Consider the following 115,343-nt stretch of genomic DNA (forward strand, 5'->3'; position numbering starts at 1 on the left):
TCCGGCTTCCGGCTTCCGGCTTCCGGCTTCCGGCTTCCGGCTTCCGGCTTCCGGCTTCCGGCTTCCGGCTTCCGGCTTCCGGCTTCCGGCTTCCGGCTTCCGGCTCAGTTTCTTATTATAGCCAGCCCCGTGCGGCGCGCCAATAAGCGGGAAGGGTATTTTGTGCAGATTCCCGCCCCGGTTTGTGGCAACAGCCAGATCGAAAGGAAGGGATACCGCTTTCTCCCACGAAATGGCCAGCATCCCCCGCGAGGCGAGAAATTCCACAGTCCCCTCATCGAGAACCGAGGACCCGGTGCACGAGAAAAGAACCTGCACCCGTTGATCGCCGTCGAACACGGAGAGAATGTCCAGCAGCCGGGTGGCGGACGTGATGTTGTGGACGACGCCCAGCACACTGCGCTCCGCCCGCACGGTGCTCCAGCGCTCGCTGTCCCCGTGCACCGGCACCGGCAGCCGCCCCGCCTCTCGCACGCGCGTGCACCCCCATGACCGTAAGATCCGCCGACCACACGATAACCACCGAGGGCTCCCGCGCTCCGCCTCAGCCGATGCTCACCTCGGGCGAGTAGAGATCAAGCCACACGGCGAGGTCGAGCGTCCGCTCCAGCCCCCGCCGGGCGGCCTGCGTACCGGCCAGGGACTCGTGCTCCGCGATCCTCCGGACCTTCCCGCGGTCGAGGAGGTCGAAGACGCGGTGGGACGGCTGGGACAGGAGATCCTTGACCTGGGTCTGGAGGGCGCGGCCGTAGCCGGGGTCCTGGGTGGAGGGGTACGGGCTCTTGACGCGGTCGTACACCGAGCGGGGCAGGACGTCCGCCGTGGCCTCCCGGAGGAGGCTCTTCTCGCGGCCGTCGAACGACTTCAGCGCCCAGGGCGTGTTGTAGACGTACTCCACGAGCCGGTGGTCGCAGAACGGCACCCGCACCTCCAGCCCGACCGCCATGCTCATCCGGTCCTTCCGGTCGAGCAGGATGCGCACGAAGCGCGTGAGGTGCAGGTTGGACATCCGACGCATGCGGAACTCCAAGTCGCTCTCGCCGTCGAGTCGTTCGATCCCGGCGGCCGCCGTACGGAACCCGTCCGCGACGTACCCCTTCAGGTCCAGCGCGCCGACCAGCTCGGGCCGCAGCACGCCGGTGTCGTCGCCGAAGTGGCGGCCGAAGCTCACCAGCCAGGGGAAGGTGTCCGCGTGCCGGGCCTCCTCGTCGAAGAACTGGAGGTAGCCGCCGAAGACCTCGTCCGCCGACTCGCCCGACAGCGCCACCGTGGACTGGTCCCGGATGGCGCGGAAGAGCAGCAGGAGGGAGGCGTCCATGTCGCCGAACCCGGCGGGCAGATCACGGGCACGGATCACCTTCTCGCGTGCGGCGGGGTCGGCGAGGGACTGCACGTCGAGGACGATGTCCTGGTGCTCGGTCCCGGCGAGCCGGGCCACGTCGTGGACGAAGGGGGTGTCCGGGGTCCCGCGCAGCTCGTCCGCGACGAAGTTGTCGGCCTGCCCGGCGAAGTCGACCGCGAAGCTGCGCGCCTTCTCGCCCCGCTCCGCCAGCTGCTCGGCGGCCAGCGCGGTCATGGCGGAGGAGTCGAGACCGCCGGAGAGCAGGGTGCAGCGCGGCACGTCGGCGACGAGCTGGCGGCGCACGATGTCGTCGAGGAGCGTGCGGACGGTGGCGATCGTCGTGTCCCGGTCGTCGGTGTGCGGACGGGTCTCCAGCCGCCAGTACACGCGGGTGCGCGGGCCGGAGCGGTCGACGGTGACGACGGTGCCCGGCTCGACCTCGCGCATGCCGTCCCACACGGCGTGCCCAGGCGTCTTGACCATGGTGAACAGCTCCCGCAGGCCGTCCAGCGAGACACGGGGGCGGACCAGCGGATGGGCGAGGATCGCCTTGGGCTCGGAGCCGAACAGGACGCCGTCGGCGGTGGGGTGGTAGTAGAACGGCTTGATGCCCATGCGGTCGCGGATCATCACCAGCTTGTCGTGGCGGCCGTCCCAGACGGCGAACGCGTACATGCCGTTCAGCCGCTCGGCCACCGCGTCGCCCCACTCCAGGTAGCCGCGCAGGACGACCTCGGTGTCGGACTCGGTGGTGAACCGGTGTCCGCGGTAGGTGAGTTCGCGGCGCAGCTCGGTGAAGTTGTACGCCTCTCCCGAGTAGACGAGGGCGATGTTCCCCTGGGGCGTGTGGACGGACATCGGCTGGCGTCCGCCGGGCAGGTCGATGATGGCGAGCCGGCGGTGCCCCAGCGCGGCGGGCCCCTCCGCCCAGGTGCCCCGGTCGTCCGGACCCCGGCAGGCCATCGTCTCGGTCATCGCATCCAATACGGCGTCCTCGGCGCCGAGATCACGGTCGAAGGACACCCAGCCGGTGATGCCGCACATGCGCTGCCTCCTGCCTACGGCGCACCGCTGACCTGCAATTTCCCACCAGCGCAGGGCCCGGCCGCCGAACCAGTTGTATCGAGCATCTATGTGACGAGCCTCCGCCTGGCACGCGCGCCGGTCAACGCCCCCGTAACCTCCACGACACGACTCGCCGCCGGTTTCGGCCGCACTTTGCCCAAGCGAAAACCGGCGAACGCCCGGTGAGCAGCGCGGCGGCACCGCGAACAAGCCACAGGCAAAAACTTCGCCAATCCCCAGGTGAGCCCCTTCTCGGCGGCTCGGCGGCTCGGCGGCTCGGCGGTGATCGACAAGGCCCCTGGGCCGGCCAGGAGGCGGGTTGCAGCGCCCGGCTCAGGGGCGTTACCTGGAAGCAACGGCGGTGGAGCGAGGGCAGCGGACCCCGGCACGGCCACGCCTTCTCGCGCGTTCCGGCAGCGGCCCGCCCCCGTCACCGTCATCCAGCACGAGACGCGGAGGTGACACAGGTGAAAGCCGTTGTCTACGAAAGGCCCTTCAGCGTCACGGTGACAGAAGTCGACGATCCGGAGATCCAGCACCCCAACGACGTGATCGTCCGCATCACTTCGTCCGCGATCTGCGGCTCCGACCTGCACATGTACGAAGGGCGCACCGCGGCCGAGCCGGGCATCGTCTTCGGCCACGAGAACCTCGGTGTGATCGAGGAGGTCGGCGACGGCGTGACCTCGCTGTCCGTGGGGGACCGCGTCGTGATGCCGTTCAACGTCGCGTGCGGGTTCTGCAAGAACTGCCTCGCCGGCGAGACCGGGTTCTGTCTGACCGTGAACCCCGGCTTCGCGGGCGGCGCGTACGGCTATGTGGCCATGGGGCCCTACACGGGCGGCCAGGCGGAGCGGCTGCGGGTGCCCTTCGCCGACTTCAACTGCCTGAAGCTGCCCGAGGGCGACGAGAACGAGACCGACTACATCCTGCTGGCCGACATCTTCCCCACCGGCTACCACGGCTGCGAACTCGCCCAGGTCTCACCCGGCGAGACGGTCGCGGTGTACGGGGCCGGGCCGGTGGGCCTGATGGCCGCCTACTCGGCGCTGCTGCGCGGCGCGTCCAAGGTGTTCGTGGTCGACCGCGTGCCCGAACGGCTCGCCAAGGCCGAGGAGATCGGGGCCATCCCGATCGACTTCACCCAGGGCGACCCGGCCGAGCAGATCAAGGCGCAGACGAACGGCGAGGGCACCGACAAGGGCATCGACGCCGTCGGCTACCAGGCCCAGACCGGTGACGACAGCGGCCACGAGGAACCCGCGATCGTCCTCAACCAGCTGGTCGAGACGGTCCGGCCGACCGGCAGGCTCGGTATACCCGGCCTGTACGTGCCGTCCGACCCCGGCGGGCCCGACGAGAACGCCAGGCACGGCCAACTCCTGGTCTCGATCGGCAAGATGTTCGAGAAGGGCCAGAAGATGGGCACCGGCCAGTGCAACGTCAAGAAGTACAACCGCCAGTTGCGCGACCTGATCGCCTCCGGCCGCGCCCGGCCCAGCTTCGTGGTCTCCCACGAACTGCCGCTGGAGGACGCCCCGCAGGCGTACGAGAAGTTCGACAAGCGGATCGAGGGCTACACCAAGGTGGTACTGCACCCCGGCCACGACCTCGCGGCGTGAACCGGGGCTCCGGCCCGCCGGATCAGGCGTGCCGGGCGGTGATCTTCCGTCCCGGCGCGGCATGGTGGGCCGGAACGTCCGTGCTCTTGGCGCGCAGCCGCTGGAGCCACAGCGTCGCCGTGGCCAGCAGCCCGGCGAAGAGCGTGAGAAGGAGAACGGAGACCCACATCTGGCGACTGCCGGGACTCATCCATCCCGTCCAGATCGCGGCGGTCAGCCACAGGGCCACGCCGGTCGCGTAGAAGACACGCACCCGGCGCAACTGCCGTACGGCTCGCAGGATTCGGGAGTGATCGGTCATCGCTGCCATGCGGCCCCGTGTACCCCCGATCCCGCGCCGCACGACCCTGTGATCGCACCCTCTCCTCGTCCGAGGACACTGCCCAGGTCAGCAGCGGCGCTGAACCGGGATCATTTCGCGGTCCAGTCGGTGGTCAGCACCTTCGTCAGGGCCACGAGATCCTCGTGGCCGAGAGGGCTGCGGTGGGAGAGGGTGTTGCGGGCGTTGCGCAGTGAGCGCAGGCGGTGATGCTGGGTGCTGGTCAGGTTCAGCATGTGGGCGGCGGCTACGAGCCCGCCGATCTCCAGTTCGTGGAGGTCGGGCAACGCCGTCGTCCCACCATTCGTGTTGTACTGCGAGCGGGCTTCGGCGCAGAAGTCCTGAAGGCTGTGTGTGCCCTTGCGCAGCAGCTCGGGCACCAGGTGGATCAGGGCTGTGCGAGCCTCCTCGATGAGGGGGAGCAGGACCCGGTTCTGAGCGTGACAGACGAGGATGCGCAGGTCGTGCGACCGGGAGTCCGGCAGGCGACGGCCGTGCACCAATCTGATGCGCCCCTCCCAGCTTTCGACAGAGCCGCCGGCCCACGCATCGTGGAGTTCGGCGTCCGGGGCCGACGCGTGGGCGGCCGACATACGGACGCTCGGCTCGTACTCCGCCGCGGTGGGTTGCTCGTCGGGCAGCAACCCGGCGAGCGCCGAGCGCAGACTGTCCAGGTCTCCGCCGCGCCAGACGTCCCGCAGGACGAGAGCGCGGTCGATGTCGGGGCCGCAGACCTCGGCGACCACGGCATCCGTGACGCGCTGGAGAAGGGCGCCGGCCGGGTTGCTGGTGCGGCCGCCGGATTGCCAGGCCATGAGGACCTCGGTGTCCAGACGGGTCCAGACCTTCCACCACCAGTGGACGGACGACCGGCTGCGGTCTCCGAGCACATGGCGTGGCAGGTCGCCCGCTCGGGCCGCGAAGAGGAACCGCGGCCGGGTATGGCCGGACAGACCGGCTTCGTGGAAGGTGGCCACGGCGACCCGGAGAACTCTCGCCGCCTCTTCGTGAGAGGTCTCGTTCCAGCAGCGGACGAAGACGGTGTGCGGTGCCAGACCGGCGGCGGCCTGTTCCGCCAGCGCCGCGACGGGATCACCGGTGACACCGAGCTCCTTGGCCAGGCGGTCCTGCAGCGTCGAGGCCGATATGGGTGCGGAGGGGGATGCCTTCGGCAGTTCCGCACCGCTCGCGACGACCAGACCACTCAGCAGATCGCCGTACGGGTCGTCCCGGAGACCCGCTTCCTCTGCCCGGTTCGCCCGGTTCGTGGCATCGGGAGATGCACGCGACTCCGTGAACGGCACCCGCACCACGGGCGACGGCCCCGTGGCACGGTCGGACAGGGACACGGCCCCGGGCACCGAGATCACCCCGTCGATACGGTGGGCCAGTTCATCGACGAAGAAGTCGGCACGTCCGGAGTCCACGAAGGGGTCGGGGAAGTACCAGACGCAACTGCGTCCGGACAGCAGGTCCGCCTCCAGCAGATCGAGGTGCCGACGCGGTCCGGGGAGCCGGGCGAGGCCCTCGTCGTCCATCTGCCAGGTGGCGCCCCCGCCTTCCGGAGCCGGGACGCGCGCCTTCGGGACCTGCGCGCCGGAACCACTACTGACCGAGGACTCGGCACCCCCGGGCACGGCGCTCTGCGCCCAGGGGTCGGCTGCGGTCACCGATCCGGTCCGATCGTCTTCAGGGACCGGAAAGTGACGGCGTCGAACCGGACGCCCGTCCCGACCTGGTCGAGGACTGCCAGCCGGTCGAGGCGCTCCAGCAGGCGTTCGGCCGAACGGAGGGCCTCGTCGCCGTCGCTCTCCTCGAAGAAAGCGGCAGCCAGGTCTCCGGGGGTGATGACCGCGTTGCCGCCGAGGTACTCCTCGACGCTGTAGAACTGCGCCCAGGCCGTGATGGGGGAGACGTCCGCCTCCACGAGCCCGGCCGCATCGAGGTGGGCCCTGGCCGCGTCCGAGGCGTCGAACCGCTCGCACAGGCTCTGGAGTACCTCCTTCTGCCGCATGCCGGAGCGCACGTTGTGCATCGCGAGCTCGACCAGAGCGGGCCAGCCACCGGTGGCGGCGATGAGACTGCGGCGTTCCTGCGGCAGCCCGAAGGGCGACTCGGGCCAGGCGCGGACGCTGTCGACGGTCCACCGCTGCGGCACGACGAGGCCGGCCTTCGTCGTCTCGGCCTGCGCGGCCGCGTCCGGGGAACAGAGAACGACCGCGTACCGCCGAGGCGCTCCGGGCGCGGCCTCGGCATCGATCGCCGTGGCTCCCGTGTGCTCGACCAGGCGCTCCGCGGCATCCTTCACCTCGGACCCCGCTCGGCCGCGCAGGTCGACGAAGAGGAGCCTGGACCCGCGCCGGCGTCGTGAGTTCGCCGTGATCGCGTCGACCAGGTCGTCGGCCGGGTCCACGGTGACGACGTCGAAACCGTACCCTTCGCCGTACAGCCGCAGGCCGCCTTCGACGAGGTGGTCGCCGAGTGCCCGTGTACAGGGCACGACGCTCGTGCGGGTGGAGTGGGCGAGCATCTCGTCGAACTGCCCCTCGGTCAGCGGACTCATCCGCTGGACCCCTCGCATGATGCCGACGGAACGGCGGGCGGAGCGTGGGTTGTAGTCGTAGGGCAGGTCGAACTCGGTGTCGTTCAGCTCGCTGTTCAGCTCGTTGCGGGTGCCCAGCATGTTGACCACGTTGGGGCTGCGCATCGCGTAGGCCCGCTCCTCGGCGGGGAGCTTGATGAGCAGGCCGAGCCCGACCATCTCGTCGAGGAAGATGGTCAGTTGACGCTCGCTGTTGAGCGGGAAACCCTCCTGCCAGATCTTGTGCGCCTCCTCCAGCAGTTCGCCGGGTCGGATGGCGTGCGCGTAGCCGTGTTCGAGGGCGCGCAGGGCGATCAGCAGGGTGAGGACGCGGTAGCGGTCCTCCAGGTTGATGGTGTAGCGCAGTCGTTCCGCGATGAGTTCGCGGACCCGCTCCAGGTTGGCGACGGCCTGGACGTCGTCCCAGGTGATCGGTGCGCGGCGACCGTCGGCGGGCATGGCCCGCTGCTGCATGTAGACGACGAGGTGATCGCAGAAGATCTGCACCAGGTTCGCCTGGTAGTTGGTGACACCCAGGATGTGCCAGACCAGGTCGGGCCTCTCGAAGACGAGACCGACGGCGGCCAGGGGCTCCTCGACGAGTGCGACGGCGGCCTGCGGCTTGAGCGGGCCGACCAGGACGCCGGGGCCGCCGTGCGCGGTGACGACGTTGGTCAGGTGGTTGAAGCGCTGAACCTGGTGCAGACCGGCGAAGACCACCTTGAAGGACCGGCCGGTGGCCTCCATCAGCCGCTGCAGCCGTTTGACGGTGCGGAACGTCGACTGGCCACCACCCGTGTAGACGGCCTGGGCGTCGGCCGTGAGGAAGGCGTCTGCCTCGTCGGCGAGCAGCAGGATGCGCCGACCGGGCTCCGTCTCGATCCACTGCCGGATCTTGTCGGCGATGGTGTCGACGGGACTGCTGTCGGAGGTGTTCGCAGGGATGACGTCACGGCGCTTCAACTCCGCGAGCAGTGCCCGCCAGATGCCGTCCGGGGGCTCGGCGTGTCCGATGTCCGCTTTGAGGAGGTCGATGTAGACGGCGATGTTGTGGTTCGGATCGGCCTTCTGGAACACCTCGACCGCCTGCCGCAGCAGGGACGACTTCCCGAGCTGACGTCCGCCGAAGAGGAAGATGGAGCCATCGGGCTTCAGGACCTCGCGCATCTCCTCGGCCCGGCCCTTGAAGACCTCCGGGGGTACGAGACCGGCGACGTGCGGCGTGTACGGGGTGTACCCGGTCCACGGCAGCGTGACCCGCTGCGCGGCCCGGAACGAGCGGGGGGCGCGGGCCGCGACCCAGCCGACGACGGCCGGGTCGACCACCAGGGCCTGCTGACCGCGGCTACGGGAGGCGAGCGCGAGCTTGCGGCGCCCCTCGATACCGAGAGGCTGGAGGTAAAGGATCACGTTGGCGCCGATGGCCGAATCCGGGAGGTGCCGCAGCGGCCCCTCGCCCCGGAGCTCGTCGGCGATGACGACGACCTTGTACATGCGGCGGGCCTGGGAGCCCAGGGCGGCGACGTATCCCGGCGTGCTCTCGGTGATGTCGGCCCGCACGCTCAGCCGGGTGACACCGTGCCGGGCCTCCTCGACGTTGGACTCGGTCACGCTCAGGCCGAGCAGGCGCAGCACGCTCCTGGCCTGACCGCGGATCTTGCGCGAGTCACGCTCGCGGATCAGGTTCTCCCAGGAGTCGAGCCCGGCGACCGCGTTCTGCACCAGCGAGTCGTCGCCCGCGTAGTGCTGCGCCCACCAGCGGGCGCTGACCCCGTGCCGAGTGGGTGGCGGGGCCTCGCGGTGAGAGACGCCCGCCAGGAAGCGCGACAGTTCCTGGCCGACGGGCTCGGTCGGGGCCGGCAGCGCGTCGCCACCACGGGCGAAGGACAGGAGTTCCTCCGCGGCGACCGTCTCACCGCGGTCCAGCAGCGCGCGGATGCGCTGCTCCTCCGCCTCGCTCAGGCGCGTGGCGTCGAGCTCGCGGTAGAGCTGAGCGGTCTGCTGCTCCTCCAGCGCACGCAGGCGACGGCCGATCTCGGCGGTGGCGCGGAACTTCTCTCCGTGCCGATCTCTGTGGTCCGCCTCCAGATCGAGGAGACGTACGGTGAAGTCGTGCTCGTCCTCGGGCTTCAGCAGGTTCTGCACCCGCATCTGCGCCAGGGCGAGTTGGGCGCGCCGGTGTTCCTCGGCGCACTTGCGCCGCCAGTCGGCGGCCGCGTCCGACAGTGCCTCCTGCCAGTCCGCGACCTGTGCCGGCTGCGGTGCGGTCCCGACGAGCAGCCCCTGCTCCAGCCTGTCCAGCAGGCGGGCCGCCAAGTGCAGGTCGCCCTCGCCCTGGTGGCGTCGCAGCGCCAGGGCGATGTCGGTGGGACCGAGCAGGCCGAGCATGGCCTCCAGGGCGTCCGGCCTCTCGAGATCGGGTTCGTCCCGGCCCTCGTGGACCCGCCAGGACAGGCCGGGCAGGTGGAGGAGGCCGTCGGCGGGAGGGCGGAACCGTGTGTCGCGCGGCTCGGGAGAGTAGGAGCCGTCGAGCCAGCGCAGCAGCAGCGCGAGGAGTGCCCCGCCCACCCCGGGCACCGGCTCGGCCTGCCGCGCGGCCGTGATCGCCTTCATCAGGTCCCGGCCGACGTCGCGGCTGCCGGAAGGGCGGGAGGACGCGGCGATGCGCAGGGCTGCCGTGAGCAGGTCCTGGACGCTCTTGACGTGCCCCCGGAGCTGCTCGCGCGCGGCCGAGTGGATCGGGTACTTCGCCTGCTTGGGCGTCCGCTTCGCTCGGTCTGTGGCGTCGATGATCCGGTCGGCGGCGTCGGAGCGCTTGTAACGCTCCTCCATCTCCTTGACGAGCGCGTCGGCCTCGACGCGTCCCTCGGCCCAGCCCTGGATCGTCTCCAGCGTGCCTCCCAGCACACCGTCGGGTGCCGCGAGGGCCTGCAGCACGATCGTGGCGCGTTGGTACTTGATGGTGCGCTGCGGCAGATCGAGCGCGAGCTGGCGGGCCCGCTCACCGATCTCCTCGCGGCTGTCGACGGCGGACGCGGCGGCGGGTGCGTCCAGGGCGCCGGGCTGGATCTCGACGGACTGCCGCACCGCGTGCACCAGTTCCTCCAGCAGCGTCGCCCACGGTCCGGACAGACCCGGCAGCGACGTGAAGTCGGTCAGGACGCTGCCGGCCCACCGCGCCGACAGGCCGCTGCGGATGGCCGCGGTCAGCAGCACCAGGTGGGCGTCGCGGTCGTCGTCCCAGGGACGCTCCTCGACCACCGCCTCGATCCGTTCCTCGGCCTCCACCTGCAGATCGGAGGCCCACCCCGGCGACGCGTGGAAGGCGGCGTCCGCGAACGCCAGCGCGACCAGGCGATGTGCGTCCGCGTCGGCGGCGCGGCTCAGCCAGTAGGACTCGGCGAGCCTTCCCTCCTCGACCAGATCCGCCACCGGGGCGGAGTCACCGGACCACACGTCGGCCGCCGGCTTCGGTGCCGGGGCCGAACGGCGCTGGGCGGGAACGCGGTCCAGGGCGACCGCAGAGACCTCGTGCTTCACCGCGACCGCCGGGGTGTCCCCACGCGCGGCTCCGTCCTGGACGGTGAGGGTGGGCGCCTCGCCCTCACTCCAGGACGTGCCGAGTCCGGTCTCCTCGGCCGCCCCCTCTCCCCCCGGCTCTTCCTCCGGGTTCGTGCTGGTGGCCACATCGTCGGGCGACGGTACGGCGACGTCTTCGACGGACTCGACCTCCGCCTCGGCACTGCCCGCCTCACCGAGAGGTGGCGGGGCGTGCACCTCTTCCGGCTCGCCTCCTCGCAGTTGATGGAGCCTCTGCTCGTACTCCGTGATCTGGTCGCGCAGGTGGCCCCGGAGCATCTCGCTCGTGGAAGACTCGTAGATGGTGCGGGCTTCGTCGAGCGCCTGCTCGGTCTCCGCGATCTCCAGGTCGGTCTCGTTCCGGCGACGCTCGTTCTCCCGGACCCGCTCGACGAGCGACTCGGCCGCGGCCCAGCCCTGGTCGTCGGCCCAGGTCTCACCGGCAGCGTCCGTGAAGACGCGGACCAGAGTCCGGCGTTCTTCGATCCACTCCGCGGTCGTGCGCAGCAACTCCCGGTCACCGGCCAGCCGTCCGGCACGGACGGCCGCGACGAAGGCGTCGAGCCGGTCGGCCAGTTGCTCCGCGGCCTCCTTCAACCGCGCCGTCTGCTGCCCGATCTCCTCGGCGTCCCGTCGCACCACGATCCGGCTCCCCCTCGCTTCCGGTCGAGTCGTCTGTTCTGTGTCCGTGCTTGATCGCGCCCCGCTGCCGGATTCCCGCAGCACCCAGCGCTCACAGGAGAGGCGCTCGTAGTCGGGCTGGGTCAGAGGGGCCGCGGTGCTCTCGGCGGCCTCCTGGAGTTGCTCCGCGTGCTCTCGCACCAGCTCACAGGTGGGCAGGTCCTCGAAGAGGGAGAGCCCTTGGAGCACGAGTCGCGCCAGGTCCGGCAGCAGCTCCGACAGCATCTGCGTGAGCTGCTCAAGACCGGCGTCCGGCAGCCGTGCCGCGTGTCCCGTCTCGCTGAGCCGGGAGTCGGCGAGCCTGACTCCGCACGCGCAGAGGCTGAGGATCAGCTGTTCGGGCGCCCGGGTCACCCACATCCGGGCCCCGGCGGTTTTGCGCAGCTTCGAAGCTGCAGGGCCACCGTCGTAATGCAGAGCGGTAGGGCCGTGTGTCTTTTCGACGTGCCGGAACAGCATGAGCACCAGGTCGGGTTTGTCCCGCAGCCATTGTCTGAACGACGAAACGGAAGTCACGATCCCCCTAGTTGTGCGCGCGGCGCGCCCTTCCCCCGCCTTCGCTCCCACCACTCATGAGGGCGATCCGTCTGGCTCAGCCCGAGTGCCGGAGTTCCGGTGATGGACAGTCATATCAAACGGGTCGGACAACGGCGAGAGATTCCCGACCGCAGCCACGCACTCCGGAGGTGGAACCGCTCCTCGGCAGCATGGCTCGCGACACCTTGCTCGGAAGTGCCTCGGATGGCCCTCCGCAGCCCGCCCTCCGGCGAGCGCGTTCGGCGGACCTCGGACAGCCTGGGGGAGGCGGCCGGCGGGTGCGGGTGTTCCGGACCTGCCCCACGGGTAGCCGGTTGGCCGTACCGTCCGGGAACGCCCGGCCGCCGCCACCCACCGCGGCTTTCCGGTCCGGAGGACGAGAGTCCGGAGAACGAGAGGACGTCATGGAGCACTACCGAATCGTCAACCCCGCCACCGGTGAGACCGTGCGGGAGTACCCCACCGCGACCGACGCGGAACTGCGCGAGGCGCTGGAACTCGCCGACACCGCGCAGCGCGAGTGGGCCGCCCGGCCGCCCGAGGAGCGCGCGGCCGTACTGCACCGGGTGGCCGACCTCTACGAGGAGCGCCGGGACCAGCTCGCCGGGATCATCACCCGGGAGATGGGCAAGCCGGTCAGGCAGGCGCTCGGCGAGATCGACATCGTCGTCTCGATCTACCGGTACTACGCCGACCACGGCGAGGAGTTCCTGAAGGAGGAGGAGCTGGACGTGGCCTCCGGGGGCCGTGCCGTCATCCGCAAGGAGGCCGTCGGCACCCTGCTCGGGATCATGCCGTGGAACTTCCCGTACTACCAGGTCGCCCGCTTCGCCGCGCCGAACCTGATGCTCGGCAACGCCGTGCTGCTCAAGCACGCCCCGCAGTGTCCGGAGTCCGCGCTGGAGATGGAGCGGCTCTTCCAGGACGCCGGCCTGCCGAAGGGCGCGTACGTCAACATCTTCGCCGGCAACGCGCAGATCGAGGACGTGATCGCGGACGACCGCATCCAGGGCGTCTCCCTCACCGGCTCCGAGCGGGCGGGCGCGGCCGTGGCCGAGATCGCGGGCCGGAACCTGAAGAAGGTCGTGCTGGAGCTGGGCGGCTCCGACCCCTATCTGATCCTCGGCGTCTCGGACATGTCCCGCGTCGTGAAGAACACCCTGCAGGGCCGCATGTTCAACGCGGGCCAGGCGTGCAACGCCTCCAAGCGGATCATCGCGCTGGACGAGCACTACGACGATTTCGCCGAGCAGTACACGGAGGCGGTCCGCCGCATCGTCCCCGGCGACCCCACCGACCCCGGCACCTTCATGGGCCCGCTCTCCTCGGAGAAGGCCGTCGAGACCCTGGACGAGCAGGTCCAGGACGCCATCTCCAAGGGCGCGACCGTACTGGCCGGCGGCCGCCGCATGGACCGGCCGGGCGCCTGGTACGAGCCGACGGTGCTCGCGGGCATCACGCCCGAGATGCGGGCGTACAAGGAGGAGCTGTTCGGCCCGGTCGCGCTGCTGTTCAAGGTCGGCTCCGAGGACGAGGCGGTCGAGTTCGCCAACGACTCGCCGTACGGGCTGAGCGCCTCGGTGCAGACCGACGACGACGAGCAGGCCGAGCGGGTGGCCCAGCGTCTCGCCACCGGCATGGTGTTCCTCGGCGGCCCGGCGGGCACGGCCGCCGAGCTGCCCTTCGGCGGGGTCAAGCGGTCCGGCTTCGGCCGGGAACTGGGCCGGTTCGGCATGGAGGAGTTCGCCAACCACAAGCTGGTCCGCATCACCCGCTGACGGGTGCGCGAACGCCCCGGCCTGCTGGGTCGGGTCCGCCGGCTGTCCGGGGCGCCGGGTGTCAGGTCCGCTGGAAGAATTCCACCTCCGCCAGCGCGATGTGCCGCCCGGCGGACAGGCCGACCGGGGCGCCGAGCGTCAGCCGGACCGTGGTGACACCGCTCATGCCGACGGTGATCGGCTGCGGTCCGGGCTTGTCGCTCAAGTCGATCTCCTTGCGCCGCACTTGGCCGTCCTCCGACGTGACGTCCATGTCCAGATGGAGGGCGCGGGCCTGGGCGCCGTAGTCCTCGGCGTTCTTGGACGCGCCGTTGGTGACGATCAGATCCACGAACCGGAACGGCTTGGCGAAGCTGTACGTCACCGACGCGCCCTTGCCGGGAATCGCCCAGTAGCGGTTGGTGAGCCCGTCCGTGGTCAGCCGGGCCGAGTGCCCCGGAAGCTGGGCCGTGGCGGTGACACGGGACGGGCTCACCGCCTTGGGCGTGCCCAGCTTGTCCCGCGTGTCCTCGATCAGCTGCCGCCCGGCCGGGAGCAGCAGGAAACCCGCCGCGCACAGCGCCAGCACCACCGCGAGGATGACCAGCAGCCGCACCAGCCGGCCGGAGCCGCCCCGAGTGCGGCGCCGGAACGGCCACACGGTGCGCCACCACGGCAACCGCTCCGGAGCCGCCACAGCCGCCAGCGGCGCGGCACACTTCCGGCAGAAACGGCGGTACGCCGGGTTGGGGGTACGGCAGACGGGACACGGCACCCCGGAGGCGTCCTCGTCCGCCGGGAGCGGTCGGACCACCGGCCGGGGGGCGACCGCCTTGGCCGGCTTGACGGGCTGCGGGGCGGCCGGGGGAGCCGGTGGCTCGGGGGGCGGGGCGACCGGGCCGGGCGTCTCCGGGGCGCGCTCGGGAGCCGGTGCCGGTGCCGGTGCCGAAGCCGGCGCGGGCGCCTCGGCGTCCTCGGTCCGGGGCGCGGGCGCGACGGCCGGTTCCGGCCGCTCCGGCTCCGCCGCGGCGCCGGCCGCCTCGCCCCGGCCCCGCGCCGAACCCTCCGACCAGCCGAGGTAACTCCCGCAGTTCCAGCAGAAGTCGTCCGTCGCCTCGTTCGACGCCCCGCAGGCGGGACACTCGCGCATGACGTCACTCCCCTTCGCCGGAGTCGGAGGGCGGAGCGGAAATGACCTCCACCCGGCATCGCGTGTGCACCGGGCACAGCGCCCGGACCAGTTCGTGGACGCGTGACTCGTCGACCGTCGCGTCCCGCTCGGGCCACACCCGTACGACGATCTCGGCGTCCGGCGCGGGCGGCAGCTCGGTGCCGGGGGTGCGGGACCAGACGGCGGCGCCGTCGCCGGCGATCTCGGCGCCCACCCCGAGGATCAGGCGCAGGGCCTCCAGCAGGCCACGCTTCGTACCGCGCCCCCGGTGCAGTTCCATCGCCCGGACCGTGGCCTCGCGGCGCAGCTCGGCGGGCCAGCGCGGATCGTCCACGCCGCCCACCCAGGAGGCTAGCCAGGCCACGAAGTCGGCGGGGGCCACCCTCGGGTCGAGGTAGGCGGGCAGGTTGTCCAGCGTGCTGAACACCGGGGCCAGGACCGTGTCGAGACCGGCGGTGAAGCGCTGGGCGAAGTCGTCCTCCGCGTACAGCGCGGGCAGTTGCCCGCCGATCGGATGACGGCTGGGCAGACCGGGGACCGCGGCGCGGCTCATACGCGGGCCTCCGGCTCCGCCGCCGTGACGACCACCTGGTGCTGGTACGGGAAGACCAGCGCGCCCGCGCCGATGTCGACCCGGTCGACAGGCGTACCGCGCCGCCCCGTCACCGGGTCGGCCGGGAACAGCCGGATGTCCTCCACCAGGACGTCCCCCACGGCACGCTGGAGCACGCCGAACACCTCGCCGTACTGCACCGGCCGCCCGAACGGCCAGCCCGTGCCGTCGGGGCCGCCGTGCAGCGGGTCCAGGTGGTCGTAGAGCGCGGCCAGCGCCGTGGCGCGCACCCGGTCCGCGACGGCGGCGGGCGCGGTGAGCCGGGCCACCACGGTGACGCCCTGGTAGACCGGCGGTTCCACGACGAGCCGGGTGCCGATCAGGCGCCGCTCGTCCAGCGCCCCGGTGATCGTGGCGAGCACCTGGTCGGACGGGATCAGCTGCTCGAAGCGGACCCGGCCGTCGTCGTCGGGGACCGCGTCCGGCACCACCAGGACCCGTACCGCGCCCGGCTCGTCGGCGGCCGGCAGACAGCGCACCCGGCGCACCGAGGGCGCCGCCTGCCGCGCGATGATCTCGTGGTCCTCGGCGGTCACCGCGCGCTCCTGCATACGCAGCGCCTGCGGGGCGCGCAGCCGGGCGTTGGCCACCGTCTCGCCGGCGACCCCGCCACGGGCCGCCTCCCGGTTGCCGACGCGCGCGACGTACGGCACCGAACTGCGCAGCACGTTGATCGCGCCGCGCGCCACATTGCCCGCCGGGCCGCCACCGGTGCGGTAGCGGGCCACACGCACCTGGGCGCCCTTGGGCGGTACCGCGCCGCACGCGCGCAGCGTGCCGTCGGGTTCGCGCAGCGCGGGCGCGAAGCCGAACTCGCCCGAGGTGGCGTCGACCCGTACGTGCCGGTCCTCGGGTCCGGAGCGCCCGAAGTGCTCGACGACCTGCCAGCGCTGCCAGCCGTCGGCGGAGGACACCTCCACCACGGGCGGCTCGCCGTCGAGCAGCACCGGCGGCCGGTCGAGGCGGAACGTCTGCCCCGCGACCCCCTCGGAGACACCGAGCGGCACGTCCGTCACCGTCTCCGCGTGCTCCACCGTCATGGTCCCGCCCACGGTGAACACGGCGGCCTCCCGCACGGTCGGGGACTCGGAGTAGAACGGCTGGCCGGGTTCGGCCGGCACGACCCGGCAGCGCAGCCAGCCCGCGCGCGTCCCGCCGATCACGGACGCCGTGTGCGACGCGGGGATGTACACGGTCACCTCGCCGGGCCGGTTCAGACCGCCCGTGGTGTCCTCGCCGGTCTCGCACCGCAGCCAGCGCGTCCCGTCCCACGCCTCCCAGGCCAGCGGCGGCTGGCGCGGGTCGACGCCGACGCCCTCGACCCGGCTGTCCAGGCGGACGGCGACCACACAGCGCGGTACGGCTGTCGGCAGCCCGAACAGCAGCGCGTCACCGGGCTCGGGCACCGTCTGGAAGCAGGGCACGTCGCGGCCCTCGGCGAGCGCGTTCGTCCGGTCGGTCTGCTCGCCACCGCGCGGCGCGGTCACCAGCCGAATCAACTCGCTCGGCACGATGCGCAGTTCGCCGGTCGTGGCGAAGACGACGGCTTCCTCGTCCTCACTCGCCGCCGTCGTCACCTCGGTGCCCGCGGTCAGCGTCACCGTCTCCGGCTGCGGCGCGGAGAGCCAGAAGTCGACCTCGGCGGCCGCCGCCGACGGCGGGAACAGCCGGATGCCCAACAGGTCCAAAAAGGCCAGGTAGTTCTTCTCCGGGACCCGGTTCAGCCGGTACAGCAACTGGTCCACCAGATAGGCGAACGTCTCGATCAGCGTGACACCGGGGTCCGACACATTGTGGTCGGTCCACTCGGGCGCACGCTGCTGCACATACCGTTTCGCCTCGTCCACGAGCTGCTGGAAGCGCCGGTCGTCCAGATTGGGGGAGGGCAGGACCATCAGTCGCCGACCACTTCCTCGACACCCTCCTCGGAGGGGATCGTGTAGAACGGAAACACCAGATTGCGCCGGTCGTTGGTGGATCGCACCGTGTAGTGCACGTCGATGTAGAGCGTCCCGGCGTCCACCGCGTCGAAGGCCACCACCACCTCGTCCACGGAGATCCGCGGCTCCCACCGCTCCAGCGCCTCCCGCACCTGCTGCGCGACCCGGCCCGCCGTGGCGCCGTCGCCCGGCGCGAACACGTAGTCGTGGATGCCGCAGCCGAACTCGGGCCGCATCGGCCGCTCACCTGGCGCAGTGCCGAGGACCAGCCGGATCGCCTCCTCGATCTCCCGCGCCCGCTCCACCATGGCGATGCCCCCGGTGGGGCCGACCCGCAGCGGGAACGCCCAGCCACGGCCGATGAACCGCTCGCTCACAGCACGCCACCTATCTCCACGCTCAACTCACCCATCACGATCTGCGCCTGGCACGCCGTCTTGTCCCCCATCCGCGCGGCGGGCAGCCCACCGATCAGGACACCCACACCGGCCAGTGCCATCGGATCGGGAATGATCACGTTCAGCGGTCCGGTGGCCGCGTGCGGGGGGACCACGCACACGTGCAGGCTGCCCACGACGGCGGCCGGGCGGCCGCCGATCAGCACGGTCGCCACCCGCGCGGCGGCCGCGGGAGGCGGGGTGGTGATCCGGCCGCCATGGCTCGTCGGATCACCGGTACGGGCTGCGGCCGGCATGATGGACTCCTCGGTATCGACAACAACAGGCGTGCGGGACAGCTCAGTTGATCCGGATGAGCTTGGCCTTCAGGACACCCAGCAGACCACCGTCCACCTCGACCGACGAGCGCCCGGACACCGCCACCGCGCGCCCGGACACGGACACCCGCGACTGCCCTTCGAGCACCACCCGCCGCCCCTGCAGGGTCACTTGACCCCTCGGCGCACTCAGCGTGATGTCCTGCTTGTCCATGACCACGGACGTCCCCACCTGCCCCGGCGACCGGTACACGGTCACCTCGATCCGGTCCTCGCGGTCGTCCATCCGGACCTCCAGCCGCTTGTCCGCCGTCACCAGGCGCAACCCCGACGGACCCGGCCGCGGCGCGTCCAGCAGCTCCAGCCGGTGCCCCGAACGCGACACGAAGGAACGCCGGTTGACCTTCCCGCTGGTCTTGTCGATCAGCGGCACGTCATGCTTCGACGGCTTGTCCACCCCGTTGTAGAGCCCGCCGAGGACGTACGGGCTGTCCAGCAGCCCCTGCTCGAACCCGACCAGCACCTCGTCGTTGACCTCGGGGCTGACCACACCGCCGCCGCCCTTGCCGCCCCACTGCACCGTACGCACCCAGTCCGAGACGTAAGTGTCGTCCAGCCAGGGGAACTTGAGCCGCACCGCGCCCTGCTCGGCGCCGTGCGGCTCGCGCACGTCGGTGACCACACCGATCGCCAGCCCTGGAATGCGCGGACCGCGCGAGCCCGCACCGGCACCGGTCAGCCCGGTCAGCGAGGGGTCCGGGCGGGTACTGACCCACAGGGTCGTCCGGTACCCGCCGTGCGGCTCCAGGACGTGCTGCACCGCCGTCGCCGTGTACCGCCCCGAGAACGCCGGACCCACATTGCCCAGCGCGACCGGCTTGCCCGCGCGCAGCGCCGGATTGCCGGTGGTCAGCGCCTCCAGGTCACCGTACGAAGCGCTCACCTGCTCCGCCGTCGCCCGTGCCACCGCCGCGGCCTCCGCCTGCGTGCGGTACGGGGTGTCGGCCACCGTCACCTGGGTCTTCTTCCCGAACCGGTTCACCGACGCCGGGTTCAGGCCGGGCACGACCGTGCCGCTGGTGATGGACGCCTGCTCGGCCACCACGGCCCGCTTGGTGGTCGCGTCCCAGCCGCGCACCTGCACCTTCTGCGCCGCGTCCGCCATCGACAGCGACGCCCGCAGCGCCAGCAGGTTCCGCCCGTACTCCAGCACCAGCGGGCTGCGCGTCGCGGGCGTCGACGGGGAGGGTGCGCCGGACGCCTTCACCGGGCGGGTGAACTGCAGGACCCCCTTGTCGTCCACCCGTACCTGCGCACCGCACTCGCCCGCCAGATACCGCAGGAAGTCCCAGTCGGAGACGTTCGCCTGCGAAAGCTGCTTGTGCGTGACCGCGGGAGCCTCCACCTTGCCGCAAGCGAGGCCCGCCGAGGTGGCGACCTTGCGGATGATCGCCGCCGTCGTCATGTTCCGGTACGCCACCACCTTCCGGCCGCGCTGCAACCGGTGCGCCCTGGAGTACGCCCGTACGACGGTGAACGTGCCGGTGCCGTCCCGGTCCAGCTCCAGCGCCGTGACCTCGCCGCTGAACAGCGGCTCCCGAGCCTGGCCCTTCACCGTCACCACCGACACGCGCAGCGGCGTGCCGATCGTGACACCGGTCGCGGCGAGGAACTCGTGCTGCGGATCGCGGTAGGTGAGCACCGCCGTGTCCGGCAGCCCCACGCTCTCCTCGACCACACAGCTGACCAGCTGCGTCGCCCAGGTCCCCGGCAGTTCTCCCGGTGCCTCGACCACCGGATCGGCCGCGAACGACCGGACGTCCCCCGACTCGGCAGCCGTCACAACTCCTCCTCGTACCCGGCGTCCCGCAGCCCGGGCACCACCAGTTCGGTCCCCGGCTCCAGCGCCATCGGGTCGTCTATGCCGTTCGCCTCGGCGATCGCCCGCCAGGCCGTCGCGTCCCCGTACTCCCGCCAGGCGAGCATCGCCAGGCTGTCGCCCGCCACCAGCGTGTGCGTGCTCCGCGCCGTCCGCGCGCCCGAGGTGGGGTTCTGCCCCGGCGGGTCGACGCTCGCCTCCTCGATGGACAGCGAGCAGGTGGCCCGGAGCGGTTTCCCGTCCACGTCGAACAGCGTGTACGACACCGACAGGCTGGACAGCACCCCGTCGAACGACGTCGTACGCGCCGTGCCCCACTCGAACCGCACCCAGGGACTCGCCGGCTTCTTCCGGCCGAGGCTCGCCTGCGTGGGCACGCATGCCTTCATCAGCTTCTCCACGGCCTGCTCCACGGAGTTGTCGTGGGTGGCCGTCGCGTCCAGGAACACCTCAAGGCTCAGCACCCGCGGGCCACTGCCGACGAACTCCGGCAGCGCCGACTCGCCCGCCATGCGCGCCGGAGTGCGCCGCCACTCGGTGGATTTGCTCAGCTCCAGCGTCGACGGGTTGAACTGGAGGTCGAGCCGCGCGAGCGTGCCGCCGGGCCGGGCGCCGACCGAGGCCGGCGGCTCCTTGAGCGTGAGCTGAGCCCTGGCCCGGCTGGCGCGGCCCGATGGGGACATGAGGTGGTTCCTTCCTGGGAGACGTCGTTTTCGCGGGGCGAGCGGGCGGTCAGGAAGGAACCAGCCCCTCGTGCGCGATCTCCAGCGTCTCCACCGCCGCCTGCGAACTGGCCGGGTCGAACGACGGGCCCTGCCAGCGCACCGGCACGATCCCGTACACCTGCCAGCCGATGATCCGGCTCAGGTCGGGACGCAGCGCCACGATCTCGCCGTCCTTGGGCTCCACCCGGCGCAGCGTCTCGTCCAGCCAGCGGCCGATCTTCGCCGTGTCCGCCGTGACCGGCCGGGTGAGGGTGATGTTCGACCAGGTGACCCGGCCCGGCAACTGCCAGGTGAACCCGTTGTTGCCGCCCTCCGCGTACGTCTCCATCTCGACCTGGGCGCCCATCCCGGAACAGGTGTGGAAGGCGCCGAGGTCGTTGCCGCCGATGGCGAGCCGGAAGAACACGCTCGTGGCGAAGATGTTGTCCGTCATGCTGCTCGTGGTCCGTCCGTGGTGCGTTCGGTGGTGGCGTGGGGTTCAGCGACGGCCGTCGAAGGGACGGCCCGTGCGGTCCCTGCCCCGGCGCAGTTCGGTGCGCAGGAGACGGGAGACGGGGTCCAGCAGGCGGCGGGCCAGGTCGTCGAGGTCGGGGGCGGATTCCGGGGCGGGGGGTTTGGCGCGGGTGGTGGTGGAGGAGGTGGGGGTCTGCTGCTGCGGGGGCGTGGTGGTGGGTTTGCCCTGAGCGGCGGGGGTGGGGGCTCCGCCGCCTGGGTCCCGCTGGATGTGCACGGGGCGGACCAGCGGGGATGTGGGGTTCGGTGGGGTGGGGGCCCCGCCGGTGTCTCGCTGGATCGGGGAGGGGCGGACCAGGGGCGTGGGGTTCGGCGAGGTGGCTCCGCGGGTGGGGGCGTTCGCCAGGAAGGGCTGCACGGCGGGGGGTTGGGGGGCGGTGACCGGGAGGGGGCGTGGGGCGGGGACGCTGGGGGTCGCGGCCAACGGGGTGGGGCGGGCGGTGCGGGTGGGGGAGGGGGTGACCGGGGACTGGGGGGCGCGCTGGACGGCGGTCGGGGTTTGGGCCCCGGTCGTCTCGCGTGCCCAGCGGGCAGCTACCACCGGGCGTTCGGCGGTCTTGCGCCGGGTGGGCGCGGCTATGGGGGGTGCCGCCTCGGTGCTGAGGGTGAGGGGGCGGCCGGGGAGGAGGCTCAGGGTGGGGGAGGGGGTGGCCGTGGCTGTGGGGGTGGGCCGGCCGGTGAGGGTCACCGACCGGGCTACGACCAGGGGCGTGCTGCCGGGGGCTTGGCGTGCGGGGGTCCGGAGTGCCGAGGTGGGGGTGGCGCCGGGTGTACGGGGTGCCGAGGTGGGGGTGGCGCCGGGTGTACGGGGTGCCGAGGTCTGCGCGGTACCGGGTGCGCCGGGCGCCCGGCGGGTCGGGGTACCGGGGCGTGCCGGAGCCGAGGCTGCCGGAGGCTGGGGGGTACCGGACGCGTGGTGAGTGGGAGTGCCTGGGTGTGCCGGGTTCCGACCGGTACGGGATGCCTGGACGGCAGGCGTGACCGGGCGTGCGGGGGTCAGGGGGACTGAGCCTTGGCCGGGGCCGGACGTGCTGGGACGTGCTGGAGCCGGCGCTGCCGAGTCCTGGTCGGTGCCGGACGCCTGACGGGCGGGGGTCCCTGGACGCGCCGGGGTCAGGGGCACTGCGCCCTGGCCTGCGCCGGGTGCAGGGTGGTCGGCCGCCGAGGGTGCGGGACTGTGGCGGTCCGGGGCGCCGAGGGTCGGGCGTTCCTGGGTGCGGGGAGTGGCCGGGGTCGCCGGGGCGCGTTGAGCCGTGCGACGCGTTTCCTCGGGTGTGGGGGTGCGGCGCGCGGGGGTGTCCTGGAGGGCGCTGTCGGGCCTCTCGTGCGCGGGGGCGGTCGTACGGGCCACCGTCAGGGGCGCCGAGTTGGCGGGGTCGACGGTCGGCACGGGGTCCGTGGTCGTGCGGCGCTGGACGAGGGCGTCGGGCGGTGATGTCGGGGTGGTGGCGGTGGCAGGCGTCGGCTCGCCGGCGCCGCTTGGTTGCTCGCCACCCAACAGAGGCTTCTGTGACGGCTGTTGAGGTGCCGTAGCGGCGGCCCGCTGCACCGGGTTCCGGCCGGACCGCCGCCGGCTGCCGGGCACGTCAGCCGTCGGAGGCAGCTCCGACAGCGGTGCTCCCAGGCCCGTCCGGGTACGCGGGTTCGGCACCTCGGCTCGCCGGGTGGGCTCGGTGGACGGCACTTGCCGATCCCCGGTCGTCGCCTCCGCCCGGCTCCGGACCACGGGAAGCGCAGGCACCGGAGTGCTTCCCTCGACGGTGCCCTGCTTCATCGGCACGGCTGTCGGCGGGAGTTGAGGCAAGGGCGCGCCCAGCGGCGGACGGCTCCCCTCATGCCGTTGGACCGCCGCCTTCTCCGGCTGCGCGGCCTGCGGCTGCGGCTCGGCCGGCGAATCGGGCTCGGCCACCTTCGGAGCGGCGGTAGGTACGGGAGCCACACGGCGTACCGGACCGACAGGCCGCCGAGCGACGATCAGCGACCGGCCCACCGGGAGCGGACGAACGGAAGTCTTGGAGGGGGCAACGGTTCGCCCGCTGTCGGTGCCGGATGGCGCCGGGACGGAAACAGTGCGTGTCTGCAAGGGACTTGGCGGAATGGCCGGTGCCGCCCCACCCGTACGGGGGTCCACCACCGCAACGCGCCGCACAACGGGAAGCGCCCGTGCCCCCGCATCCGGCGTCGTCGCCCGCTGCACCGCGGGCTCCGATGCGCTCGCGCCGAGCACAGCCGGAGACGACACAGGCGTGAGCCCCCGCTGCCCCTCGACAGGCTCCGCACCCTGAGACGCCGACGCATCCCCACGCCGCCGCACCGCAGGCACGTCGACACGCCCAGTCCCGGCGCCCCCCTTGGACACCGAGCCGGAACCCGCCGCCCGCTCCGCCCGCCTGGGACGCCCGGCCACCACCCTCTCCAGCCGCTCCCCACCCGCAGGCCCGGCCTCCTCCGCCTCCTCCCGCCGCACCGCACGCAACAGCAGTGGCCCGCCCCCACTGAACGTCTCCCCGGGGCCCGAAGCCGGCCGGGCAACTCCCCGCACCAGCCCCGCCGGAGCCGAAGGCAGCACCCCGTGCGCGAGCCCCGTGTCGAACGACGGGTCACGCCACGCGGCCAGCCCCGCACGGAAGCCGAGACCGTCACTGACCGCCAACGGGGCCCGAGCCAGCGTCAGTTCGGGCGCGGAAGCCGCACGCCAGCCACCGTCCCAGCCCTCGGGCACGCCGACGCCGGCCGGCGCCTGCTCCACTGGACCGGGGCCGGAGCTCTCGACGGCGGGCCGCCGGGACCGACGCGCCCTGTCTCGCCATCCCATGCGGTCAACCGCCTTCGTTCACGCGGGTGTTGATGCGGGCGATCTCGCCGACCCACTCCCGGCGCTCGCCATGGGTCAGGTCGAGGATCTCCTCGCGGCTCCAGTGGAAGTGGTAGGCGACGTACGCGATCTCCTCCCGCAGCCGGGGGAGCGCGTACGTCACGATTCCCCCAGGCGCCCACCCGAGAGGTCGACCTCGAAGCCGCCCTCGCAGTGCGGGCAGGTGACCGCCGCACGCGTGTGGCCCTCGCTGTTGACGCGCCGGTAGAAGTCCTGGAGGAACGCGACATCGGTCGCGTACATCCGCTCCACGACCCCCGCGTGCACATCGGTGATCGTGCCGATCCGGGTGATCACCTGGCTGAGCAGCACGACACTGAGATACGCGGGGTTCTCCTTGACCCGCAGGTCGATCTGCGGGCGCAGCTCGTCGCGGGCCGTGGCCAGGCGCATCGACCCGTGCCGGTGCACGGTTCCCGCCTCGTCGACGTACCCGCGCGGCAGCTCGAACTCGAACTCCGTGCGCAGCGCGGGCTCCTGGCGCGGAGGGGGAGTGGGCGCGAAGGGCTTGGACACCGCCTCGGCCTCGCCCTTCGCGGGAGCCGTCGCCTGGAGGATCTCGTCCAGGTTGCCCGCGGTCACCGTACGGCGCCTCATTCGACGATGATCTCCTCGAACACGATGGTCACGGACTCGGTCGCGGCCGACGACTCGCCCGCCTTGAGGGACGGGCCCTCCCACTTGGACGCCCAGCCCTGCATCAGCTGGATGCGCCGCACGGTCTCACCGGTGGAGTCCTTGATCTCGATGGTGAGGTTCTGTCGCGCCGTGTCCACCGCGCCGTTGTTCAGCGTCTCCTTGATCCACGAGGTGAACTCGCTGCTCTGGTCGAGCCCCCGGGTGATCGTGATCTCGCCGGCCTGGCGGGCGCCCGGCTGCTTGCGGATGATCTGCTTGCCCTCGGAGCTGACCTGCCGGACCTCGACCACCTCCTCCTCGACGCTCAGGCCGCTGATCTCCTGGATGGATTCGACCAGGTAGCCGCCGAGCTGGACGCCGAAGATATGGGTGGAAAGAGCATCGCCCTCAGCCATGACTTTCTGTCACCTTTCTGGGGTGGGTAGGTGGGGGAGCGAGTGGGGTCACTCGTCGACGAGGCTGGTGCTGTCGGAGAACTGCGCCAGCCGGAACACCACGAACTCGGCCGGCTTGACCGGCGAGACACCGATCTCGCAGACCACGCGTCCCTGGTCGATGGACTCCTGCGGATTGTTGTCCCGGTCGCACTTGACGTAGAACGCCTCCGCCGCCGTCCGGCCGAACAGGGCGCCCCGGCGCCACTCCTCGGTGAGGAAGGCGCTGACGTTGCGCCGGATGCTCGACCACAGCCGGTCGTCGTTCGGCTCGAACACCACCCACTGGGTGCCGAGCAGGATCGACTCCTCCAGGTAGTTGAACAGCCGGCGCACGTTCAGGTAGCGCCACGCCGGGTCGGAGGAGAGGGTGCGCGCGCCCCACACCCGCACACCGCGGCCGGGGAAGGTGCGGATGCAGTTCACGCCGATCGGGTTGAGCAGGTCCTGCTCGCCCTTGCTCAGCCGCAGCTCCAGGTCGACCGCGCCCCGGATCACCTCGTTGGCCGGCGCCTTGTGCACCCCGCGCTCGGCGTCACTGCGCGCCCACAGACCGGCGACGTGCCCGCTCGGCGGGATGGTGATGTTGCGCCCGGCGGCAGGGTCCAGCACCCGCACCCACGGGTAGTAGAGCGTGGCGTAGCGGGAGTCGTAACCCGCCTCGTCGTTGCGCCAGTTGCGGACCGCCTGTGCGGACAGGCCGGGCGGGGCGTCGAGGACCGCGACCCGGTCGCCCATCTGCTCGCAGTGCGAGATGACCGCGAGCTGCACCGTGCGCAGGCCCTCGGCGTCGATGTCACCGCGCTGGTAGGCGCTCATCAGGTCCGGGACGGCGACCATCGTGATCTCGTCCACGCTCTCCAGACCGGCGAAGCCGGTACGCGCGTCCACGTCGCCGACGTACTCGGCCGGGTCCAGGCGGGGCACCGCACCGGAGGCGGCGGGCGCCGGCGCCGCCGGGGCGTCCGGCACGGCCACCGTCTGCGCGGTCGGCCTGGTCTGGCTCGCGCCACGCTGCTCGGTCACCTCGATCAGCTTCGAGGCGCGGACCTGGGTGGGCAGATAGCCCTTGACGTTCCGGCGGGTCGAGGCGTCGTAGGTCTCGACCACCTGGTCACCCTGGCGGACCAGGACGCGGAAGCGGTCCTCCGGCGGGTTCTCGCCCTCCGGGTCGGCGACCTCGATGGACACGCCGCTCACGCCGGGCCTGGCCGCTATCTGGAAGCCGCCCACCTCGACGGCCAGTGCCGCCTGCTCGCGCCGCGCGCCGTCGCCGTTCCCGGCCGGGGCGGAGGAGTCGTCGGCGGAGCCGCCGATCCGTACGACGTAGGCGGAGCCGCCACCGTTGGCGAAGTAGCCGTACACGGAGTGCGGCAGGTACGCGCCCTGCGCGAAACCGCCGAACAGACGGGTGTACTGGTCCCAGCTGGTCACCAGGGTCGGCTCGTGGAACGGCCCGTCCTCGGCGAAGCCGACGAACGCGGCGACCGCGGTGCCCACGCCCTCGATGGGGCGAGCACCGGACTGCACCTCCTCCACGTAAACGCCTGGGGTGAGGTACGTCGGCATGCTCGCTCCTTCACGGTCCTGCGGTCCGGGTCCCCCTCACCCTTTCCTCCGCCCGCCGCCGTCGGCAGGGGACATCGGGCCCTGTCCGGGGGCAACCGCCCTGCCCGCGCGGGCGGGCGCGCCGCACCGCGCAGGCAGGCTCAGGCGCCCGTGACCTGCGCGAGCCAGGAACCGAACTCGGCCGCCAGGACCAGCCGGCCGAGCTTGCGGTACTCCTGCGCGACCGACTCGACCACCTGCCGCATCGTCAGCTCGTTCCCGGATTCCGCCGCGAGATACGCGGCCGTCACCGCACACGACCGGATCGAGCCGCCCGCCAGCTCGAACCGGTCCGCGCAGAACTTCAGGTCCACGTCGGCGGCGCGCGGCAGCCGCTCGCCCAGACACCGTTCCCACAGCGCCCGCCGCTGCGCCGCGTCGGGCATCGGGAAGTCGGCCACCACGTCGAGCCGCCGGGTGAACGCCTCGTCCAGGTTGGCCCGCAGATTGGTGGTCAGCACGGCGATACCGTCGAAGGACTCCATGCGCTGCAGCAGATACGCCGACTCGATGTTGGCGTGCCGGTCGCGGGCGTCCTTCACCTCGGACCGCTTGCCGAAGATCGCGTCGGCCTCGTCGAACAGCAGGACCGCGTTGACCGCCGACGCCTCGGTGAAGATCCGCTCCAGGTTCTTCTCCGTCTCCCCGATGTACTTGTCGACCACGGTCGACAGATCCACCACGTACAGATCCATGCCCAGGTCGGTGGCGACCACCTCGGCGGACATCGTCTTGCCGGTGCCGGACTCACCGGCGAACAGCGCGATCACGCCACGCCCCCGGCCGCCGCCCGGCCGCATCCCCCACCGGCCGAGCACCTGGTCGCGGTGGCGGGCGCGCACCGCGAGTTCGCGCAGGCCCCGCAGGGTCCGGGGCGGCAGCACCAGGTCGTCCCAGCCGACCGCGGGCTCCACCCGGCGGGCCAGCCGGGCCAGCCCCGCGCCGTTCTGCGCCCGCACCGCGGCCCGTACGTCCTCCGCGCCCACCGGACGCCCGGCCAGCACGGCCGTACGCACCGCCGCGTCGGCCGCCCGCCGGAGCTGCCCCGAGTCGAGACGGTGCGCGGCCACGGCACGGGCCGGCTCCTCGCCGCCCGATCCGTCCGCCGGGGCGCCGGCCGCCTCCAGCGCGAACCGCCACCGCGCGGCCTGCTGCTCCGGCGAGGACGTCGCCACCGCGAGGGACACCGGGGTACGGGAGGCCCACGCCGGGTCCCAGACCTGGGCGCCGTAGGTGAACAGCGGGATGCCGGACAGCGCCGCGCACACGGTGCGCAGCACGTGGGTCCGCTCGGACGGCTTGTCGGGGAGGTCGTCCAGCGGGCCGAGCACCACCCCGGCACCGGTCAGGCGCGCCTCGCGGGCGGCGGCCGCGGCCAGTCCGGGCAGGTCGCGGGCGTGCCGGGACAGGGCCGTCGCGTCCAGGACCAGCGGTGTGCGGCCCGTTTCGCGCAGGGCGGCGTCCGCCAGGCCCTCGGGGGCACCGCCGACTGCCCGCAGGTGCACATGGCCGGTGCCGCTCCGGGCCGCCCCGGCGGCCCGCCGGACCAGTTCGAGGTCGGCCGCCGGGTCGGCCGTGTGCTCACCGAGCACGGAACTCAGCCGGGCGTCCGGCGCGGTGTCGCCCAGCAGATGCGCGGTCACCCGGTCGGGTACCGCCAACACCCGTGAGAGCGGAGGCCGTTCCGGCTCCTGGACCTCCAGCAGGCCGCCCGCGAGCAGCGGCGCGCCGGGGGAGAGGCGGAAGCGGGCCGGGGACAGCCCGGTGTGCCCGCACAGTTCGAGGGCCAGCCCGACCGTGGGCCGGCGCCGGGTGAGGTCGTCGTTGAGATAGCCGTAGAGCTGCTCGAAGCGGGCGTCCAGGTCGGGGGCCAGAGCGACCAGCAGCAGGTCCAGATCGAGCGGGGTGAGGTCGAAGTCCCGTGCCAGCAGGCCGAGCGGAGAGTCCTCGGCCGGCTGCTCCGGCTCCGCGGACGACGGTTCGCGGCGGGTGTCGAGGACGCGCTGTGCCGCCTCGGGAGTGAGGTACTGGCCGCGGTAGGGGTCGTCCGGGTCGGGGTCGATGGCCCGCCGCGCGGCGACCGCCTTCCGCACCCGCTCCTCCACGGTGTGCAGCCGCCGCCACAGCTCCGGTTCCACGGTGTGCGTCATGGCTGACGGTCGCCTCTCCTGCGGCGCCGGGCGGGCGCGGGCCGCCGCTCCCGGGAGCCGCCGAAGCCCTCCCCGCCGGGGTCGTCGATCTCCGTGTAGCGCAGCCGGCGGGCCGACTCCGCCTCGTCCGGCTGGGATCGGGGCACCGACCGTACGACCACCCCCTCGGTGACCGGCGGCGCGGCGACCCGCTCGATACCGGCCAGCGGCGCCCGTACCCGTACCCCGAGCGAGGGCTTCAGCTCGCCGCCGAGCGCGGACCACACATCGGACGCGGCCGGGGCGTCCAGACCGGTGCCGCCCGCGTCCAGGCCCACGATCAGGCCCAGTTCGGCGAGCGTGCCGGTCAGCAGATGCGGGGCCAGGGTGTCCGTGGACGCCAGGGTGGACAGCACCTGGGACAGCAGCCGGTGCTCGTCCTGCGGGCGGCTCGCCCACGCGGTGACCAGGTACGTCAGCTCGAACCAGCGGGCGGGCGAGCGGCGGGCGACGACGAAGCCGTCCTCGTCGTAGATCTCGCCCGCGCTGCTGTTGCGCCGGGAGTTGTCCTCGCGGATGTCGTACAGGAACGCGTTCACCGTGGGCGCGCTGCGCCGGGCCGCCCAGTCGCTGGTCGGCGCGTCGAAGACCACCTCGACGCCCGAGGCCGCGAGCCCGGACTCCTCCAGCAGGCCCCGCAGGGCCTCGTCGACCTCGTGGATCACCGGCGGGTCACCTCGTCCGGGGGCTGCACGCTGCCGTTGACGACGAGGAAGTCCGTCTTCACCGGGGAGAAGCCGGGGCCGCTCGCGGTGATGGTGCGCGGGCCCGTCTGGTCCTTGGCGAGGATCAGGAGCTGTCCGATGAACGTGCCGTCCGGCAGCGGCACCGTCGGCGCGGCGGCGGCCGTGATGCCGGGCTTCCAGCGGAACCGGACCGGCACGCCCGGCGGGAAGTCCTTGCCGCGCACCGAGGTCACGAAGCCGGGCTTGCCGATCGGCGGCACGGCGACGATCCGGGGCTGGAGGACACGCAGCCGCTGCCGGGCGGAGTTGTCGCTCCGGTCGGCGTCCGTGCCGGTGGTGGTCAGGGTGCCGGTCACCTCGGCGGTCAGCGCTTTCTTCGGGCTGAGCACGACCTGGAGGGTGCTGCGGGCACCCGGCGCCAGATCGGGCAGCGCGCACAGCCAGTTGGCGTCACAGCCGGGCGGGCGCCCGTTGTCCGGCACGTTCGCGGGCAGCCCGATGCGCAGCCGGAGCCCGGTGGCCAGGGCGTTGCGGCCGTTGCGGACGGTGTACGTGACGACGACGCGGCCGCCGACATAGCCGGGGTTCGGGTTCGCGGTGACCGTTACGCCCGGGCCGGCCTTCGGCGCCGGGGGTTCCGGAACCGGGGGTGCCGGGGGAGCCGGGGGCGCGGGCGGCACCGGCGGCGTGGTGGGCGGCGTCGGAGCGGGCGGGGTCGGGCTCGGCGTCGGCGTCGGGTCGGGCGGCGCGGGCGCCTCACGTACCGGGACCACCGTGCGGTCGGTGTTGTCGCTCGGGTCGGGGTCGATCACGGCGCCGGTCACCGACCAGTCCACGGGCTGGTCGCCGGGCGTGACCCCGGTGACGGTGACGGTCACCGGGACGGTGGCGCCGGGCGGCACCACGCCCAGGTCGCAGGTGAGCCCGTCCACGTCGCAGTTCCGGCCGGGCGCGGTCAGCCCGGTGACGGTCGCCCCGAGAGGCGGTGCCACGGTGAACCGGGTGCCGGGCGACGCCGCGGGCCCCTGGTTCACGACATCGACGCGGACGGTGCCGGTACGGCCGACGGTCACCTCGCCCGAGGTGTCCGGAGCCCGCACCGCCAGGTCCACGGACTGCTGCACCGAGGGCTCCTTCTGACGGCCCGCCAGCCCGGCGGTGAGCGGAGTCAGGGCACCCGAGTCCACGTCCACCCGGCTCAGCTTCTCCGGGCTGTTGGCCGCCAGTTCGGCGCGTGAGCTGAACACCAGGCCCGTACCGTCGGCCGTCCAGGCGGCGTCACGGGGCTGGAACGGACCGGTGGCCGAGGCGTCCGGCAGGTCCCGGCCACAGGCGCCCGGCAGACCGCGGGCGGCGGCGGGCAGCAGCACCCGGCAGTCGTCGCCCGACACCGAGCTGAGCAGGAGACCGCCCTGCTGGTCGACACGGCCGCCGCCGGCCTTGCGGTTGAAGGCGATGGTCAGTCCGTCGGGGGAGAAGGCAGGGCTGTCGTCGATGACGTCGCAGGCGCCGGGGCAGTTGGTGGCGCTCAGGTCGCGCTGCTGGTCCAGACGGTTCACCGGCACGGTCCAGATGTGTTTGTTGCCGCCGTTGCCGTCGATGACCTGCGTCCGGGTGAACGCCAGCCGGGTGCCGTCCGACGACCAGGTCGGCTGGGCGTCGGTGCCCTGCGCCTGACCGGCCGGCGGGGTGATCGTGCCCCGGATCGCCCCGGTGGCCACGTCCGCGACGAGCACCCGGCTCGGCCCGGCCGCGTCCCCGGTCCCACCGGGCGAAGTCCGCCGGAAAGCAAGGGACTTGCCGTCGGGGGACAACGTGGGGTCGGTGTCCCAGTCCCTGGGCCCACGCCCCGCCAGCGGCAGGAACCGTGCGTTCGCCCCGTCCGCGTCGGCCAGCCAGATCCGCTCGATCCGGCCGTCGTCGGAGTCCTCGAACCGGGTCAGCACGATCCGCCGCCCGTCCGGCGTGTAGTTCTGCCGCTCCGTCCACGGGTCGAACCCGGCGGCAGGCTCGAAGAGCGGGTCCTTCGCCGGATCGGTGTTGGTGTCGGCCGCCGGGTCCTCGTTCAGGATCGTCCGGTCCAGATCGCGCGGATCGGAGCCGTCCGCGCGAATGTCCTGGAGGGTCACCACATGCGGTCCGGCGGCCGTGGTGCGGTCCACCACGGCCCCGCCGCCGTCCGGCGGCCCGAGCCAGGTGACCGTGCCGACCTCGCGGTTCTCGCTCAGCACCAGGGACGGGGTGTCCTCGGAGTGCGCGGGCACCCGGAACACATGGTCCCAGTCGCCCTCGCAGTCGCAGGTGCGGTCCGGGCTGAGGAACAGCAGACCGTCCCCGTCGGGCAACCACGCTGCCCCATGGGTACGCCAGCCCGCCTGCGTACCGGCCAGCAGCGGACCGCCGCCGCCCGTACTGCCGCTGGTCCAGCGCAGCTCGGGGCCGTCGGCGCCGGTCGCGGTGTAGGCGATGATGTCCCGGTTCTCGGCGTCGTCCACGGGGTTCCACGCCGGTTCGCCCGCCGTGCCGTTCGCCGGATCGGTGACCCGGTTCGCGGTGCCGCCCTGGAGCGGGCGCACATAGATCTGCTGCCCGACGAGCGGATCGGCGTCACTGGAGTACGCCAGCCGCTGCCCGTCCGGCGAGAGCGTCGGGCACTCCTCGTCGGCCGGGGTGTCGGTCAGCCGGGTCAGGCCCGTGCCGTCGGTGCGTACCAGCCACAGGTCGCGCTGGGTCGTACCGCCGGGGCCGCCGGGCTCGGCCGAGTCGAAGACGACCGCCCGGCCGTCCGGCGTCAGCCGCGGATGCGCCGCGTCCCGGCCGCTGGTCAGCCTGCGTACGGAGCCGTCGGCGGCCCGGAGATAGACCTGCGGGTCGCGCTCGTCCCGGCGGCTTGCGAACACCAACTGGTCGCCCAGTGCCGAGGGTTGCACGTCGTAGTGGGTCGCCCCCGTACCGAACAGCGGGGTGCTGGACGTCGTGGTCGCCACCCGGCCCAGGCTGCGGTGCCGGGTGCCCGCGAAGGCGATCCGCGTCACCGTCCCGTCACCGGCTCGCGGGCGCGCCTTCGCCGTGCCGGGACCGGCGGCCGCGGTCACCGCCAGCAGGGGGACCAGCAGCAGCAACGCCAAGCCGATCCGCTCCAGCGGGTACCGCCACCCGCCGGCCTTGTCCGTGCCCGTCACGGGCCCACCTCACCGTCCGCACTCCGTCTCGCACAACCGCCCGCCATCCTGGGCGCCGCCGTCCCTGGTGCGGCAGGGCCGACGGGACGCTCTCGGGGGAAGGGGCGGAGGGGCTTTCGGGCAGTGTGCCGACAGCCGGTGGTCAATACACCTGTCAGATCAGGCCGTTGCGCAGGGCATAGCCCACCGCGTGGGCACGGTTGCGCAGCTGTAACCGGGTGATCACCTCGTGCAGCACGTTCTTCACCGTGCGCTCGGAGTACGCGGTCTTGCGGGCGATCTCCCCGGTGTCCAGGCCCTCCGCCACCAGCCGCAGCATCTCCGCCTCACGCGGCGCCAGCGTGGACAGCGACGCCGCCCGCGGATCGAGCGGCGAGCGCTGCATGCTGCCCACATGGCTGAGCAGCTTGGCCAGCAGATCGCCGGGCAGCACGCCCTCGCCGTTGGCTATGGCGAGGACCAGGCGCAGCAGCCGGTCCTGGTCGGCCTCGGCGCGCCGGAGCACCGCGGCGACACCGTTGTCTATGGCGCGCTGGAGAGCGTCCCCCGACTCGAACGTGCCGACCACCAGGCCGGTGCGGGTCGCGGGGTTGTGCCGCAGCCGGTTCAGCAGCGCCGACGTCTCGTCGTCCACCGCGTCGACGGCGACCAGGGAGACCTGGGCGCTGTCGGCCTCCCCGGCCTCGACAAGCTCGATCTCGGGGCGCTGGCGCAGCTGCTGCACGATGCCGACGTAGAGGACGGGGTCGGGGGCGTAGACCGCGACGGAGACCCGTTCGGATCTCTGGGCGGGGATGGTCCAGGGGGCGGTGTGCGCCGAGGGGGGCACGGGGGCGGGGCCGGTGGCCTGGGGCCAGCTCATGGTGGTGAGTTCCTGTTTCCGTTGAACGTGTGGGGCGGCGCGGCGCGCCGTGGAGCACGTGCGGGACCGGGAGGCGGGTGTGGGCCCCGCGCGTTGTCCTGGGGGCCAACTGCTTTCATCCGAAGGGGAGTCGGGGAGCGCTGACGGGGGCACCGAGGCTGCCCGGTGACTTGCCCTCGCGTCTCTCGGAGGGGAGGGAGTCGAGTCATACGGTCACCGTGTGACGTCTCCAGCACCCACTCCAAGCCCCGGCGCGCCCGGTTCCGACATCCCCGCGGTGTCGGTGACGCCCGGCGGCCTCGCCACCACCACCCTGACCGTCCGCAACGACAGCGACATCGTCGAGGCATACGGCCTCGAGGTGGTCGGCGACTGCGCGGCCTGGGCCACGGTGGAGCCCGCGCGCGTGTCCCTGTATCCGGGGACCTCCGAGACGGTGACCATCCGACTCGAACCTCCGAGGTCCCCCGAGGTCCGGGCCGGTGAGCTGCCGCTCGCCGTACGCGTGCTGCCGACGGAGCACCCCGAGGCGGTACGGGTGCCCGAATCCACCGTCCGGGTCGAGGAGTTCCGGCAACTGCGCGCGGAGATCGCCCCGCGCCGGCGCCGGGGCTGGCTGCGCGGCCGCTACCGGCTGGCCCTGCGCAACGAGGGCAACGCCCCCGTGACACTGGGTTTCACCCCCGCCCAGCCCGGCGAGGAACTGCGCTTCACCGTCAAGCCCGCCGAACAGAAGCTGGAACCGGGCGAGTCGGCGGAAGTCGGCCTGCGGGCGCGCATCGGCAAGCCGGTGTGGTTCGGCGCCCCGGTGATCTGGCCGTTCACGGTCACCGTCGCCGAGACGGCGGAACCGGAGGCGGCGCAGCCGGAGCCGGCCGACACCATCCGCACGCCGTTGGACGCGGAGTTCGTCCAGATCCCGGTCTTCCCCAAGTGGCTGCTCGCCGTACTCGCCGCCCTGATCGCCCTGCTCCTCGCCTGGTTCACCCTGGTGCGGCCCGCCGTGCGCAGCGCCGCCAAGGAGGCGGCCGACGAGGTCGTCCAGCAGCGGCCCACTCCCGGCGGCAGCGAGCAGTCGGGACAGGGCACCGGAAGCGACGGCCGGCAGCCCGGCGCCGGCAGCGGCGGCGCGGGCACCCAGCCGGGCACCGGTGGCGGCGACGGTACGGGCACCGGAACCGGTCCCGGCGGTGGCGGCGGTGTCGCGGACGGCCAGCAGGGCTCGGCCACCATCGACGTGCAGACGGCCGGCGGGGCGGAGAAGACCGGCACCTACACCGTGCCCGCGGGTAAGGAGTTCGGGATCACGGACATCGTCGTCGCCAACTTCCAGGGCGACGAAGGGGTGCTGACCATCAACTTCGGCGAGCGGAAGATCACGACGATCGCGCTGGAGACCTTCCGCAACCAGGACTATCACTGGGTCACCCCCATCAGGATCGCCGCGAACGACACGGTCACCGCCCAGGTCACCTGTGCCAAGCCGGGCACCCCTGCCACCGGCAGGCGGGCTCAGGAGTGTCATGAGGTGCTCAACGTCAGCGGGGTGCTCACCAGCACCAGGTGACTTGGGCGTCACGGACATGCTCATCGACACGCGCCGTGATGCAAAGGGCCGACAGGGCCGGGCGTCCTGAAAACGGACCCCCGGACCAGTCGATCTTGTGACCGGTTTGCTCGGCTATGTTCGGGTGTATTGGCTGAATATCTCTCGGTAACCGCGTGTAGACGCCATTCATGACGAATCAAAGTTGGCTTGATCCCCTCTCAGCGCCGGAGCGGGATCGCCACGATGATCCGGTTCCGCTCGAGTCGGGTGAGGGAGCGCGTTGCGAACACACAGGCACGGGACGGACCGGGACCGAACGCACGGCCCCGGCACCGACGGGACGCGCCCCGCCACCACCGGCACACCGGCCGCGCCGCTCCTGGCGCTCCAGCGATCGGCGGGCAACTCCGCGGTGTCCCGGCTGGTCGAGCACGCCCGGTCCGACGCGGTCCTGCAGCGTTCGCCCGAGTCCTCGAGACCGCCCTCGCGGGCCTCGCAGAAGTCCCAGGAGTCGCAACGGACCGAGGGCTCCCAGGACTCGGGCCATTCACAGGCGTCCGCCCATTCGATGACACCGGCCGACCGGCGGCAGATCAAGTTCACCCAGGACAGGGCCGAACTCCTCCAGCGCATCGGCAGGATCGAGGCGCTGAAGACGATGGACGGCTTCACCTCCGGCATCGAGGGCTTCCTCGACAACATCGAGGCCGACATGCGGGCCGGACGGCCCACCGGGGTGGACGGGGGCGCCATCGGCCGGATCATCGCCGGATTCCAGGACCCCCGGGTGCAGGGCCACCGCGTCCAGTACTCCTGGTACGCCCGGCACCAGGGCAAGGAGGGCTTCCAGGAGTCGCTCGACCGGGTCGCCGGCGCCTCGGCGGAACACGGACAGCTCTGGGCCAAGATGAACTCGGCCATTCCCACGGAGGACGCGAGCGTGGGGCGGGGCGTGGTCCTGGAGGCGTCCGTCCAGGGCCGCATCTTCGACGGCCTCCTCTTCGGCCTGCCCAACTGGAGCGCCTCCGACGCCCTGGCCGCGCTCTGGAAGCGCCTGTCGACGACATACGTCCAGTCCCTCACCGGCACCGTCACCGCCCACGCCCTGGACGGCACCGTCGGCTCCAGCGTGCTCAGCACCCTGGAGTGGCCCGAGCTGAAGAAGCGGATCGCCGACGGCGCCGTGGACGGGCTGGTCTTCGTCGTCTACCACCCCCACGACGACCCGGAGGGCGGCCCGGCCGTCCTCGAACCGGTCGAGAGCTTCCACGTCCGTACGCAGAAGGAGTTCGACGAACTGCCCCAGGCGCCCACCGACCAGGCGTGGTTCGACCGGCAGAAGACCATCGACCAGGAGCAGCGCTCGGCCCTCGTCGACATCTACTCGCGCGAGGAGGAGATCGACGCCCTCGACGCCTTCGTCAGTGACCTGTTCCGCCGTGAGGGGCGCGACCTGCGCTTCGGTGAGTCCACCACCCCGCACAACACACGGGCCAACTCCGCCCGTGAATCGCCCCGTTCGGGCTCGCCCGGCGCCTGAGCGCGGTGCCGGGCGGCGCCCTGCTCAGGGAGAGGTCGACATCCGGTCGTCGGACTCCTGGTACTCGTCCCCGCTGCTCTGCGAGTCGAAGGTCATGGTCAGGAACGGCTGCCCCGGCGACTGGGACCCCTCGGACATCTCCACGTCCGAACTGCTCGAAGAGCTGGAGTCACTGTCCGGCGACGGCCCCGGAGCGTCGCGCAGCGTATAGGTGGCCGTGTCCCCCGTACCGTGCTGGGTCACCAGGTCCGCGGCCACGTACCGCTCGATCTGCTTCTTGCGGCGGTCCGCGGGGATGGTGGACTTGGACATGCCCGCCGCGTGCTGGTCGGCGGCACCAGTGGCCGGCGTGCCGCCCTGGGCGACCGCGTCGTGGTAGTCGTTGTGCGAGAGCATGTCGGCCCGGTCCGCGCCGAGCGCCCGCAGGGCGAACGTGTCCATCTCCGCGCTCGTCAGGGTGTCACCGGAGCTGTGACCGAGGTCGTCCATGGTCTTCTCGTAGAAGAAGAAGAGGTCGCTCGGGTCGGCACCGGACCTGATCAGGTCGTTGGTGTCCGGCTCGTTCTCCCACTGCTTGTAGGCCGCGCCGTCGTGGTAGACGTCGATCCGCGTCGGCACCATCACCGCACGGTGGTTGCCGTTCGCCGACGCGTAGTGCACCACGAAGCGCACGGTGCCCGCGTCGAGATCGGCGAGCGCCTGCTCCATGCGCCGCCACATGCCGGTGCCCTGGTTGAGCGACCACTGCGGGACGATGTTCTTGGGGTCGTCCACGCCGCCGACCTCCAGACCCATGACGTGCCCGCGGTCGTACCCGGCCCCGCCGAACAGGTCCCGCCACACGTCCGCCTCGCTGGGCACCTTCCACTTGTTGGCGCCCGCCCGCGCCTTGTACGCCTGCTGGAGCTTGCGCACCGCGATCGGGTTGGGAGCGGCGGGCCTGCCCTTCGTACCGGTCTTGTGGACCGGGCCGCTCACCTCGTGCGGACGCTCGATCGGCAGGTCCCGCGCGATTCCCGCACCCTTCTTCGACGGCCCGTAGTGCGAGACGCGCGCGTTCTCCAGCGTCATGCTCAGCGCCCGCTGCACCAGGGCGGGGTCCGCGGCGGGAGCCCGCCGCACCGAGCCGGCGGCGTCGTCCCGGTCCGGCACCGGGCCGGACATGACCCGGTGCGCGTTGGACTCCGCGGCCCGCTCGAAACGGTCCCCGGGATCGGACAGGGCGAACCCGTGCCCCGAGTCGGTACCGGAGACCGGCCCCTGCCGCTGCTGCACGACATGCGTCAACTCGTGCGCGAGAGTGTGCTTGTCACCGCCGCCGCGCCCCAGGACGACATGGCTGCCCGCGGTGTAGGCGCGGGCGCCGATCTCGGTGGCGGACCGCTCCGCGTCCGGCCCGCTGTGCACCCGCACGTCCCCGAACCCGGTACCGAACCGGGCCTCCATCTCCCCGCGCACCGAGGCATCCAGCGGACGCCCGGCCCCACGCAACACCCGATGGACCGAGGACCGCTGCACGGCAGCCGCCGCGGCGGCGTTCCCGGCCGACCGCTGGAGCGCCGCGACACTGCCCGGACTCACCGCCCGCTCGGGCCCGGCCGCGACGACGGCATCCGTCCGGGTCACCGAAGCCGCACTCCGGCCCCCGGCCGTCTCGTCACTCCGCCCACCCTGCCGGCCCCGCCGCTGGTGTGTCGCCATCTCGCACCTTCCCTCGCGTGGCTCCATGGTGGCCGCCCCGGCACCGCGCCCACCAGGACGCCCGAGGCAGTGGCGGGGCAGCGGGGTTGCCCGGAAGGTGCCTGCGCGAGAACCGTGTCGGCGAAAGCAGCTCACGGCTATGGGAAACCGTGCTCGCTGTCGAGAGCGGCCAAGTGGGTCGCGGCCGCGGCGAACTCGGCCGCGCCGATGCTCCGAAAGATCTCCACTGCTTGAGTGAGTACTGCGTGCGCGTCCTGCCAGTCTCCCGCGCCTTCCGCGCAACGGGCGATTCCTGCCAACGCCCGCCCCTTCTCCAACGGGCTCTGAACCTGGCCCGCGAGGTGCAGCGCCCGGCGGTGCAGAGGAAGGGCCTCAGCCGGCCCGATGGTCATGCCCAGGAGGTTGCCCAGGCTGTTGAGTACTTCGGCCTCCCCGAGACGGTCGCCGAGTTCCTGATAAGGGAGTTGTGCCTGGCGTGCGAGGTCGGCTGCCGTCTCGTGCTGTCCGGTGAGGTATCGCACCCGGCTGAGGCTCTGCAGCGCGTGTGCCTGGCCGAGGCGGTCATCGAGTTCCTGGTGCAGCACCAGCGCCTGTTGTGCCAGGTCGGCGGCTGCTTCGTAGTCTCCCGTGAGGCGACGAATGGCTCCCAGGCTTCACAGTGCTTGGGCCTCGCCGAGGCGGTCGCCCAGTTCCTGGCAGAGGGTCTGTGCCTGATGTGCGAGGTCGGCTGCCGTCTCGTCCTGCCCGGTGAGGTATCGCACCCCGCTGAGGCTCTGCAGGAACGGCACGAGGTCGGGACAGCCGCGTTCGGCCGAGTCGTGGGCGCAGGCGAGGAGGTTGGAGCGTTCCGTGCGCATCCAGTCCAGTGCCCGCGCCGGAGTGGAGACGTCCGGACGGGCGGACTCCGGCGGTGTGGGAGCGGGAGTCGAGGGGGGCCTGCTCGCGAGCCTGTGACCGCCGGTCAACCCCGGCGCCTTCGTCCGTCGGGACGCTCCAGGCAGCTGAATCGGCGTCACCAATCCGCTCGACCGGCATCGGCTGCTGGTCCTCGTCCCGGGCGACGTGGTGGAAGCCGATGTTCACCCAGGTGATCGGGTGGGTCAGCGTCTCCCCGTTCACGAACCTGTCCACGCTGGCGGGACTGCCGTTCGGGCACCCCCCGGTCTGCGTGCCACGCTCGGCATCCTCGCTCGCACGGTCGCAGGCACCCGGACGCCGCCCGGTTCTCGGCCAGACCGAGCGTGAGCGGGTGCCCCGGAGTCGGCGGGCGCGGGCGGGCACCGGCTCGTACGCCGCCTCCGACACACCCTGGTCGCCCTGCTGCTGGCGGTTTCCGCGCTGGTCCCGCTCACCGCCGTCTACGCGCAGGCCGCCCCCGCGAGGTGGACCAGAAGTGGCTCGCCGCCCTCGTCGACTACCTGCGCCCCACCAAAACTGCGGGCGCCGACAGCTTCCAGTGGACGTTCTGGTCCTGGAACCCGAACTCCGGTGACACCGGCGGTATTTTGAAGGACGACTGGCAGAACGTGGACACCGTCAAGGACGGCTACCTCGCGAGCATCAAGGCTCCCGGTTTCGCCGCGGGCGGCTCGGGCGGCGGGGACGACACCACGGCACCCTCCGCGCCGACCGGGCTGACCGTGACCGGCACGACGGCGTCCTCGGTCTCGCTGAGCTGGTCGGCGTCCACCGACGACACCGGCGTGACCGGGTACGAGGTGTACCAGGGCACCACCAAGGCCGGTTCGGTCACCGGCACCTCGTTCACCGACACCGGGCTCACCGCGGGCACGAGCTACGGCTACACCGTGCGGGCGCGGGTTGCGGCGGGCAACACCGATGCCGGTCACAACGGAGCGCTCGCTCCCGGTGCGACCGCGTCGTTCGGCTTCGGCGCGGCACCGGGCGGCGCCGCCGCACCGGCCCTGACCTGCCGGACGAGCTGAGCCCCGGGCACGTGTGAGCCGACCGAATCCTCAGGGGCCGGTCGGCTCACGCGGCATGAGCTGATCACTGTCGGGTCGGCAGAGTATTGACAAATCATTCAGCGAGTCAGAGTGTGCATGCCAATATGCAGAGCGGGTGGACCAGCGCGCGGAGGGCAGACGATGACCAGGGCAGGTCGTACCGACCACATGGACGCGCGCACCACGGCCGGCCCCGGCGGGGCGGACGGCATGATCGAGCGGCACTCCATCGACGTGGTGCCGGACAGTGAGCGACACGGCCGGGCGTTCAGCCAGTTCACGCTCTGGCTGGGTGCGAACCTGCAGATCACCGCCATCGTCACCGGCGCCCTGGCCGTCGTCTTCGGCGGCGACGTCGTCTGGTCGCTCGTGGGGCTCGTCGCGGGCAACCTGCTGGGCGGCGCCGTCATGGCACTGCACTCCGCGCAAGGTCCGAGGCTCGGGCTCCCGCAGATGATCCAGTCGCGAGCACAGTTCGGCGTCCGGGGCGCCGCGGTGCCGCTGCTCCTCGTCATCCTGATGTACATCGGGTTCTTCGCCAGCGGCAGCGTGCTCGCCGGACAGGCCACCGCCCGCCTCACCCACACCGACGACACCACGGGCATCGTCGCCTTCGCCGTGCTGACCGCCGTCGTGGCCGCGATCGGCTACCGCGTCATCCACGTACTGGGCCGAGTCGCGAGCGCTGTCTGCGCCGTCGCCTTCGTCTTCCTGGGCGTCCGGCTGCTCGACCGCGTCGACATGGGCGCGCTGCTCGGCGACGCCCACTTCTCCCTGCCGATGTTCCTGCTGGCCATGTCGCTCTCCGCGTCCTGGCAGCTCGCCTTCGGCCCGTACGTCGCCGACTACTCGCGCTACCTGCCGCGCACGACCAGTGCCCGGGCGACGTTCTGGTGGACGCTGTCCGGTTCGGCACTCGGCTCCCAGTGGTCCATGACGTTCGGCGTGCTGGTGGCGACAAGCGCGGGGGAGCGGTTCCTCGACGACCAGGTCGGCTATGTCGTCTCGCTCGGCGGCGCCGGGGCGGCCGCGTCGCTCCTGTACTTCGTCATCGCCCTGGGCAAGCTCACCATCAACGTCCTCAACACCTACGGCGGTTTCATCTCCATGGTCACGGGGATCAGCGGCTTCCGTGGCCAGCGGACGCTGTCGCCGCGCGGCCGGGCCGCGTACATCGCCGTGATCATGGTGACCGGCACCGCGTTGGCCCTGTTGGGCAAGGACAGCTTCCTGGTCTCGTTCAAGGACTTCCTGCTGTTCCTGCTGACCTTCTTCACGCCCTGGTCGGCCATCAACCTCGTCGACTACTACCTGATCTCCCGCGAGCGCTACGACATCCCCGCCCTCTTCGACCCACACGGCCGCTATGGCGCCTGGCGGGCCGACGCCCTGATCGTCTACGCGGTCGGCGTCCTGACCCAACTCCCCTTCCTGGCGACGTCGTTCTGCACCGGCCCACTCGTCGCACCCCTCGGAGGCGCGGACATCTCCTGGATCGTTGGCCTCGCCGTACCGGCCACGCTGTACTGGCTGGTGGCGAGGTCCGGCGACTCCGCCGAGGACCTCGCCCCGGGGGCGGCGGTGGCGACTCCGAGCGGCGGGGGCGCAGCGGCATCGCAACCGGGCGACCGCTGATAGGCCGCGAGGCACATCACGCCCCGGGCGGTGCTACCGCTCGCCGCTCTGAGCCAGTTCGCTGCTCTGGGGCTTCTGTCGCTTCGTCGTCAGGCTGGAGGAGGCTGAGGAGATCCTGCACGGCCCAGTCCGGAAGCGTCACTGCCGTGGGGCACGGCAAGCGGTCGCTCCGCAGCAAAGAGCCTTCCTTGAAAATGGCTTCGGTGAGCCAGGAGAAGGTGTCGTCGTCGAGGAGGTCGGGGTGTCCGGCCGCCACTCCGGCGAACTGGTCCACATCGGGGAAAACGCTGGGCACGACCGTGGGCAGGTTCCCATCGCTCGCCGCACGGACAACCGCACGGCGGACCATCGTCTCGTACCAGCCGGATCCCCACCATTCGCCGATCGATTCGGTGCGGGATCCGTGTATGGAGAGCAGGCGCAGTGCGGCTTCTGGTCCGAGCTTTTCGTCGACCTGCTGCCAGAGGTCGATCTCCCGGTGGATCGATGCGAGGATCGGCGTCCATCCCTCCTCGAAGATGTCCTGCAGGGCTTGACCGTTCGCGAGCCGACGGGAAGGCACGGTGAGGGAGAGGCGAACGGCCGGCCAGTCGACGCCGTCGGGGTGGACGTGGGGCAGGACGGCCCGGGTGGCCGCGATGTTGGCGCGCGCCATGGCGATGTCGTCGATCTTGAAGTGCCATTTCTCGACGTCACTTTCGCGCCGCCAGCACCATTCGGCGATGCCACGGGCCGCCGCGGCTGGCACCGCGTCGGGGACGATCACCGGATAAGCGCGCAGTCCGCTGCTCATCCGCCAGGAGAACTCCTCACCGAGCGCCTCGATCGCGGCTTGGCCGTCGTCGCGTCGACGGTGCCGACGAATCGTGTCGTGGATGTGGTCGGCCCAGAGCAGCAGGACCAGGTCGAGGCGCAGCGCCGATGCGTCCTCGGGCAGGTGGATCCGGGTCGCGTCAAGGAGCCCAGCCGCAGCGAAGGCGCGACGGGCGGCCTCGGCCTTCGCTGCCTGAGCGGGATGGGCGCTCAGGTCGATACTGAGCGGCTCGTCGAGGGGGAACAGCGGGGGCAGGCTCTCGGTCCAGTCCCAGCCGTCGGTTGGGTCATCGACGACGAGGCGGGAGTCGGCGGGGTACCAGCTGACGTGGAGGTGGAAATTCGAGCGGGACAGCTCCACCGACAGGGCGACATCAGCCGGGAGCTCCTCTTCCCCGTACCACTGCTCCTCCTCGCTCCAGCCGGCCAGCCGCAGCGGTGTGGTGAGCCGCCTCAGCAGCCGAGCATCGAGTGCGTGCGGCGGCAGAGTGCTTTCCGATGCGCTGTCCATGGGATCCTCGTCTTTTCTGCAGGCAGGAGGTTCAGTTGCTGTCGGGGCGGCCGGAATGGCCCCGGGACAGCAGTTCGCGCACGATACGGCGCCACTGGCGGGCGTCCTCGCTATAGGGACGGCCTTCACCCTCGGGGTCCCACTTCTCGAGCCCCCGGAGCTGCCCGGCGAGCTGCTCGAAACGGCCGGGGTCGTATCCACCACGGTCGGGGTCCAGCTGCTGCGCGATGTCGTGGAGCCTGTGGGCGGCACGGTAGTGGGCGAGTTGCGCGTCAGTCAGGCGGCGGATCGCGTAGCCCGAGCATTTGCTGCACCAGTCGAAGTCCTTGCCGCTGAGCAGGTCTGCGACGGTGAGCAGGTCGTCGTCGGCGACGACGCCCCGTTCGCGGGTGTGGGAGCAGAAGGGGGAGTGCCCCTTGCCCTGGAACCGGGGGTCGGCGTTGGCCGCGTACACCTGGACGTCCGCGAGGACGCCGAGGGGGATACCGCTGCCACCGGGCTTCCACCCGCTGCGCCCAGGTGCCTCGAACGGCTCCAGTTCCAAGTCCCCGCCGTGGGCGAGAAGCCCGTGCCACACCGCGCTGGGGAGCCCGCGGGAGCGTCCGACCTGGTCGTATCCGGCATCGAGACTGCGGAGGTCTCGGACGCCACGGGCCACCGCGAGCAGACGGAGATTGCGCTCCCGCTGCCTCGCGTCGTCACCGAACACCATCCACGCGGCCTGCTGAGCGCCCGAGTTCAGGCCGAGCCTCTCACCGAACAATGGGTCGTCGGCATTGCGCATCCGCTCCGGCCACCACCTGTCCCGGTCTTCGGGCCGCTGACCTAGCTCGCCCGACCATGGTTCGATCAGAGCGGCAGGCAGGTCCGCCGAGCTGGCGATGAGAACACCCCTCCAGCCACGGGTGGCCCGCCGCTCGAGCTCAGGGAACAGCAGGACCTCTGTCCCGCCGTCCGTGGAGAACACGATGTACAACTCGTCCTCGGCGGTCCCTATCGAGCGCAGCAACCGCAGGTGGTCTGCGGTGAGTGGTCGACGTTGGTGCACGGCCGTGTCGTCGAAGACGCCGGGGCTCAGCGGGCTCGCCTCGGCCACGGCTGCGGCGGCCTCGGGCTCGCAGTGCAGGAGCGAGGACCGGCTGAGAAGCCGGTCGGCTATGAGCCGCGGCACGCGGACGGTGAGCTGGCGGTGGCCCCAGTCGGTGCCGGTGAGATGGATTAGGAGGACCCCGATCATCCAGTCGTCGAGGTCGGCCAGCAGACCCCTCTCATGGCGGCGCTGCCAGTGAGTCTCGTCTTCCTGGATCTCCGGAAGGCGCACGGTCACTGCCACCGTTGCCCCGGTGTCCGCGGCACTGGCGACACGGCGTGCCTCGTCCTCCCACGAGACCAGCAACTGTCCTACCGCAAGCCGGGCTTCGGCGTACCCCTTACGGCTCTGGCGGATGCCGTGAACGACATCGTGGACGAACAAGGAGTCGCCGGGGAGGCCCCAACTGGTGCGAGCCTTGCTCTGCCAGCCGAACCACATCGACCGCAGCCGCCTGGCCACCTCCGTGCTGTCGCCGATGGCGGCGAACGCACTTTCGCCGGAGGGGAGCTCAGGCTCGTCCATGCTCGCAGCAGCCGCCGCAGCCAGGAGCCCTGCGGGGGTGACGAACAGTGCCGCCAGCCCGCGCAGCGTCTCCAGGTACTGCTCCTTCAGAGCCACCTTCGGCCCGGCCCAGTCGGCGAGCCAGGGGAACGCGGCGACGGTCACCTGGGCGAGGTGGAGACTGCGCGCGGCATCACGCCACGCGCACACCACCTCTTCGCGGAGGCGCTCGGCAGCGTCGCGGACCTCCCAGTCCTCGTCGTCATGCTCCTCGTCCTCTTCCGCAATGGGTTCGGTGCGTAGTACTTCGGCCGCGCGTTCGACCTCCTTCTGGTCCATCGTGCAGTCCGAGTCCGTCTCGGTGTACCGCTGGAGTTGGTAGAGAAGACCGATGCCGCCCAACGCGCGCAGGAAGAGGCCGACGCCGCTGTCAGGGCGCCCCCAGTCGCCCTGGAATGCGCAGCTGGAGCACATCCGGCCGATCGTGTCGGCGTTCAGCGGCACCTCGGACGTAACGGCTCCGTCGGCGCGCAGCCGAGTGCAGGTGCGGCGGGCATGCAACTTGGAGTTCTTGCCCTTCGCCGAGAAGACGGGAATTGGTTGGCCTTGAAACGGGCCAAGCGGGGTGTCAGCGGGCAGCGGACGGTCGAACATGTATCTCCCCCTGTTGGTCTCAGCTAGCGAGCCTAATGCGGCGCACTGACAAAGGCCCCGGCTGCAGCGATTCCGCCAGGGCGGCAGAGTTGGACCCCGCGACTACCGAGGGTCCCGACCCTCGGTCATGTCGACCAGCTCGCCGCGGACGCCCTGTGCCAGGCCGTTGAGCGCGTTGGTGAACCCGGTGGGTTCGTAGGCGAAGCCATGCGGTGCCGTGTACTCGGTCAGCCGCTCGGTGACGTGGGATCCATCGGTGAAGTGTGGCTCCCGGGCTACCCCGGCGCGGCCCCATGTGTCGTGCTGGCACTCGATGTGGCTGACGCCGGGGAAGAGGCGGTCCGCCTTGAACACCAGGGAGAGATCGATCGGGGCGATGACGGAGAACGCGGTTCCGGGGGAGACCGACGTCCTCGCGAACACGGTGATGGGCACGGTCCGGTCGGTGCGTGTGATCAGCATTGGTCAGGAATCCGCCGGCGTCGGTCTCGCAACCAGGCCCCAACGACCCTGGTGTCACCGGTACATGGATACGTTCCTACTCCGGCAGGGAGGCCACCCGGTTCTGGTAGGCCCAGACGACCGCTTGGAGACGTGAGGCCGCGCCGAGCTTGCGCAGCATCCGGGCGGGATGGGACTTCACCGTGGACGGGTCGATACACACCTCGGACGCGATGCCGCCGTTGCTCATGCCCTGTGCGAGCAGGCGCAGGATGTCGAGTTCGCGCAGGGTGAGGATGCCGTCGGCCACCGCGTCCTCCCGTACGGTGACGGGCCGCGCCGGACGGTGCGCGACGAAGGCGTGGAGGACGCGTCGGGTCACCGACTGCTCGTTCGGTACGTGGCCCTTCAGGAAGCCGAGGGCGCTGAGCGCGAGCATCGTGGCGCCCCACCGCAGCCTGCACCCGAGGAGCTGACTCCTGCGGCCACTGTCAGGGGTTCTTAGTGCTGGCGGCGAATGATCTCCGTGGGATTGATGGCCAAATAGGTCTCTGGCGTCGTGGATTCCAGAGTGCCGGGGGAGAGTTCGAAGGCTGGGTTCCCGCCCATCCGCGAACTCCAGGGCTGGTCGTCGGCCTCGGTGAACGCGTCACGCACTTGGCGCTGGAGGCGGGGTCGCGCGTCCTCCTGACGCTCACGGTATTCGCGCCGGGCGGCCATCACCCTCCGGTCGATCTCCCCTTCGCCGAGGTCGGTCACGCCGAGGTCCTCGGCACGCAGTCCCGGTGTGTGCGCGGCGATGTCCCGGTCGGCCCAGTACAGCGACTCGCAGGCAGCGTAGAGTCGCTGAGACATGCCAAGGGTGACCTCGGTGCCCGGTATGCGAGCAGTGAGGAAGCCCTCCAGGTGCACCTCCCGCGCCTGCTCGTCGGAGGGCTCTCCGGGGCGCTCCCGCAGGGCATCTCGACCCTGGCGCGTCGCATCGTCGTGTTCCATAAGGGTAAGCAGGCCCGAAGTCCGCCGACGCTGCGCGCGGTTGTGAGCGACAGGCACGAGACGCAGCTGCGAGAAGGCGGTGATCGCCATGGCACGCAGCGACTGGAAGAGCAGCATCTGGGAGCGAGCGAAGTCCAGGAGGTGGGTGCCGCTCTCGTCCTCGTCCAGGCTCTCCTCCGCTGAGAGCAGCCTGGGAGGCTCAGGCGAGGAGCCGGTCGGCGGGCTGGACTGTCCTGTGGGCTTGCCCAGGTGGTGTTCGTGGCGGATCGTGACGAAAAGGTCGTTCTTCGGGGTCACGTGACGCAGGAGGCCCGTCCCGCACAGGACCAAGCGGTGGTCCAGTCCATGCGGGTGGACTACCGCGCAGCCCCCCTTCAGCTGTTCCCAACCGCGATCGAGCCGGTCCGGCCGGATGTCGCCGCCCTTTGCCTCGATCAGCCAGTGACGGTCCTCGCCGTCGTGCCGACCCCAGAGGTCCGGCCGCGGATTCTTCTGCCCTTTCACTGTCTTCACGTTCTGAGCGGGGTCGGTGATTCCCAGCGGCCACTTGTCCTCGATGTGCCAGGTCTGGCCCAGCCCCATCAGGGAGCGGCAGGCCCACTCGGCCATGGTCATCCCCATGCGATAGCTGAACGCCCCGCGGGCGCTGGACTCTGTCCCCTCCTGCAGTATGACGTTCGAGGTCAGGCGGCGGCCTACGTTGTACGGGTGGAGCTTCGGTCCTTCGTGAAGGTCCATGTACGTGTCCATCGGAGCAATGCGCGCGGCGATCTCCCGTGCGGCGTAGTGCGGGCTATCCAGCCACGGGGAGAGATCACGGCCGACGTTGACCGCGGCCCTGAGGATTTCCCTCCAGGTCGTCGTCGGCAGGTACCAGCCGTCGTCGCCGGGAAAGCCGACGCCCGTCCAAGCGGCGAGGTCGTCCTGGCGCCATTTACCCTTGGTCCGGCCTCCGGGGCCGTTACGGAAGAGGACTGGTATGTCGATGGCGTCGGCGTAGAGCAGGGGTGGCTGGTCATGCTTCTTCTTCGAGGGCACGATGCCACTCTGCCAGCCGCCTAGGGCATCTTCTCCCTGGTCGTGTTTCTGAAGGCGCTGCGTGAGAATGATCCGGACTTCGTCCTGCTGGACGGCACTCTCGCCGAGTACGACCGCGTCGGTGACAGCCGGGGCGACTACTCGGCCAAGCATCGTCGACATGGGGTGAACGTCGAGGTGGTCACCGATCGCGAAGGCGGGGTGCTGTGTATCTCGCCCGCGCTGTCGGGCCGTGCACACGACTTGACCGCAGCCCGCACCCAGGATCACCCGGATCTGCGAGCGACAAGGCGTCCCCGTCCTAACCGACCGCGCCTACCAGGGCGCCAGCCCCTGGCGGCTCTTTGGCGGAAGCGCGTCCGGATCTTGGTCCGTATCGCCGCGCGTCATGCGTTGCTGCTGGGCGGGGCGTCTAGGACTGGCGCTGTGATTGGTGATCGAGCCCGCTGAGAGGCGGCGCATGTCCCGGCAGAGCGAAGGTGGGGCCGCCGGTCAGGTGGCGGTGGTGCCCAGCAGGAGGTCGAAGGCGTCATTCGCCTCGCGGAGCACCGCCGTCGCGTCGTGGCCGCCGAGGCGCCACGCCGCCTGGTAGCAGGCGAGGGTCAATTGGGCGGCGAGGACGGCGGTGGCGGGCGGGGCGCCGTGGTCGATCAGGTGTTTCTCGAGGAGGTCGGCGTAGTGCCGGGTCTTGCGGGTGTGCCGGTCTTCGAGCTCGGGGTGCTGCGTGACCAGACGGTGGTACACCGCGTAATGGCCGGGGTCGCGGGCGGCCTCGGTGCAGATCGCGCGCAGCAGCCGCCGCGATGTGGCCAGTGCCTGCGCGAGATCCTGGGGCGGCTCGGCGGGCGCATCGCGCATGGCCGCGGTGAGCGCGTGCAGGAAGTCGTCCTCGGTGGAGAAGACGACTTCCTGCTTGTCGCCGAAGTAGCGGAAGAAGGTGGTGCGGCCGATCTCGGCCCGCTGGGCGATCTCGTCCACGGTGACGACATCGAACCCCCGCTCCATGAAGAGCGCGAAGGCTGTCTCGATGATCCGTTCCCGGGTCCGGCGGCGTTTGCGGTCCCGCAATGACTCCACCGGAAACTCGTTCACGCTCATTCAGCCAGGATATCCGCCCCTTCCACCCGCCGGTCGGTGTCGACGAGGCGGGCGGCCTCGCGCCACAACTCCTCCTCGCGGGCCTCGTCGTGCGACTCCGGCGACGACGGGACGTCGCGGCCGCGATCGAGGTAGGACCCGGTCCGGGCGGTCAGTCCGGTCAGGATCGTCTCGGTGAGCCGGGCGCCCGCCTGCTGCGGCGTCATGCCCCGGCCGAGGAGTCGCTGAAGCTGGAAGATTCCGTTGAGCACGCCCCGCACGGGCCCCGGGGCGTGGCGGAAGAAATCGGTGCCCGCGACGAGCGCCGGGTTGTAGGAGTAGACGCCGACGCTGTCGGGCAGGCGGCGGGCCAGCGCGTGGGTCAGGTAGATGACGCCGAGTTTGCTGGTCGCGTACGCCCGCCCGGCCTCCCGCGCTCCACCGGTACGGGGCGTGGCCAGTCGTTCCGGCGTCTCCCAGCGCGGCGGCGGTGTGGCGCCGAGCGTGTGGCGGAACTGCCCGAAGTGGCAGTCGCTCGAGGTGAGCACGATCCAGCCCGGACCGGTGAACCGGGGCAGCAGCTCCCTGACGAGCAGGTAGTGGGACAGCACATTGACCCCGAAGGTCATCTCGTACCCGTCCGTGGTGCGATTCCCGGTCGTCGTGACCGTCAGGCCGGCGTTGCCGAGACAGCCACCCAGGGGCGGGAGGCGTCCGGTGTCGAGCCCCCGCAGAATCTCCACCACCGCTCGCCTGATCTCGGCGAGCGAAGCGAGGTCACAGTCCACGCCCGTGACCCCGGTAGCACCGGTGGTCTCGACGAGTTCCGCGGCGAGACGTTCGCCGCCCCGGCGTGCCAGCACGACGTAGTGGTCCTGAGGCCGTTCCCGCATCAGCAACTCGACGGCCTCGCGGCCGAAACCGCGGGTCACTCCGGTCAACACGATCGTCCGGCTGCCCATGGCAGGCTCCTTCGGTACCGAGTTCCATATGGTACTCAGTACCGTAACATGGAGGCTGGGTGGTCAGATGGGGCCGACCGGGACGTACGGTCGTCGGATGTCCTCGGGGTGGGCCGTGTGCTGTACGGCCCGCTCGTAGGTGACGGCGCCTGTCGCGACGAGGGTGTTGAGGCTGGTTTCGAGGGTCTGCATGCCCTCACGGTGGCCGGTCGAGATCATGTTGCGGATCTGGCGGGTCTTGCCCTCGCGGATCAGGTTGCGGATCACCGACGTGCCCACCAGTACCTCGAAGGCGGCCGCCCGGCCGCCGCCGGTCCGGCGGATGAGCGTCTGGTTGAGGATGCCGACCAGGGTGTGCGCCAACTGCAACCGGAACTGCGGCTGTTGCTCGGCCGGGAACACGTCGACGATACGGTCCAGCGTCTGTGACGTGTCGTTGGTGTGCAGGGTGGCGAACACCAGGTGCCCGGTCTCGGCGATCGTCAGGGCCGCGGAGATGCTCTCCGGGTCGCGCGTCTCGCCGAGGAGCAGGACGCCGGGGTCCTCGCGCAGGGCCGACCGCAGCGCGGCGGGGAACGAGTCGGTGTCGGTGCCGACCTCACGCTGGCTGACCGCCGAGCACTTGTGCCGGTGCAGGTACTCGATCGGGTCCTCGATGGTGAGGATGTGCACCGACCGGTGCGTGTTGACGTAGTCGATCAGCGCCGCCAGGCTAGTCGACTTCCCCGACCCGGTCGGCCCGGTGACCAGCACGAACCCGCGCGGCAGGCCCGCCCACCCGATGACGACCGGGGGAGCCCGAGCTGCTCGGACGACGGCACGTCGAACGGGATGATCCGCAGCGCCAACGCCGACGCGCCCCGCTGCGCGAAGGCGTTCCCGCGCAACCTTGCCTTCTTTCCCCAGCTGAACGCGAAGTCGACCCGCCTCTCCCGGCGGAACCGTTCCGTGAGTTCGTTGCCCAGCACCCCGGCGCCCAGGCGATCGGCCTCCGATTCGGTCAGCGCGGCCTCCTCGACCGGCCGCAGCGTGTCGTCGACGCGGAGGAACGGCGCTCGAAGCAGCCCACGATCAACGCCTGAACCAGCCCACTCCCGCGCGGCCGGTGGGAGTGGGCCGCCGGGGCTCCGCGGTCAGGCGCGGGCCTCGTAGACGATGTTGAACGGGGTTTGTGCCGCTTGGCGGAACTGGGTCAGGCCGGCCTCCGACGCGACCTGGCGGGTGCGCTCCTCGCCCGCCTGGGCGCCCAGAGCGCGGCCGACCTCCTGGGACTGCGAGGCCGGGGTGCAGATCAGGGACGAGGCGCTGTAGAACGTGCGGCCGAGCGGGGTGAGGTTCTCCTCCAGCCGGTCGCCCGCGAACGGCTCCACGAGCATGATGCTGCCGCCCTCGGCCAGCTGCTCCCTGCTGTGCGCCAGTGCGCCGACCGGGTCACCCATGTCATGCAGGCAGTCGAAGAACGCGATCAGGTCGTACGGCCCACCGGCGAAGTCCTTCGCACCGGCCACCTCGAACGAGACCCGGCCCTCGACACCGCTCTCCGCCGCCAGCTCCCGGGCCGCCTCGACGGACGGTACGTGACTGTCGAAGCCGGTCACCAGCGCGTCCGGGAACGCCTGGCCGATCATCATGGTGGAGTGCCCCAGTCCACAGCCCACGTCGGCCGCCCTGCCGCCGGCGCGCAGCTTCTCCACCACGCCGGTCAGCGCCGGCAGCCACTCGTCCACCAGATGCGCGGCGTAGCCCGGACGGAAGAAGCGGCCCGTGCCCGCGAACAGGTCCGGGTGGTGTTCGTGCCAGCCGACGCCGTGACCGTCCCGGAAGGCGCGCTCCAGCCGGTCCTGCTCCTCGGCCGAGCCGCAGGACAGGAACGCCTGGTACCCGCCCAGCGCGAAGGCCGGGCTGTTCTCGTCGGCGAAGACCGCACTCTGCTCCGGTGTCATACGGAAGCGGTTGTCGCCCTCGTGATTCAGGTATCCGCTGGCGGCCATCGCGGCCAGCCATTCGCGGACGTTGCGCTCGGTGGTCCCGGTGCGCTCCGCGAGCCCGCCCGGGGTGACGGCTTCGCCGTCCGCGAGGGCCCGGAAGAGCCCCAGCCTCTCCCCGAGCAGGGCCAGGGGCGCCGCCGCGACCGCGCCCAGATCGGTCACGACCTTCCCGAGCAGTTCGTTCAACTTCGCTTCGTCCACGGTGCTCATGTCGACCGACACGACCACACCTCCGATCGATCCGGTCGCACCCACAATTTGTGGCGGAGAGAACCGTCTCTCGCCCTTCGTGAGCTTGACGCTATCTCGGACCTATGGGAGGAAATCGCACGAAACGCCACAGATCGCGTGCTGGAGGGTATCGCGTTACCCATCCACCGGCACCGACAAGGCCAAATCCAACTTCCAGTTCGCCTCCTGGACCTACGACACCCTGCGGGTCGGCCTGCCGACCTCCTCCACCCGCTATGTCCAGGGAGTGACCGGACGATACACGGTCGCGAGCACCGGCTACACCTCGCTCGGCAGGCCGACCGGCACAAAGATCAGCCTCCCAGCGTCCGAGACACCGCTGCCCTCGACCTACACCACGACGTACACCTATACGGTCCGCGATCAGTTGCTTGCCACGCAGAGCGACCCGCGTGCCCAGGGCCTCAACAACGAGGTCATCACCTACGACCGCGACGCACTGGGGATGCCAACCGGTACCGGGAGCAGCGCCTTCTCGTACGTCACCGGGACCGTTTACACCGATTACGGAATGCCGTCCCGAGTCACTATGGGCGCCTCCACCAACCCTGCCGTGACCACCTACGACTTCGACGATCAGACCCTTCGGCTGAAAGAACGCGTGATCAGCCGGACGCAGGCACCCGGCCCCACCGTCGACGACACCAAGTACAGCTACGACGCGGTCGGCAACCCCACCTCCATCAGGGACGAGCAGTCGGAGACGGGCAGCACCGTCACCGACCAACAGTGCTACAGCTACGACGCCCTGGACCGACTCACCGACGCCTGGACCGCCAACGACAGCTGCAACGCCAACCCGCCCACCAGCAGCACTCTCACCACGGCACCCGGTTCCTACTGGCAGAGCTTCAGCTACGACGCCATTGGCAACCGACACCAGAGCGTCGACCACGCCATCGGCACCACCGGTACCACGTCCACCACCAATTACGCTGACGGCTGCACCGTCAACTGCAACCCCACCGGCACTCAGCCGCATACCCTGACCGCGACCACCGGCGGCACCAATCCCACGACCTTCGCCTACGACGACGACGGCAACCTGCACACCCGCACCCCGAGCACGGGCCCAGGTCAGACACTGACCTGGGACGACGAGGGTCACCTGGCCCAGGTGGACACCACCGGCGCCAGCTCCACGACGACGAAGTACCTCTACGACGCCGACGGCAAGCAACTCATCCGCCGTGATCCCGGCCAGACCACGCTCTTCGCCGGCGACACCGAGATAGTCGTGAACACCAGCGTCACTCCCAACACGCTGCTCGGCGCAATCCGCACCTACCGCCACGGCGGGACAGGAAACCCTGTCGCCATCCGGTCCAGCCTCACCGGTGGCGGAGTCAAGTACCTCTTCGGCGACGCCCACGGCACCTCGACCCTGGCGATGGACACCACCACCCAGCAGGTCGCCCGCCAGCAGTACACCCCCTACGGGCAGCCCAGATCCAGCGCCAACACTGTCACCTGGCCCGACCCCACCCACTCCTACCTCGGTGCACCCCAGGATAAAAGCACCGGCTATACCGACATCGGAGCCCGCAAGTACGACCCCAGCACCGGCAGCTTCATCAGCGCCGACCCGATCTTCGAGGCTACGAGTCCCCAGCAACTGGGTGGTTACACCTACGCGGCCGACAATCCGATCACCGGCAGCGACCCCACGGGACTCATGCTGCACTGGACGCAGGGCGGCGGAGACGGCACCAAGTCAGCGCAAACGCTCGACCCCATTATCACTAGCTCTCAAGGTGGGACACATACCAGCAGTCCTCACGGTGGTAGCTGGCTCGACACGGTATTCCACACTGTGGCCAACGAGACCAAGAAGACCGTCGTCAACATGCTGGCCGCCCCGTACCGTCAATTCCAGGCGGACAAGCAGTGCGTCACCAGTGGTGACAACTGCATGCAGCTACTGGCCCAGTTCGAGCCCTCCCTCGCTGCCTCCAACGCCGTAGTGGGACGCGGATCTGAGATCTACGGTGACTTCGCCCATGGCAGAAGCGCCGAAGGCACAGGAAAGCTACTGTTCGACGCCGCCCTGATCCTCGTGGCGAAAGGCGCAGGCGCAGAGACTGAAGCCGAAACCGCGGAGGCCAGATCCCTGGTCGAATCTCCAAAATGCAGTTTCGCCCCCGCCACTCCGGTGCTCATAGCCAACGGCAAAACCAAGCCCATCGGTGACATTAAGCCCGGCGACAAGGTCGAAGCCGCAGACTCGAAGACCGGCAAGCACCAAGGCACACGAACCGTCACGCATGTGTGGATCAACCACGACCACGACCTGCTCGACCTGACCGTGCGCACCAAGAACGGCCACACCGCTACTCTCCACACGACTGCCAACCATCCATTCTGGGACGACACCACCCACAGTTGGGTCCCCGCCGGCAAACTTCGCCACGGCGACGCTCTGAACACCGCCACCAACGGACACGCCTACGTCGTCGCCACCCAGTTCACCCCCGGCACGGCCAACCGCTGGAACCTCACCGTTCAGCAGCTCCACACGTACTATGTGTTGGCGGGCGGCGTGCCGATCTTGGTTCACAACTGCAACGCGGACATACCGAATGTGGCCTTGGGTATTAGGAAGGGAGGTGGGTTGGAGTCGTTCGCGAGCAAAAACGGTTACACTCACTTCCTTAATGACACGCTTGAAGGTGCATTGGGAAATGTGCGCGACGTGGCGAATGAGCATCCCGAGACGACTATTCACGTCCGGCTCGACCAATTCGAGATGACTGACGGGAGTGAGGGTACCGCCGTACAGCGTCTGGACGATGCAGTTCGGCAGGGTCAGGGTGACAACTGGTACACAACGCAACGGGAAATGGCGTTTTTGGAACGGGCGTTCCGGGTGGGGAACTTGGATAGTAATCGATTGAGATTCTACGAGGGTGGACAGGATATCTCGGATGACATCTTCGAACAGTCCCATTTCTTCGGAGGGCGTTAGTGGCCAGCATGCTTGCGTCCTGGGATAGACCATTCGAGCTTTGGCACTACTCGGTGAGTTACTCGCGGCTGCTCCTCAGGAGCGTCGGGGGCGGACTTCCTGGGCGCGTCGACGTACTCTTCTCAAATGTACAGGCTATGCACGTAGAGAATGAATATGATCAGCTCAAGATCGAACTTCTCCCTGATTGGAATCCATCCGGATTCAGGGATCTTTCGGGGAAGCCGGGCCAGTGGTTTTCGCTGAACTCTGCTGCTGGCTTTGTGAGGGCAACGCACTGCGAATGGCACGAAGATGAGGGCAACGCTATGTCCCCCTCTCGATTCGGCCCATTTCGTCGCACGGATTGATCCCGCGTTCCAGACAGCGCAGCAGCTCCTCCACCACGGATCCTCCCGTTCCGGGCGAGGTCGTCCTGGGCGTGGACACGCATGGCGAGGTTCGTGTTGCCGCCGTGGTTCCCCTGCTGGGGAAGGTCCTGGGTACCGAGTCCTTTCCGGCCACGGCGGCCGGCTACCGACAGTTGCTCCGGTGGGCCCGCAAGCGAGCTACGGTGTGCCGGGCCGGTGTGGAGGGCGCCGGCACCTTCGGCGCGGGCTTGTCCCGCTACCTGCTGGCCCAGCAGATTCAGGTGGTCGAAGTGAACCGGCCCGACCGCTCGGCCCGTCGACTGCTGGGGAAGCCGGACCCGCTCGCGGCGCGGCCGTGCCCGGGCCTGGATCAAGTCCGGCGACGGTCCGGTGCACAGCGCCCGGATCTTCAAGCTCGCCACGGACTCTGCGGTCAAGGCCCGCACCCAGGCGATCAACCAGCTCAAAGCCGTCTTGGCCATCGCCTATCCCGCATTGCGGGAACGACTGTCCAGCCTGGGCAACCACGAGCTGTTCAGCACCTGCGCACGCCTCGGGCCAGGCGACGGCGAGGAGGGCGAGAACGCGGTGGCCCAGGCCACCCATATGACTCTGAGAATGCTCGATTTGCTGAACCAACGCCTGACCCAGCTCGTCGAACGCAACGCCCCACAGCTACTCGCTGACTTCAGGCTCTAGAAGAACCCAAGTTTCTGAGGGCTGTAAGAACAAAGAATGTTCTTCGTGTGCTGGTGGTACACGCCGCGCATGGCCGCTGACCAGCGGAAACGGCCACGATTCGGCCAAGCTGCTGGCGGCTGGTCCGTATATGGCCCGGATCTTGGTCGGCACGGAGTGGGGCCCTGACCGATGGCCCGTGGCGGCGGTGAGCCGGCACACAAACGAGGGGCGGGCCGACAGGTCTCCACGGAGCATGCCTCGATCCAACGCGCTACGAGAGAGGAAATCGCCAGGACTTGGACCGCGGAGCGGGCAACCCACCGGCTGAAGAACTCCCACGCCGGCACGATCGGCCACGAGACGTGCGGCTGCGTCTTCCCCCGCACACGCTCTCTGACTGAGCCCGGCTGGCCAGCCGCAGGCTGCGGCCCATCTGCGCTATCAGAAGGCTGCTCCGCTTCACCGCGATCGAACGCAGCCAGTCCGATCGGCGAAGAGCTGGCGTGCGGCCGCTCTGCTCAGCCCGATACGTATTCCTAGGCGTTGCTGCTGCGGTGTTGGCTTCGACTACCTTGGCTTGGCCTTGGGGGGGGGGGGGGGCAACCGATGAAGCCCAGCGCCTCCGGGTTGGCAGTAGGTATAAACGTCCTTGGAGTCGGGTCGGCGAATCTAACCGGGGAGTGAGAGGTTGAGCAGAGGGGCTTCCTCGATTGGCACGGGTGGGGCTGGCACGATCTATGAGTATCGAGTCGCGGCCCTGGATCTGGCCGCTCTGCTGTGCGGCGTGAGCGTTCCGGGGCTAGACGTGGTGCCGGACTCGGTCTGCCTGCAGCAGGGCAGGGAGTTCCCTCTGGACGACGTGGTGGTTCTCAACCGTGAGGGCCCTTACGAGTTGGCCGTGGAACGGCAGGTCAAACGAACGTTGGAGATCGCTCGCAGCAGCGATCCCTGGCGCAAGACGATCCGGCAGTGCGTGGAGAGTCTGGAGTCGTTTGGTGGGGAAATAGATGCCGACCGGCACAGGCTAGGTGTGACCGCCTCCGGCCCCTCGCATGGCTTGGAGGTGCTGCAGAGCTTGGCTGCGTACGCTGCTGCGCAGAAAGGCGTAGACGACCTTCTGAGAATCCTGCCGGGCTTGGGACAGGAGCACCGTCGGGTATGGAAACACCTGGCGGACACCGTCCGTGACGTACTTGCAGAAAGTGAGGCTGCTCCCGAACAGGAGTTGGTGGAGCTAAGCGCTTTCCGAATCGCTCGACGTCTCGTCGTGCAGATTGAGCCTACCGAGCAAGTCAGTCCGCGCTATCCCTACTTGTGCGCTCTGTTGAATGACCGGGTGCTTGCGGCCGAGACCAAACATGACGCCGCTGTGGCGTACCGGATGATCGAGGCGCTGGCACAGGAGTGGGGGCCGCGGGCTGGTGTGATTGATGCTGCCATGTTGCGGACCGCACTGCAGGCTCGTGGCATCGTGTTGCGCAGTGATCCGCCGGCCGGGTTGCAGCGGGTCGGTGCCTCACACCAGGTTCGCGTGGTCGGGGAACTGGAGCCCATTGACGCCTTGCGCTTCGAGGTGCATCCCGCTTTGGAGATGGGTGGAGCCCCTGGTGCGCTAGCGGTACTCCCTCCCTACATCGCCCGTCCGGCCAGCGTTGATAACGAGCTGCGGCGCGAGGTAGCTGAGGCGGTCGACGGGAGCCGACTGGTGATGGTGGTTGGTGGCTCCTCAACAGGCAAGACACGATCCTGCTGGGAAGCAGTGCGGGCTGAACTCCCAGACTGGAAGATTGTGCATCCGCTGGCTCCGGATCGGCCGGCGGCACTCCTGCATGCGTTGCAGGAGGGTGTGCTGCAGCCACGAACCGTGCTGTGGCTGAACGAAGCAAACCTTTACTTGCTGGTCAAGGACTACGCCGCACAGGTCTCAGCAAGCTTGCAGGACCTGTTGACGAACCAACAGCGCGGGCCCGTTCTGGTCCTGGGCACCATGTGGCCGAGCTTCTGGGAAAAGCTGACGGAGTGCTCCGTCGAGGACGATGACCACCTGGACACTGGGATGGGCGCGGTGGGTCAGCTTGCTGACCTGGCGGTCACTGTTCGGATGCCTGCCGCGTTCAGTGAACCGGAGCTGGCCCGTGCTGAGGCTGTAGTCAACTCCGACCCGCGCCTGACGCTGGCCCGAACCCGTGCTGCCAGTGGACGCATCGCTCAGTTCCTTGCTGGAGCCCCACATCTATGGCGACGCTACGAGCAGTCCGAAAGGGGCGGCCCGTGCCATTCTTCACGCCGCCATGGACGCACGCCGATGTGGACATGGTCCCCTGCTGTCTGAAAGCTTTTTGCGGGTTGCCTGTGAGGGCTACGTGGATGACTCCACATGGCACAGCTTGGACGAGGACTGGTTCGCCTCCCACCTGGCCAAGCTCCTTCGACCGCATCGTCAGCTTCCTGGGCCGCTGATGCGCCATCGGCCTCGTCCCTACGAGCCATCTACCGACAGCCCGTTGTATCAACTTGCCGACTTCCTCCATGAGAAGAGCCGGGCAACTAGAGAGAGGGAACATCCTGCTCCCTCTCTGTGGGTGGCAGCAGCGGCACACTCGCGTACAGACACGGACACGCGGGAACTCGCACAGGCCGCGCGTCGCCTGGGAGTGGTGAGCTGTGAACAGCTCTATCTGAAGGCGGCGGAGTGCGGCAACGTAAGCGTGCTTCACTGGTTCACCCGTCGCCTCATTGACCTCAGACGCTTCGAGCGGGCGGAACAGATCATTGAGGGGCACTGTCTCGACGGGTTCCTCCTTGGCGAGCTCTCTGCGGCTCTCGGACTTGCCGGCCACTACAAAGAGGCTGAGCGCCTGGCTCGCCGGGCGTACGAGGTGAGCGGTAACCGAAACGGTCAGCGCAGCCTGGCTCACCACCTGCTGACGCTGGGCATGCGCCATTCGGCCGCACGCATTTACTCATGGGCCGCCGACACTGGAGACCCAGTCGCCGCGCGGTGGCTCACTGCGTACCACGAAGCCCGCGGCGATCGGATCGCGGCAGAGCGTCTAGCGCACACCGCCCTCACAGAGTACGGAAGCCCGTCCGCCGCCCTCGCGCTTGCTCAGTTGCGTGTCACTGCCGGAGCATCCGATGATGCGGAACGGTTGTGCCGACGCATCGCTGGTCACGGCCATACTGATGTCCTGGTGGCCTTCGCGCGCGAAAGATCAGACCACCGTGACCACGCCACTGCCATGTGTTTCTACAGCGCGGCTGCCGCTGCAAAGCACCCGAAGGCTCTTGAGTGGATGTCATGGCACAGCGAAGGACAAGGTCACCATCAGCGTGCCGAGGGCCTGGCACACGCAGCGGTGGCGGCCGGAAACAGCCACGCCCTGCATGGGCTCGCCCAACTGAGATTCTTCAACGGCGATATCCACGACGCCGAGCGTCTGAACCGCGCCGCTGCACTTGCAGGGTCAGTATCAGCCCGGGAGTGGCTAATCCGTAGAGGATTCCAACCATGAGTCATGTCGTTGTTGCCGATGACATCTGGCGTGCCGAGCGGCGGAGGCTGCTGCCGGCCGGCCCCACCTGTGCTGGTTGGTCACCATGCTGCGCCACCAGAGCCAGGCGACCTCGCCTACCCACGATCTCGGCACGTACGTCATGAAGTTGTCTACCTGGTGGCGCTGACCTGCATCGATGCGGCTGCACCCGTCCCTGACCTGCGCGGATAAGTCTTTCAGCGTCTTTCGGGATCGTGCTGTGTTACGCGGTCGATTCTCCCCACGCGCTCCCCAGGCCCGCCGATACTCCCCAGATTCTCCCCAGGAAGGGACGTTGCGGCGGGGCTGGTGGCACGGGACATCACGCCCCTGCAGCTGCTGACAAAGGCACGTTGAGTAGCTGTCTGCGGGTGCAGGGCAGCGGCCTGCGCTGAGCGGGTGAGCGCAAGGCGTAAGTCAGAGCGCCCTGAGTAGGCTCAGGGGGCTCTGACACCAGGTGATGAAGCCGGGGGCAGTGGTGGCCGACAGATCACGCCTCATGCTTCCTGCGGCACGAGAAGTGCTCGGGCAGCCCTTCGGGTCCTGGGAGGCTGGCGGGCTGACCGCAGCCGAAGCGGCAGAGCGGGATCGCTTGACCCTGCGCGTCGACCGGCACCTTGGCGGCCTCGGCTTCCCGGGGGCGGGACTCAAGGACGATTGCGCGGCTACCACGTCTCTGCTTCGGCTCAACCCGCTCCTCCGAAGCCGGACGGTCCTCGGTGCATCTGTCGCGCCGGTCCCCCTGTCGTACAGATGACTGGCGCTCCTTGTCGTCCGAGTGGGGCCCGTTCGCCTCGAGGTATTGCTGCCACTGCCGTGCGGGGAGCCAACCGTGGTGGCCGCCCCGTTGGAACGGGATTCGCTCGCCGGCCGCAGCTTCCACTATGAACTGGGTGAGGGTCAGGCGGCCTTCCCCTGTGAAGGTGCTCGACTGATGGGCGGGCACGAGGACGCGGTGCCAGCCCCCGCAGTACCCGGCGTCGGTGGGGTTCTCCGGGTTGTAGGGCTTCTCCGGGCACCGGGTGAGCGTGCCGTTTTGGCTGCACTGGCCCTCCTCCAGGACGAAGTTGCCGTCCTGGACCGCCATGGGGTTCTTCTGCACGCGGATGACAGAGGCCGGCAGGTTCGGCGTGCGGACGTAAGGGACGGTGCCGATGCCTGCGTGGTCGGGGTCGGCGAAGTCCCAGACCGACTGGATACCACCGCGGCGACGGAACCCCTCCCGTGCACGCATTCCGCGGGCTGACTGGGCGCTCAACTGAGGCTCGTAGCCCAGGACGATGCCGTTCGCGCCGCTGATGCGTACGTCGAGGCGTGCGTGCCCGTCGGCGGTCTGCGACTCGATTTCGGCGTGGAAGCCGTGATCTTCGGAGTCCTTCGCCACGCGTTCCTTGCGGGCGAGATGCTCGTCGGACTCGTGGCTAATGGGCTTCTCTCCGGGTTTCCGGTAGTGGGAGGCAAGCCATACGCCGTCACGCTGGACGAGGTACATGGAGACGCGCCGACCGCGGAGGTCCCGGCAGTCGGGGCAGATGAGCCCGCGCTTTTCGATGGGGACACGTCCTCGCATGCGCAGGAGCATGTTCAGGAGGTCTTGGCCTTGCGGGACGCCGAGGTCGGGGCGGTCCAGGTCGAGGTTGCGGCCGGCCGGTTCGTAGTAGACGGGGTTGCGGAAGAGGTCTTCGTCGCTGTCGATCTGAAGGTCGTCGTCCATCAGTACTCCCCGCAGCCGCTACGAGTGGGACGGACAACGCTACGGGGCGGGTCTGACAATCGGGGCTGAACTGCGGAAACAGGGCGCACTGAGAGACATAGAGGCAGTGGCGAACCCTCCCGGCTTCGCCAAAGGCACCCTGCGGCCGGGCGAACGCCGCACCGTCCCCGTGTCTCGTCGGCCCGTGTCTTATTGGGGCGAATCCGGGAACCGCTGGGTGACTATCGTCGGCCAGGTCCCCGTGCACATCGGCCGCTCACGCCGCGGCGCGTGAGGGGCCGGGTCATCTCTCCTCGAGCAGTGCGTGATGACAGCGGAGAGCTTCACAGCTGTGGACGTATGGTATGGCTGTCGGAGGCATACAGTCGGGGGTGGGCTTGTCTCTTCAGCTGGTTGAGGCAGCGCTGGATGAAATAGCGGCATCCGTGAGGTTGAGGGCGTTGCCCGAGCCGTCGTCCCATACGGCGCTGGTCGTGTCGGGGGTTGAGTCGTCGGAAGTGGCAAGGAGTCTCGGCAGGGTGCTGGTGGGCCTGCTCCTCGGCGCGGTGAGGTGCAATGTCAGTCTTGCAGCCGCTCTTCTCGTGGGAGGGGCGGACGATCGGGAACAGCTTGCGGGCGACGTAGTTGAACTGATCGGGGCAAACAACTCATTCGTCACGGACGGCGAGATCCTCTTCCGTGACACGAAAAGGAACGCATGGCTCGCTGAGGGCCTGCTCCATGTGCTTCTGATACTGCAAAACCGGGATCCCGGAGAGCTGCTTGGCGGACGTATTCACGCGCTGCGTCAGATGCATCCCATTCCGACCCAGCAGGGTTTTGATGCTGTGGCTCTTTACGTGCGTGGGGATGTTCTATCTCTAGCGATAGGGGAGAGCAAGGCGTCCCGCCTCGATGGCAGTGGGCAGTTGACTCAAGCAGCGAAAATATTCAAGAGCCTTGATTCGGGAGATCATCTGCGCCACTTGAGGCAAGAGCTCATGGCTCTGGAAGGGTACCTTTCGGCCGAGCTCGCCGGACAAGTGGCCAATTCCGTTCTGAAGCAAAGGTGTTACGTGCCGTCTATCGTACATGAAGTACCCTTTGATGCGAGGAGAGACCGGGTCACTCTGAAGGACTTGACTCCTCCCCGCGAGCACAAGCGACTTTTGATAATTCGCCTGCAAGACTTTCACGGATTCTTCGATGCTGTTGCTGACGCCATGCGGGAAGCCGTGACGGAGATTGTGGTGTGACGTGTTCAATCGCGGGGTAGATGAACTACTTCAAGAGCTGCCGCGAATCGGCGAGTTCGATGGGAGCGACATTAGGCGCATGCTGACCCGCGCCTGGGTGGATATCATGGAGTGGCGCGATCTGGCGCCGGCGCCGAGCGTACGAAGTACGGAGCGCTTAGGCGTGCCCGACTCGTCATTTATCACGGCAGGCTGGACGTCCCCCAGAGCTGCGCTGCGCAGACTGGCCACCGCATTGGAAGTGCACGCTGTTCTGGTGCCCGGACTGCCGGCGGTCACGGTGCAGGCATGCGCTTTTGTAGCTGCAGAGGCTTTGTCGATATGCAATGAGCAGCCGGATCCAGAAGTCCCCTTGAGCTCCGCCTCTCCGCTTGGCTCGGCCCGAAGATACGAGCAACTGGAAGCCGGGCTGCTCTATCGCATCGCTGGTTACGATGCGAATGCAGCGCGATGCGGGGGCGAAATTGGTGAGCTCGACACGCCGATAGATGCTGAGTCCCCCGCGTCTGAATGGGCTATGGGAACATTTCGCGAGTTGCTGGCGGCTCAGGTGAGTCCCGATCTTCCCCAAGCACCACCAGTGCCTAGTCGCAGTGAGCACCTGGACGTCCGCGTCCGGCATGCACTCTGGCGGAAGATGGGGCAGGCGGTACGACGCCACACGCAGTGGCTCACCCATCAGCCAGGTGCCCTACGGACCGCGGTTGAGGAAATCCGCACGCTGATCTCGCTGTTGCACCCAGACGCGGATGGCTGGGGAGGCCAAGTCGTCCACCCCGACATCCACCACATCGCCGTTTTGCTCGCAAAGGTATTGGAGGAAGACGAGACACGAGCTCTGCGTTCCGTCCCGACTCCGCCCGACGAGGACGGGCGCTTTGCGAGCTACGTGCAGGAGCAAGCGAAATCACGGCCCCTGCTATGGCCTTCCGCCAGGATCTACTCCGAGCAGGCCCTCCCGGGACCCCACGCTCATGCCGTCGTCTGCGTGCCCACCGGGGCGGGCAAGTCGGCGGTTGCGGAACTCGCCATCGCGCAGACCCTCCACCGAGGATGGGTGCTCTACCTCGCACCGACGAACGCCCTGGTGGGCCAGCTGGTGCGACGGTTGTCCTCAGTCTTCGAGTCCCTGCCCGGCGTACAGGTGCGAGGGTTCCTCGGCGGCGCCGAGTATGCCCTTCTCGAGAGCGAGGACCTCGCCGTCATCGGTTCCTGCCAGGTTTTGGTGATGACACCCGAGAAGTGCTCGCTGGCCCTGAGACAGAACCCTGACGCCTTCGAAGACCTCCGCCTCTGCATCCTCGACGAAGCGCACCTCATCGAGGAGCCAAACGGGCGCGGCGCGCTCACGGAGCTCGTCATAGCCGAAGTACTTCATCGCGCACCTCACGTGAGAGCGCTACTGATGTCGGCACTGGTTGCCAACGCAGACGAACTCGCGGACTGGCTCACCGCAGTGACCGGCGTAGAAGCCTTACCCATCAGCCACCCGTGGCGTCCCACAAGGACCCTGCGAGCTATCGCAGGGTTCGACCAGGCTGGAGAGGAGGCCGCTCAGGCTCTGGCCAGGGATCGCCTGGCTGCCCTTCCAGGAAGCCGGAAGAAGCTCACCTATGATGCTCCCATATCGTTGCTGGTCGGACTTCAGGGGGCATGGGCAACAAACCACCCAAAGGACTACCGGGTGGTTCGGACCCCCGTGCTGTCTCCCAAGGAGCTACACCGCACAGATGGGCCATCTCCAACAGGCGTATGCCTCCCGATGACTGCGGCCATCGTCACAGCCATGGCTGATAAAGGCCACCGTGTCCTGGCCTTTCTTCCCAAAAACCGGCACCACAGCTTCACTCAGGCCGTCAAGTTGCCTGGATCCGCGGACTGGGTTCCAGCGAACCGTGACGCGGACATCGAGGCACTGCTCGCCCTGGCAGATGCCGAGCTCGGCATCGAATCGGAGCTGAGGGCCACCCTGGAGAAAGGCGTGGGCGTGCACACTGGCGCCCTCCTACGCGAAGAACAACGCGCCAGCGAAATCTCCTTCGACCGAGACCGGGTACGAGTGCTGTTCGCCACCGGCACGTTGTCGCAGGGCCTGAACCTGCCGGCCACAGCGGTGGTCATCGGTGGGACGGAGGTCGGCTTCGACCAGGATGCCTCACCTGCCGAGCGTGAGCGGCGTTCACGCACCCAACTGCTGAACGCCATCGGAAGAGCCGGACGCGCCTACACATCTGCCCGGTCGATTGCTGTGGTTGTACCCGGAAGAGCCACCCACGTGACAGACGGCACCAGCGGCAAGAGGTTGGCCATCACGACCGGGGCGTCCTTCCTGACCCAGGAAGACGCCGCTAACGACATCAGCAGCAGACTCGACGGTCTCATCGAAAAGGCCCTCGGCGAAAGCCTGGAGGTCGCCACCTTGGAGGGCGAAGAACAGTCCGCATTCTCGTTCCTCTCCTTCGCCGCAGGCAGTGGCGATGCACCCGGAGTGGTGCGACGGACCTGGGCGGTGCACAGGGCTGGAGCCGCAAGCCAGGGCGAAGCAATCGCCGAAGCCCTGGAAGCCACTGGCTCAGCCTTCCTCGCTCAGGAACAAGTACCGGACTGGGTGAGCCTGGCAGCCCACCGGGCAGGACTCGGACTCCCGGAAACCTCGTACCTCTACCGCTGGCTCCTCGCTCAGCTGGACGCATACGAAGCACCCAGCACAGTAGAGGGCTGGGCCTACCTTCTTGTGGACGCGCTCGCGTCAGCTCGACCAGAGATGGTGGAGAGCCTACTTCCGCTGACCAGCGACTACCGGTCCACCGCCATCGAAGCCCTTTGGTCCTCCGATCCGGACGACGCTGCCGAGGGACACCGGGTGCTGGCAGCCACCCTGATCGCCTGGATCCAAGGGGAAGACCTGCTGTCCGTAGCAGGCCACGCCCTCGGACCGCACGCCGAAAGGACTGGCGGCCGCGGGCAAGGCATGCCCCTTCCAAAAATCATTGGTCTTACCGACCGAGGTTTCGGGTTCAGGCTAAGTGTGCTGGCGGGCGCGATTGGAGCGATCGTCGCTACAGGGTGCGAATCCGAACTACAACCCGGCCGCTGGGAGCTGCCAGAGGCGTGCTCCAGAGCGCTCAGCCTGCTGCCGTTCGCTGTCAGATGGGGCGCTGGCAATCCGGGTGTCATCGCATGGATGAGAGCTGGAGTCCGGCCTCGGGTTGTCGCCCACCTGCTAGAGCGACGCATGCCCCTCACCCCCTCTGCGGACTGGATGAACGACGAAGATCTGCTTCGACTTGCGGCACGCCACCTTGCACAAACACCGGAGTGGGTACTGGAGGCCATGGAGGAAGGTCGAGAGCGAGAGCTCTTCCGCGCCATGTCCCGTGTCCGCGAGATGAAGTAACGCCAAAGGTGTACGGCGGACCTATTATGTGTGCACTTACTTCTGGTGCGAAGATCGCCTGGCGAACGGGCTTGGGTCCTGTGCGCATGGGGCCGGACACGCGGCCGTGGCTCATTGGTGAAGCTGAGTGGCCGCGACCAATGCTGGCTTAGCATGGCTCCTCACCTGCTCCGCTAGTCCTGTGACTCTGCATCGGCTTCGACAGGCGTGTGGGCGATCGCATCTGAGTCTGCAAGCCGGAAGGGAACACGAGGGGTGGAGACGGGTTGAGCTTCAAGACGCTTCGGGCCTGGAATGGCGAGCAGAGCCGGGCATTCGAAGAGCTGTCGTATCAGCTGCTCAAGAACCGCGTGCCACCAGGAGCTCAGGCCATCCGGACCGGCAACCCTGACGGCGGCGGGGAGTGGTACGCCACCCTGCCGGACGGCACGGAGTGGGGCTGGCAAGCCAAGCACGTTGACGGCATCGGCCCGCTCCTGACCGCCATGACGGATTCAGTGAAGCGCGTCGCCAAGGAGCGCCCACAGCTCCGCAAGCTGACGTTCGCGATCTCCTGGAACCTCGCCACCGGCACGCTCGGCGGTGAGCGCACGTCTCAGCGACAGAAGTACGAAGCCAATGTCTCCACCTGGAAGAAGACGATTCCCGGCGCCGAGAAGATTCAGTTCGAGCTGGTACAGGAGAGCGACCTGCTCGACGAGCTGGCCAAGCCGGAGCACCGTGGCCGGCGCTGGTTCTGGTGGAATAACGTGGTTCTCGGCCGCTACTGGCTGGAGCAGCGCTATATAGAGCAGGCGGATGCCGCGGGCGAGAAGTACCGGCCCGACCTGCAGGTCGACCTTCCCATCCAGGAAGACCTGGTCGCGCTCGGCTTCGACCAGTCGGTCCTCACACATTTCAATCGACTGCGCCGCGACGTCATCACCGCCGTAAACGATCTACATGTCCTGGTCAAAGACGAGGATGATCCTGACGCTGCCCCGTACCAGGCCATCCATGACACGGCAGCTGCCTTGAAGGCAACCGCGAGTGCCCTTGCAGTACAAGCAGGAGATCCCCCAACTCCCCTAGTGCACCTCAACGATCAGCTATCGGCTACTGCCGAAGCTATTGAAGCTGCCAGGGACTATGAGCGACGGGCGAGGGCCGAGTGGCGAGAGCTGCCGAGCGACGAACCTAAGCGCAATCAGAGCCCCCCGGAACGGGCAGAGGGATACGGCGTCGGTGTCCTGCGCACAGCGATCAACGAACTGCACTCATGGCTTGAGTCTTCGATCGGCCGAGCTTTCCGGCGGCGCGCCTATTTTCTTACGGGACAAGCCGGGTCGGGCAAGACACACCTGCTCCTTGATGCCACCCACCGCGCTCTGCTCGCCGATCGCCCCGCGGTGTTCCCTAGCCGGTGCACAGTTCGGCAGGGGCGACCTCTGGGCGAGCATCGCTGATCAGCTCGGTCTGGAGCCCGTCGGCGGCAATGTCCTGCTCAGTGCCATGGACGCTGCTGGCGAAGCAGTCGCAACGGCCGGTAGCCGGTTCGTGATTTTCATCGATGCCCTCAACGAGACCACACCAGCCGACTTCTGGCGAACGCATCTTCCGAAGCTGCGGGCTGCCATAGCCCGACATCCCCACATCGCCCTCGTCGTCTCCTGCCGCGACACCTACCGTGATCTCGTTCTGGAGGGCCACGAGGACAAACACTACGTCCACCGCACGCATCCGGGATTCGCAGAGCGAGAAGTCGAGGCGACACAGCGCTACTTCGACCACTACCGCCTCGAAGCTCCCAAAATCCCGCTCCTGACACCCGAATTCACGCTGCCGCTCTTCCTCCGCCTGTACTGCGAAAGCCTCTCGGAGGCCGACACTCACGCGGCCCCAACCGGCCACGAGGGCCGCATCGCCATCTTTGAGCGCTACCTCAGCGCAAAGATCGGCACGGTCGCTCGCCGCCTCCGCCCCGACGCAACATCAAGCTACGAACTGCAGGCAGCGCAGACTCACGTCCGCCACGCCCTCGACGCGCTCCTCGACGAGTTGTCCCGGCTCGGCCGCGAGAGCATGAGTGCTGCCAGCGCCCATCAGACCGTCAGGTCGTCGCTCGAAGAGCCCCGGATCGACACTGCCCGGCTCTTGGGCCTCCTGCAGGAAGAGGGAGTACTCACACGCGAGCGTCTCTACCTCGGGAACGGAAACACCGGGGAAGGCATCCGCATTGTCTTCCAAGCCTTCGCAGAATTCCTGCTCTTGAGGCGTCGGCTTGCACTGTCCGTCGACCCGCTCAACGACGAAGCGGTGAGTCGATGGCTGACGGAGGAGAGCAGCTGGGGGATCAACGAGGCCGCGAGCATCCTGTTCCCGGAGGTCTACGGTGTGGAGCTGCCGGACCTGCTGAGCATCAGGATGACGGACCCGCCCGTCCGGCACGAAGACAGGGCAGCCTGGGACCAGCATCAACGCGCCCGCCGGCTCTACGAGTCACTCGTGGAGACATTGCCGTACCGTGCCTCGGAAGCAATCACACAGCGGACGATCGACCTGTTGAACGAGGCACAGCCCTATCTGCGCCGTTCGGAGTTCTTTGGGGTGCTGTTCGCCCTCGCACCACAGCCCAACAATCGCCTCAACGGCGAGGGACTGCACCGGTACCTCCTTCAGCAGAAGATGCCAGAGCGCGACAGCGATTTCGGGTTTGCGATGTATCACGCGCTGTTCGACGCGTCGGGCACGGCAGCACGACTGGCCCGCTGGGCGGCTGGGGGACCCTATCCCGCTTACGACGCCAAAGTAGTCGAGCTTGCCTGCATCCCATTGTGCTGGCTCTTGGCTTCTCCGAACCGATTTATGCGGGACTGGACTACCAAGGCCCTGGTGCAACTGCTACGTGGGCACCTCGATGTCATGCGCGCACTCGTCGAGCGTTTCTGGGCGGTCGACGATCCCTACGTAGTGCAACGTGTGATCTCGATCGCCTACGGTGCACTCCTGCGCAGCTCACCGGCACATGCTGATCAGGCCAAATCCCTGGCCCATCTGGTCCACCACCTCGTCTTCACCCCACCCGTGCGACCGGATGAACTACTCCTCGACGCCGCCCGCGGTGTCGTCCGATGGGCCGTAGCGCAGCAACTGCTGCCCGCATCAGCGCTAGACGCATCCCGGCGCCCGTACGGGCTGGCGGTGCCTGGCCCGCCACCGACGGAGGCGACGCTCAAGGCCAAGTACGGATGGCGCGAGGGGCAACTGGCTGACGAGAGCTATTCGTCGATCGACTTCTCATTGATGGGCATGGGTGACTTCGCCCGCTACGTCGTCCAACCTGGCGTCCATCACTTCTCGCGCTACCGCACCGGGCAGACCTATCCCGAACGACGGTCCCGGGAACCGCGGTTCATAAAGAGCCGTTGGGAGAAGTTCGTCGCGTCCCTAAGCGATGAACAGAAGGTGACCCTGGCCGACGAGCTGCGCAACCCTGAAGAGCAAAACTTGAGCCCGCTTGAGCTCCTTCTGAACCATGCAGAGGATCCGCTGAGCGAAGAGCAGAGAGAGCTCTGGGACGCCGCGTTTGTGTATTCCAAGCCGGTCGATGACGAGTACCCGGCGGACGTTGCTTGCCGCTGGATCTTCCGCCGCACAATCAGTCTCGGCTGGTCACCCAAGCTCTTCGGAGATGAAGACCGACGCATCGGCCATGGGCGCGGCAGAGAAGGACACAAAGCCGAACGCTGGGGCAAGAAGTATCAGTGGATGGCATACCACGAACTACTGGCCCGAGTTGCAGACAATTACCAGAGTTCGCGGCGTTTCGGAGATAGTGCACCGTATGAGGGATTGCATCAGATCATCGGCGACCGAGAGATCGACCCGAGTCTGCCCCCGATCGACTACCACGCCTTCAACGAAGAAGACGGCGGCAATGGCGTAACGGCATGGAGTCCGTCTCTGATCAACCTCGAAGAGTGGCCACCTGGCCGCCTCGACTTCAGCCGATACCGCGGAGACATCAGACGATTCCTGGTCGATTCAGCCTCCGAACCGACCGTGGCCGGTTCCTTGTTCGTCCGTGATCGAGAAGGCCATGACTGGGTGGTACTCGAAAGCTTCGTGAAGAAGGTCGATCCGTTGGCCGAAAAGGGCTGGCGCGGCCTTCAGGAGAAGGGCGCCATCGACACACTGCTCATCAAGGCGGATGCTGCCAGCACCCTCTTGAACGCCTTGCGAGATGAATCACGTCACGACCCCCGCGATCTCGTCGACTCCGACGGTCACACCGACTGCTGCTATGTAGGCGAAGTAGGGCGGGTGGGGCCGAGCTGCCCGCACCGGCACGACGCCCTTCGCTCGGTATCGATCGGCGGGAAAGTCGTGGAGGCCGTACCCACCATCGAGCAGTACACCTGGGAGGGCAGCATCCTTGACTGCTCCATCGGCGAGTCCGCAACCGCCGTCCTGCCCTCGACCTTCATCCAGCAGGCCGCGGGACTGACTTTCGATATGCGAGGCCCGAGCTGGCTCGATACTGCCGGCGCACCCATGTTCACCTACTACGAGGAACCTGAGGATTCGAGTCGGGCGCTTTTGGTGAGGAAGCCCTTCCTGCAGAAATTCCTGGTGGAGTACAACCTTGAGCTGATTGTGTGGCACTGGTACGAGCGAATGCAGCTACGAGACGACTACCACCAAGGCCAACACCCCTATGTCGAATCGAACGTTATCGCCCGGCTAGGGGCGGACATGAACGTTCGCCAGGGCACCCCGCAGCGGACAGAACGAGACCTGGAGTGATTGGCATAGCCACCCTCGCCGTGAAGTACCGTGCCACAGTTACTTCCGCAACGAGACGGCTGGTTAAGATGTCGTCTCATTTGGCGGGTTGAGTGGCCTGCGCTGCGTGGTGATGATCGAGCGCTTGGTGCCGGACGAGCTGTGGGAGGTGTTCCAGCGGGTGGTCCCGCCCGCTCCGGAACGACCGCAGGGTGGCGGCCGATGCCGGTACGAGGACCGCGCAGTGCCGGCCGCGATTCATCTTCGTGGCCACGACAGGCTGCACCTGGCGGCAGCGGAAGCCTGGCGCTGAGCGGGTGAGCCCAACGCGTGACTCTGCCTGAGCAGGGTTGGGCCGTTGCAGGCAGTGGAATCGGAAGCCCATGACCCATGCATCGGACAGGTCATCTAGGACGATCAGCCGTGGGTCGGTGTGAGTGGTGGGGCGGTGCGGGGGCATGGCTACCGGCACGGGACACTCGCCGGACCCAGACCGGGCGTGGAGGGCAGGAGCGGTCACTATGCGGCCCACGAGTGGCCCAGCGGTGTGGTACTCGGCGGGCAGCTGTTGCAGGGGGCTGTCGACCTCGATCGTGACGGTGCGATGTCGCTGGCGAGGAGGAGATAGGGGGTCATAGCGCCACTGCCTGCTGGCCCCCTAGCGGGAGACCGTAGCTCATCCAGGGCCGGAGGGAAGCCGCAGTCCACCGCCGCCTCGCCGACTGAAACGACGTCTAAGCTGGCTGTCCCTCCGCGTTGAGTGGAGGAGTTGTTGCAGGGGAGGGCGCCAGTTGGCCGCGCCGGTGCTGCCAGGCACTGCTGCCGTGGACGCGGGTCGTGTCCGGCTGTGTGCGTGAGAGGGGCGACGGAACATGGATCGTGGACAGGAGCAGATCGGGGAGCGCGTCTTGGCGCAGGCTGCAGTGATCTTCTCTGCTCGCTCTGATGTTGGTGCGACGGAGTTGCTCCGCGCGGTGGAGAGGCTGGATTTCGAGCAGACGGAGGACGGGTATAGGACGTCCACTAACTGGCACGACTACTACTGGGCCGCGGTCTTCTACATCGACGTCGTGGACGTCCCCAGCTTTGACGACGAGGTACTGGACCACCTACTGCCGACGGTCGCCGAAGTAGCCGGTCAAAACGGTCGCCCAGACGTCGACCGGATTCTGGTCAAGCCGGCACTCCGCGATCCAGACGTGAACTGGCGGCAGGCGCTGGAGGCGCGGCAGCCGCTGGCACTCCTCCGACCGGACGATGTGCGCACGGGTGAGGGCAAACGGGCTCGCATCACCGAAGTCACCCGCATGCGGCTTTTCGACACCCTTCGTCTGCAGAACGTCGACTGGTCCGGCAGGATGGAAGAGCCAGACTTCCTCAAGCGAATCTTCGATCTGGACGCGTTCGCAAGCTACGATCCTCGCTTCAAAACCGCCGAAGGGGACATCTACCAGCACCGCGTCAACAACTATGACTGGGAGGACGACTGGGTCTTCACTGATGATCGGTTCGGATTGAATCGCGGCCCGGACGCGGTCCTCCTGCGTTTCCTCGCCGAAATGCTCCACCCTGTCGTGCGCACTGACGCAGAAGAGCTGCGCAAGTTGCTGGAAATCTTTAACACCCTGCTAACCCGCGACGGTTATGCACTCGTACCCGTCGACTCCATCAGCGGCTACACCATCTACGGCGGGCGCCGCGTTCCAGTTCAGGCCCGACCCGTGATCTCAGGCCCTTTCCCGCTGGCATCCCACCGTGCATCTGCGGCCAAGGACGGTGCCGTAAACCTGTATGACCTGGTGCGCGCTCAAGCCCGCGGCGACCGGAAGGACTACCGTCTCGATCGACTCCCCATGGAGGAGGGTGGACAGGCCCAAGTCTTCCGGGCCGTTCACAAGCCGACCGAGGCCGAGGTCGCTTTCAAGCGCCGCAGTTCGCAAAGGGACACGCCGACCGCGCGGATGAAACGAGAGATCGAGATCTCTCAATTGCTTGGCCGGCACCCCCACTACATGCCCATCCTCGACTCCAACCCGGATGACGGGTGGCTCGTCATGCCTATGGCACAGGCGACCGCGGAGGACAGACGCGACGACCTCAAGGACCCAGCACAGCTGCGCGTCCTGGTCGAGGCGCTGATGGACGTGCTGGAACTCGCTCACGCGCACGACTGGCTCCACCGCGACGTCAAACCGTCCAACATCCTTCTACTGGAGAGCCGATGGACTCTTGGGGACTGGGGAATCGTCCGCCGGCCGAGAGGCCAGACCACCAAGGTCGGGCGGACTCGTTTCGAGATCGGGACGGAGGGCTTCGCGGCACCTGAACTCTTCATTGACGCACACGAAGCCACGCCGGCCGCCGACATCTACGGCATCGGACGCGTCATCGCGTGGGCGCTGACAGGCAAGTATCCGCAGATGAATGTGCCGCTCCTGCCTACCCCAGGACCGTGGAGGAACGTCACCCGCATTGCTACCCATCCCGATCCTGAACAGCGGTCGCAGAGCATCAAGGACCTCCGCGACCTGATCAACCGCGAACTCACTGAACCAGCGGAACCTCCGACCGAACAAGCGAAGCGGCTATGGGAGCGGACGCGTGCCGGTGATCCGGCAGCCGTGGCTTCCCTGCTCGAACTGATCGCAGACCATCCTGAAAACTACGAGCTGTACGTACGTGCTCTGACGGGTCTTCCTGCCGAAGAGGTGGGGCCTTGGCTGTCCCGTAACCCTCAGGGGAGCGAACGCGTCTTCAAGGCTCTGGCCAACCACGCCGGTGGCCGAGGAACAGGGCGTGTCCAGTTCGCCGAGGCTGCCCGCGCCGCTGTTTGGCTTCACACCATTGCGAACTTCGCTGCAGCCAAGGAGGACTGGGATGTCCTCGACGAGTCCACCCGTACGATGTGCACCTGGGACGCTGCGTGGGACCAATGGAGTGCCCAGGACCGGATCGCGCCCTGGCTTCGCTCTTTGTCGGGCCAGGCGGCGCAACTCGTAGCCGCAGTGTTGCGTGATCACCCTCGTTCTGCACGGCACTTCTCCGGCTTGGCGCAGGACAGAATGGTCGATCTTCGGATTCGCGAGGCCATTCGTGCGGCCGTCGGGCCCCGCCCGACTTACTGAGCCTCTTTCATCCTGTGCTGAAGGGTGAAATGGGCTGGTCAGCGGGTGCGGTGACGAGGCAGGGCCCCTCGTCGTTGGCGTGGTGATCTCACTCATCACACCGGCGACCGAAGGGGCCCTGTTGGTTCCGTATCCTGCCACGCTCGACGTCCCGTACGAGCTGGTCGAGCATGTCGCCTGGCTGCTGCACGAGCACCGCCTGGCCTGCAACACACGCTGGCGCAAGCTCGGCTGCTTCAAGCAGGCACTGCTGGCCCTCGTCCATCTCCGTAAGAACGAGACGTTCTCGCAGCTCGGAGTCGGTTTCGGAATATCCGAGGCCACCGCCTGGCGCTACGTCGACGAGACCCTGGACGTGCTGGCCGGCTGGGCGCCCGGCCTCCATGAAGCCCTCACCGGCCTCGGTGAAGGCGACCACGTCATCGTTGACGGAACCCTGATCCCCATCGACCGGATCGGTGCGGACGAGCCGTACTACTCGATGAAACACCGCAAGCATGGCATGAACGTGCAGGTCATCGCCCGGCCCGACGGCACACCGCTGTGGTTCTCCCGCGCGACGCCGGGCAGGGCCCATGACCTGACCGCGGCCCGCGCCCACGGCATCGTCCAGGCGTGCCTGACCCGGCAGATCCTCGTCCTCGCGGACCGCGCCTACCAGGGTGCCGGCGCCACCTTCCGCACCCCCTACTACCACCACCGTGAACAACCCGAGCACTACCAGCAGTTCGACCGAGACCATGCCCGCCTGCGAGCGCCGGGAGAACGCGCCTTCGCCCAGTTGAAAGCCTGGCGCCTGCTCCGGCGAGCGCGATGCTCCACTCGCCGCATCAGCACGATCGTCCAGGCCGTCCACACGCTCCTGACCTGCAGCTATTCAGGATGAAAGAGGCTCACTGAGCTCTTTCAGAGCGGCCACTGATCGGGTGACGGGCTGAGGTTTCACAACGCACGAGGCTCCTGTGCCGTTGAGGGAGGTGTTCGACGTCTCAACTCATCGGTGCAGGGGCCTCATTGGCTCTCTATCCTGCCGCACTCGACCTGCCTCACGCTCTGGTCGAGTGGCTATCCATGCTCATCGTCACCCGTGAGGGTGACCGCCGCCGCAAGCTCCCGCCCCACCAGCGGGCCCTCGTGGGCCTGGTCTACCTTCGCCGGCACGACACGCTCACGCAGATCGCCGCCGGCTTCGGCATATCCGTCGGCACTGCCCACGCCTACGTCAAGGCCGTCGTCCAGCACCTGTCCGGCCGGGCATCGGGCCTCCTACGGGTCCTGCGTGAGGCCGATCCGGACTACGTCCTGCTCGACGGGACGCTCGCCGAGTGCGACCGGGTCGGCGACAGCCGGGCGGACTTCTCCCAGAAGCACCGCTGTCACGGTGTGAACGTCCAGGTCGTGGCCGATCCCGCCGGCAAGCTGCTGTGGATCTCACCCGCCCTGCCCGGCCGCACCCACGACCTGACCGCCGCCCGCACCCACCGCATCATCCAGATCTGCGAACGCCAGGGCGTCCCCGTCCTCGCCGACCGCGCCTACATCGGCGCCGGCCCATGGGCGACCACACCGATCAGACGGCACCCGAACCGCGAACTCACCACGACCCAGCAGACGGTCAACCGGGCCCTGTCCGCGGCACGAGCACCGGTCGAACGAAACATCGCGAGGCTGAAGTCCGGGCGAATCTTCCGCCGGGCCCGCTGCAGCCCCAACCTCATGACTGTCATCGCCGCAGCCATCCTCACCCTGGAGCGTCAACGCTGAAAATGCTCACTGCCGATCTCGTTTCATGTCTCGGCACGACGGCACGACGCGGCTCCGCATCGGTACCGCCGTCACGGGTGGGGTGAAAGACCGCGCATCAACGTGTCCCGCGAACTGCGTACCCGCGCGCATGGCGACCGATAAACGGCATGTCAGGCCCGGCACTTGAGTCCGGGCTTGCGTAGCGACGCGAGGCTACCAGCAGAGGCCGCACCACCGCAGAGCTTTACGACTCCCCGGGCATGGCACCTTCGGCCGTCGCCCGGTCCTGCTCCGCTTCGTACAGCAGCTGCTCGAAACTGGTCACCCAGAAGCCGCTGACCAGGGAACCGTCGAGCGCCAGTCTGGGGTCGACGATCACGCCCTGGCCCCGCGTCATGGTCAGCCGTACGAAGCGGTCGAACTGTTCGTCGGTCAGGAGCGCCGACACGGTGAACTCCGGCAGCTCGATGCCCGCCCGCTCCCAGTTCTTAAGGAAAGAGCCGAGGTTCCACGGGTCGGTGAGCAGGGAGATCACGCCCTCGACAACCACGGGCTCCCCCGTCTCGGCGTCTACGAGGTATGCCAGAGGGGTGTAGTAGCGCTCGCAGGTGGAGTACGCCTCTCCGATGGCCCGGGTGTACGGCACAACCTCGGCGTTCGTGCAGGGAATCGGATCGTGTCCTTGCGCCAGCAGGCGCGAGTAGGAGCCCCACTCGGCCTTGCTCGGGGTGTAGCAGAGGGGGTCACCCTTCTCCCGCGCCTCGGCCAGCGCGCGGTTCATTTTCTCGGCCTCCTGCGCGGCCCTGTCCGCGGACATGCGCGGCACTTGACCCCGGTCGGTGGTGTAGGTGGTTCCGCCGTCCTCCAGGATCATCCGGACGCACCATTTGCCGAGGGAGAAGTCGTCGTACGCGGACTTCCACAGGATCGGACCATGCTTGACCTGGGACTCCGCGAGAGCTCCGAACATCCCCTGTCCTCCTCGGAGAGCTGCCAGCCACCCGGCGTAATCGAAGTTCCGCAGACGATGGTGATCCCGGAAGATCGCCGCGTCGACCATGCCGAGTACACGGTCGGTCGGCGTGAGGCACGCCTGGTGGACCAGGCCCACGTCCTCCGGCTGTCCCTCCTCGTCGATCTCGACGAGCGGTGCGCCGTCCTCGGAGATCGGGTCGCCGCAGTGCCGGCAGGCGTAAGGGTCCTCGTGCGCCGCGGCGAGGCGGGCGCAGTGGGCCGCGTGGGCCAGGGCGGCGGCCGACTGGTTCGGATCCTGCGGGAGGTCGGCGGCGAGAACCGCCACCCTCTTGTCCTCGTAGTCGTCGGCGTGGGCTTCCATGTGCCGGTCGCACCCCGCCCAGGTGGACCAGTGTCCGACCACCTCCCACGGCTCGCGCCCGCCGATCAACACCTGACCCGCCGAGAACGTGTGGCGCTTCGCGCCCGCCTCGTCGAAGCGCATGATGTCGGTGACGATGAAGTCGCACTCGGGATAAGGGGACTTGGCCAGCACCACGTCCCACCCGAAGGGCAGATCGGCCACGAGCTCGGCGGTGATCGGACCGGGGGCGGGTGTTGGCTGGTCCTGGGACGAGGGGCCCAGGTACGTGCCGAAGCGGTCCTGCACGGCGGCGACGTCGAGGGCGTGCCGGTCGCGTGCGAGCGACACGCCGAAGGCGATCATGTTGGCCCAGAGCAGGTTGGCGGGGACTGTGACCCTGCTGCCGAGGACGAGGAGGATCGCCGACTCCTGCGAACCCCCCTCAGCCAGATCCAGGGCGCTGACGTGGATCCTCGCCATGATCCGCTGGAGGTCGAGTTCGGTGATGTCCTTCCGCGTTCGGGCGAGGTAGTGGGATCGGATGATGTCCTGGGTCTTCGTCAGGACGTCCTGTTCGGGAGCGGTCAGGGGCAGGCTCTGTCCGCCGGCCGCGTTGAGTCGGGCGGCGTCGGTGACCTTCCGTAGTTCCTTGCGGATCCGGCCGGACGCCCCCTGCGAGGTGGCGAGGACGTAGACGTCGCCGGGCCGGTCGTCCGACACGTACTGCGCGACGAACTGGGCGAGGACGGATCCGAACTCCGACCCGGGGGCATCGGACAGGCTCAGCGTATTCTTGGCCTGCACGAAGAGCCGCCTGTCCGGGCCGACGACGACCAGGTCGTCGATCTCGTCGGCCGTCTCGAAGCGCAGCTCCGTGATCTCGGTGGCGGCGGCGCGCCCGAAGGCCGCGAACTCGAGCCCACAGAGCATGTGGGCCATCGCGTACGCCGCGATGCGCTGCTGAAAGTCGACGCCCGAGTGCGTGGCCGCACCCCCGCTGTTGCCCATGTGCCCTCCCTGGCGGAACACCGGAAAGTCTACGGCCGCTCGATCATGCTCAGCGTTCGTTACAGTGAACGTATAGTTCACTCATTTGAGAGCCCTGTTCAGGTTCCCGTGTACTACGCGGACACGTGCGAAGCGCAGGCCCGGGGTCGCGGCCACGGGTGAGCGGGACGGGGTGCCGTGGGTGGCGGTCGAGTACTGCCTGTTCCATCCGCAGGGCGGGGGACAGCCCGCCGACCGCGGATGGGTCGACGGCCGCGAGATCGTCCCGGCGCGGGACCACGACGCCGGACTCGTCGTGGCCCGGTCCGCCGGCGACCTCCCGCTGCCGGACTTCACGGTCGGACAGTCGGTCGAGGTCCGCATCGACCTGGCCGCGCGCAGGACGTACGCGGCGCTGCACACCGCCGGCCACCTCATCGAGGCGGCCGGGCGGGCCCAGGGCTGGACGCACGCCGCGAACACCCACTTCCCGGGGCAGGCCCGGATCGAGTTCACCGCGGCACGGCCGACCCACGCCTCGACACCCCGGAGGGCCGGGAGGAAACGACCGAGGCGCTGCGGACGTACGTCGCCAAGGCCATCGCGGAAGACGCGCCCGTGACCTGGGAGTACGACGCCGAGGGACGCCGTATCGTGCATCTGGCGGGTCTACACTCCGCGCCGTGCGGGGGGACCCACGTGCGGAGCCTCGGAGACCTTGCCGATATCGTCCTGCCGACGCTGAAGGTCAAGAAGGGCCGGATCCGCGTCTCCTACAGCGCCGTCCACCGGGATTTCCCATGACACCACCGCCACCCGGCGACCGCCGTCCCGCCAGCAGTACGGCCATCGCGATCGGGGCGCAGATCCGCAGGCGCCGGGAGCAGCGCGGCATGAGCGGCGCGGAGCTGGCACGGCGGGCGGGGCTGAGCAAGGCGACGCTGTCACAGCTGGAGGGCGGGCGGGGCAACCCGACCATCGACGCCCTCGCGATCGCCCTGCGCATTCCGCTGACCGATCTCCTCGCCCGCGACACCGACCCGGGCCCGGTGTTCGTCCCCGGCACCGATCTGACGGACGGGGAGGTCGGACGAGAGCTGCTGCGCCGCATCAGCAGCGGCAACAGCCTGGAGATCTGGCGGCTGCGGATGCCTCCCGACACGCACCTGGACGGCGTGCCGCACGCGACCGGCACCATCGAGCACCTATTCGTAGCCTTCGGCCATCTCACCGCCGGCCCCACCGACACCCTCACCGACCTGCGCGCCGGCGACCTCCTCGCCTTCGCGGGAGACGTCCCCCACACGTACCGCACCGGCACCGAGGGCGCTGACGTCACCGTAGTCATCGCCTCCCCTGTCATCAGCTGAAGGGTTCGGCCTTACGCAGCCGGTGGACTCGTCGGCACGATGCCGGAAGCTCCGGCCTGTCCAGAAACGGCCACCGGGCGGTCAACTACCTCACTCAGCGCACCGTCAAACGATCCCTGGCCGCAGCGAGGGCACCGGTCGAACGCAGCATGGCACGGCTGAAGTCCTGGCAGATCTTCCGAGGATCGCGCAGCAGCCCCAACCGCATGACCGTCATCACCAAAGCTGTCCTCACCTTGGAGAGGCAGCGCTGAAAACGCTCACTGATCGTTTCAGAATGAGTTCGGTGCAGGGTCTTAGCGGCGGCGTAGTGTTGCGTCTCGGATGATCTTGTGCTTGATGGCCTGTGGGAATGCACCGTTCCCGCTGCTGCCGCCTCGCCCGCCGAGGCGTCACCCGTGCCCCGGACGCCTGCCAGCGGACGCCTGCCTGGAGATACTCGCGGTCTCCCGATGAACTCAAGGGCACCACGTGGCGTCGCTGGCCAACTGGTTACGGTTGGTGGCTTCCTGTGCAATGCGGCGGCCCGACAGCAGTACCTCATGAGTCCTCTGTCGCAGTCTGGGCGGCAGCCACGCCGTAAGCGTGTGGGCCCGCTCATCGGAAACCATCTGACCCGGGGCGGAGGCGTGGCTCAGGAGGAGGTCGTACAACGCGGAGGCGGGTTCGACCGAGGGCAGCCCGCACTGCGTGGCTGTTACTGAGGCACGGGCGGGAATCGACAGCCCTTCAGCGTCCAGGTCGCCGTAGTAGACGATCCGTTGGATTCCACGGATCTCTTTGACCGTTTCGATGGAGGCTTCGAAGGCTCGTCCGGAGCCGAAGGCCACGGCTTTGGCGCGCCCGGGATTCCGGGTGAGCAGGTCTCGGAGCGTGGAGTAGGTGTCGCTGTTCTCGGCGACCAGGAGGGTGTCTCCGTCGCCGAGAAGTCGGTAGGCGAGGGGCGGTGGTTCGCGAAAGGTGCCTAGCTGTTCCAGGGTAAGGCGGCCGGGGGCGAAGAGCGCACCGGAGAGGAGACCATCGAGGCGCTTCTCGTCCTGGAAGATTTCGTACGAGCGCTCGCGCAGGGGGATCGGTACGCGATGTTCAGGACGATTGCTGGTGTCGCGGAACCATCGGTTGATGAGGGCCAGGTCTTCGTGGTGAGCGGACGTGAGGTACGCCGTGTGGGCCCAGTCGAGTTCAGGGCGGTAGGAGCGCCGTGTGGCGGAAGAAGCGGGCCTGCGGGGGGCGACTGCGGGCAACCGGATCTGCTCGGGCAGGGCGGGACGGCCTGCGTCCCATTTGTGCCTCTGGCCGTGCGGGAGTCGCAGGGTGCCGGCGTCGGAGAGTTCTTCGAGCAGGGTGGCCAATGCGGTGCGGGAGTCCTCACCGCGGGCGGTGCCGGGGAGGGCCGCGGTGAAGGCTTCCATCACCATGGCGCGCGGCACGATGGCCTTCTCGGCGCGAGCGTGCAGTGCAGCACTGAGGCGGGCGGCGCCTGGTGAGAGGCGAGGCAGCTGCTCGGGGGTGGGCGTCGTCATCGGTCCGTATCCCCCTTGGTGTACAGGCGTGCGGAGCTGAGGTATCCGTTTGCTTCGGGCCCGGGGGTGTCCGGGGCGGTCCGAGGGGTGGGGATGAGGGCGTTACGGACGCGGTCGTCGAGGCGGATGCGGGAGAGGCCGGTGCGGGCTTCGGCGTCGTTGCGCAGCTGGATGGTGGCGGGGAATCGGGCCGTGACGGCTTCGTCGCTCAGGCCGGTGGTGTAGATGAGCTGGATGCCGAGGGCTGCCGCCATCTGGGTCTGGATGTCGACAAGGTAAGGGGCGTTGGCGCGGCCGATGGGATTGTCCAGGAGGAGCAGTCCGCCGTGGCGGGTGCGGCTGCGGGGGCCGGGGGAAGTGCGCAGCGCGGCGAGGGCGCAGTAGAGCAGGATGGCGCCAGTCAGTTCCTGGCCACCGGAGAAGATCTTGCTCATCTTCTCGACGGGCACGCGTTCGATCCGTTGGGTGGCGTTCGGTTTCATGACCTCGGCGGTGAAGCGGGGAACGGCTGCGTGCAGGCAGCGCATAACCACCTCAGTGCCTTTGAGTTTGCGGGTGCGCGGGTTGGCGGCGAGGTTGTCGATGGTTTCGCGCATATGGGCGGTGAGCACGGACGGTTCGGGCTTCCTGTAGCGGATGGTGAGGAAGCGCTGCCCTGCCCAGGGCGTGGGACCGTCGGGGAAGAGGGAGAACCGGCTTGCTTGGTCCACTTGCTGGAGAAGTTCGGTGACGAAGCCGCTGAGCTGGGACACAAGGGCCTCGCGCGCCTTGCTCATGCCTTCGAGCTGGGTCGTCAGGGCTGCGGCAGCGTGGTGCAACGCCGTAGTCCACTCTCGGGCGGCGGCGGGGATGTGCCGCCGGTCGAGAGCCGAGATCTGGTTGCGCAGAGGGATGTCGAGTTGTTCGAAGCGGACGTCGCCAGCCTGGTCCTTGAGCAAGGACACGCTGTCTTCGACGCGGCGCTCGGTGCTAGTGAGCTTGCTCCGGGCGTCTTCGTAGCGGGCGGTGGCTTGCCGTACGGCGGGTTCGGCCGCATCGGCGGTGCCTTCGTAGGGGTCCGCCGCGGGTTGAATGCCGAGCTGTTCGATCGTGGCATCCAAGCGTGCTAGGACGTGACCGAAGGCGTCGAGTTCGCGAGTGTGCTGGCTCTGCTGCCTGCGGGCCGCGTTGTACTCCTCGCCGACGCCGCGTTCGGCCTGCTGGGCCTCCGCCTGGGCGTGTTCGGCGCGGGCGGTCAGGTCGTAAGTCTCTACGAGGGAGCGTGGGGTCCACTCGGCGAGGTCTTGAGCGCTGATGGCTTGTGCTGCGGTGGCGAGCGTGCGGTGTCGTTCCTTGAGACGGCTCTCCTTGTCCCGAAGGCGCCGTAGCTGGTCCTGGAGGCTGATGATCTGTTGGCCTAGATCGCGCTGTACGGCGTCGCGCTGGACGTCATCCGCCGCGGCGGGAGAACGGCTGTATTCCTGGGCGAAGGGCTTGACCCGGTCAGGGACCTGCGCCCATTCGTCCTGGCAGGCGCGCAGGGCGTCATCTGCTTCCTTGGCACGCTGACGCTGGTCTTCTCCGATGTCCACACTGCGCAGGTCCTCGACTGCCTGCTCGTAGCGGTGCTGGAGGACGGTGAGCGCTTCGCAGGGCGCTCCCTTGGTGTGCTGAGCCTGCTCGGCCTCGGGCGTGGCGGTGACCTTCTTTCGCGCCTGGGCGTGGCTCTGGGCCTGCTGGACGGCCGCTTCCACCGCCTGGGTCATGCGTGCGATGTCGCTGTGGGCGGTCTCCTCTTTCTCGCCCAGCTCCTCGAGTTCGCGCTGACGCTGCTGAGCTTCTTCCTCGAGCGCGGTGATCCGGTCGCGCGCCTGGCTGGCTTTTGCCTCGGCTTCTGTGAGGCGGCGCATCGCCTGCGCGGCCTCAGCGGCCTCGCGGTGAGCCGTTTCCTGTTGTGTGTAGACCTCCTCGGCAGCGGTGACGGCATCGTCATGCTGTGCGGCGCTGGCACGCGCGACCTCAAGGCTGGCCTGGGATGCCTGCGCTGCCGTCCGGAGCTCCTGGAGCTGTTCGAGCCGGACCTCTACGCTCACGGGGCCGATCTCGTCCAGCCAGTACGTGATCTTGTTGCCCAGGTCGCGGGTTACACCGATGCGTTCACCGAGCTCATCCAGTGCCTGCGCGGAGGCCGCCAGGCGTGCTTCAACCTCGGCTCGTTCGAGTGCCGCAGCCTGTTCGTCATGCAGGGCCGGGGTCGGCTCGGGCACCATCCGGCCGCCTGTGTCGGGTACCGGCGTCAGCATCCGTTCCCCGGTTCCTACCGCGACGGCCGCCGCGGGCAGGGGACGGCTGTGCTCCAGATGACGCTGCGCCTGATCCAGCGCTGCGGGGCCGCCGCCTACGATGATGCCGCCGACCAGGTCCGGGTGGTCGTTGATGAGGCGCTGGTGATCGTCCGGCGGGACGTTGTCGCGCAGCCACTGCCAGCCGGGGACGGCGTCGATGCCCTGGGCACAGAGGTCGGCACACAGGGTGCGGACCTCCTTGGTGGCGGGCAGGAGGCCGTCGCTGGTGTCCAGGGCGGCGAGGAGTTCTTCATCGGCGCTGTGCTGGAGCTGTGTCCGCCTGAGCGCACCGTCCAGAGCGGAGATCTTCCGCTCGATCAAGCTCTGCAGGGCTGCGCAGTGGTCGGCGAGCCAGGTCAGGGCATCGCCGTCTTGTAGGTCTTCGAGGCCGAGCTCAAGCAGTTCCGCAGTCACGGGGTGGCGGCGCACGGACTCGGAGCGGAGGCGTAGCCGGTCGGTCTCAGCTTCGGCCGCTTCTGCTGCGCGGCGGTCATCGAGAGCCCGCTCCTGCAATGCAGGCAGCTGCTGATATGCCTGTGTCTGGCGGCTGCGGGCCTCATCCTGTGCCTTCTTGGCCTCTACACGGAGCTGGCCGTGGTGATCAGCTTCGCCGTCCATCCGGGAGGCGGCGTCCGCGGCGCTTTCGCCGGGTTGCACCTGTTCTTCGTCCCGTGCGGTGCGCAGCTGCTTTTCGAAGTCCTGCACCTGACGGCGCAACTGGCGCTGCTCTCCCTCAGCCGTACCGGCATGCCTGTGGAGCGAGTCGCTTCGCTCGCGCCACTGCTGGATCTTGCTGCGAGACTCGGAGATCTCCCTCTCCAGATTGCCGGCCACGGCGCGCGCCTGCGTTTCAGCCGCCGCATAGCCAGCCCGCAGCACTGCCGCGGCGGTATCACACGCCTGCACATAGGGGGCGGCTGTTTCCTCGGCTTCGGAGAGGGACCGCTGCATGCGGCTGTGGCGCTCCTGAGCAGCCGCGTGACGCACAGCGACCGGGACACTGCGCCAGCCCGCAAGGCGGTCTTCCAGCCGTTGCGTTGTCGCGGTGACTCGCTTCTGTTCCTCGGCTGATTCGTCCAGCTCGATACCGCAAGTGGCCCAACGCACATGCGCCATACGTGCATTGGTGAAGTCCAGTTCATTCTTGGCTGCTTCATGTGCCTGGTACGCAGCATTAACGGTGCCTGTGGTGGCCTGTGCCGCGGCGGTGAGGATCTGATGCCGACGCATCAGCCCTGCGGCAAGTGCGGTGAGGCCGACCTTGGCCTGCCCAGCCTCGCGCTGCTGGTTGGTGTGTTCGTGGTACCGCTCGGCCACACGGGCGCAGATCTCCTCCATGGTCAGCGCGAACTCCCGCTCCTTGACCAGTTTCTCGCGCTGGTCGTGGGCGCTGGCATAGGTCTCGAAGGTACTGCCGAGGCTGGTGTACTTGTCGTCGTCGTTGGCCTTCTCCAGGAGCCACTGGACGAACGCTGCCGCACTGGAGGTGGTGAACGCCTCGGCCGCCCCGCTCTCGGTGGCGTTCATCTTGCGCTGGACGTCGAAGAGGCCAGGTTCGAGACCCAGACCGGCCTGATGTTTCTCCCACTTCTCCTGCCCGTCCACGATCTGAAGTTCCAACGCCTCGACCGTGGCCTGCAGTTCGCTCAGCTCGTTGTAGTAGTGGTCGAACGGCAGCCAGTGACCATCACGGTGGAAAGGGAGATCGTCCGCGGACAGGGCGGCACCTGGGTGGAAGCTGTAGAAGCGGCGCTTGAGCTTGCCATCGCCCTCGGGCGCGAGGATCTGCGCGGTGACCAAGAGCCTCCCAGTCCGGGCATCAGCCCACTCCAGGACGATATGGGAGGGCTGAGCCGGAGAAACGACGAAGCTCCGCAGCTCCTCCGGGTCATGGTGACGCAGCGGGATTGTGGTGCAGGTGATGCCGGTCAGCAGCACACCCTTGCCGCCGCCGTTCTGGAGCATGACCAGACTGGCCGGCGAGGGCCGCTGCGTGACGTGTCCGGGCGTCGGCATCAGGGATGCTGTCTCAACCAGGGGGCCCACGCCAGAGAAGTCCAGGTTCACGTCTTGGTAGCGGGCATCGAGCGGCCCGAAGTTGCGCAGGAGGATGCGGTTCAACTCGTACATGGAGAGGGGTCCTTACATCGCGATGGCGTCAGGTGGCTGGGGCGGAGTCCGGGAGCATGCCGTGGTCGGTAGCGTCAGGCTGCTTCGGAGCCTCGGATGGGAGTGGCGCATCGTGATGCGGCAAGGCAGCCATGCCCAGGGCGGCCAATTCCTGGAGCATTTCCCGGGCTGCCTGGTCACGAATGTGCAGCCTGTACAGGACGTTGGTGGCGTAGGTGCCGCCCTCTTCCTCACTGGTCGCGCGGACGAATCCGCGCTGCTCGAGATGCGCGAACGCCCTCCTCACCAGCGCGTAGGTCGCCGAGCGAGGAGTCCTGTCCTTGTCCGTACGACCGGTGGGGTTTCGACGCAGGTAGGCCCGCCACAATCCCTCCAGCCCGGGGCTGCCGGCTGGCGGGTCAGTGTCCTCGTCGGCGGCTGCAGCACGGCGCTCAAGGACGGTCGCATAGGCCCTGACGTCTTCGTCGACCTTCTGCACCGATACCCGGGCGACGTGCTCGTCGTCGTCCAAGTCCTCCGGACGAGGGAAGGCTCGCGACGCGATGGCCAGGTGGGCGAGCAGGTATAGCGGCCGGTTCTCCGCATTCGGCACGAGGTCGCTGATCGAGACGGCGAAGGCCGTCTCGGTCGTGGTTGCCAGGACCAGCCCCGCCTGCGGGTGCACCTCCCGGACCGTGAGGTCAAAACCCTGCGCGACCTTCCGCACCAGCTGGGCGAAGTCCGGTTCCGTTTCGAACCGCCGCACGAGGTGGGCGTACTCTCCAGAACGTGCTGGGGACTTGCCGCGTGTCATAGCCAGAGCCACCATCCGGGCTGCTGCGGCAACATCGTCGTACTGCGTCATGCACTCGGCTCCAGATCGTCGCTCGTGGTGCGGGGAACAAACTCTGGTGAATGGGGCGGTTGCGTGTTCGGGGCCGCATCAACGCTGTCGGAGACCGGTTTACCCACGGCCGGCAACAGCAGGAAGTCGCTTCCACCGAAAACCGGGTCGTCCAACTCAGTCCCGTCATCCACGACAACGACGGCTTCCCTACCGCGCGCCAGCTCGGCGACGGGGATATGCCGAAAACGATGCGCGGTCTTCATAGCCAGCAGATGGTCAGTGTCGTCACCTGGCCCTCTGCCGTCGCCCCACTGACGGGCACGCTCGAGCAGCCGAGACAGCCGCACGCCCTCCCCGGGGACACCCGAAAGCAGCCTGTCCACCCATGCATGCTGCGCGTCGTCGAACCTCGGTGGATCGGACGTGTTTTCCCAGTCGTCCGATGCACCCACTGCGACCAGCTCAACCTCGGCCGGTTCCGGCATCCGCGTGAGGGCCTCGAAGTAGTCCGGCAGGTACATAACCCTCGGGCGGACCGGACCCAGCACCCCGCGCACGAACGTCTCCAGGGGCCGCTCGCTGTCCTCGATGCTGAGCTCGAGCGTCGGCTCCAGGAGCTGGCTGCGCAGATGCACCCGTGTATGGACCACGGGTGGTACGAAGATCTGCCGGTCCTGCTGGCGCCGGAACTCAGGAACCACCCTGAGCAGCATGTCGATGAGCATCAAGTGCCGCTGTAGACAATCCTCGATCAGCGCATCCAGTGCTTCTAGCTGTTGCCGCTTGTGTTCCTCTTCCGTGACCTCGAGCAGTTGCGCCACCTGTGCCTTCAGCTGAGTCTCCGCCCGAGACCTCTCCTCAACGTGCTCTTGCGCCTCCTTCAGCGGGCCCTCAAGATCCGCTTCCCAGTCGACGGCCCGAACGTTGCGTTTCATCTCCTCCATGCGGTCCAGCAGCTCCTTCGCGTACCGGATGCTCTGGACATGGGCGGCGCGGGCGGCCTGCCATGCCTCACCGATCCGCGCGCGCTTTAGCAACGCGGCTAACTTGGCCTCCGCCGCGATCTGCTCGGACGCGATGTCCACATCGACCGCATGGACGAGCACCGTGATGGCCGCATCAGTAACGGTCAGCGCAGCCTGCCCGGCTTCGTCCGGCACGTCTTTGAGGATCTGGAACGGAAACTCCCTGACGACGAAGCCGTCGCCCGTCACGCTGCCGATCTTGTGCCGAAAGCACCGGTCGTGTCTCTCGGTGTTGATCAGGCGTTCCACCAGCCAGCGCGCGACTTCCCGATACTCGGTACCCGCCCGCCCGGGAACCTGGAGCGCCGCAGACTCAGCTACCCGTTCCACGACGGCTTCCTGTCGAACTGCCGTCCGCGCCCCTATCCGCAGCGTCACGAAGTCAATCGCCGCCAGGGCGAGTTCGGCCAGCCGGTACCCCTCCCAGCCTCGCTCCCGCTTCGCCGGACTGTCGTCGAGCGCCAATAGCGGCCGCACCACGGCCAGCGCCTTCATCCGCGACGTGATGCTCTCGTACGCCGCAGATGACTCGCCAAAGAACACTGAGAGCCCTCCCAACACCATTCCCTCGACAGGGAATTCACGCTAGGACACGGCACTGACAATGCCTCGAAATCGAACGTGAAAGCGATCCATTTCGGCCGGAGGTCCGGCATCCTTCCTTTCCGTGTCGGATTCACTCGGCAACGGCTTGCTGTGGGGTGGGTGCGGTAACTGGCTCTCGGAGTTGTGCGAGATGCGCCAAGTACTTAGAAGGCGCCTGCTCTATCCACTGAGCTACGGGGGCTGACCTGCGAAAACCCAGGGCTCAGGCGCTCGTCCCGGCGGCCTGTGGGACGTATGTGGAGGCAGCAGACCCCTGGGGAGCCGTGGGACGCGAGCGCCCCGCCGGGCCGTACGTAGGGTCTCACGGAATCTTCACGGCTCCGAAGGCCCATACGGAAACAATTCGATCACCGTCCGGCGTTGCATCCCCGTAATCGGAGAGAGGACGGTGTCGGGGCTGAGGCTGTTCAACACGAAAGACGAAGTGACCGAGGTCATGTCGCGCCTGGCTGAGGTCGAGGCAGATGTGCAGGGTCTCGTCGAGACTCACATGGAGACGCTGCTGGGGGTCCGGTTCCTGGCGAGCGAGTACACCACCGGGCCGGTGCACGGTGGCCGGATCGACTCGCTGGGACTGGACGAGAATGGATCGCCGGTCATCGTCGAGTACAAGCGAGGGGTCGACGCCGGCGTCATCAACCAGGGCCTGTTCTATCTCAGCTGGCTGGTGGACCACCGAGCCGAGTTCGAGCACCTGGTCCGCGACCGGCTCGGGGCTACGGCCGCGTCCCAGGTGCTCTGGAGCGGCCCGCGCCTGATCTGCATCGCTGGCGACTTCACCCGCTACGACGTGCACGCCGTGCGCGAGCACCGGCGTTCGATCGACCTGGTCCGCTACCGATTCTTCGGCAGCGAACTGGTCGGGCTTGAGACCGTGGCGTCAGTCAGCGGCGGCGTGCCGGTGGCCCGCCGAGCGCGTCGGCAGGCGGTTGCCCAAGCGGTCAACGTCCAGGGTACGTCGATGATGGAGCTGGTGAGCGCGGTCGACGAGGCACTGCTCGGGCTCGGGGACGGGGTGAACCGCGTCGAGCGCAAGACGTATCGGGCGTACCAGCGGCTGCGAAACTTCGCCTGCGTGTGTCCGCCGCAGCGGAGCAAGCTCCTGGTCTACCTGAAGGTCGACCCGAAGGAGATCGACCTTGTGCCGGGCTTCACGCGGGATGTCTCCGGTCTCGGTCACCACGGGACGGGTGACCTGGAGGTGCAACTGCGTACGCCGAAGGACGTGGAGCGGGCGCAGGATCTGTTCCGCGCGAGCTACGCGGCTGCGTGAGCGCAAGCTGGCCTCCGGGACGTGTGCGATTCGCGGTTGCTCTGTGATCGTCGGGAGATGCCTTCCGATGGGCGGGCAGGGCGTGGCGGTGGACTATCAATGGTGCGCGGGATCGCCGGTTTGGCTAACCGGCGATCCCGCGCTATGTTGCGCCGCTTAGAACCTGCTGACCGCCGCCGGCCTCTACTGGTTCACTCGCACCGGCCCTGCGGTCGTGGACTTCTGCTGGGAACAGGCGCACGCCGAGAACACCGGCTGGGCAGGAGCCTCCGACGTCCCGCAGGACTCGTCCCTCTTCTGCAGCAACCCCCTGGGCCGCAAGGTCCTCGGCCCCCCGTCCAGCGCCGACACCGTCTCCTTCCGCGAGCACACCGAAGGCGGCCACCTTCCCGCCCGGAGTTGCCCTGCTGGTGCTACCCGGCCCGCCGCGCGCGGCGGGCTTCGAGCCCGACGAGTTGGGCAGCCGGGTCGTCGTAGGGCATCAACGAGCTCTGCTCGACCAAGGGCACGATGACCGGCCACAGTCCCTCGGCGGCCGGGGAGGGGTTGCCTACATGGCGTTCGGTCACGGCGGCTGCGGCCCCCGCCAGCAGGTCGGCGAGCTGGATGGACGGGTGGTCGGCGGAAGAGCCGCGGAGCACGGTCTTCACAGGAGCACCCCTCTCGCGAGTCAGGAGAGTCATGCCTATCGGACTGGTGGCGTACTCCAGCACGGTGCGCAGGGCATCGTCGGTAAATACGCGCTGTTCATCGGTGAGGACACTGACGAGCCCGAGGCTGTGTCCCCATCGGCGGGCTGTCTGAGTCACCGCCGGGATAAGCATTTCCAGCGAGGGGAACGGGGAGTCCTCCTGGTGAAGGGCCGCCGCGTACGGCCGGGTGGAGCGCACCTGGGCCAGCACCTCAGTTACCGGCCGCCGCCGCGAGGCGCCCCATGCCTGGTCGACCGCTGCGAAGAACGACTCCAGTGCGGCTTCTTCCCGTCCCAGGGCGCGCTGGGAAGCCAGGGCCACGAACGAGGACATCAGCGCATCGAACAGCGCGCCCGGAAGGGCGCGTGGTCCCTGGAGCGCCAGTGTCCGGGCCATGGCGCGTGCCTTGCCTTGGGCGTACAGGTTCCGCCCTTCCGCGTGCGCCTTCTCCTCCAGCAGCAGATCGATCGCCTTCGCTGCCACGGCGTACTCCTTGTCGACCACGTACACCGAGCAGCGTTCGTGCAGTGCACCGGCCGGACCCCACAGATTCTTCAGCAGGGACCACCGCTCCTCACGGCCCTTGAACAGGTGGAACTTCAGCTCCCGGGCCTGCTGGATCCGCGCCTGCTCCCGAAGGGTGCTGATCACTGGGGCCGCCTCGGCGTCGTCGATGGCGACGGACGCGAAGACAAGGAAGCGGCGCTGCCGGCCGACGAGCTGCTCACCATCCCACCCGGACTCGTCGCAGGCGATCCAGCGCCCTCCGCCGGTGCTGTCCGAGGTCGGCTCGTTCTGGTTGAGCTGGGTGTACTTCTCTCCGGTCAAGGTCACGACGTCATTGTCCCGCCGCCACTCCGGACACCGGAGTGGCCCCGCACACGTACTGCGTGGTCGGCGGGGAGACGGCAGCCCGGGCTGAGACGTGTGCCCCTGACGGTTTCGCCCCTCGAAACCCTGCCAATACCTCAACTCGGCCTGCGCTGGGGCCTCATGCGGGTAGGCCCACCCGATCTGGTGAACCCTGCCGTTTCGGTTCGCCAGGTCGCCGATGCCGGTGGCAGATTTCGTGGTGCACGTCGGTGGCCCATCACCGGTGTCCGCCTCATGCCGCCCTCGGCGGAGCAGGAGCAAGCTGCGAGATTCCCAAGCGCCCCATGGTGCTGTCGGGTTGATCCTTCTTCGGACGTTGGCAGGTGGACCGTACGGGGCAGGGAGTTCCGCGCATCTCAGTTCTCGGGTGCCGGTTCGCGCCTTGCCGGCACGAGGCTTCGGCGCTCGGGCGCGTGTCACGCTCCCGGGAGGCGGGGGCGTTGTGTTCGCCCGGCACGGCCGGGTGGAAGGACGACACCATGGCCACGAAACGGCCTGACGGCATCTACCCCTACATCGGCACCACCATCTGGGGTGAGCGCCTCGCGGACGCCGTCGAGAACACCTGCGCGGAGCTGGAGGTAGTACCGCCTCCCCGGCAGGCGATCACCGAGGGTCTCGCCCCCGCTCTTCCGGACACCGAGATCAAGAACCTGATCTCCACCCATCGGGGTAAGAAGGTTCTCAAGCCGACTGCCCACCGGCTCGTGCAGGCCGGCACCGACCAGGTGCTGCTGCTGATGTGCGACGTCCACGGCGCCGCGGTTGCCCCGTGGCACCTCAACGACCGCACCGTCCCCGCCTGGTCGCCGCCCGTCCCGGAGGCCAACCAGCGCGTCGAGGACCTCGTCGCCGCCGAGGTGGCGCTGGAGGAGGCCCAGAAGGCCGCGAAGTCCACCGAGAAGGAGGTGGAGGCTTGCCGTCGTACGCCGGGAGACGAGTCGTACGGCGCGCAGGCGCTGGCGGCGGCCACGCAGAAGCACCAGGACGCTCTTCGCCGGGTGAACGAGCTTGAGGGCAGGCGTCAGGACCTCCTCGCTGCCCTGGGTAACCGGAGGCCGCGTCCGGTGGTCCGCTCCGCGGAGGAGGAGGGAGCGGCGAAGGCGGCGCTCGTCCTGGCGGAGCAGCCGTACGCGGTGGCTGTCCACCTGCAGCGCTACGCTGCCGCGAGCCTGGAGCGTGCCGGCAGGACCCGCGGGTATGACCTGGCGGAGTCCCTGGTGGACGCGGGCCAGCTCTCCAAGGGCATGAACGTCCTGCAGCAGTGGCAGATCACCAACTCCGACGGCACGGTGTCGAAGCCGTGGCGGCTGACCGCCGTGACCGGCAACAACCGGGCGCTGGCCCGTCTGGACGTCTTCGGCGTGCGTCCGGAGCACCTGGTGACGGGAATGCCCCAGCTCCTGGTGTCCCTGCCGAAGGAGAAGACCGACCCCGGGCTGCTGCTGCTGAGTCTGCGGGAAATCCTGAACCGGATTTCCACCCGGCTCAACCAGGACGCTGCCAGGCCGGAAACGCTGCCGACCGACCCGTCGCTGCGGGCGGGGAAGATCGCCACGGTGTCCGCGGAGATCGTGATCGGCTGCAGCAGGCCGGAGGCGCTGGAACACGTCCTGCGGACGCTGAACGTCAACGATCACCTGCGCGGCATCCAGCCCTATGAGGAGGACGCGCGCCTGATCGCCCTGTTCGCGACGCTCGTCGACTCCTACGCCAGGGAGTCGGCCCTGGCCGCGGCCCTCGCCGAGGCGTTCCCCAACGCCCGCGGTGTGGACTTCCTCGACCTGGCCGGCGTGCGCGACGCCCTGACCGCCAACGGGCCGCTCGACCCGCTCGAACTGCTCGTCCCCGCCGGCGAGGAGGTCTCCCCCGCCGTGCTGCGCGACATCGCGGTGCGGGCCATCACCGCGCTCGTGCTTCCCGAGATCCCGCCCGAGAACACGCCGAAGTCGAGCAGGCGGACCGTCCGCGACACGGGGCGGTTCTGGCCGATCGTGCGGGGAGCACTGCAGGAGCCGGCGTGGAGCCAGATCCGGGCGAAGACGGCCGAGGCGCGCACGCGGCTGTGGTCCGCCGCCGTCGCGCAGCTGTTCCTGCACCGGGGCAACATCCTCTCCGCGCTGGGCTTCTTCGGCACGTCGGAGGTCAGGGAGGGCGCCAGGCAGGACCCCAAGCCGCTCAGGGAGCTGTTCCTCGGGGCGGAGGCCGGTGACGCCGGCGCCTGGGCCGCCCTGGTCCAGCGGATGGCGCCGGTGCTGATCCACGCGCCGCAGCCGTTCATCACGCCCGGCCAGGGCAGTGAGGCGGGCGACGGGCGCAAGGGCGTGCGCCGCAGTCCCAGCAGTGCGCTCGCCGCCCTCACCCTGGCGTACACGCAGGACAACGTCCCGGGCATCAGCCGGGCCCTTCTCCTGGCGTTCGCCAAGGCCGTGCTGGAGCACCCGGACGCGACGCTGCCGCCCGAGGCGCAGGACGGCACGCCCCTGGTCTGCTACGGCGAGCAGGACTGGAGCAAGGAGGAGCGGACGCCGATCACCGCGGGCATGGTGATCGCCCCGGACATCGAGGGCCGGCCCACCGGCTACGTCGCCGACAAGGCGTGGTTCGACGAGATGTTCCCCGTGGAGCTCGGCCGTGCCGCCCCGGCCGGAGGGGACGCCGGCACCTCCACGGGCGCCGGGAACAGTGCGGATGCCGGCGACGGCAGCACCTCGCGCGAGGAGGTGACGGTCGACCCCCGCGACCAGCTGGCCGCGCTGCGGCAGCAGCTGCCCGCCCGCGTCGAGCTTGTCGAGGGGAGTTACCAGCGGGCCGTGGACTCCGCCCACACGCTGATGACGGACTTTGAGGAGGCGCGTCGTCTGCGGGCCCAGCTCGGAGAAGGTCGGCTCCCGGCCGAGCAGCGGATCGAGTGGATGGAGAAGCTGTCGAAGGCACGGGACGCGGCCCGGGCCAGCGTGACGTCGCTCGACCAGGTTGAGACGCTGATCCTCCAGATCTGACCGGCGTGGAAGGTCTGATCTCTTCAGTAAGCGGGCCCGCACGTACTTGGTATGTGCGGGCCCGCTGTTGTTCGAGACCGGACCGTCGCGCTGGGAGGCGAGGGCGACCGGTTTGCTCAGCGATGCCGCGTCCGCTGAACGGGTGGGCGGTGGCGGTCGCGAGCAGCAACTGATTCTCCTCCGCCGCCTCGGTGTGGTCGGGCACGACTGCCAGCGAGGGTACTGGGGGGCAGGGCCCCGACGCGAGGCGGGAAGCGCGCGCCGATGTCGTCCACGGCCACGGCGAGCGCGGTGGCCTCGGCGAGCACCGCCTGGACGGGCTCCGGCAGAGAAGCGTCGTGGGCCGTCTGGTCTGACCGGAGCCTCGGCCCCCCGCGGGGGCCGGGGCTCTTCTCGTATGCTCCGGCGCATGCGACGCACCTTCGTACCGCTCGCCCTCGCCGCTCTCGTGCTCGCCGGCTGCACCACCGAGGAGGACAAGACCGCGAGGTACTGGGACGGCTATCGGTTCGGCGAGCAGACGGCGACGGACTACGCGAAGCGCGTCATCGACACCAACTTCACGTACTGCACGACCGGCGGGGAGGTGGCTGCCCGGCAGGACATGTGCACCCGCCCTGGCGGCCCCGACACCCGATATCCCGTCTCCGTGGGACAACGGGAGTGCGCAGACAAGCTGCCGACGGCCTGGACGGCGACGAGCGCGAAGCCTGGAACAAGGGCTGCATCACCGGCATGATCCTCGGTGTGCCCGACGTCGTGACGTACAGGGCCGACCCTCGGAAGTGACCCTCAGGGCAGCCGAGTTTGCTAGTGGCGGCTGACAGACGGCTGCGGCAAGGCTTCTACAGCAGGCTCCGCTTCCCAGGCGCTCTGGAGTCGCTTGCCCATCTCCTCCTCCAGCTCTTCCAGCCGCGCGAGCAGTGGCTGCTCTTGCTTGGACAAGTTCCCGGTCTTCATCTTCGTCCGCAGCTCGTCTGCGGCTTCCGACAGGACACCCAGGCAGGTCTGGGCGGCATCGTCGAAGCCGAGTTCCCACTCCTTGCGGTAAGTGGCCCGCACGCTCTCCTTGGCCACCATGCCGATCTCGCGCAACACCCGCTTGCCCATCGACATATTGTCCGTCGACATGCTGTTCCCTCCCCTGTCCCCGAATTTCATACCGAACCCCTTGAAGGTACTGCCCGGATGGGCCAGTTCGAGATCAAACCCCCTGCGCCCGGGCGCTGTGCCGCTTACCGATCCCGCTCTTCTGCCGCGGTCGGCTTTCGGTGCCGACCTCGCCCCCTGCCCAGCGCGGGCCGGTCCCACTCGGCAGGCTTCTCCTGTACGGGCGGCGGCGGGTACAAGACGGCTTGCGCGGCGGCAAGGCTCTCCACGACGCCGATCGCCGCCCAGTCCGTGCCGGTCCACTCCTCGATCGCTCGTGGTGCGCCGGGGTCGACGTGGGCCCCGCGGTGGGGACCCTCGCCGAGCGGCATCGCGCGCCGCTTGCCCTTAGAGCCGGCCTGGCGTGCGTCGCGTCGGCGAGCCCACTCCTCCAGCGGTTCGTCATCCTGCATCCAGGCATCGTGACTGAGGGACAGGCTGGCCCGCCACCCTGTCCCTCGTACGAGTGATGGCCCCCTTCGGGGCGCCCGGGGGCTGCTACGCTCGGTGCGCCCTGCGAGTTGGAGGGGCGGGCCGTGCGCCAGGCCATCCTCGACACAGCGCTGGCCCGGTCCGATGCCGCAACTCATCTGAGATTCGAGACGGAGCTCGCGAAGCTCTCCGAGGGAGAAGTGGGACGACTCGCCGGCGAAACGGCGCGCCGCGTCACCATCCCTCGACCTCGGGCCTGGGAGTACGAGTCCTGGACGGACGACCTCGAACGTGCGGTCGTCGCGCTGTCCCACCAGAACTTCGCCTTCGCCGACGACCTGCTTCGGCGATGGTCGTCCAGCTATCAGCCCTCGGAGCTGGACGAGCGAGGCACCTACCTCCTCGCCCGCTCCGTCGCCCTGCAAGGCGATCTCAAGCGGGACCAAGGGGCAGTCGTAGGCCCGCTCTCCGCCCAACGCTGCTATGCCAAAGCCCGCTCTCTCTATACCGAGTTGGAAATTCCGCGGCGCGTGGCGCAGCTCGACCTCTCTCTCGCGGTTGTCACCGAGATGTCCGGGGCGCTGGAGACCGCGGCCCGACGGTACGAGGACCTCGCAATCGACGAGCGGTTATCCCCGCGGGACCGTGCCCGCGCGCGACTCTGGGTGGGCACGGCGCTGAGCAAGGACGGCAACCACGACTACGCGGTTCGGGTGATGGAGGAAGCCATCCGCGAGTTCGAGGGCCTTGCCGAGCAGGACGACTGGTCCGTCGCGCAGCAGAAGCTCGCCCTGGCCCACCGCGGAACCGGCAATCTCGACGCGGCCCTGCGCCTCATCGACGTGGCTCGCAGTACAGGCATCACCGATGCGCCCATGCAGCGGGTACGGCTGGACACCGCGTACGGGCACATCCTCCTGTCCGACCGCGCGACCCTGGATGATGGGTTACGCGTCCTCGACGACGCTGCCAAGCGGGCGGCCCAGTACGGCCTGACCCACCAGCTCCGCAGCATCACGGACATCCGGAGGACGGCCGATGGGCCAGCCAGCCCTTCACCACGTTGACCAGGGAGACGAGCGAGTGACCGACAATCAGCCGGCCATCAACGACGAGCAGATCCGCAATGCCAAGCTGGTCTGGGACTACCACCAAATGGGTCACGAGCTGCATCCCGTCGACGTCGCCATCGGCCTCGGCAGCCATGATCTCGGCGTCGCAGCCTTCTCCGCGGAGCTGTATCGGGGCGGGCTGTTCCCCACCCTGGTGTTCACTGGCGGCAACAGCCCCACCACCCCCAAGGTCTTCCCCCGCGGCGAAGCCGTCCACTTCCGTGAGCACGCACTCACCCTCGGCGTGCCGGACAGCGCGATCCTGGTGGAACCGAACGCTGGCAACACGGGGCAGAACATCGAGCGGTCCCGAGAGCTCCTCGCCTCCGCTGGCCTCATCCCCAAGTCGGTGCTTCTCGTCTCCAAGCCGTACATGGAACGGCGCTCCTTCGCCACCGCCCGCAAGCTGTGGCCTGACGTCGAAGTGCTGTGTGCCTCTGAACCGATGGAGTTCGACGACTACCTGAAGAGCATCGGCGACGAGAAGCTCGTTATTGAGATGCTCGTCGGCGACTTCCAGCGCATCATCGAGTATCCGAAGCAGGGCTTCGCGATCGAGCAGGACGTCCCGGAGAGCGTGCATGCCGCGTACGAAGACCTCATCCGCGCCGGCTTCACCAGCAGGCTCATCGGCGCGTGAAGCAGTCCCGGGGGGATTGGTGGCGATCCACCAGCCCAACCTGTTCCCCCGGCTGAGCACCCTCGCAAAGCTCTTCGCGGCGGACTGCTGGATCGTCCTCGACGACGTGCAGTTCGCCCGCCGCGACTTCCAGCACCGCGCCCGACTCGGCAGCATGTCCTGCCCCGACCGGCGCCAGTGGCTCTCGATCCCGACCCACCTACCCCACGGGCGGTCCACTCTCATCAAGGACGCAGTTGTGGCCGACCCGGACCTGGCTCGTCGCCGCCTCACGCACATGCTGGCGCAGTACTACGCGAAGGGCCCCGACTGGCCGAGGTTCCGAGACGGGCTGGACTCTGTGCTTCATCGGCTGGAGACCGCGAGAATGGCTGATCTTGCCGAGGAGTCCACAAGGCTGTTGCTCAGGCTCCTGGGGTGGAGGGGACGCATCCAGCGGAGCAGTTGCTTGGCAACCCGGTCGGAGCGCTCAGAGCGGCTCGCAGACCTCTCCGCTGCCACCGGCGCGCGCGGCTACCAGTGCGGAACCGGTGGCATGCGCTATCTGGTCACCGGGCCGTTCGAAGCCCTTGGAGTGAGCGTTGTGCCTTTCGTAACCCCGAACACCGGCGTTTGGAGGGACGCGCGCGAAATGAGCTCCTTGCGACCGCTTATGGCCGCAGGGATTGCAGCCGTAGCCGATGCTGTACGAACCGTCGCGGCAGGCCATCAGCAGACCATGGGCTCGGCGTAGGCACCGCTGGTCCGACGCTGCGTGAATCTGGGGACCACGTTTGGGACCCCAGCATGTCGTCTTCACGCCGTCTTACCGCCTCGGTCCGCTCGCGGCGTCCACAGCGCGGAATCCCGGCGCGGTGTCGACGAGTCGGTCAGCAGCGATGCCACGCCTTGAGGAACACCAAGCTTCCCCAGGGCCCAGTCGAGCGCATCGGCTTCGGCATCGCACATTCTGGCTATCAGGCTGGTTTGTTCAGGTAGGAGGATTCGCCGGGGGATCACGATCGTCTCCCGGACCCGGTCGAGGGGCAGCCCCCGCCGGAAGCCCTGCGCGGCGGGGCGGAGGGCGTCCTCGTCCGGAGGGAGCGGCAAGCGCCGCCGGGCCGCGTTCGAGACGACGATCCCGGCAACGTGGACGTACTCCGTCAGCAGAGGCCCCAACAGGTCTGCGAGCGCATCGGTCTTGGCGGCGAGCGGCATCCCCGCGAAGGGCGTTGGGAAGTGGAAGAGGCCGCTGTGGTCCTCCACCCAGATCCACGCGGTGCCCGCCCCCGCCGTCTTGGCGCACTTGGCACGCACCTTGCCCAGGAGCCGCCTGCCCTGGTCGCTCTCCACCGTGTCACCGGTCAGAGTGGTGCCCTGGGGCGCCGTGCCAGGGTGGACGGTCAGCCGCCTGCCGGCGTTGCTGAGGACATCGACCGCGGCCCCCGAGGCAGCGCACTGTTGGGCGGCCTCCTCGGTCCGCTTTTTCCATACCTCGAAGGCGTCGCTGTTGAGGAGTTCGGGGAGGTCGCCTTCCCAGTAGATGTCACGGTCCCTGTCCAGAGTGAAGAGGTGAGCCTGGAGGTTCTGGCGGAACCTCTCGTAGTCCTGGCTTTTCTGGTCCTCGGCGAGGGTGACGACCTCGATGAAGACGGGGCCGACACGGACGTCGCCGGGACCACCGCTGGCTTTCGCCGGCTCCAGCTCGACCGGGAGTCCGCGGGCCGCCCCCATGAGCGCGAGCCGGGCCTGTGTCTGGGAGTGCAGGAACCGGGACAGGGTGACGTCGCAGCGTGCATCCCGCTTGACCGAGGCAATGCCGGGTACCCCGGCTTTTTCCAAATAGGCGTACGCGGCCCACCACCGCACCGCCTCCACCCATGCTCCCGGCGCGGCTCCGTTCATGAACTGGAGCACCGGGGCGTGTCGGCCCAGACCGACGAAGGTGTCGCTGGCCTGACCCCGGGCGGGGGAGGGGACCACGGCCTTGGGCAGCCAGCGGCTGTTGAAGAACGCGGTGAGGCCAGCCACGGCGCGTGCGGTCACCTCGTGACCTGCGGGGGAGAGATAGTCGGCGCCCTCCGGACAACCGAACCACGCCTCCCAGTCGATCGCCCTGAGACCCTGATCGATCGCCCGCCATATCTCTTTGTCACGAGGGTGCATGCCCGTGATCATGACGCATCCGCAGACGAGGATGCGGGGGTTTCCCGAACGTCCGGCGCTTCCTCCCAGCCCGCCCTGGACGAGCCCCCCGTCCGGTCCACACCACAGCAATAGCGGACAGCCACCGCGGATCGCACGACGGTGCCCTCGCGTGCCTATTTGCAGGGCAGTTCTTATCGCGCCTAAAGTTGTCGACTTCCCGGCGGATTGATAGTGGGCATTCGCTCACGGCAGACGAGAGTTGGCGGCAAAAGACTGGAACCTCGGCTGGGACCATGCCAATGTACAACGTCTCGAAAATGCAAGGTTGGACGAGGAGCGGCTCGACGGGCAGGAACGGAGAGACGATAATCCCAGCCTTGTGAGATTGGCGGTCTGGAGCAGTTCCTGTTTAGGAGGTTCGTGTGTCTGATCCCGCCATTCGAAAATGTCTGGTGGCTAAGAATCGTTCACTGTCGACTGTGCGTCTGCGCCTGCGTGGCTGGCCTATTTGGTGATCCAAGGTGTTGCGATCTCATCGGCGCGGGGCGCGCAACATAGCCCATGATCGCCGGTTGGCCAAACCGGCGATCCTCGCGACCATTGATGTTCGTCCGCATCGGCCGTGCTTTGTAGTGGAGCCGGCGGACGCACTGTCCCGGGACTATGCGGCGCTTCCTTGTGATTTGCACCTGCGTAGCCTTTCCTGTTCCCGACTGAAAGGAAAAAATGGCTCGTCCCCCTGCGCTCAAACTCGCTGAGGTCCTGGCGGAGATCCGCATGAGTCCCTCGGCGTTCTACCGTCTGCGTGCCCGCAACCAGGCTCCTCGAATGATCAAGCTCCCGAACGGCGAACTTCGCTGCCGTCGTGCAGACCTTGACGCCTGGTGGCGGGCGTGCGAAAGGGATACGCCTGAATGGCGATGAGTTACAAGGTCCGCTTCTGGGACATCCGGGAGCGGCCGAAGCGTCGCAAGCCGTTCGAGGTCCGATGGACGGTCAACGGCCGCGAGCAGTCGGAGTCCTTCATCACCAAGGGACTGGCCGAGAGTCGACGAGCGAAGCTCATGACGGCCGCGCGTGACGGTGAGGCGTTCGACGAGCAGACTGGTCTGCCGGCCTCCGAGATCCGTGCCATTCGGCAGCGGACCACCTGGTACGACCTGGCTCATGCCTACATCGATGGGACCGAACGCCTGGCAACACCCGTCGTACCCTCGCTGATGCACTCGCCACCATCACGCCCGCGCTGGTGAGGCGCGAAGCACGCTACTCGGAGCCGAGGGTCCTGCGGTGCGCGCTATATTCATGGGCGTTAAACAAGCGAGCCTGGGAGAGTGAGCCGGCCGCCGAATGGCAGCATGCCCTCGACTGGATGAAGCGGCACTCCCTGCCCGTCAGTGAGCTGATGGAACCAGACGTCGTACGCAGAGCGTTGGACGCCCTCGGCCGGAAGATCGACGGAGAGTCCGCCGCGGCGAAGACCGCCCTGCGGAAGCGATCGGCCTTCAGCGAGGTCCTCGGAACTGCCGTCGACAAGGGATACTTCGCGGAGAATCCGCTCGCAAGGGTCAAGTGGCAGGCTCCTGGAGTGAGCGAGGAAGTGGACCCTGCCTGCGTGCCGAACCCGACCCAGGTTGCTCGCCTGCTGACCGCTGTCGGCGAACAACGGGGACGCGGCCCGCACCTTGAGGCGTTCTTCGGCTGCATGTACCACGCGGCCATGCGTCCGGCAGAGGTCATCCACCTGCAGATCTCACAGTGCCACCTGCCGAAGAGCGGCTGGGGCATGCTCAACCTGAGCGGAGGTGTCGTCACGGCCGGCAAGGAGTGGACGGACGATGGCTCGGTCCACGAAGTGCACTCCTTGAAGCGGCGAGCCGTCAAGGCCACACGTCCCGTGCCGATACCGCCGCCGTTCGTGCACACACTGCGAAAACACGTCGATCGCTTCGGCGTTGCGCCCGATGGCCGAGTGTTTCGCAATGCAGCCGGCGGCTACGTTGATGCGGCGGCCTACGGCAAGACGTGGGAGCGGGCCCGTAAGAAGGTCCTGGCTCCCAATGAGCAGCCGACGCTCCTCGCCAAGAGGCCCTATGACCTCCGGCACGCCGGGATCTCGTTCTGGCTGCACTCCGGCGTGGATCCTGCCGAATGCGCGCGCCGGGCCGGCCAGAGCATCCAAGTGCTCTTCCAGTACTACGCCAAGTTCCTGGACGGTCTTCAGGAGCATTCCAACCGGCTCATCGAGGAGTCGATGCAGGAGTGGAGCCGGCGCAGCGAGGACAACAGCGCCAAGGGCTGAGCCGCAATCTGGCCCGTGTATGGCCCGGAACTGCTGGTCAGGACTGGGATACCGGTGGGATGAACTGGAAGAAGGGGGTATTTCGATTCCTCCCCCATGGGAGGGACCGTGCGCTCCAAGAAGGCGCCTGATCCGGGGAAAACCCCAGGTCAGGCGCCTTCTTTCGTGTCGCTAGAAGAAGCCGAGCTTCTTCGGCGAGTAGCTCACCAGCAGATTCTTCGTCTGCTGGTAGTGCTCCAGCATCATCTTGTGGGTCTCGCGGCCGATTCCGGACTGCTTGTAGCCGCCGAAGGCCGCGTGGGCCGGGTAGGCGTGGTAGCAGTTGGTCCAGACGCGGCCCGCCTGGATCGTGCGGCCGGCTCGGTAGGCGGTGTTGATGTCGCGGGTCCAGACGCCCGCGCCGAGGCCGTACAGCGTGTCGTTGGCCATTTTCATCGCATCGTCGAAGTCGTCGAAGGACGTCACCGAGACGACCGGGCCGAAGATCTCCTCCTGGAAGATCCGCATACGGTTGTCGCCCTCGAAGATGGTCGGCTGGACGTAGTACCCGCCCTTCAGCTCGCCGTCGTACTCGACGCGTTCGCCACCGGTGAGCACCTTGGCGCCCTCCTGACGGCCGATGTCCAGGTAGGAGAGGATCTTCTCCAGCTGGTCGTTGGACGCCTGGGCACCGATCATCGTGTCGGTGTCGAGCGGGTGCCCCGGCTTGATCTGCCGGGTACGGGCCACGGCCGCCTCCAGGAAGTCGGCGTAGTGGCCGCGCTGGACGAGCGCTCGGGAGGGACAGGTGCACACCTCGCCCTGGTTGAGCGCGAACATGGTGAAGCCCTCGAGGGCCTTGTCCCGGAAGTCGTCGTCGTGCGCCCACACGTCGTCGAAGAAGATGTTGGGCGACTTGCCGCCCAGCTCCAGAGTGACCGGCTTGATGTTCTCGGAGGCGTACTGCATGATCAGCCGCCCGGTCGTGGTCTCCCCGGTGAACGCCACCTTCGCCACCCGGGCGCTGGAGGCCAGCGGCTTGCCCGCCTCCACGCCGAAACCGTTGACGATGTTGAGCACGCCCGGCGGCAGCAGGTCGGCGATCAGGCTCATCCAGTAGTGGATGGACGCCGGGGTCTGCTCGGCGGGCTTGAGGATGACCGCGTTGCCCGCGGCGAGCGCGGGCGCCAGCTTCCAGGTCGCCATCAGGATCGGGAAGTTCCACGGGATGATCTGCGCGACGACCCCGAGCGGCTCGTGGAAATGATAGGCCACGGTGTCGTCGTCGATCTCGCCCAGCGACCCCTCCTGCGCGCGGATCGCCCCCGCGAAGTAGCGGAAGTGGTCGATGGCCAGCGGGATGTCCGCGGCCAGCGTCTCGCGGACCGGCTTGCCGTTCTCCCAGCTCTCGGCCACCGCCAGGGCCTCGAGGTTGGCCTCCATACGGTCGGCGATCTTCAGCAGGATGTCCGAACGCACCGTCACCGACGTACGGCCCCAGCCGGGCGCGGCCGCGTGCGCCGCGTCGAGCGCCCGCTCGACGTCCTCCGCGGTACCGCGCGCGATCTCGGTGAACGGCTGCCCGTTGACCGGCGACGGGTTCTCGAAGTACTGCCCGCGCGCCGGCGGCACGTACTCCCCGCCGATGAAGTGGTCGTACCGCGGCTGGTAGGAGACGATCGAGCCTTCGGAGCCGGGCGTCGCGTAACGGGTCATGCTGGTCTGCCTCCCGGTGCAGCGCTGCCCGCCGTTGGGCAGCTCCCGTCGTGAGGCTAGACAGGCGGACGTTGCGAATATGTTGCACCGCTGGTCACCCAGGGTGTCTGGCGGAGGTGAGGGCGACGGCTCGGTACCCCGGGTGCGGCCAGTTCGGCTTCCAGCGCCGCGATCCGTGCCCGCACCGGAGCGCTCGGTCGCACTGCCGCCAGGGCCCGCCAGACCAGTAGGTCGTGCTCACCCCAAGGTGCGTGAGCCCAGTCCGCCAGCAGATCCGGGTCGCCGCGGGTGATCAGCGCCGTCCGGAGGGCCGCGGCGAGCCGGCGCCGCAGCCGTACGACAGCGGGGGCCTGGGAGCCCGGCAGCAGCGGGCCGCGATACGCCCGTATAGCGGTCGTGAGCGCACCCGTCTCCAGCTGCCGCTCCACCAGCGCCGCGTCGCACTCGACCGGCAGGGACAGCCGGTACGGCCGGGATGCCAGCAGTCCAGGCGGCAGCAGCGGGCGCAGCCTGGCCAGCTCGGCGCGCAAGGTCACCGGCGTCACCGATTCGTTCGCGTACAGCGCGCACAGCAGCTCGTCGCCGGTCATGCCCTCGGGATGGCGGGCCAGGAGCACGAGAATCTCACTGTGCCGACGGCTCAGCCTGACCCGGCGGCCGTCACCTGGACGGAGTTCCGCCTCGTCCCGGCCAAGCGCGCTCAGCGTGACGGTGTCTTCCGTCCGCCTCGGCGGGGTGAGGAGGCTGAGCTGTGACTCGGCCGCGCGGGCCACCGCCTGCACGAAGCCCAGGCTGTGCGGATGCGCCAGCCCGTCCCCTCCGGTGATGTCGACGGCTCCGAGGACCCGGCCGGTGTGCGGATCGTGGATCGGCGCGGCCGCACAGGTCCACGGCTGCACCCGCCTTATGAAGTGCTCCGCCGCGAAGACCTGCACCGGACGGTCCACGGCCACCGCGGTGCCCGGCGCGTTGGTACCGACAGCCGCCTCCGACCACCGCGCCCCCGGCACGAAGTTCATCCGGTCCGCCCGCCGCAGTGTCGTCGGATGTCCCTCGACCCACATCAGCCTGCCGTGCGCGTCGCACACCGCGAGCAGATGCGAACCATCGGCGGCGAACGTGCCCACCAGCTCCCGGACCAGCGGCATGACCTGGGACAGGGGATGCTCGGCGCGGTACGCGCCGAGGTCGTCGTCGGTCAGTTCCACGCTCGCCGTGCCGTCCGGCCCCACGCCGGCCCGCGCGCTGCGCCGCCATGACTCGGCCACCACCGGCCGGACGGGGCGCGGAACCGTGCCGACGGTCGTGAAGGTCTCATGTGCTCGGCGCAGTGCCCGAACTCTTTCGCCTGGGTCGGCTCCCGGCTCCAGAGCCACCCACTGATCGGTCAACTCGTCCTCCCTGTGGGAATCAACTGGGCCATCGTCACGCGCGACTCCTCGGCGGACAACCGGGTCGACGTGAGGTCAGGAGAAATTGACAAGCCTGATGTACCGGACCCAGTCCCAGTTCACCCCTGGGTCGGTGTGATCGGTGCCGGGAACCTGGAAGTGGCCGATGATGTGCTCCCTGTCCTTCGGGATGCCGTACTTGTCGCACACCGCGGCCGTCAGTCTCGCGGACTGCTCGTAGAGAGCGTTCGTGAAGTAGGCGGGCTGGTCCACCCAGCCCTCGTGCTCGATGCCGATACTGCGGGTGTTGAAATCCCAGTTGCCCGCGTGCCAGGCGACATCTGCTTCCCGGACGCACTGGGCGACATGACCGTCCGCCGAGCGCACGAGATAGTGCGCGGACACCTTCTTCTCGGGGTTCCGGAAAATGGCCAGTGTGCTGGTGTAGGTCTCCTGGGTGACATGGATGATCACCCGGTCGATCTCGTAGGCCGCGGGGCGGCTGGACGCCGTGTAGTTGCCGCTGCTCGCCGGCTGCCACTCGCCGGGCGGGTAGTCGACCGCCGTCTGAGCAGCCGCCTGTGGGCCGGGGAGGAGCGCGTAGGGGACGGCGGCGAGTGCCGCGCCCTTCAGAATGCCGCGTCGGGTGAGGTGGGTACGGGGCTGGTTCATCTCCATCGTCGGCTGCCCTTCAGCAGTGTGAGCGTCACCTGCCGTGGGTGAGGCGGCAGTTGAGTGCGTGGATGTGCGCGGGCCCGTGAAGGCCGTCGCTCGAGGAATGCGCGGGGACGTCGGGGTGGTGCACGCACAGCTCAGTGGAGTCCTGCGCGTATGACCGACACAGTGTCAGCTCGCGTCAGCGGGAACCGGGAATGGTCGTGGTGGTGTCGGCTCTGGCGTCGTGTGCCGGTCGATTCCGTGTACATGTCTCCCCCGATACCTGTGTCAGCTGTTGCTCGGCACGTGTGCGGCCTGCGCTTCCGCCACTCGAGGCAGCGACTGCGGCTCGCGTGAATCACGGTACGGCGCGGGGGAGTTGGGCAGAAGGGCGAGCGCCAGGTCCGTGGACAACTCGCGGATTGTGGATAAGTCGGTCACCCGTTCGAGGGCTTCGGGCGCCAGCGAGCGTGGCGGGCGCTCGCCACGGGCATCCAACGAAATGTCAGCGCCGTTCTGCCACCATCGCCGGATCGTCGAGCACGGCCCGCACCACCGAATGCGCGGCACCGAGCAGCGGCCCCTGCGGACCCAGCTCGGACACTGCCACAGGACATGCCGGACCGGCTGTGCGGCTGCGCAGCTCGAGTTGCAGAGAGGGGAGAAGCCATGGTGAGAGGACCGCCAGCGCACCACCCAGGACGACCGTGTCGGGGTCCAGGAGATTGACCGCCCCGGTCAGGGCGATGCCGAGCGCTGTGCCGGCCTCGCCGAGCGCCGCGCGCACATCTTCGTCGCCCGCCTCGGCGCGCTCCGCCAGTACCCCCATCACGTCCTCGCAGGGTTCGATCCCTGCCACCCGCAGCACGGCCTCCTCTCCGGCGTACTGCTCCAGGCAGCCGCGTCCGCCGCACGGACAGGGAGTACCGTCCGGCCGGACCGGTACATGGCCCAGCTCGCCGGCGAACCCGCGGGTGCCGCGCAGCAGCTGCCCGTTCACGACGATCGCCGCGCCGATGCCGATCTCCGCCGACACGTGCAGGAAGTCGCCGGGGGAGCCGACACCGAGCCACAGCTCCGCCAGGGCGCCGAAGTTGGCCTCGTTGTCCACGGTCAGCGGAACCCCGTCGGGCAGCACGCTACCGAGGTCGGTGTCATGCCAGCCGAGATTGGGGGCGCGCACGACGGTACGGCCGTCGCGGGCGACCAGACCGGGTACGGCGACCGCGAGCCCGGCGACCCACAGGCCGTCCTTCTCCGCCTCGGCCGTGACCTGCTGGATCAGCCGGGTCAGCTCCCGGGCCACGGACTTCGGAGACCGCCCCCGGTTCGCGCCGCGCCGCTCGGCTCGCGCGCGAACCGCGCCGCGAAGGTCGACAGCGCACACCGCGAGGTGGTCCACGCCGATCTCCGCGCCGATCCCCGCGGGACCGCGGCCGCTCACCGCGAGCGCGGAGCCGGGCCGTCCCACCCGGCTCGGTCGTTCGGGCCCCAGCTCCTCCAGGAGATCCCAGCGGATCAGCTCGTCCACGAGGGACGACACGGCCGCCCGCGTGAGACCGATGCGTGAGGCGACCGTGGCGCGCGACAGCGGGCCGTCCGCGCTGACGGTGTGCATGACCCGAGCCAGGTTGCGGCGACGCATGCCCTGCTGAGTGTCCGGCAGGGTGCGTCCGCTCCCCGTCGGTCGCGTGTCGTGCGGTGGTGCGGTCATGCCTCCGTCGATCCTCGGTGTCCGTCGCCGGGTGCGCGGCTCGCGGTCCAGTCGGTCGCCCGCTGCTGGGCTTTGCGTGTGGTCCTCCACGGCAGTCCGGCCGTACCCGGCACGCGCCTGGTCGGGGCCGGTCGGGCTCAGGGGGAGTCCGACCCCCGCTCCAGCAGCGGGGACGCGTCGGAGAGTACCCCGGCGATCCGGGCCAGGGCTTCCTCGTCCCGTTCCACGGCGTCCAGGACCCGTCCCTCCGTCGTGTTCCAGCGGCGAGCGACGGCCGCCGGGTCCTCGCCGGTCAGCAGACCCGCCGCCTGCGCGGCCGCACCGAGCGCGACCAGTTCCTTCGCTTCGGGGATCTGCACCGGCCGCCCGGACAGCCGTCGTACCGTCTGCTGCCAGGCCGTGCCACGGGCGCCGCCGCCGATCAGCAGCAGGGGAGCGGTGCGGTCGGCGTCCTGGTCGAGGACCAGGTCCAGTGCGCCGAGCAGCGAGTGCACCGCGCCGTCGTAGGCGGCCTGGAGTACCTGACCGGCGGTCGTGTCATGGCGCAGGCCGTGCAACAGCCCGGAGGCATGGGGCAGATTCGGGGTGCGCTCACCATCCAGATAGGGCAGCAGGGTGACCGAGGTGCCGGGCTCCACGGCCTCGCGGTCCAGCCCGAGCAGGGCCGCGACCCGGTCCACGGCGAGGGTGCAGTTCAACGTGCAGGCCAGCGGCAGCCAGTCGCCGTGCGCGTCGGCGAAACCCGCCACCGTGCCGGTCGGATCGGTGGGGCGGCGCTCGGAGACCGCGTACACCGTGCCCGACGTGCCGAGGCTGAGCACCGGGGTGCCCGGGCGCAGGCCCAGACCGAGCGCGGCGGCCGCGTTGTCCCCGGTTCCCGGCGCCACCAGAGTGCCCTTGGAGAACGGCAGGTCGTGGCCGTCGCGCACGGTGCCGGCCACCTCGCCGGGCCGTACCACCCGGGGCAGCAGTGCCGGGTCGAGCCCCACATGCGCGAGGGTCTCCTCGTCGTACGACTCCGTCGCCGACGCCCACCAGCCGGTGCCGGAGACATCGCCGCGGTCGGTCGTGCCCAGGCCGGTCAGGCGTTCGGTGAGGTAGTCGTGGGGGAGACGCACGGCCCTGGTGGCGCGGACCGCGTCCGGCTCGTGCTCCGCGAGCCACGCCCACTTCGACACCGTGAACGACGCGCCGGGCACGCTGCCCGTGCGCTCCGCCCAGGCATCCGGGCCGCCCAGTTCCTCCACCAGACGCCGGGCCTGCGGTGCCGAGCGGACGTCGTTCCACAGCAGCGCGGGGCGTACCGGCTCGCCGTGCGCGTCCAGCGTGACCAGGCCGTGCTGCTGGCCGCCGATCGACACCGCCGCCGCCTCGTGCGCCGCCTCGCCGCACTGGCGCAGCGCCTCGCACAGCGCGTCCCACCACTGACGCGGATCGCTCTCCCGCCCCGCGCCCGAGGTCACCGTGTGCGCGGCCTGGCCGCTCGCCACCACCTGTCCGGTGGACGCGTCGACGACCAGTGCCTTCGTGGACTGGGTGGACGTGTCCACACCGACGACGAGCGGACCCTCGGCTGCTGACATTCGGGCTCTCCCTCTTCCGCGGCGTCATCGACCGGCAGCGACACCGTTCATCGATGGCGCCCCGGCGTCGAAGACATCCGGTCTCTTCCCAGAGGCGCCTCCGCATACTAATTTGTAAACGGCCATGACGAAATAGTCGTACGCACCGAGGAGCCGCGGCATGAGCTACCAGCCCACCCCCGAGGACAAGTTCACCTTCGGCCTGTGGACCGTCGGCTGGCAGGGGAGGGACCCGTTCGGCGACGCCACCCGCCGCGCCCTCGACCCGGTCGAGTCGGTGCAGCGGCTGGCCGAGCTAGGCGCGCACGGGGTGACCTTCCACGACGACGACCTGATCCCCTTCGGCGCTTCCGAAACCGAGCGCGAGTCGCACATCAAGCGCTTCCGCCAGGCCCTGGACGCGACCGGCATGGCCGTGCCGATGGCGACCACCAACCTCTTCACCCACCCCGTCTTCAAGGACGGCGCGTTCACCGCCAACGACCGCGACGTGCGCCGCTACGCGCTCCGCAAGACGATCCGCAACATCGACCTCGCCGTCGAACTGGGCGCGGAGACCTATGTCGCCTGGGGCGGCCGCGAGGGCGCCGAGTCAGGTGGCGCGAAGGACGTCCGGGCGGCCCTGGACCGCATGAAGGAGGCGTTCGACCTCCTCGGCGAGTACGTCACCGCCCAGGGTTACGACATCCGGTTCGCCATCGAGCCCAAGCCGAACGAGCCGCGCGGCGACATCCTGCTCCCCACCGTCGGACACGCCCTCGCCTTCATCGAGCGCCTGGAGCGCCCCGAGCTGTACGGCGTCAACCCCGAGGTCGGGCACGAGCAGATGGCCGGGCTCAACTTCCCCCACGGCATCGCCCAGGCGCTGTGGGCGGGCAAGCTCTTCCACATCGACCTCAACGGCCAGTCCGGCATCAAGTACGACCAGGACCTGCGCTTCGGTGCCGGTGACCTGCGGTCCGCCTTCTGGCTCGTCGACCTTCTGGAGAGCGCAGGGTACGAGGGGCCCCGGCACTTCGACTTCAAGCCGCCGCGGACCGAGGACCTCGACGGGGTCTGGGCTTCGGCCGCCGGATGCATGCGCAACTACCTCATCCTGAAGGACCGCGCGGCCGCCTTCCGCGCCGACCCGGAGGTGCAGGAGGCGCTGCGTGCCTCGCGGCTGGACGAGCTGGCGCAGCCCACGGCCGCGGACGGCCTTGAGGACCTGCTCGCCGACCGTTCGGCCTTCGAGGGCTTCGACGTCGACTCCGCCGCCGCGCGTGGCATGGCCTTCGAGCAGCTCGACCAGCTCGCGATGGATCACCTGCTCGGCGTACGCGGCTGACAGGGCGCGCGCGTGGTCGGTCCGCTGTGGCTGGTCACGCGCGCCCTGCGTTCTCCCGCCGGGAGCGGTGAGCGCTGGAAGGGCTGCGTCGCTCGTGGCGGGAGCGGGTACTCACCCTCAGGGGCACTGAGATCGTTTTCAGTCTCCGAACGGCGTCTCAGGGTTCCTCAGGGTCGGGCTTCAGGGATGTCTCAGGGGCGGCGGCCGGAACCGTGGGGCGCCCGGGACCGTTTTCCATGCAGAGAGCGGCAGTGGGTCGTGACGAAGGAGGCGGAGCGCATGTCGAGAAACGCGAAGATCGCCGTAGGTGGCGTGGCGGTCGGGCTGATCTTGTTGATATGGCTGCCCTGGTGGGTGGCGTTCCTGATCGTGGTGGGGGTTCCCGCCGCCGCGTATCTGGCGCTGGACCCCTCGCAGCGGCGCAGGCTGCGCCGGGTCACGCGCAAGGAGATCGGCCGCTGAGCCGAGTGGGGTCAGATCGGACGTACGGCGATCTTGTCCAGCCCTTCCAGCAGGCCGGGGAGTTCCCGGCCCCGTCCCACGGGGATGACCTCGCCGGGCTCCGCGTCCAGCAGGACGAACGCGATGTCGTCGGTGCGGGCCACGATCGACCAGCCGGGACCGTCGGCACGCAGCGTCCGCGCGTCTCCAGGGGCGAAGGACGAGCGGACACGTCCAAGGGGCGGCGGCGCGTCGATGTAGGCACGCGCCTCCGCCAGCACCTGTCGCACGCCCGGATGGCCGGGCTTGGCCGCGCCTTCGGGCTCGGCCTTGGCGTCGGCTCCGGTCTCCGGTGCGGGTGCTTCGGTACCGGAAGGACGCATGTTCGGCAGGACGTCGGCGTCATCGAGCCGACCGCGCCACTCCGCCCACTGGAGGGCTATCTCGTCTGCACCGAGACGCCGCTGGGCCGACCCCCAGGTGCTGGTGTCCGGCGGGGTGAGGGGAGGTTGGTCCGCGGCATCGGTGACCGGGTCGTGCGGGGCGGGTACATCGGGTGCGGCGACGGCCAGTGCCAGAGGCCAGCCGGGGAGGGCCGCCACGAGCGTGCGCTCATCGGGTGACAGTTCGTACTCCATGCCGCAGTCCCACGAGGCGATCGCCACCGCCACCAGGGAAACGTCGTCGATGACGGCCGTCCACCGGGCTCCGTCACCGTCCTGCCCGAGAACCAGCCCGTACCCCTCGTCGAGCGGTGTGAGACCCAGTGCCGCGCAGGCCGTGGGGTAGTCGTCACCCAGCACGCTCGGGAACTGCGCCGGCGTCAGCAGCACTGCCGTCAACACGTACAGCGCTTCGTCCGCGGCAGCCTCGGGTGCATCGTCCGACCCGGCCATCTCAGCCTCCCCAGTGGTTCGTCCGTCGGCGCGCACCCTAGTGCGCGGGGGAGAGGCTTGTCACGACTCCGCGCACCGGGGGGAGCTGCGGTTTTCCTGCCGGACAGGGGCGAAACACCCCTGTCCGGCAGGAGCTTTTGTCAGTCCGCCGGCAGGCCCAGCAAGTCGCGGGCCACCGCCCTCGGGGTCATGGAACGCTCGTGGGCAAGGGTGACGACGGCTCGGCTCGCCAGTTCGCCGACGCCGAAGGAGAGCGCCTCCGGTGACACCCACGACGACGCCTCGTCCACTCCGTCCTGGTCGTCCTGCGCACGGGCCGCCACATAGGCCGCCGCGGCCTCGAAGAGATTGTGCCCGCGCCTTTTCCGCTCGGCGACGGCTTCCCCACGCGGGGAAGTACCCAGCCTGGCGGCGTACTTGCGCAGCATGTCGAACACGCGAACCACCTTCCCCCGGTCGGGGTCTCGCTCCTCGCACATGTCTCGTTGCTCAAAGTAGAGTTGAAATTTCTGCGGCATAAGGGGGACCTCACGGTGAAACGCTTCGAGCGGCTCGACCGGATCCGGCGGCTTGACCCGGTCGCCGACGCCGCGGAGATCTACCGCCTCAGCGCCGCGTTCGAATTCCCCTGGGACTACACACGGGCGCTGGAACTGGCCCTGTACCGCACCTACGCCGTCCCCGGCATCGGCCGGCTGCTCGCCGAGACGGCGGAGCTGACCGAGCGCTCGCAGCGGCGGTACGACGACACCGCCCTGCTGCTCGACACCGTCATGGAACACGGCTTCGCCTCCCACGAGGGCCGTACCGCGATCCGGCGCATCAACCAGATGCACCGCAGCTACGACATCAGCGACGACGACATGCGTTACGTGCTGTCGACCTTCGTCGTGATGCCCAGACGCTGGATCGACACCTACGCCTGGCGGCGTCTGTCCCGGCACGAGATCGTCGCCACCACGGAGTACTACCGCACCCTCGGGCGGCACATGGGCATCCCCGACATCCCCGAGACGTTCGAGGAATTCGAGGCTCTCCTCGACTCGTACGAGAAGGAGCACTTCGCCTGGGACGAACAAGCCAGGCAGGTGTCCGACGCGACGCTCGACCTCATGGCGTCCTGGTATCCGCGGCCGCTCGCACCGCTGTTGCGTTCGGTGACGCTCGCCCTGCTCGACGAGCCGTTGCTACGCGCCTTCCGTTACGAAGCACCGAGCGCGACCGTCACCTCGCTGGCGCGTCGCGCCGTACGGACACGCGGGCGGCTGGTCAGGCTGCTGCCTCCGCGCCGAGCGCCCCATTTCGCGCGGCAGAACTGGGAGATCAAGAGCTACCCGAACGGCTACCGCCCCACTGACTTGGGCACGCGCCCCGTGCCGGGTATGGGCGGCTGCCCGGTGAGGCAGGCGAAATCGACCGACGCTGTGGAGTGAGAAGAGGGCCCAGAGTCCGGAAGCCGGTCTCAGGACCCGCGGACCGCAAGCGCGAGGAAATAGTCAGGCTCGTCGACGTACGACGTCATGCGCCAACCGGAACACGCCAGGAGGGGGCCGAGGTTGGCCTTGGCCCGCAGGTCGCCGGGCGTGAGCTGCCTGCCCTGGCGAGCGGCGAGGGCAGCCCGGCCGATGGGGTGGAACAAGGCGAGCGTGCCACCGGGCCGCACCACGCGGGCCAGTTCGCGCAGGTTCTCGCTCGGCTCAGGGAGGTGCGCGATCAGCCCCGCCGCGAAGACGGCGTCCAGGGACTCCGACCGCAGGGGCAGCGTGGTGACATCCGCGAGCAGCAGAGCACCCTCCTGGCCCCGCCCGGCCCGAGCGGCGGCCTCAAGCATGGCCAGGGTGAGATCCGCCCCGATCACTGTCCCGGACGACCCCACAGCGGCGCGCAGCGACGGGAGCGCGCGGCCCGTGCCGCACCCCGCGTCGAGCACCCGGCCGCCCGCGCGCAGCCCCATGTCGGACACCGCCGCCGCATAGGCGGGGCCGTCGTCGGGGAACTTGCTGTCCCAGTCGGCCGCCCGCGCGGTGAAGAACTCCTGGACGTGTGTGTGGTCGTCACTCATACTCCGATGATCTCTCACCACCACCGCTGACGCCGCACGCGCATGGATCGAGCGCGATGCGATCTTTTCACCACAACTCCACGTCATGTTCGGACACCCTCCGTGTCATGTTGTGCCAGCTTTCGAAACGCGCCCCCTCTGTACGCCCCTGCCCCGGCTAGCGTCCGGAGGCCATGGGACACCTTGACCACGCGGCCTTCGGATGGCTGACCCCGGCGCTCTCGTATGCGATGGCCTGCATCGGCGCCGCACTCGGCCTGCGCTGCACAGTGCGCGCGCTGGCCACGACCGGCCGGGCACGGCGCAACTGGCTGATCACGGCCGCTTCAGCAATCGGGACCGGCATCTGGACCATGCACTTCGTGGCCATGCTCGGCTTCCGCGTCAGCGGCACCGACATCCGCTACGACGTGCCGCTGACGATCCTGAGCCTCGTCGTCGCCATGGTCGTCGTGTGCGCGGGCGTCTTCGCCGTCGGTTACAGCAAGGACCGTAATCGCGCCCTGCTGATCGGCGGCCTCACCACCGGCCTCGGCGTCGCCAGCATGCACTACCTGGGCATGGCCGCGGTCCGGCTGCACGGGAACGTGACCTACGATCCCGTCCTCGTCGGACTGTCGGTCGTGATCGCGGTGGTCGCCGCCACGGCCGCACTGTGGGCGGGCCTCAACATCAAGTCCCCGCTCGCGGTCACTCTCGCCTCCCTCGTCATGGGGGCGGCCGTCAGCAGCATGCACTACAGCGGCATGTTCGCGGTGAGCGTCCATGTCAGTCCCTCGGGCGCGACCCTGCCGGGAGTCACGGCCATGCAGTTCATCTTCCCGCTCGCCGTGGGCCTCGGCTCCTACCTCTTCATCACCTCGGCCTTCGTCGCCCTCTCGCCCACGGCGGACGAGCGCCAGGCGTCCGCCACGGCCCAACAGCCCGTCGAGGGCGCCGCCCGCTAGCGGAAGCCCGGCCCCCCAGAGCCCTGACCCACTGCCCGAGCGAGGAGGCCATGCGCCCACCCCGTAGCACCCCGAAGGCCGGACCGCCGGCGCAGTCCCCGACGCCGCTACGCGGCCGACGCGCGCATGCCGGGCCACCGGCCGACGAGGGACCGGACATGTACCTCGACATGTCGCCGGACTACGCGCCCCCGCGTGCGGGCCGCTGGCACATGCGCCCCCGGACCGTGCGCGCCAAGGTGGTCTGCCTCCTCATGGTGCCGGTGGTCTCCCTCCTCGCGCTGTGGGCGTACGCCACCGTGACCACCGCCCAGGATGTCTCCAGACTGCGCCAGTCCCAGCGCGTCGACGCCGAACTGCGCACTCCCGTCGCGGTCGCCGTCGCCGCCCTGCAAGCGGAGCGAGCCGCCGCCGTGCGGTACGCCGCCGAACCGAACGCGGCACGCGGGAACGACCTCCGCGGCCTCGCGGCCACCACCGACCGGGCGGTGGCCGAGCTGCGACTCGGCGACGACAGCACCGTCGCCGCCGGCCAGCAACTCCCCGCCGGAGTCGGCAGCCGTCTGGAGACCTTCGTCGGCGGCGCCGAGCAGCTCCGTACGCTGCGGGCCGCGGTGCTCGGCCGCGAGGCGGACTGGGCGAAGGCGTACGACCGGTACTCCAGGACCATCGACGCCGCGTTCGCCGTGGACGGTGCCCTCTCCGGCATCCAGCGGGCCGATGTCGGCTCCGACGCGCGCGTGCTGCTCGAATTCTCCCGAGCAGCCGAGGCACTGGCCCAGGAGAACGCCGTCCTCGCGAGCGCGCGCCCCGAAGACGAGCTTCGCGGCCGGCGGCTACGGCTGCTGGACGGCGCCGTCGCCAACCGGCGCGCCCTTACCCAGGTCGCCGTCGCCGACCTGCCCGGCGCCCAGCGCGCCGCCTGGAACCGCGTCGCGCACGGCAGCTCCTACCTCGCCCTCACCGCCACCGAGGACCGCATCCTCGCCGCGGGCTCCGGCGCCAAGGCGGGCGACACCGCGCCCGGTTCGGCCTGGGCCACCGCCCACGCGCGCGTGCAGGCGGACATGAGCACCATCGCGGCGGACACGAGCCGGGCGGTCGCGGGCCGGGCCGACCCGTTCACCCACGGGGTGCTGAGCCCGGCCGGCGCCGCCGTGCTCTTCGGCCTGGC

83 protein-coding genes and 7 pseudogenes (1 of these 90 cut by a window edge) are annotated in these 115,343 nt (G+C 69.1%); 38 read left to right on the top strand and 52 right to left on the bottom strand.

Annotation, left to right across the window (positions count from 1 at the left end):
- Window positions 1–474: pseudogene (locus tag ACIGA3_RS14050) on the bottom strand (hypothetical protein); the annotation flags it as partial.
- A gap of 70 nt (window positions 475–544) precedes the next feature.
- Window positions 545–2,386, bottom strand: coding sequence for an asparagine synthase (glutamine-hydrolyzing) (asnB, locus tag ACIGA3_RS14055; RefSeq protein ID WP_399714466.1), 1,842 nt, complete (start codon window positions 2,384–2,386; stop codon window positions 545–547).
- A gap of 488 nt (window positions 2,387–2,874) precedes the next feature.
- Between asnB and ACIGA3_RS14060 the strand changes: the two genes are divergently transcribed.
- Window positions 2,875–4,029, top strand: coding sequence for a glutathione-independent formaldehyde dehydrogenase (locus ACIGA3_RS14060; RefSeq protein WP_399714467.1), 1,155 nt, complete (start codon window positions 2,875–2,877; stop codon window positions 4,027–4,029).
- Window positions 4,030–4,051: 22 nt separating this feature from the next.
- On the opposite strand, the gene ACIGA3_RS14065 is transcribed toward ACIGA3_RS14060, so the two are convergent.
- From ACIGA3_RS14065 to ACIGA3_RS14075, 3 genes are all read right to left on the bottom strand, one after another.
- Window positions 4,052–4,339, bottom strand: a complete 288-nt coding sequence (locus ACIGA3_RS14065; protein ID WP_399714468.1) for a hypothetical protein — start codon at window positions 4,337–4,339, stop codon at window positions 4,052–4,054.
- 101 nt (window positions 4,340–4,440) lie between these two features.
- Window positions 4,441–6,018, bottom strand: a complete 1,578-nt coding sequence (locus ACIGA3_RS14070; RefSeq protein ID WP_399714470.1) for a hypothetical protein — start codon at window positions 6,016–6,018, stop codon at window positions 4,441–4,443.
- The gene (locus ACIGA3_RS14075) at window positions 6,015–11,543 is read right to left on the bottom strand and encodes a hypothetical protein (RefSeq protein WP_399714471.1); all 5,529 of its coding nucleotides are present in this window, start codon (window positions 11,541–11,543) and stop codon (window positions 6,015–6,017) included. Before ACIGA3_RS14075 ends, ACIGA3_RS14070 begins: the two co-directional genes overlap by 4 nt.
- A gap of 587 nt (window positions 11,544–12,130) precedes the next feature.
- Between ACIGA3_RS14075 and ACIGA3_RS14080 the strand changes: the two genes are divergently transcribed.
- A complete protein-coding gene (locus ACIGA3_RS14080) occupies window positions 12,131–13,504 on the top strand; it encodes an NAD-dependent succinate-semialdehyde dehydrogenase (RefSeq protein ID WP_399714475.1) in 1,374 nt (457 codons plus the stop codon).
- Window positions 13,505–13,565: 61 nt separating this feature from the next.
- On the opposite strand, the gene ACIGA3_RS14085 is transcribed toward ACIGA3_RS14080, so the two are convergent.
- From ACIGA3_RS14085 to ACIGA3_RS14165, 17 genes are all read right to left on the bottom strand, one after another.
- Window positions 13,566–14,633, bottom strand: coding sequence for an NADase-type glycan-binding domain-containing protein (locus tag ACIGA3_RS14085; RefSeq protein ID WP_399714478.1), 1,068 nt, complete (start codon window positions 14,631–14,633; stop codon window positions 13,566–13,568).
- 4 nt (window positions 14,634–14,637) lie between these two features.
- On the bottom strand, window positions 14,638–15,207 hold the full coding sequence (locus ACIGA3_RS14090; protein WP_399714480.1) for a phage tail protein: 570 nt from the start codon (window positions 15,205–15,207) through the stop codon (window positions 14,638–14,640).
- Entirely contained in the window at window positions 15,204–17,162 is a 1,959-nt protein-coding gene (locus ACIGA3_RS14095; protein ID WP_399714483.1) for a putative baseplate assembly protein, read from the bottom strand. The genes ACIGA3_RS14090 and ACIGA3_RS14095 overlap by 4 nt, the downstream gene beginning before the upstream one ends.
- Window positions 17,162–17,584 carry a GPW/gp25 family protein gene (locus ACIGA3_RS14100; protein ID WP_399714485.1) on the bottom strand — a complete coding sequence of 141 codons (423 nt, stop codon included), beginning with the start codon at window positions 17,582–17,584 and terminating at the stop codon, window positions 17,162–17,164. Before ACIGA3_RS14100 ends, ACIGA3_RS14095 begins: the two co-directional genes overlap by 1 nt.
- On the bottom strand, window positions 17,581–17,901 hold the full coding sequence (locus ACIGA3_RS14105; RefSeq protein ID WP_399714488.1) for a PAAR domain-containing protein: 321 nt from the start codon (window positions 17,899–17,901) through the stop codon (window positions 17,581–17,583). The genes ACIGA3_RS14100 and ACIGA3_RS14105 overlap by 4 nt, the downstream gene beginning before the upstream one ends.
- A 43-nt stretch (window positions 17,902–17,944) precedes the next feature.
- On the bottom strand, window positions 17,945–19,765 hold the full coding sequence (locus tag ACIGA3_RS14110) for a VgrG-related protein (protein ID WP_399714491.1): 1,821 nt from the start codon (window positions 19,763–19,765) through the stop codon (window positions 17,945–17,947).
- Window positions 19,762–20,484 carry a LysM peptidoglycan-binding domain-containing protein gene (locus ACIGA3_RS14115; RefSeq protein ID WP_244334868.1) on the bottom strand — a complete coding sequence of 241 codons (723 nt, stop codon included), beginning with the start codon at window positions 20,482–20,484 and terminating at the stop codon, window positions 19,762–19,764. Before ACIGA3_RS14115 ends, ACIGA3_RS14110 begins: the two co-directional genes overlap by 4 nt.
- Before the next feature lie 49 nt (window positions 20,485–20,533).
- Window positions 20,534–20,959, bottom strand: coding sequence for a phage tail protein (locus tag ACIGA3_RS14120; RefSeq protein ID WP_031181814.1), 426 nt, complete (start codon window positions 20,957–20,959; stop codon window positions 20,534–20,536).
- 45 nt (window positions 20,960–21,004) lie between these two features.
- On the bottom strand, window positions 21,005–21,727 hold the full coding sequence (locus ACIGA3_RS14125; RefSeq protein WP_399714495.1) for a hypothetical protein: 723 nt from the start codon (window positions 21,725–21,727) through the stop codon (window positions 21,005–21,007).
- A gap of 2,131 nt (window positions 21,728–23,858) precedes the next feature.
- Window positions 23,859–24,017, bottom strand: coding sequence for a DUF6760 family protein (locus ACIGA3_RS14130; RefSeq protein ID WP_399714497.1), 159 nt, complete (start codon window positions 24,015–24,017; stop codon window positions 23,859–23,861).
- Window positions 24,014–24,511 carry a hypothetical protein gene (locus ACIGA3_RS14135; RefSeq protein ID WP_399714499.1) on the bottom strand — a complete coding sequence of 166 codons (498 nt, stop codon included), beginning with the start codon at window positions 24,509–24,511 and terminating at the stop codon, window positions 24,014–24,016. Before ACIGA3_RS14135 ends, ACIGA3_RS14130 begins: the two co-directional genes overlap by 4 nt.
- Complete coding sequence (locus ACIGA3_RS14140) at window positions 24,508–24,948, bottom strand: phage tail protein (RefSeq protein WP_030803419.1); 441 nt, start codon at window positions 24,946–24,948, stop codon at window positions 24,508–24,510. The genes ACIGA3_RS14135 and ACIGA3_RS14140 overlap by 4 nt, the downstream gene beginning before the upstream one ends.
- 48 nt (window positions 24,949–24,996) lie before the next feature.
- A complete protein-coding gene (locus tag ACIGA3_RS14145) occupies window positions 24,997–26,556 on the bottom strand; it encodes a phage tail sheath family protein (RefSeq protein ID WP_399714502.1) in 1,560 nt (519 codons plus the stop codon).
- 140 nt (window positions 26,557–26,696) lie between these two features.
- The gene (locus ACIGA3_RS14150) at window positions 26,697–28,745 is read right to left on the bottom strand and encodes an ATP-binding protein (RefSeq protein WP_399714505.1); all 2,049 of its coding nucleotides are present in this window, start codon (window positions 28,743–28,745) and stop codon (window positions 26,697–26,699) included.
- The gene (locus ACIGA3_RS14155) at window positions 28,742–29,449 is read right to left on the bottom strand and encodes a DUF4255 domain-containing protein (RefSeq protein WP_399714507.1); all 708 of its coding nucleotides are present in this window, start codon (window positions 29,447–29,449) and stop codon (window positions 28,742–28,744) included. The genes ACIGA3_RS14150 and ACIGA3_RS14155 overlap by 4 nt, the downstream gene beginning before the upstream one ends.
- On the bottom strand, window positions 29,446–32,652 hold the full coding sequence (locus tag ACIGA3_RS14160) for a hypothetical protein (protein WP_399714509.1): 3,207 nt from the start codon (window positions 32,650–32,652) through the stop codon (window positions 29,446–29,448). Before ACIGA3_RS14160 ends, ACIGA3_RS14155 begins: the two co-directional genes overlap by 4 nt.
- A 154-nt stretch (window positions 32,653–32,806) precedes the next feature.
- Window positions 32,807–33,514 carry a LuxR C-terminal-related transcriptional regulator gene (locus ACIGA3_RS14165; RefSeq protein ID WP_399714512.1) on the bottom strand — a complete coding sequence of 236 codons (708 nt, stop codon included), beginning with the start codon at window positions 33,512–33,514 and terminating at the stop codon, window positions 32,807–32,809.
- A 220-nt stretch (window positions 33,515–33,734) separates the two neighbouring features.
- On the opposite strand from ACIGA3_RS14165, the gene ACIGA3_RS14170 reads away from it, so the two are divergent.
- Window positions 33,735–35,081 (top strand): hydrolytic protein, encoded by a 1,347-nt coding sequence (locus tag ACIGA3_RS14170; protein ID WP_399714514.1) that lies wholly within the window; start codon window positions 33,735–33,737, stop codon window positions 35,079–35,081.
- Between the two features lie 262 nt (window positions 35,082–35,343).
- The gene (locus tag ACIGA3_RS14175; protein WP_399714517.1) at window positions 35,344–36,603 is read left to right on the top strand and encodes a hypothetical protein; all 1,260 of its coding nucleotides are present in this window, start codon (window positions 35,344–35,346) and stop codon (window positions 36,601–36,603) included.
- Window positions 36,604–36,627: 24 nt separating this feature from the next.
- Here ACIGA3_RS14175 and ACIGA3_RS14180 read toward each other — a convergent pair whose 3' ends face one another.
- The 3 genes from ACIGA3_RS14180 to ACIGA3_RS14190 all read right to left on the bottom strand — a co-directional run bounded on the left by ACIGA3_RS14180 (window position 36,628) and on the right by ACIGA3_RS14190 (window position 39,161).
- A complete protein-coding gene (locus ACIGA3_RS14180; RefSeq protein WP_399714520.1) occupies window positions 36,628–38,229 on the bottom strand; it encodes a DUF4157 domain-containing protein in 1,602 nt (533 codons plus the stop codon).
- A 212-nt stretch (window positions 38,230–38,441) separates the two neighbouring features.
- On the bottom strand, window positions 38,442–38,954 hold the full coding sequence (locus ACIGA3_RS14185) for a tetratricopeptide repeat protein (RefSeq protein ID WP_399715391.1): 513 nt from the start codon (window positions 38,952–38,954) through the stop codon (window positions 38,442–38,444).
- Between the two features lie 3 nt (window positions 38,955–38,957).
- Window positions 38,958–39,161 carry a hypothetical protein gene (locus tag ACIGA3_RS14190; RefSeq protein ID WP_399715462.1) on the bottom strand — a complete coding sequence of 68 codons (204 nt, stop codon included), beginning with the start codon at window positions 39,159–39,161 and terminating at the stop codon, window positions 38,958–38,960.
- Window positions 39,162–39,689: 528 nt separating this feature from the next.
- On the opposite strand from ACIGA3_RS14190, the pseudogene ACIGA3_RS14195 reads away from it, so the two are divergent.
- A pseudogene (locus tag ACIGA3_RS14195) lies at window positions 39,690–40,250 on the top strand (fibronectin type III domain-containing protein); the annotation flags it as partial.
- Window positions 40,251–40,481: 231 nt separating this feature from the next.
- Window positions 40,482–41,906 (top strand): purine-cytosine permease family protein, encoded by a 1,425-nt coding sequence (locus tag ACIGA3_RS14200; RefSeq protein ID WP_399715394.1) that lies wholly within the window; start codon window positions 40,482–40,484, stop codon window positions 41,904–41,906.
- 16 nt (window positions 41,907–41,922) lie between these two features.
- Here the strand turns inward: ACIGA3_RS14200 and ACIGA3_RS14205 are convergent, their stop codons facing one another.
- From ACIGA3_RS14205 to ACIGA3_RS14225, 5 genes are all read right to left on the bottom strand, one after another.
- A complete protein-coding gene (locus tag ACIGA3_RS14205) occupies window positions 41,923–43,230 on the bottom strand; it encodes a hypothetical protein (protein ID WP_399714522.1) in 1,308 nt (435 codons plus the stop codon).
- A gap of 31 nt (window positions 43,231–43,261) precedes the next feature.
- Entirely contained in the window at window positions 43,262–45,478 is a 2,217-nt protein-coding gene (locus ACIGA3_RS14210) for a hypothetical protein (RefSeq protein WP_399714525.1), read from the bottom strand.
- Between the two features lie 102 nt (window positions 45,479–45,580).
- Window positions 45,581–45,940 carry an SRPBCC family protein gene (locus tag ACIGA3_RS14215; protein ID WP_399714527.1) on the bottom strand — a complete coding sequence of 120 codons (360 nt, stop codon included), beginning with the start codon at window positions 45,938–45,940 and terminating at the stop codon, window positions 45,581–45,583.
- 76 nt (window positions 45,941–46,016) lie between these two features.
- Complete coding sequence (locus tag ACIGA3_RS14220; RefSeq protein WP_399714530.1) at window positions 46,017–46,358, bottom strand: LuxR C-terminal-related transcriptional regulator; 342 nt, start codon at window positions 46,356–46,358, stop codon at window positions 46,017–46,019.
- Window positions 46,359–46,420: 62 nt separating this feature from the next.
- A complete protein-coding gene (locus tag ACIGA3_RS14225; RefSeq protein WP_399715464.1) occupies window positions 46,421–48,115 on the bottom strand; it encodes a gamma-glutamyltransferase in 1,695 nt (564 codons plus the stop codon).
- Between ACIGA3_RS14225 and ACIGA3_RS14230 the strand changes: the two are divergent.
- Window positions 48,002–48,290: pseudogene (locus tag ACIGA3_RS14230) on the top strand (transposase family protein); the annotation flags it as partial. The gene ACIGA3_RS14225 and the pseudogene ACIGA3_RS14230 overlap by 114 nt on opposite strands.
- Window positions 48,291–48,445: 155 nt before the next feature.
- On the opposite strand, the gene ACIGA3_RS14235 reads toward ACIGA3_RS14230, so the two are convergent.
- The 4 genes from ACIGA3_RS14235 to ACIGA3_RS14250 all read right to left on the bottom strand — a co-directional run bounded on the left by ACIGA3_RS14235 (window position 48,446) and on the right by ACIGA3_RS14250 (window position 52,202).
- Window positions 48,446–49,051 (bottom strand): TetR/AcrR family transcriptional regulator, encoded by a 606-nt coding sequence (locus ACIGA3_RS14235; protein ID WP_399714532.1) that lies wholly within the window; start codon window positions 49,049–49,051, stop codon window positions 48,446–48,448.
- Window positions 49,048–49,992: an SDR family NAD(P)-dependent oxidoreductase gene (locus ACIGA3_RS14240; RefSeq protein ID WP_399714535.1), complete on the bottom strand. Its 945-nt coding sequence runs from the start codon at window positions 49,990–49,992 to the stop codon at window positions 49,048–49,050. Before ACIGA3_RS14240 ends, ACIGA3_RS14235 begins: the two co-directional genes overlap by 4 nt.
- A 63-nt stretch (window positions 49,993–50,055) precedes the next feature.
- Window positions 50,056–50,745 (bottom strand): type IV pilus twitching motility protein PilT, encoded by a 690-nt coding sequence (locus ACIGA3_RS14245; protein ID WP_399714537.1) that lies wholly within the window; start codon window positions 50,743–50,745, stop codon window positions 50,056–50,058.
- Between the two features lie 380 nt (window positions 50,746–51,125).
- On the bottom strand, window positions 51,126–52,202 hold the full coding sequence (locus ACIGA3_RS14250; protein WP_399714539.1) for a methyltransferase domain-containing protein: 1,077 nt from the start codon (window positions 52,200–52,202) through the stop codon (window positions 51,126–51,128).
- Between ACIGA3_RS14250 and ACIGA3_RS14255 the strand changes: the two genes are divergently transcribed.
- The 5 genes and pseudogenes from ACIGA3_RS14255 to ACIGA3_RS14275 all read left to right on the top strand — a co-directional run bounded on the left by ACIGA3_RS14255 (window position 52,189) and on the right by ACIGA3_RS14275 (window position 59,743).
- A complete protein-coding gene (locus tag ACIGA3_RS14255; protein WP_399714542.1) occupies window positions 52,189–55,197 on the top strand; it encodes a polymorphic toxin-type HINT domain-containing protein in 3,009 nt (1,002 codons plus the stop codon). The two genes, ACIGA3_RS14250 and ACIGA3_RS14255, sit on opposite strands and share 14 nt — an antisense overlap.
- 454 nt (window positions 55,198–55,651) lie before the next feature.
- Window positions 55,652–55,798 (top strand): annotated as a pseudogene (locus tag ACIGA3_RS14260) (IS110 family transposase); the annotation flags it as partial.
- Window positions 55,799–55,937: 139 nt separating this feature from the next.
- Window positions 55,938–56,246, top strand: coding sequence for a hypothetical protein (locus ACIGA3_RS14265; protein WP_399715467.1), 309 nt, complete (start codon window positions 55,938–55,940; stop codon window positions 56,244–56,246).
- An 880-nt stretch (window positions 56,247–57,126) separates the two neighbouring features.
- Window positions 57,127–58,560, top strand: a complete 1,434-nt coding sequence (locus ACIGA3_RS14270; RefSeq protein ID WP_399714544.1) for a hypothetical protein — start codon at window positions 57,127–57,129, stop codon at window positions 58,558–58,560.
- Between the two features lie 325 nt (window positions 58,561–58,885).
- Window positions 58,886–59,743 (top strand): hypothetical protein, encoded by an 858-nt coding sequence (locus ACIGA3_RS14275; RefSeq protein WP_399714547.1) that lies wholly within the window; start codon window positions 58,886–58,888, stop codon window positions 59,741–59,743.
- A gap of 511 nt (window positions 59,744–60,254) precedes the next feature.
- Here the strand turns inward: ACIGA3_RS14275 and ACIGA3_RS14280 are convergent.
- Window positions 60,255–61,478: a hypothetical protein gene (locus ACIGA3_RS14280; RefSeq protein WP_399714549.1), complete on the bottom strand. Its 1,224-nt coding sequence runs from the start codon at window positions 61,476–61,478 to the stop codon at window positions 60,255–60,257.
- Between the two features lie 106 nt (window positions 61,479–61,584).
- Here ACIGA3_RS14280 and ACIGA3_RS14285 point away from each other — a divergent pair, with 106 nt between their 5' ends.
- The 9 genes and pseudogenes from ACIGA3_RS14285 (at window position 61,585) to ACIGA3_RS14325 (ending at window position 75,763) form a co-directional block, all read left to right on the top strand.
- A complete protein-coding gene (locus ACIGA3_RS14285; RefSeq protein WP_399714552.1) occupies window positions 61,585–61,752 on the top strand; it encodes a fibronectin type III-like domain-contianing protein in 168 nt (55 codons plus the stop codon).
- Window positions 61,753–61,822: 70 nt separating this feature from the next.
- Window positions 61,823–62,713 carry a hypothetical protein gene (locus ACIGA3_RS14290; protein WP_399714555.1) on the top strand — a complete coding sequence of 297 codons (891 nt, stop codon included), beginning with the start codon at window positions 61,823–61,825 and terminating at the stop codon, window positions 62,711–62,713.
- A gap of 79 nt (window positions 62,714–62,792) precedes the next feature.
- Window positions 62,793–66,110, top strand: a complete 3,318-nt coding sequence (locus ACIGA3_RS14295) for a DEAD/DEAH box helicase (protein ID WP_399714557.1) — start codon at window positions 62,793–62,795, stop codon at window positions 66,108–66,110.
- A 266-nt stretch (window positions 66,111–66,376) separates the two neighbouring features.
- A complete protein-coding gene (locus tag ACIGA3_RS14300; protein WP_399714560.1) occupies window positions 66,377–67,555 on the top strand; it encodes a hypothetical protein in 1,179 nt (392 codons plus the stop codon).
- Window positions 67,458–70,895 carry a hypothetical protein gene (locus ACIGA3_RS14305; RefSeq protein WP_399714563.1) on the top strand — a complete coding sequence of 1,146 codons (3,438 nt, stop codon included), beginning with the start codon at window positions 67,458–67,460 and terminating at the stop codon, window positions 70,893–70,895. The genes ACIGA3_RS14300 and ACIGA3_RS14305 overlap by 98 nt, the downstream gene beginning before the upstream one ends.
- Window positions 70,896–71,007: 112 nt before the next feature.
- Window positions 71,008–71,182: pseudogene (locus ACIGA3_RS14310) on the top strand (transposase); the annotation flags it as partial.
- Window positions 71,183–71,746: 564 nt separating this feature from the next.
- Window positions 71,747–73,999, top strand: coding sequence for a serine/threonine protein kinase (locus ACIGA3_RS14315; RefSeq protein WP_399714566.1), 2,253 nt, complete (start codon window positions 71,747–71,749; stop codon window positions 73,997–73,999).
- Between the two features lie 79 nt (window positions 74,000–74,078).
- Window positions 74,079–74,885: a transposase family protein gene (locus ACIGA3_RS14320; protein WP_399714569.1), complete on the top strand. Its 807-nt coding sequence runs from the start codon at window positions 74,079–74,081 to the stop codon at window positions 74,883–74,885.
- Window positions 74,886–75,013: 128 nt separating this feature from the next.
- Window positions 75,014–75,763 (top strand): transposase family protein, encoded by a 750-nt coding sequence (locus ACIGA3_RS14325; RefSeq protein ID WP_399714571.1) that lies wholly within the window; start codon window positions 75,014–75,016, stop codon window positions 75,761–75,763.
- Between the two features lie 226 nt (window positions 75,764–75,989).
- Here ACIGA3_RS14325 and ACIGA3_RS14330 read toward each other — a convergent pair whose 3' ends face one another.
- A complete protein-coding gene (locus ACIGA3_RS14330) occupies window positions 75,990–78,071 on the bottom strand; it encodes a hypothetical protein (RefSeq protein WP_399714573.1) in 2,082 nt (693 codons plus the stop codon).
- 181 nt (window positions 78,072–78,252) lie between these two features.
- Here ACIGA3_RS14330 and ACIGA3_RS14335 point away from each other — a divergent pair, with 181 nt between their 5' ends.
- The 3 genes and pseudogenes from ACIGA3_RS14335 to ACIGA3_RS14345 all read left to right on the top strand — a co-directional run.
- Entirely contained in the window at window positions 78,253–78,672 is a 420-nt protein-coding gene (locus ACIGA3_RS14335; protein ID WP_399714576.1) for a hypothetical protein, read from the top strand.
- Window positions 78,673–78,850: 178 nt separating this feature from the next.
- Entirely contained in the window at window positions 78,851–79,420 is a 570-nt protein-coding gene (locus ACIGA3_RS14340) for a helix-turn-helix domain-containing protein (RefSeq protein WP_399714579.1), read from the top strand.
- Window positions 79,421–79,484: 64 nt separating this feature from the next.
- A pseudogene (locus ACIGA3_RS14345) lies at window positions 79,485–79,674 on the top strand (transposase family protein); the annotation flags it as partial.
- Between the two features lie 204 nt (window positions 79,675–79,878).
- Here the strand turns inward: ACIGA3_RS14345 and ACIGA3_RS14350 are convergent.
- Genes ACIGA3_RS14350 through ACIGA3_RS14365 form a run of 4 tightly spaced genes read right to left on the bottom strand, consistent with a single transcriptional unit; the run spans window position 79,879 to window position 87,791 of the window.
- Window positions 79,879–80,943 carry a Wadjet anti-phage system protein JetD domain-containing protein gene (locus ACIGA3_RS14350; protein ID WP_221518485.1) on the bottom strand — a complete coding sequence of 355 codons (1,065 nt, stop codon included), beginning with the start codon at window positions 80,941–80,943 and terminating at the stop codon, window positions 79,879–79,881.
- Window positions 80,940–85,397: a hypothetical protein gene (locus ACIGA3_RS14355; RefSeq protein ID WP_399714582.1), complete on the bottom strand. Its 4,458-nt coding sequence runs from the start codon at window positions 85,395–85,397 to the stop codon at window positions 80,940–80,942. Before ACIGA3_RS14355 ends, ACIGA3_RS14350 begins: the two co-directional genes overlap by 4 nt.
- Window positions 85,398–85,425: 28 nt before the next feature.
- Window positions 85,426–86,241: a hypothetical protein gene (locus ACIGA3_RS14360; RefSeq protein ID WP_381619443.1), complete on the bottom strand. Its 816-nt coding sequence runs from the start codon at window positions 86,239–86,241 to the stop codon at window positions 85,426–85,428.
- On the bottom strand, window positions 86,238–87,791 hold the full coding sequence (locus ACIGA3_RS14365) for a hypothetical protein (RefSeq protein WP_399714586.1): 1,554 nt from the start codon (window positions 87,789–87,791) through the stop codon (window positions 86,238–86,240). Before ACIGA3_RS14365 ends, ACIGA3_RS14360 begins: the two co-directional genes overlap by 4 nt.
- A gap of 451 nt (window positions 87,792–88,242) precedes the next feature.
- Between ACIGA3_RS14365 and ACIGA3_RS14370 the strand changes: the two genes are divergently transcribed.
- On the top strand, window positions 88,243–89,127 hold the full coding sequence (locus tag ACIGA3_RS14370) for a DUF5655 domain-containing protein (RefSeq protein ID WP_399714588.1): 885 nt from the start codon (window positions 88,243–88,245) through the stop codon (window positions 89,125–89,127).
- A gap of 413 nt (window positions 89,128–89,540) precedes the next feature.
- Here the strand turns inward: ACIGA3_RS14370 and ACIGA3_RS14375 are convergent, their stop codons facing one another.
- Entirely contained in the window at window positions 89,541–90,653 is a 1,113-nt protein-coding gene (locus ACIGA3_RS14375) for a hypothetical protein (protein ID WP_399714591.1), read from the bottom strand.
- Window positions 90,654–91,171: 518 nt separating this feature from the next.
- On the opposite strand from ACIGA3_RS14375, the gene ACIGA3_RS14380 reads away from it, so the two are divergent.
- The gene (locus tag ACIGA3_RS14380; RefSeq protein ID WP_399714593.1) at window positions 91,172–93,694 is read left to right on the top strand and encodes a hypothetical protein; all 2,523 of its coding nucleotides are present in this window, start codon (window positions 91,172–91,174) and stop codon (window positions 93,692–93,694) included.
- 409 nt (window positions 93,695–94,103) lie between these two features.
- Window positions 94,104–94,433, top strand: coding sequence for a hypothetical protein (locus ACIGA3_RS14385; protein ID WP_399714595.1), 330 nt, complete (start codon window positions 94,104–94,106; stop codon window positions 94,431–94,433).
- Window positions 94,434–94,504: 71 nt separating this feature from the next.
- On the opposite strand, the gene ACIGA3_RS14390 is transcribed toward ACIGA3_RS14385, so the two are convergent.
- Together ACIGA3_RS14390 and ACIGA3_RS14395 are read right to left on the bottom strand one after the other, a co-directional pair.
- Complete coding sequence (locus ACIGA3_RS14390; protein ID WP_184931852.1) at window positions 94,505–94,825, bottom strand: hypothetical protein; 321 nt, start codon at window positions 94,823–94,825, stop codon at window positions 94,505–94,507.
- Window positions 94,826–94,929: 104 nt separating this feature from the next.
- Complete coding sequence (locus tag ACIGA3_RS14395) at window positions 94,930–95,256, bottom strand: DUF6087 family protein (protein WP_399714598.1); 327 nt, start codon at window positions 95,254–95,256, stop codon at window positions 94,930–94,932.
- 111 nt (window positions 95,257–95,367) lie between these two features.
- Here ACIGA3_RS14395 and ACIGA3_RS14400 point away from each other — a divergent pair.
- From ACIGA3_RS14400 to ACIGA3_RS14410, 3 genes and pseudogenes are all read left to right on the top strand, one after another.
- A pseudogene (locus ACIGA3_RS14400) lies at window positions 95,368–96,342 on the top strand (hypothetical protein); the annotation flags it as partial.
- Between the two features lie 16 nt (window positions 96,343–96,358).
- On the top strand, window positions 96,359–97,027 hold the full coding sequence (locus ACIGA3_RS14405; RefSeq protein ID WP_399714602.1) for a YdcF family protein: 669 nt from the start codon (window positions 96,359–96,361) through the stop codon (window positions 97,025–97,027).
- A 19-nt stretch (window positions 97,028–97,046) separates the two neighbouring features.
- Window positions 97,047–97,760, top strand: a complete 714-nt coding sequence (locus tag ACIGA3_RS14410; RefSeq protein ID WP_399714604.1) for a WbqC family protein — start codon at window positions 97,047–97,049, stop codon at window positions 97,758–97,760.
- A 62-nt stretch (window positions 97,761–97,822) separates the two neighbouring features.
- On the opposite strand, the gene ACIGA3_RS14415 is transcribed toward ACIGA3_RS14410, so the two are convergent.
- Window positions 97,823–99,184, bottom strand: coding sequence for a hypothetical protein (locus ACIGA3_RS14415; RefSeq protein ID WP_399714607.1), 1,362 nt, complete (start codon window positions 99,182–99,184; stop codon window positions 97,823–97,825).
- 696 nt (window positions 99,185–99,880) lie between these two features.
- Here ACIGA3_RS14415 and ACIGA3_RS14420 point away from each other — a divergent pair.
- The 3 genes from ACIGA3_RS14420 to ACIGA3_RS14430 all read left to right on the top strand — a co-directional run bounded on the left by ACIGA3_RS14420 (window position 99,881) and on the right by ACIGA3_RS14430 (window position 101,456).
- Window positions 99,881–100,078, top strand: coding sequence for an AlpA family transcriptional regulator (locus ACIGA3_RS14420; RefSeq protein WP_283855584.1), 198 nt, complete (start codon window positions 99,881–99,883; stop codon window positions 100,076–100,078).
- A complete protein-coding gene (locus tag ACIGA3_RS14425) occupies window positions 100,069–100,407 on the top strand; it encodes a hypothetical protein (RefSeq protein ID WP_399714610.1) in 339 nt (112 codons plus the stop codon). The genes ACIGA3_RS14420 and ACIGA3_RS14425 overlap by 10 nt, the downstream gene beginning before the upstream one ends.
- Before the next feature lie 119 nt (window positions 100,408–100,526).
- Window positions 100,527–101,456: a tyrosine-type recombinase/integrase gene (locus tag ACIGA3_RS14430; protein WP_399714613.1), complete on the top strand. Its 930-nt coding sequence runs from the start codon at window positions 100,527–100,529 to the stop codon at window positions 101,454–101,456.
- A 171-nt stretch (window positions 101,457–101,627) separates the two neighbouring features.
- Here the strand turns inward: ACIGA3_RS14430 and adh are convergent, their stop codons facing one another.
- From adh to xylB, 5 genes are all read right to left on the bottom strand, one after another.
- A complete protein-coding gene (gene adh, locus ACIGA3_RS14435; RefSeq protein ID WP_399714616.1) occupies window positions 101,628–103,151 on the bottom strand; it encodes an aldehyde dehydrogenase in 1,524 nt (507 codons plus the stop codon).
- 56 nt (window positions 103,152–103,207) lie between these two features.
- Window positions 103,208–104,542, bottom strand: a complete 1,335-nt coding sequence (locus ACIGA3_RS14440) for a GAF domain-containing protein (protein WP_399714620.1) — start codon at window positions 104,540–104,542, stop codon at window positions 103,208–103,210.
- A 75-nt stretch (window positions 104,543–104,617) separates the two neighbouring features.
- Complete coding sequence (locus ACIGA3_RS14445) at window positions 104,618–105,214, bottom strand: N-acetylmuramoyl-L-alanine amidase (RefSeq protein WP_399715397.1); 597 nt, start codon at window positions 105,212–105,214, stop codon at window positions 104,618–104,620.
- Between the two features lie 490 nt (window positions 105,215–105,704).
- Window positions 105,705–106,913: an ROK family protein gene (locus ACIGA3_RS14450; RefSeq protein WP_399714622.1), complete on the bottom strand. Its 1,209-nt coding sequence runs from the start codon at window positions 106,911–106,913 to the stop codon at window positions 105,705–105,707.
- A gap of 137 nt (window positions 106,914–107,050) precedes the next feature.
- Window positions 107,051–108,496: a xylulokinase gene (xylB, locus tag ACIGA3_RS14455; protein ID WP_399714624.1), complete on the bottom strand. Its 1,446-nt coding sequence runs from the start codon at window positions 108,494–108,496 to the stop codon at window positions 107,051–107,053.
- Between the two features lie 160 nt (window positions 108,497–108,656).
- Between xylB and xylA the strand changes: the two genes are divergently transcribed.
- Both xylA and ACIGA3_RS14465 read left to right on the top strand, forming a co-directional pair.
- Window positions 108,657–109,823, top strand: a complete 1,167-nt coding sequence (gene xylA / locus ACIGA3_RS14460) for a xylose isomerase (RefSeq protein ID WP_399714627.1) — start codon at window positions 108,657–108,659, stop codon at window positions 109,821–109,823.
- Window positions 109,824–110,102: 279 nt separating this feature from the next.
- Window positions 110,103–110,285 carry a hypothetical protein gene (locus ACIGA3_RS14465; RefSeq protein WP_399714630.1) on the top strand — a complete coding sequence of 61 codons (183 nt, stop codon included), beginning with the start codon at window positions 110,103–110,105 and terminating at the stop codon, window positions 110,283–110,285.
- A gap of 11 nt (window positions 110,286–110,296) precedes the next feature.
- On the opposite strand, the gene ACIGA3_RS14470 is transcribed toward ACIGA3_RS14465, so the two are convergent.
- Both ACIGA3_RS14470 and ACIGA3_RS14475 read right to left on the bottom strand, forming a co-directional pair.
- On the bottom strand, window positions 110,297–111,160 hold the full coding sequence (locus ACIGA3_RS14470; protein ID WP_399714632.1) for a hypothetical protein: 864 nt from the start codon (window positions 111,158–111,160) through the stop codon (window positions 110,297–110,299).
- Between the two features lie 140 nt (window positions 111,161–111,300).
- Window positions 111,301–111,597, bottom strand: coding sequence for a hypothetical protein (locus tag ACIGA3_RS14475; protein ID WP_399714635.1), 297 nt, complete (start codon window positions 111,595–111,597; stop codon window positions 111,301–111,303).
- Window positions 111,598–111,693: 96 nt separating this feature from the next.
- Between ACIGA3_RS14475 and ACIGA3_RS14480 the strand changes: the two genes are divergently transcribed.
- Window positions 111,694–112,593 carry an oxygenase MpaB family protein gene (locus ACIGA3_RS14480; protein ID WP_399714638.1) on the top strand — a complete coding sequence of 300 codons (900 nt, stop codon included), beginning with the start codon at window positions 111,694–111,696 and terminating at the stop codon, window positions 112,591–112,593.
- A gap of 29 nt (window positions 112,594–112,622) precedes the next feature.
- On the opposite strand, the gene ACIGA3_RS14485 is transcribed toward ACIGA3_RS14480, so the two are convergent.
- Window positions 112,623–113,222, bottom strand: coding sequence for a class I SAM-dependent methyltransferase (locus ACIGA3_RS14485; RefSeq protein WP_399714639.1), 600 nt, complete (start codon window positions 113,220–113,222; stop codon window positions 112,623–112,625).
- Between the two features lie 173 nt (window positions 113,223–113,395).
- Between ACIGA3_RS14485 and ACIGA3_RS14490 the strand changes: the two genes are divergently transcribed.
- Window positions 113,396–114,169, top strand: a complete 774-nt coding sequence (locus tag ACIGA3_RS14490) for an MHYT domain-containing protein (RefSeq protein ID WP_399714642.1) — start codon at window positions 113,396–113,398, stop codon at window positions 114,167–114,169.
- A gap of 50 nt (window positions 114,170–114,219) precedes the next feature.
- On the top strand, window positions 114,220–115,343 hold the 5' portion of the coding sequence (locus ACIGA3_RS14495) for a nitrate- and nitrite sensing domain-containing protein (RefSeq protein ID WP_399714645.1). Its footprint extends 1,396 nt past the window's final position; only the first 1,124 of its 2,520 coding nucleotides appear in the window; it begins with the start codon at window positions 114,220–114,222; its stop codon lies beyond the right edge, outside the window.

Origin of the sequence: Streptomyces sp. NPDC085596 (genome assembly GCF_044541565.1) — a bacterium.
Classification (GTDB): Bacteria; Actinomycetota; Actinomycetes; order Streptomycetales; family Streptomycetaceae; genus Streptomyces.

Coding starts and splice junctions, on each gene's coding strand:
- ACIGA3_RS14490 (WP_399714642.1), top strand. CDS start 113,396: ATGGGACACCTTGACCACGCGGCCTTCGGATGGCTGACCCCGGCGCTC.
- ACIGA3_RS14080 (WP_399714475.1), top strand. CDS start 12,131: ATGGAGCACTACCGAATCGTCAACCCCGCCACCGGTGAGACCGTGCGG.
- asnB (WP_399714466.1), bottom strand. CDS start 2,386: ATGTGCGGCATCACCGGCTGGGTGTCCTTCGACCGTGATCTCGGCGCC.
- ACIGA3_RS14140 (WP_030803419.1), bottom strand. CDS start 24,948: ATGGCTGAGGGCGATGCTCTTTCCACCCATATCTTCGGCGTCCAGCTC.
- ACIGA3_RS14215 (WP_399714527.1), bottom strand. CDS start 45,940: ATGCTGATCACACGCACCGACCGGACCGTGCCCATCACCGTGTTCGCG.
- ACIGA3_RS14340 (WP_399714579.1), top strand. CDS start 78,851: ATGACACCACCGCCACCCGGCGACCGCCGTCCCGCCAGCAGTACGGCC.
- ACIGA3_RS14095 (WP_399714483.1), bottom strand. CDS start 17,162: ATGGTCCTGCCCTCCCCCAATCTGGACGACCGGCGCTTCCAGCAGCTC.
- ACIGA3_RS14280 (WP_399714549.1), bottom strand. CDS start 61,478: ATGGACGACGACCTTCAGATCGACAGCGACGAAGACCTCTTCCGCAAC.
- ACIGA3_RS14105 (WP_399714488.1), bottom strand. CDS start 17,901: ATGCCGGCCGCAGCCCGTACCGGTGATCCGACGAGCCATGGCGGCCGG.
- ACIGA3_RS14350 (WP_221518485.1), bottom strand. CDS start 80,943: ATGACGACGCCCACCCCCGAGCAGCTGCCTCGCCTCTCACCAGGCGCC.
- ACIGA3_RS14485 (WP_399714639.1), bottom strand. CDS start 113,222: ATGAGTGACGACCACACACACGTCCAGGAGTTCTTCACCGCGCGGGCG.
- ACIGA3_RS14355 (WP_399714582.1), bottom strand. CDS start 85,397: ATGTACGAGTTGAACCGCATCCTCCTGCGCAACTTCGGGCCGCTCGAT.
- ACIGA3_RS14420 (WP_283855584.1), top strand. CDS start 99,881: ATGGCTCGTCCCCCTGCGCTCAAACTCGCTGAGGTCCTGGCGGAGATC.
- xylA (WP_399714627.1), top strand. CDS start 108,657: ATGAGCTACCAGCCCACCCCCGAGGACAAGTTCACCTTCGGCCTGTGG.
- ACIGA3_RS14465 (WP_399714630.1), top strand. CDS start 110,103: ATGTCGAGAAACGCGAAGATCGCCGTAGGTGGCGTGGCGGTCGGGCTG.
- ACIGA3_RS14235 (WP_399714532.1), bottom strand. CDS start 49,051: ATGAGCGTGAACGAGTTTCCGGTGGAGTCATTGCGGGACCGCAAACGC.
- ACIGA3_RS14225 (WP_399715464.1), bottom strand. CDS start 48,115: ATGTCGACGATGCTTGGCCGAGTAGTCGCCCCGGCTGTCACCGACGCG.
- ACIGA3_RS14315 (WP_399714566.1), top strand. CDS start 71,747: ATGGATCGTGGACAGGAGCAGATCGGGGAGCGCGTCTTGGCGCAGGCT.
- xylB (WP_399714624.1), bottom strand. CDS start 108,496: ATGTCAGCAGCCGAGGGTCCGCTCGTCGTCGGTGTGGACACGTCCACC.
- ACIGA3_RS14165 (WP_399714512.1), bottom strand. CDS start 33,514: ATGAGCTGGCCCCAGGCCACCGGCCCCGCCCCCGTGCCCCCCTCGGCG.
- ACIGA3_RS14205 (WP_399714522.1), bottom strand. CDS start 43,230: ATGGACAGCGCATCGGAAAGCACTCTGCCGCCGCACGCACTCGATGCT.
- ACIGA3_RS14330 (WP_399714573.1), bottom strand. CDS start 78,071: ATGGGCAACAGCGGGGGTGCGGCCACGCACTCGGGCGTCGACTTTCAG.
- ACIGA3_RS14090 (WP_399714480.1), bottom strand. CDS start 15,207: ATGAGCCGCGCCGCGGTCCCCGGTCTGCCCAGCCGTCATCCGATCGGC.
- ACIGA3_RS14415 (WP_399714607.1), bottom strand. CDS start 99,184: ATGATCACGGGCATGCACCCTCGTGACAAAGAGATATGGCGGGCGATC.
- ACIGA3_RS14115 (WP_244334868.1), bottom strand. CDS start 20,484: ATGTCCCCATCGGGCCGCGCCAGCCGGGCCAGGGCTCAGCTCACGCTC.
- adh (WP_399714616.1), bottom strand. CDS start 103,151: ATGACCCGTTACGCGACGCCCGGCTCCGAAGGCTCGATCGTCTCCTAC.
- ACIGA3_RS14150 (WP_399714505.1), bottom strand. CDS start 28,745: ATGACGCACACCGTGGAACCGGAGCTGTGGCGGCGGCTGCACACCGTG.
- ACIGA3_RS14445 (WP_399715397.1), bottom strand. CDS start 105,214: ATGAACCAGCCCCGTACCCACCTCACCCGACGCGGCATTCTGAAGGGC.
- ACIGA3_RS14425 (WP_399714610.1), top strand. CDS start 100,069: ATGGCGATGAGTTACAAGGTCCGCTTCTGGGACATCCGGGAGCGGCCG.
- ACIGA3_RS14220 (WP_399714530.1), bottom strand. CDS start 46,358: ATGCTCGCGCTCAGCGCCCTCGGCTTCCTGAAGGGCCACGTACCGAAC.
- ACIGA3_RS14290 (WP_399714555.1), top strand. CDS start 61,823: ATGGCTGTCGGAGGCATACAGTCGGGGGTGGGCTTGTCTCTTCAGCTG.
- ACIGA3_RS14470 (WP_399714632.1), bottom strand. CDS start 111,160: ATGGCCGGGTCGGACGATGCACCCGAGGCTGCCGCGGACGAAGCGCTG.
- ACIGA3_RS14295 (WP_399714557.1), top strand. CDS start 62,793: ATGCTGACCCGCGCCTGGGTGGATATCATGGAGTGGCGCGATCTGGCG.
- ACIGA3_RS14395 (WP_399714598.1), bottom strand. CDS start 95,256: ATGCAGGATGACGAACCGCTGGAGGAGTGGGCTCGCCGACGCGACGCA.
- ACIGA3_RS14210 (WP_399714525.1), bottom strand. CDS start 45,478: ATGTTCGACCGTCCGCTGCCCGCTGACACCCCGCTTGGCCCGTTTCAA.
- ACIGA3_RS14430 (WP_399714613.1), top strand. CDS start 100,527: ATGAAGCGGCACTCCCTGCCCGTCAGTGAGCTGATGGAACCAGACGTC.
- ACIGA3_RS14145 (WP_399714502.1), bottom strand. CDS start 26,556: ATGCCGACGTACCTCACCCCAGGCGTTTACGTGGAGGAGGTGCAGTCC.
- ACIGA3_RS14200 (WP_399715394.1), top strand. CDS start 40,482: ATGATCGAGCGGCACTCCATCGACGTGGTGCCGGACAGTGAGCGACAC.
- ACIGA3_RS14085 (WP_399714478.1), bottom strand. CDS start 14,633: ATGCGCGAGTGTCCCGCCTGCGGGGCGTCGAACGAGGCGACGGACGAC.
- ACIGA3_RS14450 (WP_399714622.1), bottom strand. CDS start 106,913: ATGACCGCACCACCGCACGACACGCGACCGACGGGGAGCGGACGCACC.
- ACIGA3_RS14380 (WP_399714593.1), top strand. CDS start 91,172: ATGGCCACGAAACGGCCTGACGGCATCTACCCCTACATCGGCACCACC.
- ACIGA3_RS14360 (WP_381619443.1), bottom strand. CDS start 86,241: ATGACGCAGTACGACGATGTTGCCGCAGCAGCCCGGATGGTGGCTCTG.
- ACIGA3_RS14240 (WP_399714535.1), bottom strand. CDS start 49,992: ATGGGCAGCCGGACGATCGTGTTGACCGGAGTGACCCGCGGTTTCGGC.
- ACIGA3_RS14065 (WP_399714468.1), bottom strand. CDS start 4,339: ATGGCAGCGATGACCGATCACTCCCGAATCCTGCGAGCCGTACGGCAG.
- ACIGA3_RS14135 (WP_399714499.1), bottom strand. CDS start 24,511: ATGAGGCGCCGTACGGTGACCGCGGGCAACCTGGACGAGATCCTCCAG.
- ACIGA3_RS14120 (WP_031181814.1), bottom strand. CDS start 20,959: ATGACGGACAACATCTTCGCCACGAGCGTGTTCTTCCGGCTCGCCATC.
- ACIGA3_RS14385 (WP_399714595.1), top strand. CDS start 94,104: ATGCGACGCACCTTCGTACCGCTCGCCCTCGCCGCTCTCGTGCTCGCC.
- ACIGA3_RS14255 (WP_399714542.1), top strand. CDS start 52,189: ATGTCGACCGACACGACCACACCTCCGATCGATCCGGTCGCACCCACA.
- ACIGA3_RS14190 (WP_399715462.1), bottom strand. CDS start 39,161: ATGCGCACGGAACGCTCCAACCTCCTCGCCTGCGCCCACGACTCGGCC.
- ACIGA3_RS14390 (WP_184931852.1), bottom strand. CDS start 94,825: ATGTCGACGGACAATATGTCGATGGGCAAGCGGGTGTTGCGCGAGATC.